100 protein-coding genes and 4 pseudogenes (2 of these 104 only partly in view) are annotated in these 113,083 nt (G+C 63.5%); 64 read left to right on the top strand and 40 right to left on the bottom strand.

The genetic code is table 11. The annotated features are described in order from the left end of the window. The 3 genes from ABOA88_RS02095 to ABOA88_RS02085 form a co-directional block, all read right to left on the bottom strand. Window positions 1–1,408, bottom strand: the 5' portion of a protein-coding gene (locus ABOA88_RS02095; protein WP_367850901.1) for a TonB-dependent siderophore receptor. It extends 719 nt beyond the left edge of the window; 1,408 of the gene's 2,127 nt are visible here — the first part of the coding sequence; it begins with the start codon at window positions 1,406–1,408; its stop codon lies off the left edge, out of view. A gap of 148 nt (window positions 1,409–1,556) precedes the next feature. Further along, on the bottom strand, window positions 1,557–3,557 hold the full coding sequence (locus ABOA88_RS02090) for a peptidase U32 family protein (RefSeq protein WP_196168476.1): 2,001 nt from the start codon (window positions 3,555–3,557) through the stop codon (window positions 1,557–1,559). A 239-nt stretch (window positions 3,558–3,796) separates the two neighbouring features. Further along, on the bottom strand, window positions 3,797–4,177 hold the full coding sequence (locus ABOA88_RS02085; RefSeq protein ID WP_070573807.1) for a RidA family protein: 381 nt from the start codon (window positions 4,175–4,177) through the stop codon (window positions 3,797–3,799). 171 nt (window positions 4,178–4,348) lie between these two features. Between ABOA88_RS02085 and ABOA88_RS02080 the strand changes: the two genes are divergently transcribed. Continuing rightward, window positions 4,349–5,044 (top strand): tRNA (adenine(22)-N(1))-methyltransferase, encoded by a 696-nt coding sequence (locus ABOA88_RS02080; RefSeq protein WP_230387636.1) that lies wholly within the window; start codon window positions 4,349–4,351, stop codon window positions 5,042–5,044. A 6-nt stretch (window positions 5,045–5,050) separates the two neighbouring features. On the opposite strand, the gene ABOA88_RS02075 is transcribed toward ABOA88_RS02080, so the two are convergent. Beyond that, a complete protein-coding gene (locus ABOA88_RS02075; protein ID WP_196168475.1) occupies window positions 5,051–5,320 on the bottom strand; it encodes a DUF2790 domain-containing protein in 270 nt (89 codons plus the stop codon). Window positions 5,321–5,440: 120 nt separating this feature from the next. On the opposite strand from ABOA88_RS02075, the gene ABOA88_RS02070 reads away from it, so the two are divergent. Then, window positions 5,441–6,370, top strand: a complete 930-nt coding sequence (locus ABOA88_RS02070; protein WP_367850900.1) for a LysR family transcriptional regulator — start codon at window positions 5,441–5,443, stop codon at window positions 6,368–6,370. A 132-nt stretch (window positions 6,371–6,502) separates the two neighbouring features. Here ABOA88_RS02070 and ABOA88_RS02065 read toward each other — a convergent pair whose 3' ends face one another. The 3 genes from ABOA88_RS02065 to ABOA88_RS02055 all read right to left on the bottom strand — a co-directional run bounded on the left by ABOA88_RS02065 (window position 6,503) and on the right by ABOA88_RS02055 (window position 8,870). Further along, window positions 6,503–7,045 carry a YbhB/YbcL family Raf kinase inhibitor-like protein gene (locus tag ABOA88_RS02065; RefSeq protein ID WP_367850899.1) on the bottom strand — a complete coding sequence of 181 codons (543 nt, stop codon included), beginning with the start codon at window positions 7,043–7,045 and terminating at the stop codon, window positions 6,503–6,505. Between the two features lie 57 nt (window positions 7,046–7,102). Then, window positions 7,103–7,423, bottom strand: a complete 321-nt coding sequence (locus ABOA88_RS02060) for a hypothetical protein (RefSeq protein ID WP_367850898.1) — start codon at window positions 7,421–7,423, stop codon at window positions 7,103–7,105. A gap of 142 nt (window positions 7,424–7,565) precedes the next feature. After that, on the bottom strand, window positions 7,566–8,870 hold the full coding sequence (locus ABOA88_RS02055; RefSeq protein WP_196168471.1) for an MFS transporter: 1,305 nt from the start codon (window positions 8,868–8,870) through the stop codon (window positions 7,566–7,568). 276 nt (window positions 8,871–9,146) lie between these two features. Here ABOA88_RS02055 and ABOA88_RS02050 point away from each other — a divergent pair, with 276 nt between their 5' ends. From ABOA88_RS02050 to ABOA88_RS02040, 3 genes are all read left to right on the top strand, one after another. Then, window positions 9,147–10,022, top strand: coding sequence for an AEC family transporter (locus ABOA88_RS02050; protein WP_367850897.1), 876 nt, complete (start codon window positions 9,147–9,149; stop codon window positions 10,020–10,022). A 142-nt stretch (window positions 10,023–10,164) separates the two neighbouring features. After that, window positions 10,165–10,983 (top strand): polyphosphate kinase 2, encoded by an 819-nt coding sequence (gene ppk2, locus ABOA88_RS02045; protein WP_070573793.1) that lies wholly within the window; start codon window positions 10,165–10,167, stop codon window positions 10,981–10,983. A gap of 10 nt (window positions 10,984–10,993) precedes the next feature. Then, on the top strand, window positions 10,994–12,748 hold the full coding sequence (locus ABOA88_RS02040; RefSeq protein ID WP_367850896.1) for a SulP family inorganic anion transporter: 1,755 nt from the start codon (window positions 10,994–10,996) through the stop codon (window positions 12,746–12,748). 9 nt (window positions 12,749–12,757) lie between these two features. On the opposite strand, the gene ABOA88_RS02035 is transcribed toward ABOA88_RS02040, so the two are convergent. Both ABOA88_RS02035 and ABOA88_RS02030 read right to left on the bottom strand, forming a co-directional pair. Next, window positions 12,758–13,885: an HlyD family secretion protein gene (locus tag ABOA88_RS02035; protein WP_196168468.1), complete on the bottom strand. Its 1,128-nt coding sequence runs from the start codon at window positions 13,883–13,885 to the stop codon at window positions 12,758–12,760. After that, window positions 13,885–15,531, bottom strand: coding sequence for an MFS transporter (locus ABOA88_RS02030; RefSeq protein ID WP_196168467.1), 1,647 nt, complete (start codon window positions 15,529–15,531; stop codon window positions 13,885–13,887). Before ABOA88_RS02030 ends, ABOA88_RS02035 begins: the two co-directional genes overlap by 1 nt. Window positions 15,532–15,741: 210 nt before the next feature. Between ABOA88_RS02030 and ABOA88_RS02025 the strand changes: the two are divergent. The 3 genes and pseudogenes from ABOA88_RS02025 (at window position 15,742) to ABOA88_RS02015 (ending at window position 19,175) form a co-directional block, all read left to right on the top strand. Next, window positions 15,742–16,845, top strand: a pseudogene (locus ABOA88_RS02025) (polyamine ABC transporter substrate-binding protein). A 36-nt stretch (window positions 16,846–16,881) separates the two neighbouring features. After that, on the top strand, window positions 16,882–18,300 hold the full coding sequence (locus ABOA88_RS02020) for an aminotransferase (RefSeq protein ID WP_196168465.1): 1,419 nt from the start codon (window positions 16,882–16,884) through the stop codon (window positions 18,298–18,300). 53 nt (window positions 18,301–18,353) lie between these two features. Continuing rightward, on the top strand, window positions 18,354–19,175 hold the full coding sequence (locus ABOA88_RS02015) for a helix-turn-helix domain-containing protein (protein WP_196168464.1): 822 nt from the start codon (window positions 18,354–18,356) through the stop codon (window positions 19,173–19,175). On the opposite strand, the gene ABOA88_RS02010 is transcribed toward ABOA88_RS02015, so the two are convergent. Beyond that, window positions 19,150–20,082, bottom strand: coding sequence for an alpha/beta fold hydrolase (locus tag ABOA88_RS02010; protein WP_367850895.1), 933 nt, complete (start codon window positions 20,080–20,082; stop codon window positions 19,150–19,152). The two genes, ABOA88_RS02015 and ABOA88_RS02010, sit on opposite strands and share 26 nt — an antisense overlap. A 194-nt stretch (window positions 20,083–20,276) precedes the next feature. Here ABOA88_RS02010 and ABOA88_RS02005 point away from each other — a divergent pair, with 194 nt between their 5' ends. Continuing rightward, on the top strand, window positions 20,277–21,551 hold the full coding sequence (locus ABOA88_RS02005; protein WP_367850894.1) for a serine hydrolase domain-containing protein: 1,275 nt from the start codon (window positions 20,277–20,279) through the stop codon (window positions 21,549–21,551). Window positions 21,552–21,712: 161 nt separating this feature from the next. Here ABOA88_RS02005 and ABOA88_RS02000 read toward each other — a convergent pair whose 3' ends face one another. Then, window positions 21,713–23,098 carry an aldehyde dehydrogenase family protein gene (locus ABOA88_RS02000; protein WP_367850893.1) on the bottom strand — a complete coding sequence of 462 codons (1,386 nt, stop codon included), beginning with the start codon at window positions 23,096–23,098 and terminating at the stop codon, window positions 21,713–21,715. 106 nt (window positions 23,099–23,204) lie between these two features. Here ABOA88_RS02000 and ptrR point away from each other — a divergent pair, with 106 nt between their 5' ends. From ptrR to ABOA88_RS01980, 4 genes are all read left to right on the top strand, one after another. Next, window positions 23,205–24,071, top strand: a complete 867-nt coding sequence (gene ptrR / locus ABOA88_RS01995) for a putrescine utilization regulator PtrR (protein WP_043210773.1) — start codon at window positions 23,205–23,207, stop codon at window positions 24,069–24,071. A gap of 84 nt (window positions 24,072–24,155) precedes the next feature. Continuing rightward, window positions 24,156–24,599 (top strand): carboxypeptidase regulatory-like domain-containing protein, encoded by a 444-nt coding sequence (locus ABOA88_RS01990; RefSeq protein WP_196168460.1) that lies wholly within the window; start codon window positions 24,156–24,158, stop codon window positions 24,597–24,599. Window positions 24,600–24,763: 164 nt separating this feature from the next. Further along, window positions 24,764–25,507, top strand: a complete 744-nt coding sequence (locus ABOA88_RS01985; RefSeq protein WP_367850892.1) for a phytanoyl-CoA dioxygenase family protein — start codon at window positions 24,764–24,766, stop codon at window positions 25,505–25,507. 329 nt (window positions 25,508–25,836) lie between these two features. Continuing rightward, complete coding sequence (locus tag ABOA88_RS01980; RefSeq protein WP_196168458.1) at window positions 25,837–26,358, top strand: acyloxyacyl hydrolase; 522 nt, start codon at window positions 25,837–25,839, stop codon at window positions 26,356–26,358. A 190-nt stretch (window positions 26,359–26,548) separates the two neighbouring features. Here ABOA88_RS01980 and ABOA88_RS01975 read toward each other — a convergent pair whose 3' ends face one another. After that, window positions 26,549–27,439, bottom strand: a complete 891-nt coding sequence (locus tag ABOA88_RS01975; protein ID WP_196168457.1) for a universal stress protein — start codon at window positions 27,437–27,439, stop codon at window positions 26,549–26,551. Between the two features lie 177 nt (window positions 27,440–27,616). Here ABOA88_RS01975 and hisN point away from each other — a divergent pair, with 177 nt between their 5' ends. The 14 genes from hisN (at window position 27,617) to ABOA88_RS01905 (ending at window position 42,489) form a co-directional block, all read left to right on the top strand. Then, the gene (gene hisN / locus ABOA88_RS01970; RefSeq protein WP_196168456.1) at window positions 27,617–28,408 is read left to right on the top strand and encodes a histidinol-phosphatase; all 792 of its coding nucleotides are present in this window, start codon (window positions 27,617–27,619) and stop codon (window positions 28,406–28,408) included. A gap of 280 nt (window positions 28,409–28,688) precedes the next feature. After that, complete coding sequence (locus ABOA88_RS01965) at window positions 28,689–29,420, top strand: hypothetical protein (RefSeq protein ID WP_196168455.1); 732 nt, start codon at window positions 28,689–28,691, stop codon at window positions 29,418–29,420. Window positions 29,421–29,768: 348 nt separating this feature from the next. Next, window positions 29,769–30,725, top strand: a complete 957-nt coding sequence (locus tag ABOA88_RS01960) for a helix-turn-helix transcriptional regulator (protein WP_196168454.1) — start codon at window positions 29,769–29,771, stop codon at window positions 30,723–30,725. Between the two features lie 159 nt (window positions 30,726–30,884). Next, complete coding sequence (gene benA / locus ABOA88_RS01955) at window positions 30,885–32,243, top strand: benzoate 1,2-dioxygenase large subunit (protein ID WP_043210865.1); 1,359 nt, start codon at window positions 30,885–30,887, stop codon at window positions 32,241–32,243. Beyond that, window positions 32,240–32,725 carry a benzoate 1,2-dioxygenase small subunit gene (gene benB, locus ABOA88_RS01950; RefSeq protein WP_043210788.1) on the top strand — a complete coding sequence of 162 codons (486 nt, stop codon included), beginning with the start codon at window positions 32,240–32,242 and terminating at the stop codon, window positions 32,723–32,725. Before benA ends, benB begins: the two co-directional genes overlap by 4 nt. A 73-nt stretch (window positions 32,726–32,798) precedes the next feature. After that, window positions 32,799–33,812 (top strand): benzoate 1,2-dioxygenase electron transfer component BenC, encoded by a 1,014-nt coding sequence (gene benC, locus ABOA88_RS01945; protein WP_196168452.1) that lies wholly within the window; start codon window positions 32,799–32,801, stop codon window positions 33,810–33,812. Between the two features lie 94 nt (window positions 33,813–33,906). Further along, window positions 33,907–34,668, top strand: a complete 762-nt coding sequence (locus tag ABOA88_RS01940; RefSeq protein WP_070573767.1) for a 1,6-dihydroxycyclohexa-2,4-diene-1-carboxylate dehydrogenase — start codon at window positions 33,907–33,909, stop codon at window positions 34,666–34,668. Window positions 34,669–34,722: 54 nt separating this feature from the next. Then, window positions 34,723–36,051: an MFS transporter gene (locus ABOA88_RS01935; protein ID WP_367850891.1), complete on the top strand. Its 1,329-nt coding sequence runs from the start codon at window positions 34,723–34,725 to the stop codon at window positions 36,049–36,051. Between the two features lie 29 nt (window positions 36,052–36,080). After that, complete coding sequence (locus tag ABOA88_RS01930; protein ID WP_367850890.1) at window positions 36,081–37,202, top strand: muconate cycloisomerase family protein; 1,122 nt, start codon at window positions 36,081–36,083, stop codon at window positions 37,200–37,202. A gap of 128 nt (window positions 37,203–37,330) precedes the next feature. Then, window positions 37,331–37,621, top strand: coding sequence for a muconolactone Delta-isomerase (catC, locus tag ABOA88_RS01925; protein WP_196168449.1), 291 nt, complete (start codon window positions 37,331–37,333; stop codon window positions 37,619–37,621). A gap of 38 nt (window positions 37,622–37,659) precedes the next feature. Then, entirely contained in the window at window positions 37,660–38,586 is a 927-nt protein-coding gene (gene catA, locus ABOA88_RS01920; protein ID WP_367850889.1) for a catechol 1,2-dioxygenase, read from the top strand. A gap of 170 nt (window positions 38,587–38,756) precedes the next feature. Continuing rightward, window positions 38,757–39,956, top strand: coding sequence for a benzoate/H(+) symporter BenE family transporter (locus tag ABOA88_RS01915; protein WP_367850888.1), 1,200 nt, complete (start codon window positions 38,757–38,759; stop codon window positions 39,954–39,956). Between the two features lie 76 nt (window positions 39,957–40,032). Next, window positions 40,033–41,283: an OprD family porin gene (locus ABOA88_RS01910; protein WP_367850887.1), complete on the top strand. Its 1,251-nt coding sequence runs from the start codon at window positions 40,033–40,035 to the stop codon at window positions 41,281–41,283. Window positions 41,284–41,406: 123 nt separating this feature from the next. Beyond that, a complete protein-coding gene (locus ABOA88_RS01905) occupies window positions 41,407–42,489 on the top strand; it encodes a metal-dependent hydrolase (protein ID WP_367850886.1) in 1,083 nt (360 codons plus the stop codon). Window positions 42,490–42,547: 58 nt separating this feature from the next. Here ABOA88_RS01905 and ABOA88_RS01900 read toward each other — a convergent pair whose 3' ends face one another. From ABOA88_RS01900 to ABOA88_RS01890, 3 genes are all read right to left on the bottom strand, one after another. After that, window positions 42,548–43,558, bottom strand: a complete 1,011-nt coding sequence (locus tag ABOA88_RS01900) for an aldo/keto reductase (protein WP_367850885.1) — start codon at window positions 43,556–43,558, stop codon at window positions 42,548–42,550. Window positions 43,559–43,650: 92 nt separating this feature from the next. Then, window positions 43,651–45,183, bottom strand: coding sequence for an FAD-dependent oxidoreductase (locus ABOA88_RS01895; RefSeq protein WP_367850884.1), 1,533 nt, complete (start codon window positions 45,181–45,183; stop codon window positions 43,651–43,653). 101 nt (window positions 45,184–45,284) lie between these two features. Further along, window positions 45,285–46,613 (bottom strand): MFS transporter, encoded by a 1,329-nt coding sequence (locus tag ABOA88_RS01890; protein ID WP_367850883.1) that lies wholly within the window; start codon window positions 46,611–46,613, stop codon window positions 45,285–45,287. A gap of 161 nt (window positions 46,614–46,774) precedes the next feature. On the opposite strand from ABOA88_RS01890, the gene ABOA88_RS01885 reads away from it, so the two are divergent. Both ABOA88_RS01885 and ABOA88_RS01880 read left to right on the top strand, forming a co-directional pair. Next, on the top strand, window positions 46,775–47,872 hold the full coding sequence (locus tag ABOA88_RS01885) for a sugar diacid recognition domain-containing protein (protein WP_196168441.1): 1,098 nt from the start codon (window positions 46,775–46,777) through the stop codon (window positions 47,870–47,872). 118 nt (window positions 47,873–47,990) lie between these two features. After that, complete coding sequence (locus ABOA88_RS01880) at window positions 47,991–49,127, top strand: glycerate kinase (RefSeq protein WP_367850882.1); 1,137 nt, start codon at window positions 47,991–47,993, stop codon at window positions 49,125–49,127. A gap of 43 nt (window positions 49,128–49,170) precedes the next feature. On the opposite strand, the gene ABOA88_RS01875 is transcribed toward ABOA88_RS01880, so the two are convergent. Then, window positions 49,171–51,501, bottom strand: coding sequence for a bifunctional diguanylate cyclase/phosphodiesterase (locus ABOA88_RS01875; RefSeq protein ID WP_367850881.1), 2,331 nt, complete (start codon window positions 51,499–51,501; stop codon window positions 49,171–49,173). Window positions 51,502–51,677: 176 nt separating this feature from the next. Between ABOA88_RS01875 and hchA the strand changes: the two genes are divergently transcribed. Further along, window positions 51,678–52,553 (top strand): glyoxalase III HchA, encoded by an 876-nt coding sequence (gene hchA / locus ABOA88_RS01870; RefSeq protein WP_196168438.1) that lies wholly within the window; start codon window positions 51,678–51,680, stop codon window positions 52,551–52,553. A 12-nt stretch (window positions 52,554–52,565) separates the two neighbouring features. Here the strand turns inward: hchA and ABOA88_RS01865 are convergent, their stop codons facing one another. Beyond that, window positions 52,566–53,552: an NAD(P)H-quinone oxidoreductase gene (locus tag ABOA88_RS01865; RefSeq protein ID WP_437437076.1), complete on the bottom strand. Its 987-nt coding sequence runs from the start codon at window positions 53,550–53,552 to the stop codon at window positions 52,566–52,568. A 152-nt stretch (window positions 53,553–53,704) separates the two neighbouring features. Here ABOA88_RS01865 and ABOA88_RS01860 point away from each other — a divergent pair, with 152 nt between their 5' ends. Next, window positions 53,705–54,571 carry a LysR family transcriptional regulator gene (locus ABOA88_RS01860; RefSeq protein ID WP_367850879.1) on the top strand — a complete coding sequence of 289 codons (867 nt, stop codon included), beginning with the start codon at window positions 53,705–53,707 and terminating at the stop codon, window positions 54,569–54,571. 3 nt (window positions 54,572–54,574) lie between these two features. Here the strand turns inward: ABOA88_RS01860 and ABOA88_RS01855 are convergent, their stop codons facing one another. Continuing rightward, window positions 54,575–55,321 (bottom strand): enoyl-CoA hydratase, encoded by a 747-nt coding sequence (locus ABOA88_RS01855; protein ID WP_367850878.1) that lies wholly within the window; start codon window positions 55,319–55,321, stop codon window positions 54,575–54,577. Window positions 55,322–55,524: 203 nt separating this feature from the next. On the opposite strand from ABOA88_RS01855, the gene ABOA88_RS01850 reads away from it, so the two are divergent. The 12 genes from ABOA88_RS01850 (at window position 55,525) to ABOA88_RS01795 (ending at window position 71,516) form a co-directional block, all read left to right on the top strand. Further along, the gene (locus ABOA88_RS01850) at window positions 55,525–56,169 is read left to right on the top strand and encodes a TetR family transcriptional regulator C-terminal domain-containing protein (protein ID WP_090342747.1); all 645 of its coding nucleotides are present in this window, start codon (window positions 55,525–55,527) and stop codon (window positions 56,167–56,169) included. A 74-nt stretch (window positions 56,170–56,243) separates the two neighbouring features. Beyond that, window positions 56,244–56,960 carry a response regulator gene (locus ABOA88_RS01845; protein WP_367850877.1) on the top strand — a complete coding sequence of 239 codons (717 nt, stop codon included), beginning with the start codon at window positions 56,244–56,246 and terminating at the stop codon, window positions 56,958–56,960. Between the two features lie 5 nt (window positions 56,961–56,965). Then, window positions 56,966–57,739: a substrate-binding periplasmic protein gene (locus tag ABOA88_RS01840; protein WP_196168434.1), complete on the top strand. Its 774-nt coding sequence runs from the start codon at window positions 56,966–56,968 to the stop codon at window positions 57,737–57,739. Further along, the gene (locus tag ABOA88_RS01835; RefSeq protein ID WP_367850876.1) at window positions 57,736–59,991 is read left to right on the top strand and encodes an ATP-binding protein; all 2,256 of its coding nucleotides are present in this window, start codon (window positions 57,736–57,738) and stop codon (window positions 59,989–59,991) included. Before ABOA88_RS01840 ends, ABOA88_RS01835 begins: the two co-directional genes overlap by 4 nt. A gap of 199 nt (window positions 59,992–60,190) precedes the next feature. After that, entirely contained in the window at window positions 60,191–61,603 is a 1,413-nt protein-coding gene (locus ABOA88_RS01830; protein WP_367850875.1) for an amino acid permease, read from the top strand. Window positions 61,604–61,912: 309 nt separating this feature from the next. After that, window positions 61,913–62,704 carry an enoyl-CoA hydratase/isomerase family protein gene (locus ABOA88_RS01825; protein WP_367850874.1) on the top strand — a complete coding sequence of 264 codons (792 nt, stop codon included), beginning with the start codon at window positions 61,913–61,915 and terminating at the stop codon, window positions 62,702–62,704. Between the two features lie 33 nt (window positions 62,705–62,737). Beyond that, complete coding sequence (locus ABOA88_RS01820) at window positions 62,738–63,898, top strand: acyl-CoA dehydrogenase family protein (RefSeq protein ID WP_043210842.1); 1,161 nt, start codon at window positions 62,738–62,740, stop codon at window positions 63,896–63,898. 18 nt (window positions 63,899–63,916) lie between these two features. Then, window positions 63,917–66,034: an acetate--CoA ligase family protein gene (locus ABOA88_RS01815; RefSeq protein ID WP_367850873.1), complete on the top strand. Its 2,118-nt coding sequence runs from the start codon at window positions 63,917–63,919 to the stop codon at window positions 66,032–66,034. After that, the gene (locus tag ABOA88_RS01810; RefSeq protein ID WP_367850872.1) at window positions 66,027–67,634 is read left to right on the top strand and encodes a 5-guanidino-2-oxopentanoate decarboxylase; all 1,608 of its coding nucleotides are present in this window, start codon (window positions 66,027–66,029) and stop codon (window positions 67,632–67,634) included. The genes ABOA88_RS01815 and ABOA88_RS01810 overlap by 8 nt, the downstream gene beginning before the upstream one ends. Window positions 67,635–67,670: 36 nt before the next feature. Then, window positions 67,671–68,897, top strand: coding sequence for an alanine racemase (alr, locus tag ABOA88_RS01805; protein ID WP_367850919.1), 1,227 nt, complete (start codon window positions 67,671–67,673; stop codon window positions 68,895–68,897). 20 nt (window positions 68,898–68,917) lie between these two features. Continuing rightward, the gene (locus tag ABOA88_RS01800; RefSeq protein ID WP_043210850.1) at window positions 68,918–70,108 is read left to right on the top strand and encodes a pyridoxal phosphate-dependent aminotransferase; all 1,191 of its coding nucleotides are present in this window, start codon (window positions 68,918–68,920) and stop codon (window positions 70,106–70,108) included. Next, window positions 70,101–71,516, top strand: a complete 1,416-nt coding sequence (locus ABOA88_RS01795; RefSeq protein ID WP_367850871.1) for an aldehyde dehydrogenase family protein — start codon at window positions 70,101–70,103, stop codon at window positions 71,514–71,516. Before ABOA88_RS01800 ends, ABOA88_RS01795 begins: the two co-directional genes overlap by 8 nt. A 126-nt stretch (window positions 71,517–71,642) precedes the next feature. Here ABOA88_RS01795 and ABOA88_RS01790 read toward each other — a convergent pair whose 3' ends face one another. Then, the gene (locus ABOA88_RS01790; protein ID WP_196168426.1) at window positions 71,643–72,083 is read right to left on the bottom strand and encodes an RrF2 family transcriptional regulator; all 441 of its coding nucleotides are present in this window, start codon (window positions 72,081–72,083) and stop codon (window positions 71,643–71,645) included. 162 nt (window positions 72,084–72,245) lie between these two features. Here ABOA88_RS01790 and ABOA88_RS01785 point away from each other — a divergent pair, with 162 nt between their 5' ends. The 6 genes from ABOA88_RS01785 to hemB all read left to right on the top strand — a co-directional run bounded on the left by ABOA88_RS01785 (window position 72,246) and on the right by hemB (window position 79,148). Beyond that, window positions 72,246–73,847: an ABC transporter substrate-binding protein gene (locus tag ABOA88_RS01785; RefSeq protein ID WP_367850870.1), complete on the top strand. Its 1,602-nt coding sequence runs from the start codon at window positions 72,246–72,248 to the stop codon at window positions 73,845–73,847. 27 nt (window positions 73,848–73,874) lie between these two features. Beyond that, window positions 73,875–74,837 carry an ABC transporter permease gene (locus ABOA88_RS01780; RefSeq protein ID WP_230387634.1) on the top strand — a complete coding sequence of 321 codons (963 nt, stop codon included), beginning with the start codon at window positions 73,875–73,877 and terminating at the stop codon, window positions 74,835–74,837. 3 nt (window positions 74,838–74,840) lie between these two features. Next, complete coding sequence (locus ABOA88_RS01775; protein ID WP_070573701.1) at window positions 74,841–75,668, top strand: ABC transporter permease; 828 nt, start codon at window positions 74,841–74,843, stop codon at window positions 75,666–75,668. Between the two features lie 2 nt (window positions 75,669–75,670). Then, entirely contained in the window at window positions 75,671–77,317 is a 1,647-nt protein-coding gene (locus tag ABOA88_RS01770) for an ABC transporter ATP-binding protein (protein WP_196168424.1), read from the top strand. Next, the gene (locus tag ABOA88_RS01765; protein ID WP_043213957.1) at window positions 77,314–78,018 is read left to right on the top strand and encodes an NAD(P)H-dependent oxidoreductase; all 705 of its coding nucleotides are present in this window, start codon (window positions 77,314–77,316) and stop codon (window positions 78,016–78,018) included. Before ABOA88_RS01770 ends, ABOA88_RS01765 begins: the two co-directional genes overlap by 4 nt. A 158-nt stretch (window positions 78,019–78,176) precedes the next feature. Next, on the top strand, window positions 78,177–79,148 hold the full coding sequence (hemB, locus tag ABOA88_RS01760) for a porphobilinogen synthase (RefSeq protein WP_196168423.1): 972 nt from the start codon (window positions 78,177–78,179) through the stop codon (window positions 79,146–79,148). 84 nt (window positions 79,149–79,232) lie between these two features. Here the strand turns inward: hemB and ABOA88_RS01755 are convergent, their stop codons facing one another. Then, the gene (locus ABOA88_RS01755) at window positions 79,233–80,348 is read right to left on the bottom strand and encodes a polyamine ABC transporter substrate-binding protein (protein ID WP_419183372.1); all 1,116 of its coding nucleotides are present in this window, start codon (window positions 80,346–80,348) and stop codon (window positions 79,233–79,235) included. 235 nt (window positions 80,349–80,583) lie between these two features. Here ABOA88_RS01755 and ABOA88_RS01750 point away from each other — a divergent pair, with 235 nt between their 5' ends. Next, entirely contained in the window at window positions 80,584–81,057 is a 474-nt protein-coding gene (locus tag ABOA88_RS01750) for a nuclear transport factor 2 family protein (protein WP_367850869.1), read from the top strand. A 301-nt stretch (window positions 81,058–81,358) separates the two neighbouring features. Here ABOA88_RS01750 and ABOA88_RS01745 read toward each other — a convergent pair whose 3' ends face one another. Both ABOA88_RS01745 and ABOA88_RS01740 read right to left on the bottom strand, forming a co-directional pair. Beyond that, window positions 81,359–81,994, bottom strand: a complete 636-nt coding sequence (locus ABOA88_RS01745; RefSeq protein ID WP_367850868.1) for a hypothetical protein — start codon at window positions 81,992–81,994, stop codon at window positions 81,359–81,361. Between the two features lie 134 nt (window positions 81,995–82,128). After that, a complete protein-coding gene (locus ABOA88_RS01740; RefSeq protein WP_367850867.1) occupies window positions 82,129–82,620 on the bottom strand; it encodes a DUF1543 domain-containing protein in 492 nt (163 codons plus the stop codon). A gap of 176 nt (window positions 82,621–82,796) precedes the next feature. On the opposite strand from ABOA88_RS01740, the gene ABOA88_RS01735 reads away from it, so the two are divergent. From ABOA88_RS01735 to ABOA88_RS01715, 5 genes are read left to right on the top strand one after another with little or no spacing between them, the layout of a single operon-like run. Then, on the top strand, window positions 82,797–83,336 hold the full coding sequence (locus ABOA88_RS01735) for a chalcone isomerase family protein (RefSeq protein WP_367850866.1): 540 nt from the start codon (window positions 82,797–82,799) through the stop codon (window positions 83,334–83,336). A 2-nt stretch (window positions 83,337–83,338) separates the two neighbouring features. Further along, complete coding sequence (locus ABOA88_RS01730) at window positions 83,339–83,875, top strand: DUF3833 domain-containing protein (protein ID WP_196168418.1); 537 nt, start codon at window positions 83,339–83,341, stop codon at window positions 83,873–83,875. Beyond that, the gene (locus ABOA88_RS01725) at window positions 83,872–84,177 is read left to right on the top strand and encodes a DUF6482 family protein (protein WP_196168417.1); all 306 of its coding nucleotides are present in this window, start codon (window positions 83,872–83,874) and stop codon (window positions 84,175–84,177) included. Before ABOA88_RS01730 ends, ABOA88_RS01725 begins: the two co-directional genes overlap by 4 nt. A gap of 8 nt (window positions 84,178–84,185) precedes the next feature. Next, window positions 84,186–85,712 (top strand): cryptochrome/photolyase family protein, encoded by a 1,527-nt coding sequence (locus ABOA88_RS01720; protein ID WP_367850865.1) that lies wholly within the window; start codon window positions 84,186–84,188, stop codon window positions 85,710–85,712. After that, window positions 85,709–85,864 (top strand): DUF2256 domain-containing protein, encoded by a 156-nt coding sequence (locus tag ABOA88_RS01715; protein WP_196168415.1) that lies wholly within the window; start codon window positions 85,709–85,711, stop codon window positions 85,862–85,864. Before ABOA88_RS01720 ends, ABOA88_RS01715 begins: the two co-directional genes overlap by 4 nt. Here ABOA88_RS01715 and ABOA88_RS01710 read toward each other — a convergent pair. The 7 genes from ABOA88_RS01710 to ABOA88_RS01680 form a co-directional block, all read right to left on the bottom strand. Beyond that, complete coding sequence (locus ABOA88_RS01710; RefSeq protein WP_367850864.1) at window positions 85,829–86,320, bottom strand: DUF2878 domain-containing protein; 492 nt, start codon at window positions 86,318–86,320, stop codon at window positions 85,829–85,831. The two genes, ABOA88_RS01715 and ABOA88_RS01710, sit on opposite strands and share 36 nt — an antisense overlap. Continuing rightward, complete coding sequence (locus tag ABOA88_RS01705; RefSeq protein ID WP_367850863.1) at window positions 86,317–87,579, bottom strand: class I SAM-dependent methyltransferase; 1,263 nt, start codon at window positions 87,577–87,579, stop codon at window positions 86,317–86,319. The genes ABOA88_RS01710 and ABOA88_RS01705 overlap by 4 nt, the downstream gene beginning before the upstream one ends. After that, entirely contained in the window at window positions 87,554–88,363 is an 810-nt protein-coding gene (locus tag ABOA88_RS01700) for a DUF1365 domain-containing protein (protein WP_367850862.1), read from the bottom strand. The genes ABOA88_RS01705 and ABOA88_RS01700 overlap by 26 nt, the downstream gene beginning before the upstream one ends. Beyond that, window positions 88,360–89,607 (bottom strand): NAD(P)/FAD-dependent oxidoreductase, encoded by a 1,248-nt coding sequence (locus tag ABOA88_RS01695; RefSeq protein WP_367850861.1) that lies wholly within the window; start codon window positions 89,605–89,607, stop codon window positions 88,360–88,362. The genes ABOA88_RS01700 and ABOA88_RS01695 overlap by 4 nt, the downstream gene beginning before the upstream one ends. A 6-nt stretch (window positions 89,608–89,613) precedes the next feature. After that, on the bottom strand, window positions 89,614–90,366 hold the full coding sequence (locus tag ABOA88_RS01690; RefSeq protein ID WP_367850860.1) for an SDR family NAD(P)-dependent oxidoreductase: 753 nt from the start codon (window positions 90,364–90,366) through the stop codon (window positions 89,614–89,616). Next, the gene (locus ABOA88_RS01685; RefSeq protein WP_196168409.1) at window positions 90,363–90,785 is read right to left on the bottom strand and encodes a nuclear transport factor 2 family protein; all 423 of its coding nucleotides are present in this window, start codon (window positions 90,783–90,785) and stop codon (window positions 90,363–90,365) included. The genes ABOA88_RS01690 and ABOA88_RS01685 overlap by 4 nt, the downstream gene beginning before the upstream one ends. A gap of 104 nt (window positions 90,786–90,889) precedes the next feature. Continuing rightward, window positions 90,890–91,336, bottom strand: a complete 447-nt coding sequence (locus tag ABOA88_RS01680; protein ID WP_196168408.1) for a PAS domain-containing protein — start codon at window positions 91,334–91,336, stop codon at window positions 90,890–90,892. A gap of 154 nt (window positions 91,337–91,490) precedes the next feature. Between ABOA88_RS01680 and ABOA88_RS01675 the strand changes: the two genes are divergently transcribed. Beyond that, entirely contained in the window at window positions 91,491–92,378 is an 888-nt protein-coding gene (locus tag ABOA88_RS01675) for a MerR family transcriptional regulator (RefSeq protein ID WP_367850859.1), read from the top strand. A gap of 118 nt (window positions 92,379–92,496) precedes the next feature. On the opposite strand, the gene ABOA88_RS01670 is transcribed toward ABOA88_RS01675, so the two are convergent. The 5 genes from ABOA88_RS01670 to ABOA88_RS01650 all read right to left on the bottom strand — a co-directional run bounded on the left by ABOA88_RS01670 (window position 92,497) and on the right by ABOA88_RS01650 (window position 100,248). After that, on the bottom strand, window positions 92,497–92,853 hold the full coding sequence (locus tag ABOA88_RS01670; RefSeq protein WP_367850858.1) for a copper-binding protein: 357 nt from the start codon (window positions 92,851–92,853) through the stop codon (window positions 92,497–92,499). Then, window positions 92,850–96,008, bottom strand: coding sequence for an efflux RND transporter permease subunit (locus ABOA88_RS01665; protein WP_367850857.1), 3,159 nt, complete (start codon window positions 96,006–96,008; stop codon window positions 92,850–92,852). The genes ABOA88_RS01670 and ABOA88_RS01665 overlap by 4 nt, the downstream gene beginning before the upstream one ends. Then, entirely contained in the window at window positions 96,005–97,462 is a 1,458-nt protein-coding gene (locus ABOA88_RS01660; RefSeq protein WP_367850856.1) for an efflux RND transporter periplasmic adaptor subunit, read from the bottom strand. Before ABOA88_RS01660 ends, ABOA88_RS01665 begins: the two co-directional genes overlap by 4 nt. Further along, window positions 97,459–98,712 carry a TolC family protein gene (locus ABOA88_RS01655; RefSeq protein ID WP_367850855.1) on the bottom strand — a complete coding sequence of 418 codons (1,254 nt, stop codon included), beginning with the start codon at window positions 98,710–98,712 and terminating at the stop codon, window positions 97,459–97,461. The genes ABOA88_RS01660 and ABOA88_RS01655 overlap by 4 nt, the downstream gene beginning before the upstream one ends. A gap of 582 nt (window positions 98,713–99,294) precedes the next feature. Next, window positions 99,295–100,248, bottom strand: a complete 954-nt coding sequence (locus tag ABOA88_RS01650) for a GlxA family transcriptional regulator (protein WP_367850854.1) — start codon at window positions 100,246–100,248, stop codon at window positions 99,295–99,297. Between the two features lie 106 nt (window positions 100,249–100,354). Between ABOA88_RS01650 and ABOA88_RS01645 the strand changes: the two genes are divergently transcribed. Together ABOA88_RS01645 and ABOA88_RS01640 are read left to right on the top strand one after the other, a co-directional pair. Then, a complete protein-coding gene (locus ABOA88_RS01645; RefSeq protein WP_367850853.1) occupies window positions 100,355–101,146 on the top strand; it encodes an SDR family NAD(P)-dependent oxidoreductase in 792 nt (263 codons plus the stop codon). A gap of 356 nt (window positions 101,147–101,502) precedes the next feature. Further along, on the top strand, window positions 101,503–101,925 hold the full coding sequence (locus ABOA88_RS01640; protein ID WP_070573650.1) for an organic hydroperoxide resistance protein: 423 nt from the start codon (window positions 101,503–101,505) through the stop codon (window positions 101,923–101,925). A gap of 145 nt (window positions 101,926–102,070) precedes the next feature. On the opposite strand, the pseudogene ABOA88_RS01635 reads toward ABOA88_RS01640, so the two are convergent. The 3 genes and pseudogenes from ABOA88_RS01635 to ABOA88_RS01625 all read right to left on the bottom strand — a co-directional run. Continuing rightward, window positions 102,071–103,633, bottom strand: a pseudogene (locus tag ABOA88_RS01635) (DHA2 family efflux MFS transporter permease subunit); the annotation flags it as partial. After that, the gene (locus ABOA88_RS01630) at window positions 103,630–104,766 is read right to left on the bottom strand and encodes an HlyD family secretion protein (RefSeq protein WP_419183371.1); all 1,137 of its coding nucleotides are present in this window, start codon (window positions 104,764–104,766) and stop codon (window positions 103,630–103,632) included. The gene ABOA88_RS01630 and the pseudogene ABOA88_RS01635, both read right to left, overlap by 4 nt. A 5-nt stretch (window positions 104,767–104,771) precedes the next feature. Beyond that, a complete protein-coding gene (locus ABOA88_RS01625) occupies window positions 104,772–105,311 on the bottom strand; it encodes a winged helix-turn-helix transcriptional regulator (protein WP_196168399.1) in 540 nt (179 codons plus the stop codon). A 244-nt stretch (window positions 105,312–105,555) separates the two neighbouring features. Here ABOA88_RS01625 and ABOA88_RS01620 point away from each other — a divergent pair. Beyond that, window positions 105,556–106,281, top strand: a pseudogene (locus tag ABOA88_RS01620) (PAS domain-containing protein); the annotation flags it as partial. Next, window positions 106,264–106,527: pseudogene (locus ABOA88_RS01615) on the top strand (methyl-accepting chemotaxis protein); the annotation flags it as partial. The pseudogenes ABOA88_RS01620 and ABOA88_RS01615, both read left to right, overlap by 18 nt. A 66-nt stretch (window positions 106,528–106,593) precedes the next feature. Here the strand turns inward: ABOA88_RS01615 and ABOA88_RS01610 are convergent. From ABOA88_RS01610 to ABOA88_RS01600, 3 genes are all read right to left on the bottom strand, one after another. Beyond that, the gene (locus ABOA88_RS01610; RefSeq protein ID WP_196168397.1) at window positions 106,594–107,292 is read right to left on the bottom strand and encodes an amino acid ABC transporter permease; all 699 of its coding nucleotides are present in this window, start codon (window positions 107,290–107,292) and stop codon (window positions 106,594–106,596) included. Between the two features lie 3 nt (window positions 107,293–107,295). Further along, window positions 107,296–108,024, bottom strand: coding sequence for an amino acid ABC transporter permease (locus ABOA88_RS01605; protein ID WP_196168396.1), 729 nt, complete (start codon window positions 108,022–108,024; stop codon window positions 107,296–107,298). A gap of 79 nt (window positions 108,025–108,103) precedes the next feature. Further along, entirely contained in the window at window positions 108,104–108,910 is an 807-nt protein-coding gene (locus tag ABOA88_RS01600; protein WP_196168395.1) for an ABC transporter substrate-binding protein, read from the bottom strand. Window positions 108,911–109,665: 755 nt separating this feature from the next. On the opposite strand from ABOA88_RS01600, the gene ABOA88_RS01595 reads away from it, so the two are divergent. The 4 genes in view from ABOA88_RS01595 to ABOA88_RS01580 are tightly spaced (at most 3 nt apart) and all read left to right on the top strand, a layout consistent with a single transcriptional unit that may run on beyond the window. Next, window positions 109,666–109,953 (top strand): hypothetical protein, encoded by a 288-nt coding sequence (locus tag ABOA88_RS01595; RefSeq protein ID WP_367850850.1) that lies wholly within the window; start codon window positions 109,666–109,668, stop codon window positions 109,951–109,953. Then, window positions 109,940–111,010 carry an ABC-three component system protein gene (locus ABOA88_RS01590; protein ID WP_367850849.1) on the top strand — a complete coding sequence of 357 codons (1,071 nt, stop codon included), beginning with the start codon at window positions 109,940–109,942 and terminating at the stop codon, window positions 111,008–111,010. Before ABOA88_RS01595 ends, ABOA88_RS01590 begins: the two co-directional genes overlap by 14 nt. A 3-nt stretch (window positions 111,011–111,013) precedes the next feature. After that, window positions 111,014–111,445 carry an ABC-three component system middle component 2 gene (locus tag ABOA88_RS01585; protein WP_367850848.1) on the top strand — a complete coding sequence of 144 codons (432 nt, stop codon included), beginning with the start codon at window positions 111,014–111,016 and terminating at the stop codon, window positions 111,443–111,445. After that, window positions 111,445–113,083: the 5' portion of a hypothetical protein gene (locus ABOA88_RS01580; protein ID WP_367850847.1), read on the top strand. It continues 179 nt past the right edge of the window; the window shows 1,639 of its 1,818 coding nt (coding positions 1–1,639); its start codon is at window positions 111,445–111,447; its stop codon lies beyond the right edge, outside the window. Before ABOA88_RS01585 ends, ABOA88_RS01580 begins: the two co-directional genes overlap by 1 nt.

The raw sequence follows: 113,083 nt of genomic DNA, 5'->3' as shown, positions 1-113,083 counted from the left end.
CGTTGTCGGCGGCGGTCCAGTCAGCGGCGCCCGGCAGGTAGTTGTCGTACTGGTGCTCGAATCGCTCGAAACGCAAGCCCGCCAGGGCCTTGAGGCGGTCGGTCAGGGCTACCTGGTCCTGGATGAACGCTGCCCAGGTCTTGAGGTTTTCCTTGTCGTCGGTAGTGGTGCGGGTGAGGGCAGGGCGTGGCTGGCCCAGGACCGGATCGAACAGGTCGATGGGGTAGGCAGTGCTGCCTTTGGCCGAGCGACGGATGATGGACTGGTAGTCGTAGTCTTCGTATTCGATGCCAGTCAGCAAGGTATGGGCGTAACCTGCGGTGTCAAAGTGCCCGGTCAGGTTGAGCTGGTAGTCCCGATCGGTCCATTCCAGTTTCCGATAGCTGAAATTTCGCCCGAGGGTACGGCCATCGGCCTGAAGTTCATTGGCCTCCACGGCATTGCCCTTGAGTGTGCCGTCGAGCCACTGCATGCCACCGCCCAGGGTCCAGTCCTCGTTGAGCTGATGCTCGAAGCGCAGCTGGGCCATGTTGTTGTCGTTGTGCAGCAGGTTGTCGGAGCCTTTTTCCCAGACGTTGGTATCGCGCGAAGCCCGGTCACGCTGATTGGCAAAGCGTGTCAGGCCGCGGTCCAGAGGGTGGTTGTTGCGCATGAAATCGCCTTCGAAGACGATGCGTGTGGTGTCGTTGACCTGCCAGCTGAGCACGGGGGCGACGTCGTAGCGCTCGGTCTGGACGTTGTCGCGGAAGGTTTCGCCGCCTTCGCCGAGTACGTTCAGGCGGTAGGCCAGGCGGCCTTCCTCGTCGAGCGGGCCGGTGGCATCGAGGGTGGCGCGGTGCATCCCTTGGTCATCGAACTGGCTGCCCAAGGTGACTTTGGGGTCGGCCAGCGGCTGCTTGCTGACCACGTTGAACGTGCCGCCGGGATCGCCACGCCCGTACAGGCTGGTCGCCGGGCCGCGCAGGACCTCCAGACGTTCGACGGTGTTGGCATCCGGGGCGTTGGGGTAGCCGCGGTTGATGGGGAAACCATTGCGGTAGAACTCGCCGGTGGTAAAGCCGCGCACCGTGAAGGTGGTCAGGCCTTGGCCGCCGAAGTTGTTGGCTCGCCCCACACCACCGGCATAGTCCAGCCCGTCCTGCAGGCGGGTGGAGGCGGTGTCTTGCAGCACATCGCTGGGTATCACGCTGATCGATTGAGGCGTCTCGTGCAGCGCTGTGTCCGTGCGCGTGGCACTGGCCGAACGCGTTGCCTTGTAGCCGATCACCGGGCCGTCGGCGCGCTCCAGGTCACTGGCAGCGTCAATATTGACTGCTTGCAGCTCAAGAGGGGCTGAGGCTTGCGACTCGGCCAGGGCAACGGGAGAAATAGCGGGAATCAGGCAGAGAGAAACGAACGCACGACGCATCGACAGCACGATCCTAGGGAGGGCGGAAGCTGCGGATCATAACTGATAGGTATTATCATTTACAGTGGTATTTGGTGTACCGCAGTACCAGTTTCGAAGCGTGGTGAGCGGGCACGAAAAAGGGGGCACATGGCCCCCTGTTCCGTCATCAGTGCGGCGCGCGCGGGATGGTCTTGAGCAGGTCTTCCGGGCTGATGTGCCCGACCACCTGGGCCACGGCGCTGCCCGGGCTTGGCAGATCGATGATGTGGTCTTTCATCTTGCCGATCACATGCATTTCGCAGGGCTTGCAGTCGAACTTGAGGGTCAGCACTTCATCGCCATGCACCAGCTGCATCGGCGCGACCTTGGTGCGTACGCCGGTGACGCCCTTGGCCTGCTTGGGGCACAGGTTGAAGGAGAAGCGCAGGCAGTGCTTGGTGATCATCACCGGCACCTCGCCGTGCTCTTCGTGCGCCTCGAAGGCGGCATCGATCAGCTTGACCCCATGGCGATGATAGAAGTCGCGGGCCTTCTGGTTGTAGACGTTGGCCAGGAACGACAGATGCGCCTCCGGATACACCGGCGGCGGTGTGGTCTCGGCCTTGCGCCCGCCACGGGGGTGGGCCTTGACCCGCGCCTCGGTCAGCGCCTCGATGGCTTCGCGGCGCAGGGCCTTGAGCTGCGAGTTGGGGATGAAGTACGCCTGCGGGGCGTCCAGCTCGATGGCATTGGCGTGGTACTGGGTGGTGCCCAGTTGGCCGAGCAGGTCGTGCAGTTGGTCCAGGGCTTGCTGGGGCTTGTTGGCTGCGCCGAACGGGCCGTCCAGGGCGACCTGCACGCTGACGCCTTCCTCGCTGGTGACCGTCAGCGCCAGGCGCTGTTCGCGCAGCACCGCGTGCCATTCGACACCCACACGACGCTCGGCGGAGGTGCGTTGCAGTGCTTGCTGCCAGTTGTGGTCCAGGTTGCGCGAGAGCGGGTGGTTCGGGCGCAGCTTGTGCAGGCCTTCGGGCATCTCGTTGGGCTCGACGCGGTAGCGATAGCGCTTCTGGCCGTCCTCTTCGAATTCACCTTTAGGTTCGGCGATGTTGGCACGGAAGCCCACCACCTCACGCTTGACCAGCACGTTGAGGCCGTCGCCGTTGGTCAGCGGCACCTCGGTGACCACCTGCAGGTCGCGCTTGCCGACTTTTTCCACCACCCCCACCGGCAGGCCGGTGAAGGTGGGAGAGTCGAAGGCGCCGATGTCGATCTTGCGGTCACTGACGAAGTAGTCGGTGCTGCCGCGGTGGAAGGTCTTGTCCGGATCCGGCACGAAGAAATGCTCGGTGCGACCGCTGGAGGCGCGGGCCAGGTCCGGGCGGTCCTCGAGGATGGCGTCGAGTTCCTTGCGGTAGTGGGCGGTGATGTTCTTCACATAGCCCATGTCCTTGTAGCGGCCTTCGATCTTGAACGAACGCACGCCGGCATCGACCAGGTCGCGAAGGTTGGCGGTCTGGTTGTTGTCCTTCATCGACAGCAGGTGCTTCTCGAACGCCACCACGCGGCCCTGGTCATCCTTGAGGGTGTAGGGCAGGCGGCAGGCCTGGGAGCAGTCGCCCCGGTTGGCGCTGCGCCCGGTCTGGGCGTGGGAAATGTTGCACTGGCCGGAGAAGGCCACGCAGAGGGCACCATGGATGAAGAACTCGATGGCCGCGTCGGTTTCGCTGGCGATGGCGCGGATCTGCTGCAGGTTCAGCTCGCGCGCCAGTACCAGTTGGGAGAAGCCGGCCTGGTCGAGGAACTTGGCACGCTCCAGGGTGCGGATGTCGGTCTGGGTGCTGGCGTGCAGCTCGATCGGTGGGATGTCCAGCTCCATCACTCCCAGGTCCTGGACGATCAGCGCATCGACGCCGGCATCGTACAGCTGGTGGATCAGCTGGCGGGCAGGTTCGAGCTCGTTGTCATGCAGGATGGTGTTGATGGTGGTGAAGACACGCGCGTGGTAGCGGTGGGCGAACTCCACCAGCTCGGCGATATCGCTGACTTCGTTGCACGCGTTGTGGCGGGCGCCGAAGCTCGGGCCGCCGATATAGATGGCGTCAGCGCCGTGCAGGATCGCTTCGCGGGCGATGGCCACGTCACGGGCGGGGCTGAGCAGTTCCAGGTGATTCTTTGGGAGGGACATGTCGTTAAGGTCGGGCTGTCACGGTCAAGGCGCGCATTGTACCGGTGAAATGGCCCGGGGGCATCCATCGGCTGTCCGATGGCCGTGCCCCGCGTGGAGGGGCGCTGTGGAGGGGCGGGGCAATCCGCGGGGGCGTCGGTGGTTCCGCGACCGCTTTAGCGGGTAAACCCGCGCCCACAGGGGCCTGGTGCGACCCATGTGGGGGCAGGGTTCAATGACACCCGGCTTTCAGGAACGGCTCAGGCCTTGGCCGCCATCGCCGTGACTTCCACCCGCATCCCCTCGACCGCCAGGGCCGCAACGCCAACCGCCGCGCGCACAGGCCAGGGCTTGGCGAAGAAACGCTGGTACACCTCGTTGAACGCCGGGCGATCGGCCATGTCGGTCAGGTAGATGGTCAGGTGCAGTACGCGGTCCATGGAGCTGCCGGCGCGCTCCAGGGCGTCCTTGAGGGCTTGGAGTGTGCATTCGCTCTGCTCGACGATGCCGCCGAGCTCCAGGCTGCCGTCGGCGCGGGTCGGGATCTGGGTGGTGACCAGCAGGCCGCGAAAATCGGCGACGTCGGAGGAGATGGACTCAGGGTCCGGGTCCGGGATGAAGGTGATGTCTGCGTTTGCCATGAGGGTATTTGCCTTGCAACGGAAGGAAACCTGCAAGCCTACGCGAGCGGCCCGGGCGGGTCGAGCGGTGGCTCTGGTCGGCGGTATTTGAAATGCCGGGCATTGCTCGTCAGAATCGCGCCCCGAACCGGCCACTGGCGCCGGTCGATTGTTGCGAAAAAGGGGCAAGGGTTGAACGAACAGACATTGTCGATGCGCCTGGAGCGTGTGGCCGCCCATGTGCCGGCCGGGGCACGCTTGGCCGATATCGGCTCAGACCACGGCTACCTGCCGGTGGCGCTGATGCTGCGTGGCCGCATCGAAGCCGCCGTGGCCGGCGAGGCGGCGATGACGCCGTTTCGCTCGGCCCAGCGCAAGGTGCGCAAGAACGGCCTGGAGCAGGCAATCACCGTACGCCTGGCCGACGGCCTGGAAGCCATCGAGCCGCAGGATCGCATCGACGCCATCAGCCTGTGCGGCATGGGCGGGGAGAAGATTCGTGAGATCCTCGAGCGGGGCAAGCATCGCCTGAGCGGCAAGGAGCGGTTGATCCTGCAGCCGAACGTGCGTGAAGGCACCCTGCGCGAGTGGTTGATGGAAAACGACTACCGTATCGTTTGCGAGGAGTTGCTTGAGGAAAACGAGTTCACCTACGAGATCATCGTGGCCGAACCCTGCCAGGCGGTGGCCTATTCCCCAGAGGAGTTGTATTTCGGGCCGTTGCTGATGCAGGAGCGCAGCCCGGCGTTTCTGGCCAAGTGGGGTCTGAACCTGCAACGCAAGCAGCGGGTCATGGCCCACTTTGCCCGTGCCCGGCAGGCGGTGCCGGAACAAAAGGCCCAGGAAGTGGCCCTGCAGGTGCGCTGGATCGAGCAGTTGCTGGCGTAATACCCGTTACAGCTGCGAGCAGTTGCCCATTTCCCGATAGTCGACCTTGTGGGTCTGGCCCTGCTGGTCGATGTAGACCATATGGGCGGTGCCCACCGCGCAATCGGCTGCGTTGCTGGCCGGGGTGATGGAGATCACCTTGGCCACATCCAAGGGCATGCCGTATTCATAGGTCTCGCCGGTGGCCGCAACGGGCTGGTTGTCCGCCGAATCGGCGACGGCACCAAATGAAGCCAGAGTGGCGAACAGGGTGAGCAAGGCGATCGAGGGTTTCATGGCGGCGTTCTCTTTTAGCGGTGACTCATGATGTATTTCTTGGGTATCGCCAATAAAGGCTCTTATCCGTGATAGATTCCTGCCTCGAATGCATGAATAGGTCACAGGGAACCACACACCATGGACATGCTGCACGCCATGCGAACCTTCGCCCGGGTAGTGGAATGCGGCAGTTTCGCCGCCGCCGCCAACGCCCTGGACATTTCTGCCGCCCAGGTGTCGAGGATCGTCGCGGAGCTGGAAAACCAGCTGCAGACCCGCCTGCTGCACCGCACCACCCGGCGTCTGCGCATGAGCGAGGCGGGCGAGCGGTTCCTTGAGCGTTCGCGGCAAATCATGCTGCTGACCGAAGAAGCCATGGACGAGGCACGCGGTGCCCACCTCACGCCCCGTGGCCGGTTGCGCCTGCATTGCACCCATGGCCTGGGGCTATTGATGATGCCGCTGGTGGCCCGCTACAACGCCACCTGCCCGGAAGTGGTCATGGAACTCACGTTGTCCCAGCGCAACCCGGACCCGCTGGCGGACGGCCAGGACGTGGTGATCGCCATCGGCCAGGGCCTGCCGGACTCGCAACTGATCGCCATCCCCCTGGGCAGCATCCACAGCATTCTCTGCGCTTCGCCCGATTACCTGGCACGTCATGGCGTGCCCCAGCGCCCGGAAGAGCTGCACCAGCATGTATGCCTGCGCACGGTAGACCCGTTGTTCGAGGAGGACTGGTCGTTCGAAGGGGCGGACCCTTGCGTGATCGTGCCACAGGACACTTTCCTGACCAATGTGGCCGACGCCATGCTCAAGGCGACGGAGCTTGGCATGGGCATTGGCCTGTTGCCGTACTACTCGGCTACCCAGGCCATGGAGCAAGGCCGCCTGTGCCGGTTGCTCGCGCCCCATCGGCTGCGTCAGCGGGAGATCTATGCGATCTACCCGTCGCGGCATTACCTGGACGCCAAGGTCCGCACCTGGCTGGATTTTCTCAAAGAGCAGTTGCCGGTGTTGTTCCAGGCCCATGAAAAGGTGGTGGACGACCCGCGCTACTGGCGATGACCTTTGCGGGCGACCCAGAGGTGTCCTCTTCGCGGGTAAACCCGCTCCCACAGGTACAAACGCTGTTGTCGAGAACACCAAAGAGCCTGTGGGAACGGGTTTACCCGCGAACGGGCCCCACGGGGTTCATCTTCAATGCCCGTATTTGCCGACGATGCTCTGTGCCCCTAGCGCATGCCCTTGCAGGGCCTCCATCAACCCCTGGCGGTCCAGCCCCGGAGGCAGGCCGCCGGGCTCGAGATCGGTGGCGATCAACGTGAGTACATAGTGGTGAGGATTGTCGCCGGCCGGCGGGCAGGGGCCGCGGTAAGTGGGGGTGCCTCGGGCGTTGCGCCCCAGGGTGAAAGTCTGGGTGCTCTGCCCGGCAGCGCCTTCGTCCAGGGCACCGACTGTCGGGTCGAGGTTGTAGACGATCCAGTGCACCACGCCCAGGCCCTTGCCGCCGTCGGGATCGAACATCACCAACGCCAGCGAGCGGGTGGTGTCGGGCAGGTTGTCCCAGCTCACCTGCGGCGAGCGCTGCTCACCGCTGCCACAGGCCGGATCCGGGCCGACCTGGGGCAGGGCGATGGTGCCGCCATCGGTGAACGACGATGAGCTGATCGTCAGGCCGGCGGGCGCTGCCGTCGCGGCGAGCGGCAAGAGGGCCGCGAGCAACCAGGGTGCGCAGTTCATGCCCCGTCCTCCACAGGATTTGGCCCAGAGTCTAGTCCAGGCCAATCCCCAGCGTGCTCAGCGGCTGTCCTGATCCTCGGCGGCACCGCCCGAGGCGCCTGCACCGGTGCCGGTGGCCTCGCCGGTGTTATTGGAGCCCCCGGTAGTGCCGTCAGGCACGTCAGAGCTGGAGTTGGTATCGGTGCTGTCGTTATCGCGGGTGCTATCAGGGTCGTTGACGCTGTTGCCTTGGCTCCTGGTGGTGCCTTGGGAATGCTCACCGGAGGAGTGGTCGGCCTTGGGGTGGGTGTCGGTGCCGTTCATATCGGTGGCGGCCAGGCTGGCAGTGGCGGTCAGGCTCAGGCACAGGGCGAGGAACAGGGGCTGGAAACGAACCATGGCGAATCTCCTGTCGGGATGATTGTCCTGTGTTCGGCCATGGGAGACGGGGCAGGGTGCCTTTCAGGCGACGGATGGTCAGGGGACAAAGAGGTGGGAGCGTCGGTTCGACGCTCCCACGGGGCCTTGCCGGGTCAGCCCATCAGGAGGAGGGTTCTGTGCGCGAGGATGGGGTCTCGCCGCTCGCTGTCTCGCCCATCGGCGGATGCTCTTGGGCCGCATGCATCAGTTCCTCGGTCACCCGCAGTTCGGCGCCGGTCGGCGAAAAGGTCGCCGTCGGTGCGAAGGGCGCTGGGTGTTCCGGGGCCGGGCGCTTGCCGCGGCGCCACAGGAAGAAACCCACCATCGCCAGGTTGATCACGGCAAAAGCCCAGAACAGCCCCGTCTCGCCGTAGACGTTCATCACCGGGGAGATCGCCAGCGGGGCCATCGATGAGCCCAGCGAGTTGATCAGCAGCAGGCCCTGGATCATCGGCACCAGCGCATCGGCCGGGGCACGGTCGGCCGCGCTGCTGACCGCCACCGGGTACAAGGCGAACACGCCGCCGCCGAGCAAGAACAGCATCGCTGGCAGCAACTGCGAGTCAGCCGGCAGCAGCACGATCACGACCGACAGCACGGTGCACATCGCCGCCAGGGCGACCAGCACGCTTTGCCGGTCCTTGCGGTCCGACCAACGCCCTACAGGATATTGAAGCAACATGGCGCCGAGGATCACCCAGGCCATCATGTTGCCGACCTCGCCCACGTCCAGGCCGATGCGTTGCAGGTACAGCGGCAGGAGGGCGTAGATCCCGGCGATGGCCACGCCCGAGCCAAAGCAGCCGACCAGGCCGGTCGGGGCGATGCCCAGGAGCTGACGCGGCTTGAGCGGTTCGACCTGATCGAGCAGCGGCGAGACCCGCGGCAGAATTACGATCGGCAGCACCGACAGGGTGGCGAGCATGCCGGCGACCATGAACGGTGCGGTCTCGCCCCAGCCGGTGACTTCGCCCAGCGTTGCCTGGGCCAGCACCCCGGCGCCGTAGAAGGCAATCATGTACAGCGCCAGCAGACGGCCGCGTATCTTCGGATCGCCGGCCAGCAGCAGCCAGCTCTCGATGACCAGGAACACACCGACCGCGGCCCAGCCGTTGATCAGGCGCAGGGCGAACCACCAGGTGGTGTCGTAGAACAAACCCTGCAGCAGGATGGTCGCGGCGATCAGCGAGGCGAAGCTGGTGTAGGCACGGATATGGCCAATGCGCAGGATCAACCGGTCGTTGAAGATCGCCCCGAGTGTCAGGCCGATGAAGTAGGCCGACGAGACGATGCCGATCATGGTGGCCGATTCGCCGGCCGAGCCCAGGCGCAACGTGGTGAGGGAGGACAGGAAGCCGTTGCCCAGGGCAATGATGAACAGCCCGAGCAGGGGTGCCAGCGCCATGGCCAGCAAACGCGGAGACATAGTTACCTCTAGTTGGAAAACGCCGAAAGTGTGCCTTTTCGGTGGGCGCAAGGGCTGCGCGGGTATGCCTGGCTGTCGGTGCGAGCGAGGTGCGGCTCAACCGTCTGCAATGACGGCATGGCCGGGGGGGCGAAAAGGAGGCGCGATTCTAAGGCCTGGGCGGGGGCCAGGTCCTGCGACCAGAAGCCGCACCGAGTCGAGGCTTGGCCAAAGCGTTTTCACCGTTCTGGAAGGAAAACCGCATAATGGCGCTTCGACTCCTGGGGGATCCGTTTCATGCTGGCTTCGTTGTTCGCCGTCCTGGCGCCTGTCTTCATCGTTGCCGGCATCGGCTATGGCTGGGCCCGCCGTGGTCTGGACTACCCCACCGAATTCATCGCCCGCATCGTCATGACGGTCGGCACCCCATCACTGGTGCTCTCGACCCTCAGCCGCACGCAACTGGACCCCGCAGCCTTCACCAGCATGGCCATCGCGTGCGTGCTGTGCATGCTGGGCATGGCGCTGGCCGGGTTTCTCGTCAGCCGCGCTTCGGGCCAGCATTGGCGCGTACTGATGCCTGCATTCATGTTTCCCAACACCGGCAACATGGGCTTGCCGATCAGCCTGTATGCCTTCGGCGAGCATGGCCTGGCGCTGGCGGTGGCGTTCTTTCTGACCTTGTCGATCTTCCAGTTCACCTTAGGCATCGCCATGTCCGGGGCCAGCGCGTCGTTCAAGGCCCTGCTGCGCAACCCGATCGTGATCAGCCTGGCGGGAGCCCTGCCGATCATCTTCCTGGACCTGGAACTGCCACGCTGGCTGGCCAACACCGCGGACCTGCTCGGCGGCATGACCATCCCCTTGATGTTGCTCACCTTGGGTGTGTCCCTGGCCAGCATCCGCCTTCACCACGTGGGCAGTGGCCTGTTACTGGGTGGTCTGCGCATCGTGCTGGGGGCGGCAGTGGGTTGGGGCGTGGGCACTGCGCTGGGGCTGGAATCGTTGGAGCGTGCGGTGCTGGTGGTGCAGTCTTCCATGCCGGTGGCGGTGTTCAACTACCTGTTGGCGGTGCGGGCAAATCGGTCTCCCGAACAGGTGGCCAATCTGGTGATGTGCTCGACGGTGCTGTCCTTCGCCTGGCTGCCAGCGGTGCTGGCCTGGTGGCTATAGGCCGCGGCTGCGGCATCCTGTCCTGCCCACAGGCAAAGTGCCACGGCTCATCCATACTCCACTGACCTGCCGCACTCAGGGGTCAGGCTCAGGCGTCACCGGCGCTGCCGGGACAACCAACGGTTTGCAAGGGGAGTAGGCGATGGCCAAGGCTGTGAACAAGAAGCACAAGGACGAGCTGCCGGAGAAACTGGGGCGCAAAACCTACGAACAGGAGCTCAAGCGCCTGCACGTGGAGCTGGTCAAGCTCCAGCAGTGGGTGGTGGCCAAAGGGCTCAAGGTGTGCGTTGTCTTCGAGGGGCGCGACGGCGCCGGCAAGGGCGGGACGATCAAGGCCCTCACTGAACGGGTCAGCCCTCGCGTCTTTCGTGTGGTGGCGCTGCCGGCGCCGACCGAGCGCGAGAAAACCCAGATCTACGCCCAGCGCTACCTGACCCATTTGCCGGCGGCCGGCGAGGTGGTGATCTTCGACCGCAGTTGGTACAACCGCGCCGGCGTCGAGCGGGTGATGGGCTTTTGCACCGAAGAGCAGGCGCACAAGTTTCTCGCCGTGGTGCCGCTGTTCGAGCGGATGATGGTCGACTCGGGGATCATCCTGATCAAGTACTGGCTGGAGGTGAGCGCCGAGGAGCAGACCCGCCGCCTGCAAGATCGCATCAACGATGGCCGCAAGCTGTGGAAGCTCTCTCCCATGGACATCAAGTCCTACACCCGCTGGGACGATTACACCCGTGCTCGCGACGACATGTTCGCCGCCTCCGATTCGTCCTGGGCGCCGTGGTTCATGGCGCGCTCCGAAGACAAGCGCAAGGCGCGGCTGAACATCATCAGCCACTTCCTGCAGCAGATCCCTTACCAGGACCTGAGTGCCAAGCAGAAGATCGCCCTGCCCAAGCGCGGCAAGATCGGCAAGTACAAGGCGGTGCCGTACCCGTTCAAGATGGTCTCCGAGCGATACTGAGGCCAAACGCATGGACACCTCGACACCACCGCCAAAGCCCTTGGCCTATGCGGCGCAGCCGGTCGACCGTGGCTGGCAGCGCTGGATACCGGGCTTGCGTGTGGCGCGCCAGTACCCGATGGCGTGGCTGCCCAAGGATTTGGTCGCAGGGCTGGTGCTCACCGCCATGCTGGTGCCGGTCGGTATCGCCTACGCGCAGGCGTCCGGCGTACCGGGCATCCACGGCCTGTACGCGACCATCGTGCCCTTGCTGGCCTACGCACTGTTCGGACCCAGCCGCATCCTGGTGCTGGGCCCGGACTCGGCGCTGGTGCCGATCATCCTGGCCGTGGTGCTGCCCTTGGCGGCGGGCGATCCGGGGCGGGCCGTCACCCTGGCGGCGGCCATGGCGCTGGTCTCGGGGCTGATCTGCATCGGCGCGGGCCTGTTGCGCCTGGGCTTCATCACCGAGTTGCTGTCCAAACCCATCCGTTATGGCTACATGAACGGCATCGCCCTGGCGGTGCTGGTGAGCCAGGCGCCCAAGCTGTTCGGCATCTCCGGGCAGAGCACCGGGCCGCTGCGCGATACCCTGCAGTTGGTCAACGCCCTGCTGGACGGTAAGGCCAACTGGCATGCCTTCGCCCTGGGGGCGGGTACGCTGGTGATCATTCTGTTGCTCAAGCGCTGGGAGCGCTTGCCGGGCATCCTGATCGCCGTGGTGGCCGCGACTGTGGTCTCCGGGCTGATGGGGCTGGAGGCCGCCCACGCGGTGAAGGTGGTGGGGTCGTTGCCCCAGGGCCTGCCAGGGTTCGCGTTGCCATTGATCGGCTTCAATGACCTGGCCACCGTGGTCATCGGTGGCGCGGCGGTGGCGTTGGTGTCGTTCGCCGACACCAGCGTGCTGTCGCGCACCTACGCCGCCAAGACCCGCTCCCAGGTCGACCCGAACCAGGAAATGGTCGGGCTGGGGCTGGCCAATCTGGCGTCGGGGTTCTTCCAGGGCATTCCCATCAGCAGCAGTTCGTCCCGCACGCCGGTGGCCGAGGCGGCGGGGGCGCGCAGCCAGCTGGCCGGTGTGTTCGGCGCCCTGGGCGTGGCGGCGTTGCTGGTGCTTGCGCCTGATCTGTTGCGCCACCTGCCGCAAAGCGCCCTGGCGGCGGTGGTGATCGCCGCGGCTATTGGGCTGTTCGAGTTCAAGGACCTGGCGCGGATCTACCGCATCCAACGCTGGGAGTTCTGGCTGTCCATCACCTGCTTCGTCGGGGTGGCGGTGTTTGGCGCGGTGCCGGGCATCGGCATTGCGGTGGTCATCGCGGTGATCGAGTTTCTCTGGGACGGCTGGCGGCCGCATTACGCGGTGCTGGGCCGGGTCGACGGCATCCGTGGCTACCACGATGTGTCCCGCTATCCCCATGCACGCCGGGTGCCGGGCCTGGTGCTGTTTCGCTGGGATGCGCCGCTGTTCTTCGCCAATGCCGAGCTGTTCCAGCACTGCGTGCTGGAGGCCGTCGCCCGGTCGGACGGCGAGGTGCGGCGGGTGGTGGTCGCGGCGGAACCGGTGACCAGCGTGGACGTTACCTCCGCCGACATGCTCGTGGAACTCGAGCAGACCCTGCGCGAGGCCGGTGTGGAGCTGCATTTTGCCGAGGTCAAGGACCCGGTGAGGGACAAACTGCTGCGCCTTGAAGTGCTGAGCCACATCGGCAGCGACATCTTCCAGCCCACGGTGGGCGCTGCGGTGGACACCTACCTGCAGGACCACGCCGTGGATTGGACCCCCTGAGCGGGCGGATCACTCGCGGGTATCGATGCTCACCACCACCGACATCCCTGGCCGCAGCCGCTTGGCATCCGGCTGGTCGGGATCGACGGTGATGCGCACCGGAATGCGCTGGGCAATCTTCACGAAGTTGCCGGTGGCGTTGTCGGCCTGCAGCAGGGCGAACTCGGAGCCGGTGGCCGGCGAGATCTGCTGCACCTGCCCCCGCAGCTTGAGGTGGTCGAGCGCATCGACGGTGAAGGTGGCCGGTTGGCCGATGCGCACGTGGGCCATCTGGGTTTCCTTCATGTTGGCGATGACCCACAGCGTGTCGGGTACCAGCGCCATCAACTGTGCTCCTGAGTTGACATAGGCGCCCAGGCGCGTGCCGATCTGCCCCAGCTGACCGTCGCGCGGGGCGGTCACACGGGTGTTGTCCAGGTCGATGCGGGCCAGCTCCACCGAGGCCTTGGCGTTTTCCACGGCCGCTTCCAGCGCCGCGCGGTTGACCACTACGGTTTCTTTGTCCTGCCGGGCGATTTCCAGTGCCGCCTTGGCCTGTTCCAGGTTGGCGACTGCGCCAGCGTGGCTGGCACGGCTCAGGTCCAGTTCCCGGCGAGACACCGAGCCATCGCTGACCAGTGCCTGGTTGCGGCGCAGGTCGGCCTGGGCCTTGTCCGCCTGGGCGGTGGCATCGAGGATGGCCGCTTCGCGCTGGGTGATGGCCGCCTCGGCGCTCTTGCGCTGTTGCAGGTTGTTGGCCAGCGCCGCCTGTTGCTGTTGCAATTGGGCGATGGATTGGGCCAGACGCTGGGTGTAGATGCGATCGTCCAGGCGCACCAGCAGATCGCCACGTTTGACGAACTGGAAGTCATGCACCGGCACCTCGACGATATAACCGGGCAGTTGCGGGCCGATGATCGTCACCTGGCCACGGACCAGGGCGTTCTCGGTGCTTTCGATGGCGCTGCTGAACGGTGGCAGGCGCCAGGCATAGAGCACCAGCAGGATGCCGGCCAGCGCAACGCAGGCAAAGCTGAGTGAGGAGAGCAAGCGTACCCGGCGCGTGCGTGTCTGATCGCCCGGCCCGCTGGGTGGGGCGGTGCCTTCCGGGGTTTCGGCGATGGCGGTGGTGGTCGTGGACTGGGTGGGTTGGGTCATCAGGTCGAAGCGCCACTGGAGGTGTCGGGGGAGGCCATCGGCTGCGCCGCGCGGCGCAGCCAGTAGCTGCGAATCAGAATCCAGATCATGGTCGCCACGGCTATGGCGCCGATGAGCATGAATACATCGTTGTAGGCCAGGATGTTGGCCTCGCGGGTCGCCGCACTGGCCAGCAGACGCGTGCCGACCTCGGTGCGCAAGGCGGGGTCGGCGATCAGGCCGGCGTAACCGGCACCGCCGCCCTGGACCCTGGCGTTGACCAGCGGTTCGAGCGTACTCAGGCGCTCGACCAGGTTGCTGGAGTGGAACTTCTCCCGCGCGGTCTGGAAGGTGCCGAGCAACGCTGCACCGATCAGCCCGCCGAGGTTGTTGCAGATCCCGAACATCACCGAGAAGCTCACCAGGTTGCGCGGGTTGGCGCGTACGTGACTGATGCCCAGGGCCATGGATGGGCCGAGGAAGAACGTGCTGCCGAAGGCCAGCAGGAACTGGCTCAGGTACATCTGCTCGGGCCGGGTCAGGTTGCTGGAGCTCGAATCCATGAAGGCCCCGGTGGCCATCGCCGCCAGCGAGATGAACAGCGGTGTGACCAGGTGCGCCGGGTTGATGGTCAGGGCGCTGGTCGCAAGGCCCGTGGCCGCGCCCAGCAGCATGATCCAGTACAGGCTGCGCATCTGTTCGCTGCTCATGTTCAGGGCCTGCAGAAAGCCCACCGCGCCGGTAGATTGCTCGGAGGTGACCATGCGGATCAGCACCACGCACAAGGCCAGCCGCACCACCGCGCCGCTGCCCAGCCAGCGCGTCATCAACAACGGGTTGGTGCGGTTGTGCTCGATGGCTAGGCCCGAGCACACCAGGGCGATGGATGACGCCAGGGCCACGCCGATCCAGGGCGCCTCAAGCCACCAGTCGATGCGCCCGAGCGACAGCACGGCGCAGAGCAGGGCAGTGCCGCTGGCCATCAGCGAGAAGGTCAGAAAATCCAAAGGTTCGAAGGTCTTGAAGCGATCCCCCGGTGGCAATTTGAGCTGCAGCACGCAGCCCAGCGCGGCCAGCGCCAGGCCCAGTTCGAACATGTAGAGGCCACGCCATTCGGCGATTTGCAACAGGTCTTCGGAAAACACCCGGGCCAGGGGCACCGCCAGTTGCGAGGCGCCCAGGCCCAGCACCATGGCCTTGAGCCGCCATTGGGCAGGGAAGGCCTGGATCATGTAGTAAAGGCCCAACGAGCTCAGGGCCGCACCGACCATGCCGTGGGCGGCGCGAACCGCGATGGCTGAGTTCAGGTCGTTGACGAACAAATGGGCGAAGGTGACCAGGGCGTAGAGCACCAGGAAGACTTCGGTGAAGGCGCGCAGGCCGAACTGCTGACGAAACTTCACCAGCAGCAGGTTCATCGAGACGTTGGTCATCACGAACGCGGCGGGCAGCCAGGCCATCTCGGCGCTGGTCGCGCCCAGGGCCCCCTGCAGGAAGGACAGGTTGGCGGTGACCAAGGCATTGCCCAGGCCGCCGGTGATCGCCACCAAAAGGCCCACCGCACCGTAGGCCAGGCGTTTGCCGGGGGCGTGCAGGGGCGTGGAAGGTGAGCCCGGCAGACTGGGCTTTTCGTGGGGGAGCCACTGGCGTGGCGTGTATTTGTCCATGCGTGATCCAGCCCTTGGTCGCGTGGAAAACTCTACGCGACTCGCGGTAGGAATGAAAACACCGGTGCCAAGCCTTTGGGGTACTTGGCACTCCATCGCAGCGGCCCGAGAATCCAGGCGACCCACACATTCGGGGTATGTTCCCCTTCGCCGATTGTCCCGATAGTAGGTCCACCGGCTCATCCCGAGCAGTCACACGATGGAGTTGCTATGGGCAAGGCACAGAAGGTGATTGGCAGTCTGTTGCTGACGTGCGCCACTGCCGTCACGCAGGCGGCGCAAGAGAACACCAGCAATACGCTGCGGTTGTACAACTGGACCGACTATATCGGCGAAACCACCCTGGCCGATTTCGAGAAAGCCACAGGCATCAAGGTGATCTACGACACTTTCGATGGCTATGAGACCGTGCAGACCAAGCTGCTCACCGGCCGCTCTGGCTACGATCTGGTCATGCTCAATGCCTCCCTGGTGCCACCACTGATCCAGGCGGGGGTGTTCCAGCCCCTGGACAAGCGCCAATTGCCCAGTTGGCACAACCTCGACGCCAAGGTGGTCGATGAGCTGCAAGGCTACGACCCAGGTTTGAAGTACTCGGCGCCTTACACCTGGGGCAGTTCCGGGGTGACCTACAACGTCGAGAAGATCAAGGCACGCATGCCCGATGCGCCGATCGGTTCGCTGGCCATGCTGTTCGACCCCAAGATCGTCTCGCGCTTCGCCGATTGCGGCGTCACCTTGATGGACGCGCCCAGCGAAGTCATTCCGCTGGCCCTGCAATACCTGGGCAAGGACCCGCACAGCGCCGCACCCGCCGACCTGAAGGCCGCCGAGAAGCTGCTGATGGGCATACGCCCCTACATCAAGAAGTTCGATTCGGTGAACTACCTTACCAGCCTGCCCAACGGGGATGTCTGCATGGCCCTGACCTGGTCCGGTGACTACGCCACCGCTCAGGCCCGCGCCGAGGAGGCGAAAAAGAACATCACCTTGGACTTCTTCATTCCCTAGGAAGGCTCGCTGATCTGGTTCGACAACCTCTACCTGCCCAAGGACGCGCCCCACGTGGCCAATGCGCACCGTTTCATCGAGTTCCTGCTGCAGCCGCAGACCATGGCCAAGGTGACCAACTACATCCATTACGCCAACAGTAATGGCGCCGCCACGGCCCTGGTGCAGGCGGACATCCGCGACAACCCGGCCATCTACCCCGACGACGCCACCCGTGGCCGTCTGTTCGCCCAGAAGACCCAAGCCCCTCGGGACATGCGTGCCATCACCCGGGTGTGGAGCACGGTCAAGACCGGTTACTGAGTTCTTTTTCTTCGTTTTCTGCCAAGGAGCTGCCCTATGGCCATGCCCAGCAAAGCATTCGCTTCGACACCTGCCCAGGACGCGTTGGTGGAGGCCGACAAGGCTCACTACATGCACGGCTACCACATGTTCGACGAGCACCGTGAGCAAGGCGCGTTGAACATCGTGGCCGGGGAGGGCGCCTATATCCGCGACACCGAGGGCAACCGCTTCCTCGATGCCGTGGGCGGCATGTGGTGTACCAACATCGGCCTGGGCCGTGAGGAAATGGCCCTGGCCATCGCCGACCAGGTGCGCAAGCTGGCTTATTCCAACCCGTTCTCCGACATGGCCAACGACGTGGCCATCGCGTTGTGCCAGAAGCTCGCCCAGCTGGCCCCCGGCGACCTGAACCATGTGTTTCTCACCACCGGCGGCTCGACCGCGGTGGACACCGCCTACCGGCTGATCCAGTACTACCAGAACTGCCGTGGCAAGCCGAACAAGAAGCACATCATCGCACGCTACAACGCCTACCACGGCTCCACCACCCTGACCATGTCGATCGGCAACAAGGCCGCCGACCGGGTACCGGAGTTCGATTACGCACACCCGCTGATTCACCACGTCTCCAACCCCAACCCTTACCGCGCCCCGGATGACATGGACGAGGCCGAGTTTCTCGACTTCCTGGTGGCCGAGTTCGAGGACAAGATCCTCTCGCTGGGCCCGGACAACGTCGCGGCCTTCTTCGCCGAGCCGATCATGGGCTCGGGTGGGGTGATCATTCCGCCCAAGGGCTACTTCCTGCGCATGTGGCAGCTGTGCCAGACCTACGACATCCTGTTCGTCGCCGACGAAGTGGTGACGTCCTTCGGGCGGCTGGGCACCTTCTTCGCCAGTGAGGAGCTGTTCGGGGTGCAACCGGACATCATCACCACCGCCAAGGGCCTGACCTCGGCCTATTTGCCGCTGGGGGCGTGCATTTTCTCCGAGCGGATCTGGCAGGTGATCGCCGAGCCAGGCAAAGGCCGCTGCTTCACCCACGGCTTCACCTACAGCGGTCACCCGGTGTGCTGTACCGCAGCGCTGAAGAACATCGAGATCATCGAGCGCGAGCATCTGCTGGACCACGTCAATGACGTGGGCGCCTACCTGGAGCAGCGCCTGGCGACCCTGCGCGACCTGCCGCTGGTGGGGGATGTGCGCTGCCTGAAACTGATGGCCTGTGTCGAGTTCGTGGCCGACAAAGCCAGTAAGGCGCTGTTCGACGATGCGGTGAACATCGGCGAGCGTATCCACCGCAAAGCCCAGGCCAAGGGGCTGCTGGTGCGGCCGATCATGCACCTGAACGTGATGTCGCCACCGCTGGTGATCACCCATGCCCAGGTCGACGAGATCGTCGAGATCCTCCGTCAGTGCATACTCGACACCGCCCAGGAGCTGCGCAGCGAAGGGCTGTACCACGGCCAATGATCCACCTGAGACAGGCTGTGCGGGAGCATGTCCGGCAGGCTAGACTGCCGGGCATGACCCAGCCTACCCCCGACACCCCCATCACCCTGACCTTCGGCGCCCTGCAGCAGTGGCATGCTGCCTTGCAGCACGCGTTCGCCCACAGCGACACGCCCGATGCCTTGGCCCATCTGGCCGCAGCCATCGGGCAACTGGTTTGCGTGGAGTCGATGATGATCAGCCTGGAGTGCCGGGGGCGCGCGCCGCGGTTGCTGTACCAGCAGGGCATTCCCGAATGCCATCGCGATGCAGTGCTCAATCGCTATTTCGCCGCAGGCTACCTGCTCGACCCGTTCTGCCTGGCGGTGGAGAACGGGCTGGCTGAAGGCTTCTATCACCTGGAAGACATCGCGCCGGACAACTTCTTCGACAGCGACTACTACAAGGCCTATTACCTAGGCACCGGCTGCAGCGAAGACAGTTACTTCATCGCCGATATCGCCGAGGACCGCAAAGTCTCGCTGAGCCTGTTCCAGGGGTGCAGCGGCACACGCCTGAGCGCTGCGCAACTGGACCTGCTGCGGGCGGTGGAGCCGATGGTGCGCGAACTGTTGGGGCGCTATGCACATGCCCACCTGTTGGAAGCCCCGCAGGCCACCGAGCCCGGCGGCCTGCAGGCGGCGTTCGACAGCTTCGGCTGCCAGGTGCTCACCGACCGTGAGCGCGAAGTGGCGCACATGATCCTGCGCGGGCACTCGGTCAAGTCCACGGCCATCGAGCTGGGCATCTCACCGGAAACGGTTCGCATGCACCGCAAGAACCTCTACCTGAAGCTCGAGATCAACTCCCAATCCGAGTTGTTCGCCCGATTCATCGACTGGTTGCGCCAGGGCTGACCCGCGCAGTCTCTTCAGCGGTGCTGGCTAAAAAGGCGTTGATCTGTTCGGCGGCGGCCTGTGGGTGCTCCCAGGCCAGGTTGTGACCGGCATCGGCGAAGGCGTGGAACCTGGCCTGAGGCAGGGCCTGACGTAGCGCGGTTTGGGCATTGGCATCGAACAGCGAATCCTGGCTGCCGTGCAGAATCAACACCGGTGCCTTGAGTTTGGGCAGGTCACGGCCGAATTCGGTGACCTGCAAGGCGTGCAGCACGCCACGCCAGACCTGCAAGGGCACGGCGGCGCTTTCGACCCGCTCCCGGGCGATGAAGTCCGCATCGACCGGCAGCGGGTTGGCGTACCACTCACGCATGAAGGGCGAGTCGGGGTCGATCGGCGCCTTGAGCGCGGCGATCTGGGTGGCCAGCCAACCGCCTTCCTGGCTCATCTCGGTGGTGGAGTCGGTACTCGATACCAGCACCACCTTGTCGACCCGCTCGGGGTATTGCTCGGCCAAGGTCTGGGCGAGGATGCTGCCCAGCGAGTGCCCAACCAGGCTGGCCTTGGCGATGCCCAGGCGGTCGAGCAGCAGACGGATGTCATAGGCCATGTCGTTCAGGGTGTAGCAGCATTCGGGCGCGCTGCTGCGCCCATGGCCGCGCAGGTCGACGGCGATGATCCGGTAACGCGTGTCCAGGTAGGGCAGGGTCAAGCTCCAGGAGCGGGCATTGTCGGTGAACCCATGCAGCAGCACCAATGCCGGGCCTTTCGGATCGCCGGCCTCGTAATAGGCCAGGGTGGTGCCGTTGGGCAGCAAGGTCTGCTGCTTTTGGCTGGCGAAGCGTTGTTGATCGATCGGTTGTGGCTGGGCGTGGCCTTGGGTGGTGAACAAGGTCAGGGCCAGCAGTAGAGCAGGGGGCAGGCGCATCGTGTTGTCTCCAGTCTCTAGGGGCTGGCCAGGACTATTGTTTTTCTTGAAGGGTGGGCCTGTTCCGGTAACGACGACAGCGCTGTCAATGCTCGCCAAACATACCTGTGGGCGACATGTGTCGTTTCTGGAATCGCGTTGTGCCTGCATTCGGGCATTCAATGTGCTGCCGGGCTGTCTGTGTGGGAGCTTCTGTGTCTTCACATCTCTATGACCCTGTTGATCACGACGCGCTACGCGCCGCCTACCTCGAGGTCGCCGCCCCGCCCAGCGGGCCGGACCCTGTGCTCGAGGGCATCATGGAGGGCTTTCCACCGCCTGCGGATAAACGCGTGGGGCGGCACAACTGGCTGACCTATCCCTACAGCACCTGGGCGTTTCGCAATGTCAGCAAGTTGTTTCCCACCGAGGCGATCCGCCGCGAAGGCGCAGCCCCTGCACCTTCGCGCCATACTCCCTGGCCCCTGGAAGACCTGGCCTTCGACAGCGTCTGTGGCCTTAGGGTGACCCTGGACATGCACCTGCGAGCCAGCCAGACCTGTGGCCTGCTGGTGATCCGTAACGGTGCGGTGGTCTTCGAACGCACCTACCACGGCCTGCAGGTGGGCGATCGCCATGCCTGGTTCTCGGTGAGCCAGGTGCTGGTCGGGTTGATCGTCGAGGAGTTGATCTACCGCGGCGCCCTGAGCCATGACACTCAGGTGGCGCAGCTGATTCCCGACCTGGCTGGCACCGCCTACGCCACTGCCAGCGTTGGCCATCTGCTGGACATGACGGTGGGCGTCGACTACCGCGAGGACTACACCGACCCGACCTCGCACGCTTCGCATTACACCTACGCCAGCGGGTTGATCCGCCCAGCTGACGGGCAGGTGTGCGCGCAGTCACTGCACAGCTACCTGCTGTCGCTGCGTCAGAACCGCGCCCACGGTGGATTCTTCCAGTACGTGACGGCCAACAGCGAGGTGCTGGGCTGGGTTGCCGAGGTGGTCACGGGGCTTGCGTTCCCACGGCTGGTGCAGCGGCTGTGGCGCAGCCTGGGGTGCGAGGATGACGGCTTGTACATCACCGATGCCTGGGGGCGAGGCATTACCGGGGCGGGGGTGTGTTCCACCCTGTCGGACTTGGGGCGCGTTGGCTTGCTGCTGGCGAACAAGGGGCGGCTGGACAATCGCCAGGTCCTGCCTGCGAAGCTCTTCGAGCGGATCCTGGGCAGCGCCGAGCCTGCCTACCTGCGGGACAATTGCGACTACAGCCTCTGGCTGCCGGGCGGCGCCTACAAGAGCCAGTTCTACGTGCTGGATAACCGCGCCCTGATGGGCAGCGGCATCCACGGCCAGTACCTGTATGCCGATACCCGCACGCAAACGGTAATCGTGAAGTTCTCCGCGGCCCGGGAGGCGGCGGGGCTTCTGGACATCGACACGGTGAGGCTGCTGCGGCTGATTGCCGACCTGCAGGTCGTATGATGCGCTCGCCGCTTGTGGGCGCGCCTGTCTTTCGTGGCTTGCACTGGCCTGTTCGCGGGTAAACCCGCTCCTACAGGTACCGCGGTGCTGTCGAGAGCACCGATGGGCCAGGTGGGAGCGGGCTTATCCGCGAATGCGCTGGTGGCTTTGGCGCGGAGGGATCAGTTGCGATCCAGCCACACAGTCTGCACGTTGCAGAACTCGCGCACGCCGAAGTGCGACAGCTCACGGCCGAAACCGCTCTTCTTCACACCGCCAAAGGCCACGCGGGGGTCGGAGGCGCAGTAACCGTTGATGAACACGCCGCCGGTATCCAGGGCGGCCGTCATGCGCTCGGCCAGGGCGAGGTCGGCGGTGTAGAGGGTCGAGGCCAGGCCGAACTCGCTGTCGTTGGCCAGTTCTACCGCATGCTCGGCATCCCGGGCGGTGATGATCGCCGCGACTGGGCCGAACAGCTCCTGCTTGAAGGCGGTCATCTCGGGGGTGACGTCGCCAAACACGGTGGGTGCGTAGTAGTTGCCCACGCCTTCGACCTTGTTGCCGCCGAGCAGCAACGTGGCGCCTTCGGCCAGGGTCGCCTGGACTTGGCCGTCGAGTTCGTCGCGCAGGTCGAAGCGGGCCATGGGGCCGATGTAGGTGTCGTCCTCCAGCGGGTTGCCGATCTTCAGCTGGCGGGTAGCCTCGACGAACTTGCGGGTGAACGCCTCGACGATGCTTTGCTCGACGATCATGCGCTTGGCCGCTGCGCAGACCTGGCCGGTGTTCTGGTAACGGCCGATCACGGCAGCTTTGACCGCCGCATCCAGGTCGGCGTCGGCCAGGACGATGAACGGGTCCGATCCGCCCAGTTCCAGCACGCATTTTTTCAGCGCCGCGCCCGCCTGGGCGCCGATGGCCATGCCGGCACGCACGCTGCCGGTGAGGGTGACGGCGGCGATGCGCGGGTCATTGATGGCCCGGGTGACGCCTTCGGGCGTGACGTTGACCACTTCGAACACGCCCTCGGGCAGCCCGGCCTGCTTGAAAGCGTCGAGCAGCAGGTAGGCGTTGCCCATCACGTTCGGTGCGTGCTTGAGGACATAGGTGTTGCCAGCCAGCAACGCAGGCACCGCGCCACGCAGGACCTGCCAGATCGGGAAGTTCCAAGGCATCACCGCCAGGATCGACCCCATCGGACGGTATTCGATGCGGGCTTTCTCGATTTGGGTCGGTTCTGGCGCAAGCATGGCCGGACCGTGCTCGGCGTACCACTGGCACAGGCCGATGCACTTGGTGACTTCGCCGCGGGCTTGGGTGATCGGCTTACCGATCTCGCGGGTGATCATCTGGGCGAAGGCTTCGTGATTGGCTTGCAGGGCATCTGCCAGGGCGAGCAGGTACTCGCTGCGCTGACCCAGCGACACCTGGCGCCACTGGCCAAAGCCTTTCTTGGCGCGTTGCAGCGCCGCTTCCAGTGCGGCGTCGGTGTCGAAGGCGTAATGGCCGATCCGCTCACCGCTGTGCGGGTCGACGGAAATGGCATGGGTCAGGCTGCTGATCTCGCTCATGGCGGGCTCCTCGTTGTTGTATCCGACTGGCGCCCAGACTAGTGGTGTGTGGTTTTAATGAAAACTGAATAATAATGAGCGAAACATTCACGAATGGAGAAAGACCGTGGACCTGGTGCAACTGGAAATCTTCAAGGCCGTGGCCGAGCACGGCAGCATCAGCGCTGCGGCGCAGCAGATCCATCGCGTCCCCTCGAACCTGACCACGCGCATCAAGCAGTTGGAGGAAGACCTGGGCGTGGAGCTGTTCATCCGGGAGAAAAGCCGGCTCCGGCTGTCGCCGGCGGGCTGGAACTTTCTCGAATACACGCGACGCATTCTCGACCTGGTACACGAGGCGCGCCTGACCGTGGCTGGCGAGGACCCTCAGGGCACCTTTGCCCTCGGGTCGCTGGAGAGCACCGCGGCGGTGCGCATTCCAGGGCTGCTGGCGGCCTATAACCAACGCTTTCCCAAGGTTGACCTGGACCTGTCCACCGGCCCGTCGGGCACCATGCTCGAAGGTGTGCTGTCCGGGCGCCTGGTGGCGGCGTTCGTCGATGGCCCGGTGCTGCATCCGACCTTGGAAGGCATGCCGGTGTTCGAGGAGGAAATGGTCATCATCGCGCCGCTCAACCATGCCCCGGTGGGCCGGGCCCGGGATGTGAACGGCGAGAGCATCTATGCCTTCCGGGCCAATTGCTCCTATCGGCATCACTTCGAGAACTGGTTCGTCCAGGACCAGGCGGTGCCAGGCAAGATCCATGAGATGGAGTCCTATCACGGCATGCTGGCCTGCGTAAGCGCCGGCGCCGGCCTAGCCCTGATGCCGCGCAGCATGCTCGACAGCATGCCGGGGTGCAGCACGGTGAGCGTCTGGCCGTTGTCCGAGGACTTTCGCTACCTCAAGACCTGGCTGGTGTGGCGCCGAGGAACGGTCTCGCGCAGCCTGAGCATGTTCGTCAAGCTGCTGGAAGAGCGGCGCGCGGCCTGACCGACGGCCGTCCTTGCCTCGAACACCCCTGGCCAGGTGGCGTCGAACATTGTGTAGACCATCCCTCGAAGGGAGGAATGCACCATGCGCAAACATCATTACGGGCTATGCGCCGCCTTGTTGGTGGCTCTGGCCTTGCCTTGGACCCTTGCGGCCGCTGCCGACCTGAATGCGCCGATCGATCCGCAAGCCGTGCAACTGCAACCGCAAGAGCAGAACGGCGTGCGCTACCTGCAAGGCGGAATCGGTCAGGATGAAGCCAATGCCTTGCGTCGCACCCCCGGCTATGACCTGCATGTCACCTTGTCTGTCGGCCCGGAGGACAAGTTCCAGAGCGGCGCAACGGTGGATATTCAGAACGCCCAAGGCCAGCAGGTCCTGGCGTTGCAGGATGTCGGCCCGCTGTTGTTCGTGCAATTGCCGCCCGGGCAGTACCGGGTCACCGGCAATGCCGACGGCCAGACCGTGCAGCAGCAGGTCACCGTGAGCGGCAAATCCGCCGCCAATGTGAGTTTGCATTGGCGGTAAAGCATCCCTGAATACCCTGGAGTACATTTGTACTCCTGTCGGATTCAGACCACAGGCCTGATCGTGGCTTCCTGCAGGAGGTACCGATCGGGCCTATATTTTTTGAACGATCCTGATTCCGCGTCCTTCTGATATTTCAGCAGAGCGCCTGCCGGAGCATGGCCATGAACCTGGAAACTCAGTTGAAATCGCTGGATGAATACGGCTACGTGCTGATCCCGGGCGTCCTGGAGCCATTGCGCATTGCGTTGCTGCGCTGCGCCATCGATGACTTGCAGCCGCTTCATTGGGACTACCAAGGCCTGTTGGAACACTACAAATGTGTGTTCAACCGCAATCCGCTGTGGTTGTCGTTTCTGGATCTTCCGCCCTTGATCGATTTGGCCGAGGCCGTCCTGGGGCAGGATTGCCATGTGATCGGCCAGACCGCTTGGCGCAGTCATCCCGGCTACCCCGGCATGGGGCTGCACCTGGACTACCTGCCCATGGAGTTGCCGGACTGGATCCGCGCCCGGGAGGATTACTGCCAGCCCGTCCAGATCCTCACCGCCCAGTTGTACCTGTGCGATATCGACGAGTCCGTTGGTCCGACCCGGATCGTGCCGGGCAGCCATTTCGCCGGCCGCCCGCCCCAGGAGGGCGAGGACAGCTGGCAGGGGCAGGGGGCCAGGGCAGTGCTGTGTCACGCCGGTGACGCGCTGGTGTTTCGCAGTGACCTGTGGCACGGCGGCGGTGCCAACCACAGCGCCGCAAAGCGCGACATGCTGCAAGTGCACTACGGCCGGCGCATGGTTGCGCAGAAGTTCTCACCTTACCTGGCCTGGCACTTCAACCCTGAAGTGCTGGAAGAGGCGACGCCCAGGCAGCGGCGCTTGTTGGGTGAGCACGAGGAGTCGGTGTATGACTGAGCGCGGCTGCAGGCGGCATCTGCAAGAGGGCAGTTAGTCAGCATGTTTAAGGTATTACTTAACGACCGTTTGGTGCTGTGATATTGGAGCCCGTGCGGCATGGTCAATTGTTTACAAATATGCAACAGAGTGTTTTATCAACAAGCGGCAAATAGCCTTTCAACTTTTTGTTTGGTTGGCCGATAATCGAAAAAGTATTACGTCTTGTAACTTGGTTGGATGCACCTGGTTCAGGACACTAAGAAGGAGGGGCATAAGCCCCCCAATCTGGAATCAAGCCGGCAGGCATTGCGCCGGCTTGTCCGTGAAGACCATCAGGAGATTCATAGATGACAACCCGTCTCGCCGCTTCGCTGGCTGCCGCCGTCCTGGCTTTGGCCGGCGCCAACATGGCCCAGGCCGCACAAGTGTCCGGCGCCGTTGGTGCTACCGGCCAAGGCGACATGACCTACCGTATTGGCCTTTCCTTCGAATGGGACAAGAAGTGGTTCGAAAGTAATACCGGCCACCTGACCGGTTACTGGGATGCTGCCTACACCTATTGGGAAGGCGGCGAGGCCAGCGGCGCACATTCGCTGTCGTTCAGCCCGGTGTTCGTCTATGAGTTCAGCGGCTTTACCTACACCCCCTTCATCGAAGCCGGTATTGGCCTTGCGGCATTCTCCAAGACCGATGTGGGCGATCAGCGCCTGGGCTCTTCGGTCAACTTCGAAGACCGCATCGGCTTTGGCCTGAAGTTGCCGGCCGAACAGAAGATCGGTGTGCGTGCAATGCACTATTCCAACGCCGGTCTGAAGCAGCCGAACGACGGCATCGAGTCCTACTCGCTGTACTACAGCAAGGGCTTCTGATACCCATTGAGGGGTAGCGCGGCTGTAGGAGCGCTACGCGTTGTCTGGAACCGGCTGCGCCGGTATTCGCGGGTAAACCGGCGCCTACAGGGGATCATCGCCAATCCTGTGGGAGCGGGTTTACCCGCGAATAGGGCAGCACAGGCAACGCAAGACAACGGCTTTTGCACGCCTGTAACGTCTCTGCATGTCAGCGCACCGCCTTGATCGCCAGCACATTGCACAACGGATGCTCCACCACATGGGCGGTGGTGCCGCCGAGGAAGGTCTGCATCGCATCGTGACGATGGCTGCCCATGACGATCACGTCGATTCGGCTATGGCTGACGAACTGGGCAATCGCGCGCGTGGCCGGCCCCTCCAGAAAGTGCCGACGCTCAAGATCGATCTGATGGTGATCGCCCAGACGGTTGAAAGCGGCGCGCTGAGCCGTGCGCACGCTGCCGTCAAAGCCTGGCATGGTCACGGTGCCGGCGCCGAAGTCGGCGATGTGGGTCTTGGCCGCGTCGCACACATGCAACAGGTGCAGTTCGGCGTTGCACTGCAGGGCGAGGGCATGGGCGCAGCGGATGACCTGTTCATCCAGATGTTCGCCTGCGCCATGGCAGTTCAGATCTACCGCGGCGGCGATCTGCCGGGGCAGGGGCAGGCGGATGTCGCTGACCAGGTGCACGGCAACAGGGCTGTCCTTGAGCAACTGCCAGTCCAGCGGCGTCACCAGCAGGCGCTTGAGCACCGGTTCGTGCTGCACGTCCTTGATCAATAGATCGCATCCCAGGCGCTCCACTTGTTCCAGCACACTGCCCAGCGGGTCGCGGGTCAGCAGCAGCTCGGTGGACACATCCAGTCCGGCGTTGCGCAGTTGTTCGACTTCGTCGGCCAGCCACTGGCGGTTGTGCTCGAGCAGTCGCTCACGCTCGCGGCTGTCGCTCATCAAGCCAAAGGTGTCGACATCGTCAACGAACACGTTGATATCCAGCAGGGCGCCGCTGGATTCAGCCAGCGCCGCGGCCCTTTGCAGGGCAGGTGTATGGCGCATCTGCGGGCCGAGCATCACGAACAATCGCTTGAACTGGCTCATCTCATACCTCCACGTGTGACGGCCCCCAAACCGCCCGTGCCGGTTTACGCGCCAAGCGGCGCCCAAGTTCCTCTCTCAGTCTAGACCCTGGTGGCTGGTAGGCCCTGTGTCGATGCCTCCAGTGCCCGGCGACTGGGGTATGATGCGAGCCTTTTCTCCTACATCGAGGCCTGATCCATGTCCCTGAGCGTTGAACAGATTGGCGAATTCCGCGCCTTCGCCGAGCAGTTGGCCGATGCCGCCGCTGAGGCGATCAAGCCGTATTTCCGTGCAAGCCTGGACGTCGAGGACAAGGGCGGGCGACTGTACGACCCGGTGACCGTAGCCGACAAGGCTGCCGAAGAGGCCATGCGTGAGCTGATCCAGGCGCGTTATCCGGCCCATGGCATCCTCGGTGAAGAGCAAGGCGTGGCCAAGGGCAGCAGCCCACTGACCTGGGTGCTGGACCCGATCGACGGCACCCGCGCGTTCATCACCGGCCTGCCGCTGTGGGGCACGCTGATCGCCCTGAACGACGGCGAGCGTCCGGTAGTGGGTGTGATGAACCAGCCGTTTACCGGCGAGCGCTTCGTCGGCACGCCCGAGGGCGCCTGGCGCAGCGGCACGCCGCTCAAGACCCGCGCCTGCGTCGACCTGGCATCGGCGACCTTGATGTGCACCACCCCGGACATGTTCGACACGCCCGCGCGCAAGGCGGCCTTCGAGGCGGTTGCCGCAAAGGCGCGGCTGATGCGTTATGGCGGTGACTGCTACGCCTACTGCATGCTGGCGTCGGGCTTTGTCGATGTCATCGTCGAAGCCAGCCTGCAGCCGTATGACGTGCAGGCGCTGATGCCGATCATCGAAGGCGCAGGCGGTGTGATCACTGCCTGGGACGGCAGCTCGGCGCAGAACGGCGGCTGCGTGGTGGCTTGTGGCGATCCTGCGCTGCATGCCCAGGTCATCGAGATGCTGCGTCACGCCATGTGATCGCTTCGTGGGTAAACCCACCACGGGGTTCTGCGGTGCTTTCAACGACACCGTTGTCCCTGTGGGAGCGGGTTTGCCCGCGAATAGGCCATTGCAAGTAACACAAGACAGTTGCTGCCACAGTACAGCGCTGTGCTTGAGTCGGGTGTTTGGCCTGTGAAGCGTCCCTGCACCACAAGCGTTTCGCTTACCCACCGCACTTTTCTCCATTTGCACGCTCTATCGATGGCTAGGCTGAGCCGATGCCCGACCCAGCCGTTGATCCCAGACCCCGGTGCCGATGGTTGTTTCACTGCCCAAACCCTTCTCTCACCTGCTTCTGGCAGGTGCCTTGACCGCTCTGTGCGCCTGCACCCAGGAGCAGGGGCGCGATGTCCTGACCCAGCTCGGTGACGGCAAGCCCAGCGAGCTGTTCCAGACCAGCGTCGACCGCATGGCGACGATCGCCATGCGCGACAATCTGCAGAGCCTGTACCTGCTGATGAACAAGCTCTACCAGCGCAATCCCAACCAGTGGAAGCAGTCAGGCTACCTCGACGCCGCCACCGCCGAGCGCCAGATCCGCCTGGCGATCGAGCAGCGCCAACCCCTGGCGCAGCTTGGCAATCGGCGCGACCTGGCGGCCTTGAGTTATGCCTTGAGCCCGGAATTTCGCGGCGACCGGGTCGGTGCCTTCATCTATGCCATCGGCAGCATGCTGATCACCGCTCACGGCGGGCGCACCGAGTTCTACATGACCGACACCATCGACCCGCTGTTCATCAACAACGCTGCCCGCAACATCGAGAAGGCCACCTGGATGCTGAGCCAGCGCCAGGACGCCAATGGCGTGTTGCTGCTGTTTTCCAACGAAATCTCCGAAGAGGGCACCAACCTGAGCTTCGCCGTGGAGTTCGGCAAGATCGTCGCGCGGTTGGACCTGTTGGCCCAGATGCTCGACGAACGCTACCGGCGGATCGGTCTGAACTATGCGCAAAGCCTGCTGTTGCTGAATTTCCTGCCGGTGCAATAGCCGGCGTCATGAAGTCGACAAGGGCTCGGCAACCCTGCCGGAGCAACTGCCTTGAGGTGTTAGCACCAGCCTATTGGTGGGTTGACCTGCAAATAGGGGGGGCGTGTTGTCCGATCACCGAACACGTCTCGCTTGTGGGGCGTTCGTTATCCGCACGTCGTTTGCTTAAGTCGCATTGCCCAGGGTCCGGCTTTTTGCTTAGTGTGTGGCGAGCACCACGCCGGTGGTCGCCTGCCCACATGTTCCCTCCACCGGCTCGATAGACTGACCGTGAATGACCGCAACCACTGGCCCCAGTGCCCGTAGGAGGCGGCGAACAGAACAATAACGAAGCCGAGTGCCTTGCCTATGGAAAGCCGCCTGTTGAGCGAGCGCAGCAGCGTATTTCATCGCGCCGACCCCTATGTCGTGTCCGACTACGTCAACCGGCACGTGGGCCAGCATTGCATCGGCCTGTCCCGTACCACCCATCCCCAATCCAGCCTCAGCCACCGCAAGATGGCGGAACTCGACCTGTGCCGCATCAGCTACGGCGGCAGCGTGAGGGTCACATCGCCGGCGCTGGAGACCATCTATCACCTGCAGATCCTGCTCAACGGCAATTGTCTGTGGCGTGGGCACCAGCGTGAGCATTACCTGGTGCCGGGCGAACTGCTGCTGATCAACCCGGACGAGCCGGTGGACCTGACCTACTCGGAGGACTGCGAGAAGTTCATCCTCAAGGTGCCCACCCATCTGCTCGACTCGATCTGCGACGAGCAACGCTGGCAGCGGCCCAGCGGCGGAGTGCGATTCTTGCGCAACCACTACCGGCTGGAAGAGCTCGATGGTTTCGTCAACCTGCTGTCTATGGTGTGCCATGAAGCCGAGGTGAGCGATTCGCTGCCCAGGGTACAGGGCCATTACAGCCAGATCGTCGCCAGCAAGCTGCTGACGCTGATGAGCACCAATGTCCAGCGCGAACCCTTGGGCGCGGCGGGTGCGAGCCTGGAGCGCATCCTTGAGCACATCGACCGCAACCTCAAGCTTGAGCTCACCGCCGAAGGGCTGGCCGAGCAGGCCTGCATGAGCCTGCGCTCGTTGTATGCGTTGTTCGACCGCCACCTGGGCACCACGCCCAAGCAGTACATCCGCCAGCGCAAGCTCGAGCAGGTGCATGCCTGCCTGCGCGACGCCAGCTGTTCGGTCCGCAATGTCACCGAACTGGCGATGGACTATGGCTTCCTGCACCTCGGTCGGTTCTCCGAGCACTATCGCCAGCGCTTTGGCGAGCTGCCATCGGAGACCCTCAAGCGCCGCAATTGACCTGTGCTCGCGGGCTTGCCCGCGATTGCGCAAGCCCCGCACACACCACGCCGATCTGCCTGCACAAACTGGATAGCACTCTGCACGAACCGGATATTGCCCCCGCCGCCCAATCCCTAACCTGACCTGGCCTGAACAATAACAATGGAGACCCTGGCCATGTCCCTGGGATTCGACTACGTCAATGCCATGCTCGAGGACGATCGGGAAAAAGGTGTCTACCGCTGCAAGCGGGAGATGTTCACCGACCCGCGCCTGTTCGACCTGGAGATGAAACACATCTTCGAGGGCAACTGGATCTACCTGGCTCACGAAAGCCAGATTCCCGAGAAGAACGACTTCCTCACCCTGACCATGGGGCGCCAGCCGATCTTCATCGCGCGCAACAAGGACGGTGAGCTCAATGCCTTCCTCAATGCCTGCAGCCACCGCGGCGCCATGCTCTGCCGCCACAAGCGCGGCAACCGCTCAAGCTACACCTGTCCGTTCCACGGTTGGACCTTCAACAACAGCGGCAAGCTGCTCAAGGTCAAAGACCCGGCCAACGCCGGCTACCCCGACAGTTTCAACTGCGACGGCTCCCACGACCTGACCAAGGTCGCCCGCTTCGAGTCCTACCGAGGCTTTCTGTTCGGCAGCCTCAACGCGGATGTCAAACCGTTGAGCGAGCACCTGGGTGAGTCGGCCAAGATCATCGACATGATCGTCGACCAGTCCCCCGAAGGCCTGGAAGTGCTGCGCGGCTCAAGCTCCTACATCTATGAAGGTAACTGGAAGCTCACCGCCGAGAACGGTGCCGACGGCTACCACGTCAGCTCCGTGCACTGGAACTACGCCGCCACCCAGAACCAGCGCAAGCAGCGCGAGGCCGGGGAAGAGATCAAGACCATGAGCGCCGGCGCCTGGGCCAAGCAGGGTGGGGGCTTCTATTCCTTCGACCATGGCCACCTGTTGCTGTGGACCCGCTGGGCCAACCCTGAAGACCGTCCGGCCTACGAGCGCCGCGAGCAGCTGGCCGCCGATTTCGGCCAGGCCCGCGCCGACTGGATGATCGAGAACTCGCGCAACCTGTGCCTGTACCCCAACGTTTACCTGATGGATCAGTTCAGCTCGCAGATTCGCGTCGCCCGGCCGATTTCGGTGAACAAGACCGAGATCACGATCTACTGCATCGCGCCCAAGGGCGAAAGCGCCGAGGCGCGGGCCAAGCGCATTCGCCAGTACGAGGACTTCTTCAACGTCAGTGGCATGGCCACCCCGGACGACCTGGAAGAGTTCCGCTCCTGTCAGACCGGCTACGGCGCCGGCACCGGCTGGAACGACATGTCCCGGGGCGCGACCCATTGGGTGGAAGGCGCCGACGAGGCGGCCAAGGAGATCGAACTCAAGCCGCTGCTCTCGGGCGTGCGCACCGAGGATGAAGGCCTGTTCGTGCTGCAGCACAAGTATTGGCAGGACACCATGCTCAAGGCATTGGAGCAGGAACAGCGACTGATCCCCGTGGAGGCCGTGCAATGAGCATTTACGAGACCGTGCGCGATTTCCTCTACCGCGAGGCGCGCTACCTGGACGATGCCCAGTGGGACCAATGGCTGGAGCTGTACGCCGCCGATGCGACCTTCTGGATGCCGTCCTGGGACGATGACGACACGCTCACCGAAGACCCGCAGAGTGAAATCTCGCTGATCTGGTACGGCAACCGTGGCGGTCTGGAGGACCGGGTGTTCCGGATCAAGACCGAGCGCTCCAGCGCGACGGTGCCCGACACTCGCACCTCGCACAACATCAGCAACATCGAGATCGTCGAGCAGGGCGATGGCCAATGCCAGGTGCGCTTCAACTGGCACACCTTGAGCTTTCGCTACAAGACCACCGACAGCTACTTCGGCACCAGCTTCTACACCCTCGATCTGCGCGGCGAGCAACCGCTGATCCTGGCCAAGAAGGTGGTCCTGAAGAACGACTACGTCCGTCAGGTCATCGACATCTACCACATCTGATCCCAGGTCACGGCGAGGGCCGTTCGGGGTGCCGCAAGGCGCGCCGCGGCCAGGCTCGCCCCGGAGGTACGCCATGAGCTTCCAGATCGCACTGAATTTCGAAGACGGGGTCACCCGTTTCATCCAGGCCGACGGCCACGAGACCGTCGCCGATGCCGCCTACCGCCAAGGCATCAACATCCCGCTGGACTGCCGCGACGGTGCCTGTGGCACCTGCAAGTGCCAGGCCGAGGCCGGGCGCTATGACTTGGGCGACAATTTCATCGAAGACGCCCTGAACGAGGACGAGATAGCCCAAGGTTACGTCCTGACCTGCCAGATGCGTGCGTTGAGCGAATGCGTGATCCGCGTTCCGGCGTCCTCGCAGTTGTGCAAGACCGAGCAGGCCAGCTTCGAGGCCACCATCAGCGATGTGCGGCAGTTGTCCGAAAGCACCATTGCCTTGTCGATCAAGGGCGAGGCGTTGAACCGTCTGGCGTTCCTGCCGGGGCAGTACGTCAACCTCAAGGTGCCGGGCAGCGAACAGACCCGCGCCTACTCGTTCAGTTCGCTGCAAAAGGACGGCGAGGTCAGCTTCCTGATCCGCAATGTGCCGGGTGGCCTGATGAGCAGTTTCCTGACCAGCCTGGCCAAGGCGGGCGACCAGATGACCCTGGCCGGCCCTCTGGGCAGCTTTTACCTGCGCCCGATCCAGCGGCCCCTGTTGTTGCTGGCCGGTGGCACCGGCCTGGCACCGTTCACGGCGATGCTGGAGAAGATCGCCGAGCAGGGCAGCGAGTACCCGCTGCACCTGATCTACGGGGTCACCAACGACTTTGACCTGGTCGAGCTGGACCGCCTGCAGGCCCTGGCCGCGCGGATTCCCAACTTCACCTTCAGCGCCTGTGTGGCCAACCCCGACAGTCAGTACCCGCAAAAGGGTTACGTGACCCAGCACATCGAGCCACGCCACCTCAATGACGGCGACGTGGACGTGTACCTGTGCGGGCCGCCACCGATGGTCGAGGCGGTCAGCCACTACATCCGCGAGCAAGGCATCACGCCGGCGAACTTCTACTACGAGAAGTTTGCTGCGGCGGCGGCCTGAGGTTTCACGGGGCTGCCCGCATCGTGCGGGTGAGGGCGGCCCCTTTTTATTTCGCCCGCGAACGCTCTGGCAGCGGCGCATCGGAGAAATGCAGATGAACAACAGATTCCAAGGCAAGGTCGCGCTGGTCACAGGCGCCGCCCAAGGCATCGGCCGCGGCGTGTGCTGGCGGCTCAAGGCCGAGGGCGCCCAGGTGGTTGCGGTGGACCGCTCCGAGCTGGTCCACGAGCTGGCCGGGGAGGGCGTGCTGACCCTCATCGCCGACCTGGAGCAGCACGCCGACTGTGCCCAGGTGATGGCCCAGGCCGTGGCGACCTTCGGCCGTCTCGACATCCTGATCAACAACGTCGGCGGGACCATCTGGGCCAAGCCGTTCGAGCACTACGCGGTCGAGCAGATCGAGGCCGAAGTGCGTCGCTCGCTGTTCCCGACCCTGTGGTGCTGCCATGCGGCGCTGCCATACATGCTCGAGCGCGGCAGCGGCGCCATCGTCAACGTCTCTTCCATCGCTACCCGTGGCGTCAACCGCGTGCCCTATGGCGCGGCCAAAGGCGGCGTCAATGCGCTGACCGCCTGCCTGGCTTTCGAAACCGCTGGCCGTGGAGTACGCGTCAATGCCACCGCACCGGGCGGCACCGAGGCGCCACCGCGGCGCATCCCGCGCAACAGCACTGAGCAGAGTGAGCAGGAAAAGGCCTGGTACCAGCAGATCGTCGACCAGACCGTCGCCAGCAGCCTGATGAAGCGCTACGGAACCATCGACGAGCAGGTCGGCGCGATCCTGTTCCTGGCCTCCGACGAGGCCTCCTACATCACCGGCGTCACGTTGCCGGTCGGTGGTGGCGATCTCGGCTGAGATCGGCTGCGGCAAGGTTTTCTTCACACAACAAAAACAACAGAGATAGATGCCATGCGAACCCTCGACGTCCAAGCGATCATCGACAACGCACGCTTCACGCCCTTTCACTGGATGGTCATGGCCTGGTGCGGCCTGCTGCTGATCTTCGACGGCTATGACCTGTTCATCTACGGTGTGGTCCTGCCAGTCATCATGAAAGAGTGGGGCCTGACCCCGTTGCAGGCCGGTGCCCTGGGCAGCTATGCGCTGTTCGGCATGATGTTCGGCGCCCTGGCGTTCGGCAGCCTGGCCGACCGCATCGGCCGCAAGAAGGGCATTGCCCTGTGCTTTGCGCTGTTTTCCGGGGCGACCATCCTCAATGGCTTTGCCAGCAGCCCTGGCGAATTCGGTATTTACCGCTTTATCGCTGGGCTCGGTTGCGGCGGGCTGATGCCCAACGCCGTGGCGCTGATGAACGAATACGCGCCCAAGCGCCTGCGCAGCACCCTGGTGGCGATCATGTTCAGCGGGTACTCCCTGGGCGGCATGCTCTCGGCAGGCGTCGGCATCTACTTGCTGCCGCGCTTTGGCTGGGAGTCGATGTTCTTTGCCGCGGCGCTGCCGCTGCTGCTGTTGCCGGTGATCCTCTACTACCTGCCGGAGTCCATCGGCTTTCTGGTACGCCAGGGCCGCGTGAAGGACGCACGTGCGCTGCTCAAGCGTCTGGATCCTGACTGCGACGTGCAGGCGGACGACGTGCTGCAGGTCGTGGAGCGCAAGGCCAAGGGCGCTTCGGTGGCGGCGTTGTTCCGCGAGGGCCTGGCGGTGCGCACCCTGGCGCTGTGGCTGGCGTTCTTTTGCTGTCTGCTGATGGTGTATGCGCTGAGCTCCTGGCTGCCGAAGCTGATGGCCAATGCCGGCTACAGCCTGGGCTCGAGCCTGTCGTTCCTGCTGGCGCTGAACTTTGGTGGCATGGCCGGGGCGATCTTCGGTGGTTGGCTGGGGGACCGTTACAACCTGGTCAAGGTGAAGGTGGCGTTCTTCCTGGCTGCGGCCTTGTCCATCAGCCTGCTGGGCGTGAACAGCCCGATGCCGGTGCTCTACGGGCTGATCTTCATCGCCGGTGCCACCACCATCGGCACGCAGATCCTGCTGTATGCCGGCGCCGCCCAGTTGTATGGCCTGTCGGTGCGCTCCACGGGGCTGGGCTGGGCGTCGGGCATCGGCCGTAACGGCGCCATTGTCGGCCCGCTGCTGGGCGGTGCGCTGATGGGCATCAACCTGCCGCTGCAATTGAACTTCATCGCTTTTGCCATCCCTGGTGCCATTGCCGCGCTGGCCATGGCCGTGCACCTGGCCAGCAGCCGGCGCCACGGCCTGGCCGCGCCTGCCCAGGCCTGACCGTTCACTGACGCAACTGGAGGCCTTGCATGACAAGCCCGACTATCGACCGGCTGGAGGCGATCATCGTCGACCTGCCGACCATCCGCCCGCACAAGCTGGCGATGCACACGATGCAGCAGCAGACCCTGGTGATCCTGCGCCTGCGCTGCAGCGACGGCGTGGAGGGCATCGGCGAGGCCACCACCATCGGCGGGCTGGCCTACGGCTACGAAAGCCCCGAAGGCATCAAGGCCAACATCGACGCGCACCTGGCACCGGCGTTGATCGGCCTGCCGGCAGACAACATCAACGCCGCCATGCTCAAGCTCGACAAGCTCGCCAAGGGCAACACCTTTGCCAAATCCGGTATCGAGAGCGCGCTGCTCGACGCCCAGGGAAAACGCCTGGGGCTGCCGGTCAGCGAATTGCTCGGCGGGCGGGTGCGCGACAGCCTGGAAGTGGCCTGGACCCTGGCCAGCGGCGACACCGCACGCGACATCGCCGAGGCCGAGCACATGCTCGAGGTGCGTCGCCACCGGGTGTTCAAGCTCAAGATCGGCGCCAACCCGGTGGAGCAGGACCTCAAGCACGTGGTGGCGATCAAGCGTGCGCTGGGCGAGCGGGCCAGCGTGCGGGTCGACGTCAACCAGTACTGGGACGAGTCCCAGGCCATCCGCGCCTGCCAGGTGCTGGGCGACAACGGCATCGATCTGATCGAGCAGCCGATCTCGCGCATCAACCGCGCCGGCCAGGTCCGCCTGAACCAGCGCAGCCCGGCGCCGATCATGGCCGATGAATCGATCGAGAGCGTCGAGGATGCGTTCAGCCTGGCCGCCGACGGGGCCGCCAGCATTTTCGCCCTGAAGATCGCCAAGAACGGTGGCCCACGTGCCGTGCTGCGTACCGCGCAGATCGCCGAAGCCGCCGGCATCGCCCTGTACGGCGGAACCATGCTCGAAGGCTCGATCGGCACCCTGGCCTCGGCCCACGCGTTCCTCACTCTGCGCCAGATCACCTGGGGCACCGAGCTGTTCGGGCCGTTGCTGCTGACCGAGGAGATCGTCACCCAGGCGCCGGAGTACCGCGACTTCCAGTTGCACGTGCCGCGCACTCCGGGCCTGGGCCTGACCCTGGACGAAGCCCGTCTGGCGCGCTTCGCCCGCCGCTGAAGGAACACACAACCTGTGGGAGCGGCTTCAGCCGCGTAGCAGACAACGCGGTGGATGGCACCGGCTGTGCCGGTGTTCGCGGCTAAAGCCGCGCCCACAACGACTTAACCAGACTCAAGGAGAATCCCATGCTGTTCCACGTGAAGATGACCGTGAAGCTGCCGGTCGACATGGACCCGGCCAAGGCCGCGCAACTCAAGGCCGATGAACGGGAACTGGCCCAGCGCCTGCAGCGCGAAGGCACCTGGCGCCACCTGTGGCGTATCGCCGGCCACTACGCCAACTACAGCGTGTTCGACGTGCCCAGCGTCGAGGCCCTGCACGACACCCTGATGCAACTGCCGCTGTTCCCCTACATGGAGATCGAGGTCGACGGCTTGTGCCGCCACCCCTCGTCGATCCACAGCGACGACCGCTGATTCGAACCCTTGCACAAGAACAAGATGAGGTACGCACCATGACCGTGAAGATTTCCCACACTGCCGATATCCAGAAGTTCTTCGAAGAGGCGGCCGGCTTCGGTAACGACGACGGCAGCCCGCGCATCAAGCGCATCATCCAGCGCGTGCTGCAGGATACCGCCCGCCTGATCGAGGACCTGGAGATCACCGAGGACGAGTTCTGGCTCGCCGTCGACTACCTCAACCGCCTGGGCGGGCGAGGCGAGGCCGGGCTGCTGGTGGCAGGCCTGGGTCTTGAGCATTTCCTCGACCTGCTGCAGGACGCCAAGGACGCCCAGGTCGGATTGACCGGTGGCACCCCACGCACCATCGAAGGCCCGCTGTATGTCGCCGGTGCGCCTATTGCTGAAGGCGAAGTGCGCATGGACGACGGTAGCGAGGAGGGCGTGGCCACGGTGATGTTCCTCGAAGGCCAGGTGCTCGACCCGAACGGCCAGCCGGTGGCCGGCGCCACAGTCGATCTGTGGCATGCCAACACCCGCGGTACCTACTCGTTCTTCGACCAGAGCCAGTCGCAGTACAACCTGCGCCGACGCATCGTCACCGACGCCCAGGGCCGCTACCGCGCACGCAGCATCGTGCCTTCGGGCTACGGCTGCGACCCGCAGGGGCCGACCCAGGAATGCCTGGACTTGCTCGGCCGCCACGGCCAGCGCCCGGCGCACATCCACTTCTTCATTTCTGCGCCGGGTCATCGCCACCTGACCACCCAGATCAACCTGGCCGGCGACCAGTACCTGTGGGACGACTTCGCCTACGCCACCCGTGATGGGCTGGTTGGCGAGATCAAGTTCCGCGAGGACGGCGCACGGGGTGTGGAGGGGCGGTATGCCGAGCTCACGTTCGACTTCCAACTGCAGAAGGCCGTGGACAGCGAGGCCGAGCAGCGCAGCGGACGGCCGCGGGCGTTGCAGCAGGGCTGATACACCGAGGTGTCCTCTTCGCGGGTAAACCCGCTCCCACAGGCACGGTGTTGCGGTGGGAGCGGGTTTAGCCACGAAGAAAGCACCGCGGAGCCAGCGCCAGCCTGCGATGAAGGCAACACAAAACAAGTGCCAGCCACCAAGGCCGGCCAGTGCTTGCGAGAGGTCCCATGAAAGACCTGTTCAAAGATTGCTCCGTGTCGGCCATCGTCGCCGGCATGATCGCGACGATGATTTCCTATGCCGGGCCACTGGTGATCATCTTTCATGCCGCCGAGGCAGCCGGCTTGCCCCACGCTGTGCTGTCCTCGTGGGTCTGGGCGGTGTCCATGGGCAGCGCGGTGCTGGGGGCGTTGCTGAGCCTGCGCTATCGGGTGCCGGTGGTGATCGCCTGGTCGATCCCGGGCTCGGCGCTGCTGGTCACCGCCTTGCCGCAGCTGGGTCTGGAGCAGGCCATTGGCGCCTATCTGGTGGCGAACCTGGTGTTGCTGGTGATCGGCATCAGCGGCGCCTTCGACCGCATCATCGCTCGCCTGCCGGGCTCCATTGCCGCTGGCATGCAGGCCGGGATTCTGTTCAGTTTCGGTGCCGAGGTGTTCCGCGCGTTGCCGGTACAGCCAACGTTGGTGCTGGCGATGTTCGCCACCTACGTGCTGATGCGCGCGCGCCAGCCGCGCTATGCGGTGGCGATGGTGCTGCTGGTCGGCGCGCTTGTCACGCTGCTCAGCGGGCAGTTTCGCAGTGATGCGTTGGTGCTGGAGCTGGCCTCGCCACGCTTGATCGCACCGCAGTTCAGTGTTGCAGCCCTGTTCAGCCTGGCGCTGCCCATGGTGCTGGTGGCCCTGAGCGGGCAGTTCATGCCGGGCATGGCGGTGCTGCGCAATGCCGGTTACAGCGTGCCGGCCAGCCCCCTGATCAGCGCCAGCGCCGTAGGGGGGGCGTTGCTCGCGCCTTTTGGCTGCCATGGACTGAACCTTGCGGCGGTCACCGCGAGCCTGTGCACCGGGCGCGAAGCCCATGAGGACCCACGCAGGCGCTATGTGGCGGCAGTATCCGGCAGCGTGCTGTACCTACTGCTGGGTATCGCCGGCGCTACCTTGATGTCGCTGTTCGCGGCGTTTCCCGCCGCGCTCATTGCCGCGCTGGCAGGCCTGGCCCTGTACGGCGCGATCAGTGAGGCCCTGGCCAGGAGCCTGTCCGAACCGGCCGAACGCGACGCGGGGTTGTTCACCTTCCTGGTGACCGCCTCCGGTGTGTCCTTCCTCGGGTTGTCGGCGCCGTTCTGGGGCCTGTTGTTCGGTCTTGCCGCCCACGCCTTGCCACGCCTGCGTCGCCCCCGTGTTCAAGCGGCCTTGCGCCGCGCCCGCTGAAGAGGAGAGGTATCACTCAAGACCCACGCGTTCCCAGCGCTTTACCCATAAAAACAAGATCAAAGAGAGCTTCGGAATGAACCACACCCCTTGTGTCGCCCTGGGCATCACCTTGCTCAGCCAACCCCTGCTGGCCGCGGAAAACGGCTTTTTCGAGGATGCCAAGGCCAGCCTGAGCGCCCGCAACTATTACTTCAGCCGCGACTATTCGGATATCGTCGGGGCCAATCAGCAATCGAAGGCCCAGGAGTGGGCCCAGGGTTTCATCCTCGACTTCAAGTCGGGCTACACCCCCGGCACGGTGGGGTTCGGCCTGGACGCCCTGGGCTTGTTGGGCATCAAGCTCGACAGCAGCCCTGACCGGGTCAATACCGGGTTGTTGCCGGTTCACAGCGATGGCCGCGCCGCGGACGAATACAGCCGCCTGGCGCCGACCTTCAAGGCGCGTCTGTCCAAGACCGAACTGAGGTTCGGCGAACTTCAGCCCAACCTGCCAGTGCTGACGTTCAGCGACATTCGCCTACTGCCGCCGACCTACCAAGGTGTGAGCCTCAGTTCCGGCGAACTGGCCGGCCTGACCCTGCAGGCCGGGCACCTCACCTCCAGCCACCTGCGCAACGAGGCCGGTGACGACAAGATGACCGCCATGCTCGGGCATGTGCCCATGCGCCAGGCACAAAGCGACGCCTTCAACTATGTCGGTGGCGACTATGCCTTCAACGACAACCAAAGCAGCGCCAGCCTCTGGTACGGCCAACTGCAGGACATCTACGAACAGGGCTTCATCGGCCTCAAGCACAGCAAGCCGCTCGGCGACTGGGTGCTCAGCGCCAACCTGGGCTACTTCACCGCCCGCGAGGACGGTGATGCGCTGCTGGGCAACATCGACAACCAGGCGTTCTTTTCGTTGTTCACCGCCCGGCAGGGTGGGCACAGCTTCCATGTCGGCTATCAGGGGATCTATGGCGACAGCCCGTTCCCTCGGGTATTCGCCAACATCTCGCCGCTGGGCAATGAAGTGCCGACATACGAGTTCGCCTACACCGACGAGCGTTCCTACCAGGTGCGTTACGACTACAACTTCGCTGCGATGGGCGTCCCTGGGCTGACGGCCACGGTGCGCTACATCACCGGCAATAATGTGGACACCGGCCAAGGCTTCGAGGGCAAGGACCGCGAGCGCGACCTCGATCTGGGTTATGCGGTGCAGGGCGGGCTGTTCAAAGGGTTGGGGATTCGCGTGCGCAATGCCATGGCACGCTCCAACTACCGTAGTGACATCGATGAGAACCGCTTGATTCTGGTGTACACCTGGCAACTGCTGTAAGCCTGTTTAAGCCTGTACGAAGCACGCCCCAGGCGGCGCCTGAGATAGGCTGTGCAGCCGCCCCTTGGCGAGCCCGGTGAATGAGGGTAGGTTCCTGAAAAACACCGATCAGGGACTTTCACCTTGGACTCACTGACCCAAGCTGTCCTCGGCGCCGCCCTCCAAGGCGCGGTGCTGGGGCGTATCCAGGGGCGTCGTTCGCTGTTGTACGGCGCGGCCCTGGGCACCTTGCCGGACCTCGACGTGCTGATCCGCTATGCCGACCCGGTGTCGCAGATGACCTACCATCGGGGTTTCTCTCACTCCCTCTTCGTCCTCACCGCCCTGGCGGCGGTACTGGCCTGGCTGGTCAGCGCGGTCGCCCGAAGGCGCTGGCCCGACAAAGGCTACCGCCTAACGCGCCTGTTCCTGGCGTTCTGGCTGGTGTTGGTGACCCACCCGATACTCGATGCCTTCACGGTTTACGGCACCCAGCTGTTCTGGCCCCTGAGCCTGACTCCGAAGAGTTGGGCGGCGGTGTTCATCATCGACCCGGTGTACACCTTGCCCTTGCTAGGCGCTGTGCTGTACGCGGCGTTCAAAGGCATGACTGGCAAGGCCGTCACCGTGCTGGGCGTGGCCTTGGCGTTCAGCACCGCTTACCTGGGCTATGGGCTGGCCGGGCGCATGGCGGCCGAACAGCGTTTTGCGCTCGCCCTCGATCAGCAGGGCATTGCCGTGACCCACGTGCGCGCCGTGCCCATCGCCTTCAACAGCCTGGTCTGGCGGGTATTGGCCAAAACCCCGGATGGCCAGTACTACGAAGGCATCAGCAGCGCCTTTGACAAGGAACCGCCGGAAATGCAGCGCCAGTCGCTGAACCTGGAGGCCGCCCAGGTGCTGCGTGGCATGCCGCTGCACGAGCGCCTGCGTTGGTTCACCGATGATTGGCTGCGCTACGACAGGGTGGGCAATGCCTTGGTGGTGACCGACCTGCGCATGGGCATCCCAGGCAACTACACCTTCCGCTTCCAGATGGCCAGCCGGGATGGCGCCGGACGCTGGAATGCGGTGACGCCGACCCTGTGGTTGGGCGATGGCGTGGGCTCGATGCTCAACGGCGCGGACTTGGCGCTGATCTGGCGGCGTATCGTCCAGCAGCAGCCTCCGCTGCCGCTGGCGGCCTGGACCGAGAAGTACCTGGGCCAAAGCGAGGCAGGGCGTTGAGTTTGCAATCGCCCGAGGCTGAGTGATTGCAATCGGGGTGCCGCGAGCCTCCCAAGGTTCATGGGCGAGCCAGGCGCCCGGTGACGAAATGCGCCACATCGTTGAACCCGGGCGTCGAGGCATGGCCCGGGGTGACCAGCGAATCGATGAAAGCTTCGTCCTCGGCGGTGATCTTCACCTCCAGCGCACCGGCATAGGTGTCCCACTGCGCCTCGGTGCGCGGCCCGACGATCGCCGAACTGACCAACTGGTTGTTCAGCACCCAGGCGATGGCGAACTCGACGATGCCCACCCCTTTGGCCTGGGCGTAGGCGTGGATTCTCTGAGCGATGGCCAGCGATTCCTGGCGCCATTCTACTTCCATGATGCGTTTGTCCTGGCGCGCGGCGCGGCTGCCGGCCGCAGGCTCGGCCCCCGGCGCGTATTTGCCGCTGAGCACGCCTCGGGCCAGCGGGCTGAACGGCACCACGCCCAGGCCATGGTAGGCGGCGGCGGTCAGTTGCTCGGGCTCGGCCTGGCGATTGACGATGTTGTACAAAGGCTGGCTCACCACCGGCTTGGCCACACCCAGGCGTTCGGCCAGGTTGCACAGCTCGGCGATGCGCCAGCCACGGAAGTTGGACACGCCCCAATAGCGGATCTTGCCTTGTTGCAGCAGGTCGCCCATGGCCCGCACGGTCTCATCCAGCGGCACCTTGTGGTCTTCGCGGTGCAGGTAGTAGATGTCCAGGTAGTCCAGGTCCATGCGCGTGAGCGAGGCCTCGATGGCATTGAACAGGTGCTTGCGCGACAGCCCGCTGCGGTTGGGCAAGCCTTCTGCCGGGCCGAAACCGGCCTTGGAGGCGACGATCCAGTCCTGGCGATGGCGGGCCACGGCCTCGCCGACGATTTCTTCGGAGCGCCCGGCGTTGTAGACGTCAGCGGTATCGATGAAGTTGACGCCCTGGTCCCACGCCTTGTCGATGATGCGCAGCGAGTCCTCGGTGCTGGTCTGTTCGCCGAACATCATGCTGCCGAGGGTGAGGGCGGAAACCTGAAGGCCACTGTGGCCGAGGGGGCGGTAGATCATGCGCGGCGCCTTGTGTCGAGGAGTGTAGGGCTGTTTTACACACATCCACCTGCCATTGAAAGGATCCGGCTGGCCAGGGGGCACGCGCAGGCTCAGCCCGGCCAGGCATCGATCAGTTCCCGCGCCTCGCGGCTGGTCAAGGGGCGTTTCATCCGTTGCGACAGAACCGCCATGGCGCGGGCGTAGCCTTTGGCGATGACGGCCTCGACCTGGTCGTCGATGCACTGCAGGGCAATGAAGTCGCCTTTCTCCGGTTCGCCCACATACTTGATGCGGTTCCAGTGCTGTCCATGACCGAGCACTTCATAGGTGCGCCCGTGCTGGTAGGTCCAGAAGAACGGCACGTCGTCGTAACGGCGCTGCTCGCCGAGCATGTTGGCCGCGGCGATCACGCCGTGCTGTTCGGCCAGGCGCCAGTGCTCGATGCGCACGGGGCGGCCGGCCAAGGGGAAGGTGACGATGTCGCCGGCGGCCCAGAGCCCTTCGGCGGCGTGCAGCTCGGCGTCCACCGGCAAGGACTGGTCGTCTGCCAGCTCCAGACCCTGCACGAAACCGGTGGCTGGTCTGACGCCCACGCCCAGCAGCACTAGCACGGTGTCCAGGCGCTCGCCATTGGCCAGCACCACGGTCTGGACGTGGTCGGTGCCTTCGAAGCGTTCGACCTCCGTCGGCCCATGGAACACCACGCCCTTGCGCTCGTGCAGCTCGCGCAGGGTGCGGCCGATACGTTCGCCGAGCTGCCTGGCCAGGGGGATTTCATGGCGGCTGACCACATGCACCTGCGCGCCGTACTTGCGCAGGGCCGAAGCCGCCTCCAGGCCGATAAAGCCGTCGCCGACGATGACCACCGGCTGGCCCGGTTCGGCGGCATCGAGCAGGCGTGCGGCGTCGTCCCGGGAGCGCAACAAGCAGATGCCAGGCAACTGGACGCCGGGAAGGTCCGGGCGTTTGGGTTTGCCCCCGGTGGCCACCAGGGCCGCGTCGTAATCCAGGCGCTTGCCGTCGGCCAGCAGGATCTGGCGCTTGGCGACATCCAGCGCCCGCACCTTGGCGTGCCAGCGCTCCAGATAGCCCTGGCGCAGGGCGTCAGGCTCGAGCAGGGCGGGGACTTCGTCGGGGGCCATCTGCCCGGCGATGACGAATTTGCTCAAGGACGTGCGGTCGTAGGCGGGGTGCTGTTCCTGGTCGATCCACACCAGACGGCCGCCGAAACCATGGCTGAGCAGGGTTGCCACCGCCGCGCTGCCGGCCGCACCCGCGCCGATCACCGCAAAGCAGCGGGCGTCGCTGTGCCGGGGAGGGTTGGCCCTGGGCAGCGGCTGGTCGTCGACCAGGACCTCGCCGTTTTTCACCTGCACGGGATAACGCCGCAGGTCGGCCAGGGCCGGCGGCTCGCAGACCGCGCCTTCGTCCACGGCGAACGCCGCCTTGTGCCAAGGGCACACCAGCAACCCACCACACAGGGCACCTTCGTCCAGCGGCGCGCCTTCATGGGGACAATGGGCCTGGTAGGCATGCACCAAGTCGCGCTGACGGATCAGGATCACTTCCTCGCTGCCAGCCTGGACGCGCAAAGGCGTGTGGTCGTCGAGCTGTTCGAGGCGGGCCACGCTGTGCTGGGTCATGGGGCGTCTCCGTAGAACCGTTCAGGTTCATTTGACGCCTTCGCCGAGCGGGGGATGCAACAGACCGACGATCGGGGGCGCTGAAGCGCCCCCGAACAGCTTCAGTTGGCGCGGGCAGCGCTCAGCACGCCGGCTCGGGTCGCACGCAGGGCCACGAGGCTGCCGAACACGATCAGCGCGGCCAGCGAATAGAGCGCAGCGTCGGTGGAGCCTGTCTGGTCCTTGATGAAGCCGACCAGGTAGGGGCTCAGGAAACCGGCCATCTGGCCCACCGAGTTGATGATCGCAAGGCCCGCTACTGCAGCGCTGGCACTGAGCAGGGCGGTCGGCATCGGCCAGAACATCGGCAGCCCGGTCAGCGCACCCATGGTGGCAATCGACAGGCCTAGGATGGCGATGGTGGGGTTCTGGGCGAAGTTCACCGCGATCAGCAGGCCGAGCGCACCCATCAGCATCGGCACCACAAGGTGCCAGCGCCGCTCGTTGCGCAGGTCCGCCGAGCGGCCGACGACAATCATGAACACACCGGCCAGCAGGTAGGGGATGGCGCTCAGCCAGCCGATCAGCAGCGGGTTGTCGAAGCCCAGGTTCTTGATGATCGAGGGCAGCCAGAAGTTGATGGCGTACACGCCGCTCTGGATGCAGAAGTAGACAAAGCCGAAGGTCCAGATCAGCGGATTGGTCAGCACGGCCAGCACACCGTCACCCTGGGTGGTGGGCTTGCCAGCGGCATCGGCCTTGAGGTCGGCCTCGATCACCTGGCGCTCGACCGGGCTCATCCAGGCGGCTTTCTGGTAACCGTCGCTGAGCAGCAGCACGGCGAGGATGCCCAGCACCACGGTAGGCACGCCCTGGATCAGGAACATCCACTGCCAGCCGGCCAGGCCGTGCTGGCCTGCGGCGAAGTGATCGAGGATCCAGCCGGAGAACGGCCCGCCCAGCAGCCCCGAGACCGGGATCGCCGACATGAACAGCGCCATGATTCGGCCGCGGCGGTCCGCCGGGAACCAGCGCGAAAGGTACAGCACCACGCCGGGGAAGAAGCCGGCCTCAGCGGCGCCGGTAAGCAGGCGCAGGGCGTAGAACTCCGTGGGCGTGGTGACGAACAGCAGGCAGGTCGAGAGCGTGCCCCAGGCGATCATCATCAGCGCAATCCAGCGCCGCGGCCCGAAGCGGTTGAGCGCCAGGTTGCTGGGCAGGCCGCACAGCACGTAGCCGATGAAGAAGATCCCAGCACCCAGGCCGTAGACGGTCTCGCTGAACTTCAGGGCGTCGAGCATCTGCAGCTTGGCGAAGCCGACGTTGACGCGGTCCAGGTAGTTGAACAGGTAGCAGATGAAAATGAAGGGAATCAGCCGCACGGTGATACGCCGGTACAGCGCATCGCGGGTGATGTCTTTGCCTTGGTCAGGGGCGGGGCTGTGTGCCATGATCGGGTTCTCTTTTTTATGGTTGTCGCGGCGTCGCCGGTTTCGACGCTCGCCACGACGAGTCTCGGTGAGCGCGGCGCGGCTGTCTTTGTGCTTTTGCACAGCCGCTGGCACGGCCTGCTGTGCCGGCGACCAAAGCCTACCACCGCAAGGACCCTTGAATGTTCGAACTGGACCACGACCTGGCGCAGGACATCGTCGACCGGGCGATGGCTATCCTGCCGTGCAACGTCAACGTCATGGACAGCCAGGGTTTGATCCTGGGCAGTGGCGAACCGGAGCGCATCAACACCCGTCATGAAGGCGCGCAACTGGTTCTGGCCAACGGGCGGATCGTCGAGCTGGATGGCGAGGCCGCCAAGTGCCTCAAGGGCGTGCAGCCCGGGGTGAACCTGCCGCTGATGCTCGATGACCGCCTGATCGGGGTGCTGGGGCTGACGGGCGATCCGCAACAGCTGCGTACCTATGGCGAGTTGGTGCGCATGACCGCCGAGATGCTCCTGGCCCAGCGTCATCTGCAGGTGGAGCAACAGTGGCGGCGTCAGCGCTGCGACGACCTGCTGGCCTTGTTGCTCGGTGGCAGCAGTGACTCCCCACGCCTGCTCGATGAAGCCCAGCAGTTGGGCCTCAAGCCTCAGTTGCCTCGGGTGCCGTGCCTGTTCGAACTCGAACCTGGCCCGAGCGCGGAGACGTTGTCCGGCTGGTTGATGAGTCGCTTTCCCGACAGTTGGTGCGTCAGCCCGGCCCGGCATTCGTTGTTGTGGTGCCGGCCTGCAGGCGTCGCGCTGGATGAACAGCGCCTGGTCGAACGACTTCATCGCCATGGCTGGCAGGTCCAGCGCCTGGCCATGGGCAATGCGGCGCAGAGCCTGGAGCAACTGCGCCGTGGTTATCGGCGGGTGCGCGACCTGCTCGCCTACGGGCGCGAGGTCCTGCCTCAGGAGCGGCTGCTGAGTCTATCGCGCTACCGCTTGCCTGCCTTGCTCTGGCGCCATCGCAACGATGACGCGCTGGACGAACTGCTCGAGCCCTTGCAGCGCATCCGCGCCAAGGACGCCAGCGGGCAATTGCTTGCGACCTTGCGCGCCTGGTGTGCCCACGACGGCCAGAGCCAGGCCTGCGCCGATGCCCTGGGGATCCATCGCAACAGCCTGAGGTATCGCCTGGAGCGGATCGCCGAGGTGAGCGAGGTCGATCCGTTGCGCCTTGACGGGATGCTCAGTCTGTACCTGGGTTTGCAACTGCTGCCAGCGCAGTGACCGCCTCGCGGAAAAAAGGCATTCGCCCAAACAACACCTCAGTGCTTTTGTGCATTCGACAGAGGCCCCGCTGCGCCACAACTGGCAGCATGCGGGGTATCTGGACAGGAGAATCCCCATGAAAGTCGTCATCGCCCCCGATTCGTTCAAGGACAGCCTCGACGCTGCCGGTGTGGCCCGTGCCATCGGTGCGGGCCTGGCCGAAGTGTGGCCGGACGCCGAACGGGTCGAATGCCCCATGGCCGATGGGGGCGAGGGGACCATGGACGCGATCCTGGCCGCCAGCCATGGCGAGTTGCGTCGCCAAGTGGTACGTGGGCCGCTCGGCCAGAGCGTCGAGGCCGGCTGGGGCTGGCTGGCCGAGAGCCGCACGGCGATCATCGAGATGGCCCAGGCCAGTGGCTTACAACAGGTGCCGACCGACCAGCGTGATGCGTGCCGCAGCAGCACCTGGGGCACCGGTGAGCTGATCGCCGCCGCGTTGGCCGCCGGTGCTACGCGCATCGTCCTGGCCATTGGCGGCAGCGCCACCAACGATGGCGGCAGCGGCATGCTGCGAGCCCTGGGCCTGCGTCTGCTGGATGCCGACGGCCAGGCATTGGAGGAGGGTGGGCTGGCCTTGGGCCGATTGGCCCATATCGATGCCAGCGATCTGGCCCCCCGCCTGGCGGAGGTTCAGGTGGAAGTGGCGGCCGATGTCGACAACCCCCTGTGCGGCCCCAATGGCGCCTCGGCGATCTTTGGCCCGCAGAAGGGCGCAAGCCCCGAGCAGGTGCAGGCACTGGACCAGGCCCTGGGGCATTTTGCCGACCTGTGTGCGCAATTGCTGGGTGACGATGTGCGTGAGTTTCCCGGGTGTGGCGCGGCAGGCGGCATGGGCTTTGCGGCCAAGGCCTTCATGGGCGCGCAGTTCCGCCCAGGGGTTGAAGTGGTGGCAGAACTGGCAGGGCTCGATGCATTGGTACAGGGGGCGGATCTGGTGATCACCGGGGAAGGGCGCTTCGATGCCCAGACCTTGCGCGGCAAGACGCCGATGGGTGTTGCCCGGGTGGCCAAGCGTCATGGTGTGCCGGTGGTGGTGCTGGCCGGGACTTTGGGCGAGGGCTACCAGCAGTTGTATGCCCATGGCATCGATGCGGCCTTCGCCTTGGCCAGCGGGCCGATGAGCCTGGAACAGGCGTGCGCCCAGGCAGCGCAGTTGTTGCAAGCGCGGGCCACCGACGTCGCCCGGTTGTGGCAGGTGGCGCGGGGCTGAGCGCGATTCGCGGCGATGGGTTGCCTGGACGCAGGTGCCGCCGTCAGAGACTGCAACAGGCGCTCTCCCGGGCGCCGTTGAAGGGCGGGTATTCCAGCAGTTGCGCCGGTGAAAGAGGCCGGCTGAAGTGGTAGCCCTGGGCGCTGTCGCATCCGGCGAGTTTCAGGCACACCACCTGTTCGCGCGTCTCCACGCCTTCGGCGATCACCTCCAGGCCCAGGCGTTTGGCCAGGATGATGGTAGAGGAGACGATCGGGCTGTCGTCATGGCTATTGCACAACGGCGCGATCAAGGCGCGGTCGATCTTGAGCTTGGTCAGTGGCAGCGCATGCAGGTGGGCAAAGCCGGCATAGCCCCGACCAAAGTCATCCAGGCTGACGCCCAGGCCTGCCTGGCGCAGGCGGTGCAGGTGTTCCAGCGCGGTGCCTTCGGGGTCGAGCACGGTGGTTTCGGTAATTTCCAGCTCCAGCCGGTGTGCGTCGATGGCATGCTCGCGCAGCGCAGCCAGCAAGCGCTCGCTGAAGTCCATCTGGCGCAGTTGCAGGGCCGAGACATTGACCGCCAGGCGCACATCACGCCCTTGGGCTTGCCAGCGGGCGAGTGCTTCGCAGGCAAGGCGCAGCACCTCCCAGCCCAGCTCTACGATGAAACCACTGCGCTCGGCCATGGCGATGAAGCGATCAGGGTAAAGCAAGCCGAACTCAGGGTGGTTCCAGCGCACCAGCGCTTCGTAGCCCTGCACCTTCAGGGTATCGAGACGAATCTGGGGTTGGTAATGGAGCAGGAACTGGCGTTCGGCCAGAGCGATGCCGAAGGCCTGCTCGAGGGTGAAGGCCTGGATGTCGGAGAGGTTCAAGGACGGGTCGAAGAAGCGGTACTGGGCACGCCCGGCCTGCTTGGCCGAGTACATCGCAGCGTCGGCGCAGCGGATCAGCGTGTCGATGTCCTGACCATCGCGCGGGCAGATGCTCACCCCGATACTGGGGCTGGTGTTGACCTCCTGGCCGTCCAGGGCATAGGTGGCCGAGAGCTTCGCGACCAGCTCGCGCACCCAGGTGTCGATCTGCTCCTCGTCGCGCTCGCCGGTCAGCAGCACCACGAACTCGTCCCCACCAAAGCGCGAGGCCTCGTCGCCCGGTTCGAGCAGGCGCTGGATGCGCCCGGCCACGGCTTGTAGCAACAGGTCGCCGATCTTGTGGCCGAGGGAGTCGTTGATCGATTTGAAGCGGTCCATGTCGATGAACAGGATCGCCATCAGCCGGCGCTTGCCCCGCTGTCGGGCCAGGGCCTGGGTCGCCACTTCGACGAGCTGGCGGCGATTGTGCAAACCGCTCAGGTGGTCGGTAGCCGCCGCGTGGCTGCTGCGCCGATGCTCATCTTCCAGGCGGCCGATCAGTTGCTGGTTGACCTGTTGGGCGTGCTCCAGGGCGCTGAAGGCCTCCTGGCGCTTGCCCAGCAGGCGCAGGCTCCAGGCGAGGCTGGCGAGAATCATCAGGGTCATGCTCAGGTTCAGCCAGAACTGGCGGGCGTAGGTCAGTGCCGAAGGGGCAAGGATCTCATCGTGCTGCTGGCTCACCACCACGCTGAACCCCCGGTTGGCCACGCGCCGGTACAGGCTCTGGTAGGCGCCCTCGACGCTGTACTGCGTGAGCAGGCCGGCCTCGTCACCCGTTTCGGGCAGATTCGGCATCAATCGGTCGCCGGTGATCACCACGCCGCTGGAGTCGATGCGCAGGCGCTCCTGGCCATCGTCCTGGAGCAGACGCATCAGCCCGGTGCGGCCCAGGTCGATGTGCTGGAGCAGGACAGCGAGATAGCCGACATCCAGTTGCACCACCAGGAGGCTGTCGATCTCCCGTCCGCGTACATCGGTCAGCGGCAGAATGAACGGCAGTTGCCAGGTGAGCCCGGACGTTGGGGTGTCGGCAGGGGCGAGGTGGGGCATGAAGGGTTTGAAGCCGTCGTGGGAAACTCGCACCTTGAGCTGGTCAAGCCAATCCTGGGGCAGTGCCTGGGGTTCGTCGGCGTGGCTGGAGGCGAGCAGCCGGCCCTGGCGGTCATACAGGCTCATGCGCTTGAACGCCGGGTCTTCGGCCAGGATCCGCGCCAGGCTCAGATTGCCCTGGCGCAGGGTCTTCATGTCGTTCTGGGTCACCCGGCCCACCGCTTGGGCGCGGTCCACCAATTGGCGCAGGTTCTGCGTGACGATACTGGCCAGGTTCATGTGCTCGGCGGCCTTGGCCGACAGCGCATCCTGGCGCGAGGTGGCCTTCTGGGTAATGTGCAGCCCCCACAGGAAGGCGAGGGTGATGGCGCAGAGCGTCAATATCAGCAGGGGGAGCAACCCTGCGGACGATAAAAAACGGCGAATCACTGCTGATGGTCCCGACCCTGGGTAGTGCCCGGAAAATACGACAGAAAGATGACAACTGGATGACTGGTGGCACATAGCCTTTACTGACCGGCGCACCGCAAGTCGCGTCCTGTGATGGCCTTTACTTGCCTGGACTAGACTGCCCGATTGACCCCACAAGCCTGTTGGAGGACGCCATGACAGCACCGAACGATGACAAACGCCCCACACCTGACCCGGCCGAGGACAATGCGTTTTTCCCCTCGCCCTATTCGCTGAGTCAGTTCACTTCGCCCAAATCCGACCTCAGTGGCGCCGACTACCCCAGGCCTTACAAGGGAGGCCGCTGGAAAGTGCTGATGATCGGCGCCGACGAGCGCTACTTGCTCACCGACAACGGCACGATGTTCTCCACCGGCAACCACCCGGTAGAAACCCTGCTGCCCATGTACCACCTGGACAAAGCCGGGTTTGCCTTCGATGTGGCGACGCTGTCTGGCAACCCGGTGAAGTTCGAGTTCTGGGCGATGCCTTCGGAGGATGCCGAGGTCAAGGGCCTGTACGCCCGCTACCGCGATGCCTTCAAGCAACCGCTCAAGCTCGCGGATGTCATCGAGCGTGCGTTGGGCCCTGACTCGGACTACATCGGTGTGTTCATCCCCGGTGGTCATGGCGCGCTGATTGGCCTGCCCGAAAGCAAAGAGGTGAAACAGCTGCTTCTCTGGGCGGCCAAGCACGACAAGTTCGTCATCTCCCTGTGCCATGGCCCGGCGGCGCTGCTCGCCGCAGGTCTCGGCGAGACACGCGATAGCTGCATCTACAACGGCTATCGCATCTGCGCCTTCCCGGACGATCTGGATGCCAAGACCCCGGACATCGGCTACATGCCCGGGCACCTGACCTGGAAGTTCGGCGAGCAGCTCAAGGCCCTGGGCGTGGACATCATCAACCAGGACATTTCCGGCGCCACCTTGCAGGACCGCAAGCTGCTCACCGGCGACAGCCCGTTGGCCGGCAACGCACTGGGCAAGCTGGCGGCCGCCGCGCTGCTCAAGGAAGTCGGTGCCGGGTGAGTCCCTGTGGTGTCAGGCGTCGACGGTCAGCACCACCTTGCCCATGTGCTGGCCGCTTTCCATCAAGGCGTGGGCCTGGGCCGCATCGCCCAGGGCGAAGGTGCGGAAGATCAATGGCTTGACCGCGCCACTGCGCACATGGGGCCAGACGTGTCGTTGCAGGTCGGTGATGATCTGCGCCTTGTCGTCGGCGCTTCGTGAACGCAAGGTGGAGCCTGTGTGGGGCAGGCGCTTGACCAGCATCGCGAATAGGTCAACCTGCGGTGCCGGGCCCTTGATGACGCCGATCTGCACGATCCGCCCGTTCATGGCCGCGGCCTGGAAGTTACGCGCTACGTACTCGCCGGCAATAATGTCGACGATCACGTCCACGCCCTGGCCATCGGTATGGCGCAGGACTTGCTCGACGAAGTCCTGGCGGTTGTAGTCGATCGCAACATCGGCGCCCAGGGCCTGGCTGGCCGCTTGCTGTTCGGGATTAGCGACGGTGGTGAAGATACGCGAGGCGCCGAGGGCCTTGGCCAGCATCGTCGCGGTGGTGCCGATGCCGGATACGCCCCCGTGGATCAGCAACGACTCGCCGGCCTTGAACCCGCCACGCTGGAACAGGTTGACCCAGACGGTCATGAACGTCTCGGGCAGGGCCGCGGCTTCGACCATCGTCAGGCCCTCGGGCAGGTGCAGGGTGGTACGCTCGTCGGCCACGGCGTATTCGGCGTAGCCGCCACCGGTCACCAGGGCGATCACCGGATCACCGACGGCGAAGCCTCGGACCTCGCTGCCGAGGGCGACCACTTCGCCCGCGATCTCCAAGCCTGGGATGTCCGAAGCACCGGCGGGAGGGTCGTACAGGCCCTTGCGCTGGAGCAAGTCCGGGCCATTGACGCCTGCGGCGCGGACCTTGATCAGGACCTCGCGTGCAGCAGGCTCGGGAATCGCCCTGTGAGTGAGTTGGAGGACATCGGGGCCACCTGGCTGGGTGATCTCGATGGCGGTCATGCTGGAAACGTTGTTCATGGGTACTGTGCCCTTGTGAGGTGAAGGTTGGCCGCGTTGGCGACTTGCACCCAAGGGTACGGAACTCGCGGGCCCCGGGCGCGCGGCGATTTCGCGGCGCCCTGTTGCACAAGTGCTGTGAGGAAAGACCATCGATGAATTGGGATGACGCAAGGATCCTGCTGGCCCTGGGCCGCGAACAGACATTGCGCCGCGCCGCGCGCGTGCTGCGGGTCGACCAGGCGACTGTAGGGCGACGCATCGCCGCGTTGGAGGCCGACCTGGGGTCGACCCTGTTCCTGCGAACGCCCGCGGGTTATCAACTGACCGCCATTGGCGAGGAGGCGTTTGCGCTCGCACAGAAAGTGGAAAGCGCGGCGCTTGAGCTCACCCGGCGCATACGCGGCGTGGACAATGAAGGCGCCGGGGAGGTGCGGATCGCCACCACCGATTCCCTGGCCTGCGATTTCGTGATGCCAGCCCTGCGCCAGTTGCACCTGGCCCATCCTGAGATCCGTGTGGTGCTGCATGGCTCCTCGGACTTGGTCAACCTGTCGCAACGCGAGACCGATATCGCCATCCGCAACCAGCGTCCGGACAACCCGGACCTGATCCTGCGCAAGCTGGCGAGCTGGCCGATGGGCCTGTACGCCAGCACCGATTACTTGGCCCGCCAAGGCGAACCGGTGCCGGGCAGTGGTTTCGAAGGGCACGACTTGGTGATGTATGAGCCGTACTGGCGTGATCGGACGGTGCCGACGCTGGTCGATGAGGTGATCGACCAGGGGCGGGTGGTGGCGGCGGTGAACTCCAACATGATGGTGCGCCGCGCCATCGCCGAAGGCTTAGGAATCGGCGAGATTCCCATCGCCTTGGGCGAGCGTGACGGCCTGGCGCGTGTTTGGCCGTCACGCGAGCGCAGCGCGCCTTACGAGGTGTGGATGGTCACCCACAAGGACTTGCGCCACACGGCCCGGGTTCGCCTGGTCATCGACCAGTTGGTCCGGGCCTTCGAGGGCTGAGTGTCAGTCCTTGAGCAGGGCGCGCAAGGCGGCCTTGGCTTCGGGGGTTTGCAGGCGTTCGACGAACAGCTGGCTTTCACGCTCGACTGTCGCCTCAAGTTCGGCGCGATGGGCCTCTTTGATCAGGCGCTTGCTGATGAGCAAGGACTCGCGAGGCATCGCTTGCAGGCGCCGGGCAAGCTTCTGCGCCGCCGCCAGGCATTGCTCGCCGTCTTCGTGCAGTTCGTTGGCCAAGCCCCAGTCCACGGCCTGCTCGCCGGTCAGCAGTTCGTTGGCCAGCAGCAGGCGAGCGGCGCGGGCATGGCCGAGCAGGCGAGGCAACAGCAGGCTGGAGCCGAATTCCGGGCACACGCCCAGCGGCGCGAAAGGCATGCGCAGCTTGGCCGAGCGGCTGACCAGCACTTGGTCGCAGTGCAGCAGCAGGGTGCTGCCGATGCCGATGGCCGTGCCGTTGACGGCGGCGATCAGCGGTTTTTTCACAGCCATGACCACGCGCATCAAGTGAAACACCGGGCTGTCCCGGTCACGTGGCGGGTTATCGAGAAAGTCGCGCAGGTCGTTACCGGCGCTGAAGCATTGCGGGCCGCCGGTGAGCAGGATGACGTCCACCTGCGGGTCTTCGTCAGCCGCCAGCAGCCGCTCGGCGAGCTGCTCGTACATGGCGATGTTCAGGGCGTTGAGCTTGTCCAGGCGGTTGAAGGTCAGGGTCAACAGGCCGTGGTCCAGCTCGCGTGTGATCAGGTCGTTCATGGCAGCCGCTTTTGTTGTTGGAATCGGGTCTTGGCGCGAGGGCGCTGTGAGGGTTTATCACGGTGCTTGGCTTGTTGTACAGTCGTTCAGCCAGACTAGTCCCGTTGTGGGAGCCCCAGTCGCCCTGGCGCACAGAGAATAAAAGTCGCCGCTGCCAAAGGCGCGTGCCAACTCGATAACGCTGTTTTTCTCCAGGAGCACCGATGAGTCAGGAAGCCCGCTACAACCGCATGCTGCCGGAACTGCGCAAGGCCAATCTGGTGGAGGCGACCTTGGTGTGCCTGAAACGGCATGGCTTCCAGGGCGCGTCGATCCGCAAGATCTCGGCCGAGGCAGGGGTGTCGGTGGGGCTGATCAGCCACCACTACTCGGGCAAGGACGAACTGGTGGCCGATGCCTACATGGCGGTCACCGGGCGGGTCATGGGCCTGTTGCGCGAGGCCATGGCCAAGGCCGCGCCCAATGCCCGTGAGCGGCTGTCGGCGTTCTTTCGCGCATCGTTCGGGTCGGACGTACTGGACCCCAAGCTGCTCGACGCGTGGCTTGCATTCTGGGGGGCGGTGAAGACCGCCGAGGCGATCAACCAGGTGCACGACCATTCCTACGGTGAATACCGCAACGAACTGAGCAAGCTGCTGGCGTCACTGGCCACGGAGGAGGGCTGGGAAGGCTTCGATGCGGACCTTGCGGCCATCAGCCTCAGTGCACTGCTCGACGGGCTGTGGCTGGAATCCGGGCTCAACCCGGGGACGTTCTCGCCGGAACAGGGGGTGTTGATCTGCGAGGCCTGGGTCGATGGTCTCCAGGCGGGTGGTCGACGTCGCTTCAGTGTCAGTGGGGGCTGTTGATCGGCTGTTCAGTAACGAGTACGCTGCGGGCGCGGGTTCGATGAACAACACCTATAAAAAAGAGACAACACGCAATGACGCCTCGGGTACTGATCGTCGATGACGATCCGATTATTCGCGACTTGCTGCACGCCTACCTGTCCCAGGAAGGCTACGACGTCCACTGTGCCGACACCGCCGAACAGGCCGATGCCTTCCTCGCCAGCCAGGATGTCGATCTGGTGCTGCTCGACATTCGCCTGCCGGGCAAGGACGGTCTGACGCTCACCCGCGAACTGCGGGTGCGCTCGGAGGTCGGCATCATCCTGATCACCGGTCGCAACGACGACATCGACCGTATCGTCGGCCTGGAATGCGGCGCCGACGACTATGTGATCAAACCCCTCAACCCACGCGAGCTGGTCTCGCGCGCCAAGAACCTCATCCGCCGCGTGCGCCACGCCCGTGTCGCCAAGCCTGCGCCGGCCTGCGTGCAGTCGCTCAAGCAGTTTGCCGATTGGGCGCTCGATACCGATCGTCGCCGCCTGATCGACCCGTGCGGCGCCGAAACCCTGCTCACGCACGGCGAGTTCCAGCTGCTCAGTGTGTTCCTGCGCAACAGCGGCCACACCCTGACCCGCGACCAATTGATGGACCAGATCCGCAATCGCGAGTGGGTGCCCAACGACCGCTCCATCGACGTGCTTGTCGGGCGTCTGCGGCGCAAGTTGCATGACGATCCGGCCGAGCCGCAACTGATCATCACCATTCACGGCACCGGCTACCTGTTCACCGCCAGCGTGGCGGCCTGACGCCCATGGGCCGCCTGTGCGCGCTGGCCCTGATGCTGGTGAGCCTGCACAGCGTGGCGGGTGAGCGCATCCGCTACTGCGACTACCCGGTGTACCCGCCGATTTCCTGGAGCGATGGCCGCCAGGTCCGAGGCCTGGCACCCACCGTGGTGCGCGAGTTGCTCGGGCGCTTGGGCTACGAGGTCGAGATCGTTGTGCTGGGTAATTGGAAGCGCTGCCTGATGGACGCCGCCGCAGGGCGGGTCGATGTGGTGCTGGCCTACAACAGCGACCAGCGTGACCTGGGCATGCGCTTTTCCACGGTGCCGGTGCTACGCGAGGAGGTGGCGGTGTTCGTCAATCAGCACCGGCCGGTGCGCTTCGAGCACCTGGAGGACCTGGCCGGCTATCGGGGCGGGTTGCTCTATGGCGAAAGCTATGGTCCTGAGTTCGACCGTTTCGTGGCACGGCACCAGAACATCGAATGGGTGTCCTCCAGCCAGCAGAACTTCGGCAAGCTGATCCGTGGTCGCATCGATTTCGTGATCCAGGAGCGGCGTACCGGCGAGCTGTTCGTCGAGCACCTGCCAGGTGCCAAGGACATCCAGGCCTTGCCCACGGCGCTGAGCGTGGACTATCTGCGCGTCGCGGTGTCGCGACATTCCCCTTTGAGCCGACGCATGGACGCCATCGATCAGCAGTTGCGCAAGATGACCGAGGCTGGCGAGATCCAGCGCTGGCTGGAGCAGAGCGAAGTGACCTACCGCGACATGATCAACCTGCCGGTGGACGCGCGATGATCCGCCTGCATACCGACGGCCTGCTGCGTCGCCTGCTGCTGTTCATTTTCCTGTTCAGCCTGTGCTTCACCGTACTGGCAAGCTCCGTCCAGCTGTACTTCGAGTACCGCCGGGAAATGCGCGACATCGAGGCGCGCATGGCGTTGATCCGCGCCGGCTACCTGGCGAGCCTGGAGCGTAGCCTGTGGGATCTGGACGAGGCACAACTGGACGTGCAACTGCGTGGTTTGGTGGACTTTTCCGACGTAGCGCGGGTGCGGCTGATCAGCGAAGACTTCAGGCTGCTGCGCGGCGAGGCCACGCCCAAGGGGCCGCTGCGCATCGAACGTTTCGCCCTGGATTACCAACCGCCGTCCGGGCCTGCGCGGCACCTGGGCGAGCTGGAGGTCAGTATCGACCTGGGCGCTGTGCATCGGCGATTGTTTGCCACGGGGCTGACCAGCCTGTTGTGGATGGGCGTGTTTCTCTGCGGCCTTGCGGTGGCGCTGTCCGGGCTGTTCTACCGCCTGGTGACGCGCCACCTGCAAGTGATGGCCGAATTCGCCCGGCGTATCGGTGCGGGGCAGTGGCAGGAACCGCTGCGCCTGGCCCGGCGCCGCTCGGCCCGCCCGGACGAGATCGACACCGTGGCCCATGCCCTGGATGACATGCGCCGGGCCATCCTGCGTGACATCGAGCGCCGTGAATTGGATCGCTTGGCCTTGCAGGACAAGCGCGACGAGCTGCAGGCGATGGTCGAGCGGCGCACCGCAAGCCTGGCCAGGGCCAAGGACGAGGCAGAAGCGGCCAACCTCGCCAAGTCCAGGTTCCTGGCGACCATGAGCCATGAACTGCGCACGCCGCTCAATGGCATCCTGGGCATGGCCGAGCTGCTGCGCGGCGGCAGCCTGGCGCTGCGCGACCGCGAGCGCCTGGAGGCGTTGTACAAGGCCGGCGAGGGATTGCTGGCGATTCTCAACGAAGTGCTCTATTTCGCTCGCCTGGAAGAAGGCGAGAGCCGTCCGGAAATGGTCGACTTCTCCCTGCGCCAGTTGTGCCAGGAGGTCATGACCCTGCTCGAGCCCAGGGCCGTCGACAACGGCAACCGCCTGCACTGCCACATCGACGAACAGCTGGCCGAGTTCCAGCACGGCGCCGAACAGTACTTGCGCCAGGTACTGAGCAACCTGTTGGCCAACGCGATCAAGTTCACCGAACACGGGCAGGTCTCGCTGGACGTGCAGATGCTGGAGCCGCGGACGGACCTGCAACGGGTGCGGGTCACCGTGAGTGACGATGGCATCGGCATCGCCCCGGCCATGCAGGCGAAGATCTTCGATCGTTTCACCCAGGCCAGCGAAGCCGTGGCCAGGCGCTACGGCGGTACCGGCCTGGGCCTGGCGATCTGCAAACACCTGGTGGAGAAACTCGGCGGGCGCATCGGGCTGGACAGTGTCGAGGGGCAGGGCAGCTGCTTCTGGTTTGAGCTGGACCTGGCCTGCGGCCGGCAGCCTAAGACCCAGGCGCCGGTACGCCAGGCCCTGTCACCACTGAAAATTCTGGTGGTCGAGGACGTGGCCCTGAACCGTGAAGTCGCCGGCGGGCTGCTCACCCGAGATGGCCACCAGGTCAGTTTTGCCGAGCATGCCCAGCAAGCCCTTCAAGCCTGCGCCGAGTGCCGGTTCGACCTGATCCTGCTGGACGTGCACCTGCCCGGAATGAGTGGGGTTGAACTGTGCCGCCTCATCCGCGCCACGCCAGGGCTCAACCGTGAGACGCGCATCCTGGCCTTGACCGCGGGTGTGCAACCGGCCCAGGTGCCCGGTTACCTGGAGGCCGGGATGCAGGGTGTGCTGGCCAAGCCCTTGAAGCTGGACAGCCTGCGCGAGGCCCTGGTTGACCTGACGCCGGTGGTGGACGCACAGGCGTCCGAGGCGTCGATGGACTGGGCCTTGCTGCAGACCCACCGCGCGTTGCTGGGCGAGCAGAAACTGCAAGGACTGCTGGTGGTTCTGCACCAAGCCATCGATCAACACGAGGCGGCGCTGGGGGAGGCGCTGAAGGCAGGTGACTGCACAGAGGTGGTCCACTTGGCCCATCGTCTGGCGGGCAGCTGCGATTCTTTGGGCTTTGCGGGCCTGGCGACGGCGTTGCGACATCTGGAGGACGTCGGGTTGAAGGGAGATGCTGGGCCATTCGAAGTCTTGAACGAACCGCTGGCCGAGCAGATTCGCCTGGCCCGCGCCACCTTGGAACAGCTGATCCAGGGCTGACGTACAAAAAAGTTACGACTTTTTACATCTTCGATCCGTCCGTACAACGGCACCTTACATCCGTTTCCAATAATCGATGGCAACCGTGCTCCACACGGTCCATGAGGCTTATTGGAGATAAGAATAATGAAATGCCGTAAAGCTCAAGACCTCCTGAATTCTCTACCCGCCCAACGCGCCTGCCAGGTCGAGGTGCGCCATGTCTGAATCCACTGACCGCAAAGGCATCCAACTGACCCGTGCGCTCAAGAGCCGGCACATCTTCATGCTGTCGCTGGGCGGGGTGATTGGCACCGGCCTGTTCATGGGCTCGGGGGTCACCATCAACCAGGGCGGCCCGATGGGGGCGATCCTGGCTTACTTGGTCGCGGGCCTTCTGATGTATCTGGTCATGGTCTGCTTGGGTGAGCTGTCGGTGCAGATGCCCGTGTCCGGCTCGTTCCAGGCCCATGCCACCAAGTTCATCGGCCCGGCCACGGGCTTCATGATCGGCTGGGTGTACTGGATGAGCTGGGCCACCACGGTGGGCCTTGAGTTCACCGCCGCCGGCATGCTGATGACCCGTTGGTTCCCCGAAGTGCCGATCTGGTACTGGTCGGCGCTGTTCGTCGCCGTGCTGTTCGGTCTCAATGCCCTGGCCACCCGCGCCTTCGGTGAGGCCGAGTACTGGTTCTCGGGCATCAAGGTCGCAACCATCCTGGGCTTTATCGTCATCGGCCTGTTGGTGATCTTCGGCGGTATCCCGCTGAACAATGGGGCGCCGGCCCCGATGCTCGACAACCTCATTGGCGATTCGCTGTTCCCCCATGGGCTGTCGGCGGTGTTCGCGGTAATGATGACCGTGGTGTACGCCTTCCAGGGTTGCGAGATCATGGGCGTGGCCGCGGGCGAGACCGAGCATCCGGAAAAGAGCATCCCTCGCGCTGTGCGCAACGTGGTGTTCCGCGTCCTGATCTTCTATGTGCTGGCCATCGCCGTGCTGTCGGCCATCGTGCCGTACGAGCAGGCCGGCCTGATGGAAAGCCCGTTCGTGCAGGTGTTCGACATGGTCGGCATCCCTTACGCGGCGGACCTGATGAACTTTGTGATCCTCACCGCGATCCTGTCGGTGGGCAACTCGGGCCTGTATGCCTCCACGCGTATCCTCTGGGCCATGTCCAAGACCGGCATGGCGCCCAAGAGCCTGTCGCCGCTGAGCAAGCGCGGCGTGCCGCTGCGGGCGCTGAGCATCACCCTGTGCTTCGCCTTGATCTCGCTGATGACCAGCTTCGTCGCCGCTGACACCCTGTTCATGGTGTTGATGGCGGTGAGCGGAATGTCCGGCACCGTGACCTGGATCGTCATTGCCCTGGCTCAGTACCGCTTCCGCAAGGCCTTCCTGCGTGATGGCGGCAAGCTTGAGGACCTCAAGTACCGCGCGCCGCTGTATCCACTGGTGCCGCTGCTGTGCATCACCTTGTGCAGTTCGCTGTTCGTGTTCCTGGCCTTGGACGAGACCCAGCGTCCGTCGCTGTACTGGGGCTTTGGCTTCATTGCCGTGTGCTATGCGGCGTACTTCCTGATCAACCGTCGTCGGCAGGGGGCCTTCGAGCCGAGCGCGCCTGGCGTATGAGGTGACAGTTGTGGTGCCTATTCGCGGGTAAACCCGCTCCTGCAGGGTGTTGCACAAGCCCTGTGGGAGCGGGTTTACCCGCGAATGCTTTGGCGCGGTCAGTGCAAAACCTCAGTTGTGCGAAGTTGTAACAGCGGACGCTTCAAATCATGTTCTTGCGTGTAAATAATCTTTAAAAACAAACAGTTATGGCGATTTATTGAATTGTTACATCAACTCAGGCCCCGATTGCCGTCTTGTTGAACACTTGTTTAGTATCTCGTTCAAGTCGTCCCCTCATAGCCACCAACAACAATATCGAGGCCTCCCATGACTAGCCCGTCCTCACTGCTGAGCAAAGTCGAAGCCGGCGTTGCCTGGATCACCCTCAACCGCCCCGAGCAACGCAACGCGCTGGACATTCCCAGCCTCAAGCAACTGCACGCACTGCTGGAAACCTTCAACACCGACCCGGCCGTGCGGGTGGTGGTGCTGACCGGCACCGGGCGCAGCTTCTGCGCAGGCGCGGACCTGGCCGAATGGGCCGAGGCCGAAGCCCGCGGTGCCCTGGAAAGCTACGGCTGGACCGAGACCGCCCACGCCCTGATGCAGCGTCTGCACAGCCTGGACAAACCCACCATCGCCGCCATCAACGGCACCGCCGTCGGCGCCGGGATGGACCTGAGCCTGTGCTGCGACCTGCGCATCGCGGCCGCCTCGGCGCGCTTCAAGGCCGGTTACACCAGCATGGCCTACAGCCCGGACGCCGGCGCCAGTTGGCACTTGCCGCGACTGATCGGCACCGAGCAAGCCAAGCGTTTGTTGTTCCTGGACGAGCTGTGGGGCGCCGAGCGCGCCCTGGCTGCCGGACTGGTGAGCGAGGTGTGCGCCGATGACCAGTTGCCGACCGTCACCGCCGAGCTGGCTGCTCGCCTGGCCAAGGGCCCGACTTTCGCCTACGCCCAGACCAAGCGCCTGATCCGCGACGGAGCCCAGCGCACTTTGAGCGAGCAGCTGGAAGCCGAGCTTGCCGCAGGCCTGCTGTGCGGGCGCAGCCAGGACGGCGCCGAGGCGCTACGGGCTTCGGTCGAACGACGCGCGCCAGAATTCGTTGGTAAATAACCCCTTACACGACCTTCTTCAGGACGATTCCAGATGAATTTCCAACTGACCCAAGAACAAGAAATGTTGGTGGAAGCGGTACGCAGCTTCGTGACCAAGGAGCTGCTGCCCTATGAGGAAGAGGTGGACCGCGCTGATGCGGTGTCGCCGGAGCTGGCGGCGCAGATCCGCGGCAAGGCGATTGCGGCTGGCTTCTATGCCTTCAACATGCCCGAGGAAGTCGGTGGCGGTGGCCTGGACTACCTGTCCCAGGCGCTGATCGAGCGCGAGCTGTCCAAGGTTTCCTGGGCCTTGCACGTGTTCGTGGCGCGTCCCTCGAAGATCCTCATGGCCTGCAAGGACGAGCAGATCAACGACTACCTGCTGCCCTGTGTGCAAGGCGAGAAGATCGACTGCTTCGCCCTGACCGAGCCGGGCGCCGGTTCCGACGCCAATGCCATCAAGACCCGCGCCGTACGCGACGGTGACGACTTCGTCATCAATGGCAGCAAACACTTCATCAGTCACGCCGGCCACGCTGACTTCGCCATCGTCTTCGCGGTCACCGACACCTACGAACACAACGGCCGCAAGCGCAATGCCGTGACTGCCTTCTTGGTCGACCGTGGTACGCCAGGCATGACCATCCGTCGTGGCCCCAAGTGCGTGAGCAACCGTGGCTACCACACCTATGAGCTGTTCTTCGATGACTGCCGCGTACCGGCCAGCAAGGTGCTGGGCGAGGTGGACAAAGGTTGGGAAGTGGCCAACGCCTGGCTCACTGCGGGTCGGGTGATGGTGGCCGCCAACTGTGTGGGCCAGGCCCAGCGCGCCCTTGACCTGTCCCTGCAGTGGTCCGCCGACCGCAAGCAGTTCGGCCAGGCCATCGGCAGCTACCAAGGCGTGTCGTTCAAGCTCGCCGACATGGCCACCCAGATCCGCGCCGCGGAACTGCTGACCCTGCACACCGCCTGGAAGATGGACCAAGGCAGCATGACCGACGGCGAGGCCGGCATGGCCAAGCTGTTCGCCAGTGAAGTGCTGGGCAAGGTGGCTGACGAGGCGGTGCAGATCTTCGGTGGCATGGGCCTGATGGACGAGGGACCGGTCGAGCGCATCTGGCGTAACGCACGGATCGAGCGGATCTGGGAGGGCACATCCGAAATCCAGCGACACATTATTTCCCGCGAACTGCTGCGTCCGCTGCTGCGCTGATCGGTCTGGAGATTGCCCATGTCGCACTCGATTCGTGACAACCTCAAGCGCCTGCTGGCGCCCCGGCACCTGGCCTTCGTCGGCGGGCGCAGCATGGCGCGGGCGCTCAAGCGCTGCGCCGAAGGCGGCTTCGCCGGCCAGATGTGGCTGGTGAACCCACAGCATGAAAGCCTCGATGGTGTACCGTGCGTGCCCAGTGTGGCCGAGTTGCCTTGTGCGCCGGACGCCGTGTTCATCGCCACCAACCGTGACCTGACCTTGCAATGCGTCAAGGACCTGGCCGCGATTGGCGCCGGTGGCGCCATTTGCTACGCCTCAGGCTTTGCCGAGAGCGGCGAGCAAGGGCGCGTGCTGCAACAGCGCCTGCTCGAGGCGGCCGGCTCCATGGCCTTGCTCGGCCCCAATTGCTATGGCCTGCTCGATTACCTGCATGGCGCAGCCCTGTGGCCGGTTGCCCATGGCGGCAAACAGGTGGAGAAGGGCGTGGCGATCCTCACCCAGAGCGGCAACTTCGCCTACAACCTGTCCATGAGCGACCGCTCGCTGCCGGTGGCCTACATGGCCTCGGTGGGCAACCAGGCGCAGTTGGGCGTGGCCGAGCTGATGGACGTGCTGCTCGATGACCCTCGCGTCACCGCCATTGGCCTGCACCTGGAAGGCCTGAAGAACGTGCCGGGCTTTGCCCGTGCCGCACACAAGGCGTTGGAGCGGGGCATCCCGATCATTGCCTTGAAGACCGGCGTGTCGCAGATCGGCGCCGAGCTTGCGCTGAGCCACACCAGCTCGCTGTCGGGCTCCGATGCCCTGTACGACAGCCTTTTCCAGCGCCTGGGCGTGATCCGCGTGAGCGGCCCGGTCAGTTTTGCCGAAACCCTCAAGGCGGCCGCCTGCGGCCACCTGCCCAAGGACGGTCGATTGATCGCTCTGGCGTGCTCCGGAGGCGATGCGGGCCTGATCGCTGACTACGCCGAGCGCAACCACCTGGCCTTGCCCAAGCTGGAGCAAGGCCAGGTCGATGAGCTGGCCCAGGTGCTGCCGGCCTACGCCAATCTGGTCAACCCGCTGGACTTCACCACGGCGATTTGGGGTGATGGCGCGGCGCTTGAGCGCATGCTCGACAGCGCCCTGCAAACCGATGCCGACGCCGCCATGCTGGTGCTGGACTACCCGGCGGAGTTCACCGGCGAGCGCAAGGAGTGCGACCTGCTGCTGGGGCTGTACTGCGATGCCTTGCAGCGCCACGGCAAGATCGGCTTCGTCACCTCGGCCTTCCCTGAGCTGCTGCCGGCCAGCGCCCGCGAACGCTTGCATGAGCGTGGTATCGCCGCACTGCAAGGGGTAGAGGACGGCCTGGCGGCCTGGGGGCGAATCGTTGCCTACCAGCGCAACCGCCAGCGCTTGCTGGAGCTGGGCGAGTCGGCCCTGGTGCCACTGTGCCCGCAGCCCCTGGGTGGCCAGGCGCAACTGCTCGATGAATGGCAATCCAAGCAAGCGCTGCTTGCCTTTGGCCTACCGGTACCTGGCGGTGTGCTGAGCACGCCCGAGCAGGCGCTCAAGGACGCCGCCCGCGTCGGCTACCCGCTGGTGCTCAAGGCGGTTAGCGCGCAATTGCCGCACAAGACCGAAGCCGGCGCGGTGGCCCTCAACCTGCGCGATGCCGACACCCTGCAAGCGGCGCTCGAGCAGATGCGCGGGCGCATCGCGGCCTACGCCCCAGGTGTGCCGTTCGACCAGGTACTGCTAGAGCCCATGGCCCAGGCGCCTCTGGCCGAGCTGATCGTCGGCATCAAGCGGGAGAATGACTTTGCCCTGGCCCTGGTGATCGGTGCCGGTGGGGTGCTGGTGGAGTTGCTCAAGGACAGCGTCAACCTGCTGCTGCCCACCACCGACGGCGCTATCCGCAACGCCGTGCTGGGCCTGCGCAGCGCCGGCCTGCTGCAAGGTTTCCGTGGCCGCCCGGCCGCCGACCTCGACGCCTTGGTGGCGGCGATCCGCGCGGTGGCCGACTACGCCTGCGAAAACGCCGGCCAGTTGCTGGAACTCGACGTAAACCCATTGATGGTCGGTGCTCAAGGCACCACCGCGGTCGACGCGCTGATCCGCCTCGGCCAGGCGCAAGGAGAACAACATGCATGAACGTCCTTTGACCGGCGGCCAAGCCCTGGTACGCCTGTTGGGCAACTACGGGGTCGATACGGTGTTCGGCATCCCCGGGGTACACACCCTGGAGCTGTACCGGGGCCTGCCGGGCAGCGGCATCCGCCATGTGCTGACTCGGCATGAACAAGGCGCGGGCTTCATGGCCGACGGCTATGCGCGGGTCAGTGGCAAGCCGGGTGTGTGCTTCGTCATCACTGGCCCTGGTGTGACCAACGCCGCCACCGCCATCGGCCAGGCCTACGCTGATTCCATCCCGATGTTGGTGATTTCCAGCATCAACCACACCGCAAGCCTGGGCAAAGGGTGGGGCTGCCTGCACGAGACCCAGGACCAGCGCGCCATGACCGCGCCGATCACCGCATTCTCCGCCGTGGCGCTGAGCGCCGAGGATTTGCCGGAGCTGATCGCCCGTGCCTGGGCGGTGTTCGACAGCGAACGCCCGCGTCCGGTGCACATCTCGGTGCCGCTGGATGTGCTGGCCGCGCCGGTCGCCCGCGACTGGAGCAATGACGTGGTGCGCCGCCCAGGGCGCGGCCTGCCGGATCGCGACAGTCTGGAGCAGGCTGCCGTCAAGCTGGCCAACGCCAAGCGGCCGATGATCATCGCGGGCGGCGGCGCTTTGCACGCGGCGGCCGAGCTCGTGCAACTGAGCACGCGCCTGGCCGCGCCGGTGTTCACCAGCGTCGCCGGCAAGGGCCTGCTGGCCCCGCAGGCGCCGCTCAATGCCGGTGCCAGCCTTTGCGTCGACCCGGGCTGGCAAATGATCAGCGAGGCCGATGTGGTGCTGGCGGTAGGCACCGAGATGGCCGATACCGATTTCTGGCGTGAGCGTCTGCCGCTGACCGGCGAACTGCTGCGGGTGGACATCGACCCACGCAAGTTCAACGACTTCTACCCCTGCGCGATTGCCCTGCACGGCGATGCCCGGCAGACCCTGGCCAGCCTGCTGGAGCATCTGCCGCAGGCCACCCGCGATGCCGGTGCCGCCATCGAGGCCGTCAGTAGCCTGCGCCAGGCGATCCGGGCAGGGCATGCGCCGCTGCAGGCGATTCACCAGGCGATCCTCGACCGCATCGCCGCCGTACTACCGGAAAACGCCTTCATCAGCACCGACATGACCCAACTCGCCTACACCGGCAACTACGCCTTCACCAGCCGGGCACCGCGCAGCTGGCTGCACCCGACCGGCTACGGCACCCTGGGCTACGGCCTGCCGGCCGGCATCGGCGGTATGTTCGCCACCGAAGACCGCCCCGGCCTGGTGCTGGTGGGCGACGGCGGCTTCCTCTATACCGCCCAGGAACTGGCCACCGCCGTCGAAGAGATCGACCGTCCGCTGGTAGTGCTGCTGTGGAACAACGACGCCTTGGGGCAGATTCGTGACGACATGCTTGGCCTGGACATCGAACCGATTGGCGTGTTGCCACGCAACCCGGACTTCATCGGCCTGGCCCGCGCCTTTGGTTGCGCCGTGCGCCAGCCGCGCAGTCTGGACGAGCTGCAATCGGATCTGGTCAACGGATTTGCCACGCCAGGCGTGACTTTCATCGAACTCAAGCACGCCTGTGCCCGTTGATCGCACCTTCAGGACAACAAATAGAGAACAAGCATGATGCCATTCCGTCGTACCCTTCTTGCCGCCTCCCTGGCCCTGCTGGCCGCCCAGGCCCCGCTGTATGCCGCACCGCCGTTGTCGATGGACAACGGCATCAACGTCCTGACCATCCAGAACAGTAACGCCTGGGTCGAAATCAGCAAGAGCGCCATCGAGCACAACATCCGGACCCTGCAGGCAGAACTGAACGGTAAATCCAAGCTGTGCGCGGTGCTCAAGGCTGACGCCTATGGCCATGGCATCGGCCTGGTAATGCCCTCGATCATCGCCCTGGATGTGCCGTGCGTGGCGGTGGCGAGCAACGAGGAAGCTCGTGTGGTCCGTGCCAGCGGCTTCAAGGGGCAACTGGTGCGGGTGCGCCTGGCCAGCGTGAGCGAGGTGGAAGACGCCTTGCAGTACAACATGGACGAGTTGGTCGGCAGCGCCGAGTTCGCCCGCCAGGTGGCGGCGATCGCCCAGCGCCACGGCAAGACCCTGCGCATCCACCTGGCCCTGAACTCCAGCGGCATGAGCCGCAACGGCGTGGAAATGGCCAGTTGGTCGGGCCGTGGCGAAGCACTGGAAATCGCCGAGCAGCCGAACCTGGAGCTGGTCGCGCTGATGACCCACTTCGCCGTCGAAGACAAGGACGACGTGCGCAAGGGCCTGGCCGCCTTCAAGGAGCAGAGCGACTGGCTGATCAAGCATGCCAAGCTCGACCGCCGCAAGCTGACCCTGCACGCGGCCAACTCCTTCGCCACCCTGGAGGTACCCGAGGCCCGCCTGGACATGGTACGTACCGGCGGCGCGCTGTTCGGCGACACCGTACCGAGCCGCACCGAGTACCGCCGGGCCATGCAGTTCAAATCCCGCGTTGCGGCCGTGCACAGCTACCCGGCCGGCAATACCGTCGGCTACGACCGCACCTTCACCCTGAGCCGTGACTCGCGGCTGGCCAACATCACCGTCGGCTACTCCGATGGCTATCGCCGGGTGTTCACCAATAAAGGCCATGTGCTGATCAACGGTCACCGCGTGCCGGTGGTGGGCAAGGTGTCGATGAACACCCTGATGGTGGATGTCACCGACTTCCCTGACGTGAAGAACGGCAACGAGGTGGTGCTGTTCGGCAAGCAGGCTGGCGGTGAAATCACCCAGAGCGAAATGGAAGAAATCAACGACGCGCTACTGGCCGACCTCTACACGGTCTGGGGCAGCGCCAACCCGAAGATCCTCGTCGACTGACGCCCTCATAGGAGACGCTCATGCGCTTTGCCAAGCTGACCCAACGCATCGCCGGCGACGGCGCTGCTGCCTGGGACATCCACTACCGCGCCCTGGCGATGCAGGCCGAGGGCAAGGACGTCCTGCTGCTGTCGGTGGGAGATCCGGATTTCGACACCCCGGCGCCCATCGTCGAGGCGGCCATCGACAGCCTGCGCGATGGCCACACTCATTATTCGGATGTACGCGGCAAGCTGGCCCTGCGCCAAGCCATTGCCCGCCGCCACCAGCAACGCAGCGGCCAGGCGGTGAGCGCCGACCAGGTCACGGTGCTGGCCGGTGCGCAGTGCGCGTTGTTCTGCGTGGCCCAGTGCGTGCTCGATCCAGGCGACGAGGTAATCGTCGCCGAACCCATGTACGTGACCTACGAGGCCGTGTTCGGTGCCTGTGGCGCGACCGTGGTACCGGTGCCGGTCAAGCCTGAGAACGGGTTCCGCGTGTGCCCCGAGGATGTGGCGGCACGCATCACTCCGCGTACCCGCGCCTTGGCGCTGAACAGCCCGCACAACCCTTCGGGCGCGAGCCTGCCGCGCGCCACCTGGGAGGCGCTGGCGGAGCTGTGCATCGCCCATGACCTGTGGCTGATCTCCGATGAGGTGTACAGCGAGCTTTTGTATGACGGCGAGCATGTCAGCCCCGGCAGCCTGCCGGGCATGGCCGAACGCACGGCGACCCTCAACAGCCTGTCCAAGTCCCATGCGATGACCGGTTGGCGGGTGGGCTGGGTGGTGGGTTCGACCGCGCTGGCGGGCCATCTGGAAAATCTTGCCCTGTGCATGCTCTACGGCTCGCCCGACTTCATCCAGGACGCTGCGGTGGCGGCACTGGAGCAACAGCTGCCGGAGCTCGAGGCGATGCGCCTGGCGTACCGCCAGCGCCGTGACCTGGTCTGCGAGCGCCTGGCTGGCTGCCCGGGCATCAAGGCGCTCAAGCCCGATGGCGGCATGTTCGTGATGGTCGATATCCGTGAAACCGGCCTCAGTGCCCAGGCCTTCGCCGACCGCCTGCTGGACAGCCAGGGCGTATCGGTACTGGCGGGCGAGGCCTTCGGCCCGAGCGCTGCCGGGCATATCCGCCTTGGCCTGGTGGTCGGTGCACAGGCGCTGGAAGAAGCGTGCCGACGCATTGCCCGGTGCGCCGCCGAACTGATGAAGGAGCAGACCCATGCGTGAGTACGCGCGGCTGTACATCGACGGCGCCTGGCAGGTGCCGAGCGGGCAGGGCATGGCCGAGGTCATCGACCCGGCCAGCGAAATTGCCATCGGCCGCGTGCCGCTGGGCGACGAGCAGGATGTGGAGCGGGCGGTGAGTGCGGCGCGAAGGGCGTTCGCTGACTGGTCGCGCACACCATCGAGTCGGCGCGCTGGCTATATCCGTGCCTTGGCCGAGCAATTGCGTGCGCGGGCCGGAGAAATGGCCGATGTGATCACCAGCGAACTGGGCATGCCGGTGCAGTGGTGCCAGATGGTGCAGGTCGACGGGCCTATCGAAGGGCTGGAGCAGTATGTCGAACTGGCTGGCTTGATGGATGAGGTGCGTGAAGTCGGCAACTCGCTGGTGTACCGCGAGGCGGTGGGCGTGTGTGCCTTCATCAACCCGTGGAACTACCCGCTGCACCAGATGATCGGCAAGCTGGCACCGGCCTTGGCTGCCGGGTGCACGGTGGTGGTCAAGCCGAGCCAGGAGACGCCGCTGCACGCCTTCTTGCTGGCTGAGATGATCGACGCCATCGGCTTGCCTGCCGGGGTGTTCAACCTGGTCAGCGGGCCGGGGTCGAAGGTGGGCGAAGCGCTGGCGCGGCATCCGCAGGTGGACATGGTGTCGTTCACCGGCTCTACCGGCGCTGGGGTGCGGGTGTCCCAGGCGGCGGCGCCGACGGTCAAACGGGTGTGCCTCGAACTGGGCGGTAAGTCACCACTGCTGATCACCGCCGATGCCGACCTGGAAACGGCGGTGCGCCATGGCGTGCAGGACGTGATGATCAACTCCGGGCAGACCTGCACCGCACTGACCCGCATGTTGCTGCCGGCCGAGCGCTACGCTGAGGCCCTGGAGATCGCCGTGGCCGAGACGCGTGCGCTGGTCATGGGCGATCCGCGTGATCCGCAGAGTTTTCTGGGGCCGATGTGTTCGGCGGGGCAGCGGCGCACGGTGCTCGACTACATCCGCCTAGGGCAGGAGGAGGGCGCGCGATTGCTGTGCGGTGGTGATTCGGCGCCTGGGTTCGAGCGCGGATTCTACGTTGCGCCGACGCTGTTCGCCGATGTCGACAACCGCATGCGCATTGCCCAGGAGGAGATCTTCGGGCCGGTACTGTGCCTGATCCCGTATGCCGGTGAGCAGCAGGCCATTTCGATGGCCAACGACTCGCCGTTTGGCTTGTCCAGCGCAGTGTGGGCAGGCAATCGCGAGCGTGGGCTGGCCTTGGCCCGACAGATGCGTGCCGGGCAGTGCTTCGTCAACGGTGGCGGGTTCAACTACCGGGCACCGTTTGGCGGCTACAAACAGTCCGGGAACGGGCGCGAGTGGGGCGAGGAGGGGTTGGCTGAGTTCGTCGAGATGAAGGCGGTTCAGCTCTGAGACCGGAGGGCTGCTGTGCAGCCCATTCGCGGGTAAACCCGCTCCCACAGCAACCTCGCTGCTTTAGGGCAATGGTGAACTGTGGGAGCGGGTTCACCCGCGAAGAGGACGGCGCGAAGGGAAGGGTCACTGCGCCGCCACATCCTCCACCGGCCTGTCGAACGCCACGAACAACTGATCGGCCGTGATCGCTCCTAGGTCCAGGCGCATGTTCGCCTCGAGCATGGCGAACAGACGGGTGAACACCTCGTACACCTTGCAGTGATCCTCCATCCCGGAAAACGGGTTGTCGATCTTCTCGGCGATCAATGAGCTTTCCTGCACCGCGTCGTACACCTCGCGCAGGGTGATTTCGCTGGCCGGACGGGCCAGGGTCAGGCCGCCATGAGCGCCACGCCAGGACTTGAGAATGTCAGCCTTGACCAGTTGCGAGGCCAGGCTGCGCACGCGTGCCGGATGGACCTTGACCCACTTGGCGATGGTCTCCGTACGCAGTTTCTGCGGTGCGTTGGCGGCCACGAACGAGAGGATGTACGAGGCGGTGATCAGGCGAGTCGACTGGCTCATCGGCAAAGGTCCCTGGATAAAAAACCGAAGTCTACACCCCTGTGAAAATCTCACTTGGCAGGGCGTGGCATTGAGTCTAATGTATTTGTCACGATGACAATTACAAATATTTGGTCGTCGGGCGAACAAGACCTTTCCTGGCGGTTCAACAGAGGCGATGCCATGAGCGATAACAAGAACAAGATCACTCAAGCGATGCCCGACAGCGGTCTGCCGCGTCGGGATTTCCTCAAGTACAGCGCGGCGGCGGCTACCTTCGCCGGCGCCTTCTCGCTGGGCCTGCCGATGTCGGGCTGGGCCGAGGAGGGCACCCCCAAGGCGGGTGGCGTCCTGCGCATGGGCCTGGCGGGCGGCAGCACCACTGACTCCGGAGACCCGGGTTCGTGGAGCGACACGTTCACGTTTGTCGGCTTCTCGGCCGTATACAACACCCTGAGCGAAATCAGTGTCGACGGCACGGCGATTCCAGAGTTGGCCGAGCGCTGGGATTCCAGCCCCGACGCCAAGGTCTGGACCTTCACCCTGCGCCAGGGCGTCACCTTCCACGATGGCAAGACCCTGGACGCCAACGACGTGGTCGCCTCGATCCAGCACCACCTGGGCGAGAAATCCACCTCGGCGGCCAAGACCGTGCTCGGCGATGTCGCCCAGGTCCGCGCCCAGGGCAACGACACCGTGGTGTTCGAGCTGCATTCGGGCAATGCCGATTTCGCCTATGTGGTCGCCGATTACCATCTGGTGATCATGCCGGCCAAGGACGGTGTGGCCGACTGGCGCTCTGGCAACGGCACCGGCGGCTACCGTCTCAAGCGCTTCGAGCCGGGCGTGCGCATGGACTTGGAGCGCAACCCGAACTACTGGAAGCCCGGCCGTGCGCATTTTGCCAGCGCCGAACTGCTGGCCATCGCCGATGGCGCCGCGCGGGTCAACGCCCTGGTCACCGGCCAGGTGGATGTAATCAACAAGGTCGATCTCAAGACCGTGGCGCTGCTCAAGCGCAACCCACAGTTGGTGATCGAAGAGACCAAAGGCGCCCAGCACTACACCTTCCCCATGCTCTGCGACAGTACGCAGTTCCAGAACAACGACGTGCGCCTGGCGCTCAAGTACGCCATCGACCGCCAGGCCTTGCTGACCTCGGTGCTGCATGGCTACGGCCAGATCGGCAACGACCATCCGATCCAGCCGGGCAGCCGCTTCATCAACCCGGCGCTCGAGCAACGCGCCTACGACCCGGACAAAGCCCGCTTCCATCTGCGCCAGGCTGGGCTGGACGCGCTCAAGGTGCGTTTGCAGGCTTCGGACGCCGCCTATACCGGCGCGGTGGACGCTTCGGTGCTGTTCAAGGAGCAGGCGCGCAAGGCGGGTATCGACATCGATGTGGTGCGCGAACCGGCCGACGGTTTCTTCACCAACGTATGGATGAAGCAGCCGTTCACCACTTCGTTCTGGTACAGCAGCCTGACCGCCGACCGCATGTTCAGCATCGGCTATGCCAAGGGCGCAGCCTGGAACGAGACGCACTGGGACAACGCCCGCTTCAACCAGCTGCTCAATGCCGCCCGTGGCGAGATGAACGCGCCGCTGCGTCAGGAGATGTACAACGAAATGCAGGCCCTGTGCCGTGACGACGGCGGCGCCATCGTGCCGCTGTTCGCAAGCTCGGTGGCGGCACGGTCGCGTCGGGTCACCCACGGCGGGGTCACCGCGCCCTATGGCGAACTCGATGGCCTGCGGCTGATCGAGCGCTGGTGGCAGGCCTGATCCCTTTCGTCACTGCACGAGGAGCCCATGGTGAATAGTCTTGGTTCATTACTTGCGCGACGCCTGGCCCTGGGCCTGCTGTCGCTGCTGGCCGTCTCGGTGATCATCTTCCTGGCCGTGGGCATGCTGCCTGGCGATGTCGCCCAAGCCATGCTCGGCCAGTCGGCCACCCCAGAAACCGTCGCCGCGCTGCGGGCGCAACTGGGGCTGGACATGCCAGCCTGGAGCCGCTTCGGTCACTGGGCCTGGCAACTGCTGCATGGCGATCTGGGTGTGTCGCTGGCCAACCAGCGGCCGATCGCCGAGCTGATCGGCGCGCGACTGGGCAACACCTTCAGCCTGGCGCTGCTGGCGGCGCTGGTCTCGGTGCCGCTGGCCTTGCTGCTGGGCATGCTGGCGGCGCTGTACCGCAACAGCTGGTTCGACCGGCTGCTCAACACCAGTGCGTTGACGGCGGTGTCGTTTCCGGAGTTCTTCGTCGCCTACATCCTGATCTTGGTGTTCGCGGTGAAGCTGGCCTGGCTGCCGAGCATCTCCAACCTGTCGCCTGATGCCTCCTTGGGCGAAGTGCTGGAGCGCTCTTTGCTGCCGGTGCTGACCCTGGCCCTGGTGGTGGTCGCGCAGATGATGCGCATGACCCGCGCGTCGCTGATCAACCTGCTGGCCAGCCCCTACATCGAGATGGCGCGGCTCAAGGGCATCTCGCCAGCGCGGATCATCTTCCGCCATGCCTTGCCCAACGCCTTGGCGCCAATCATCAACGTGGTGGCGTTGAACCTGGCGTATCTGGTGGTAGGGGTGGTGGTGGTCGAGGTGGTGTTCGTCTACCCAGGCCTGGGCCAACTGCTGGTGGATTCTGTCGCCAAGCGCGACATCCCGGTGGTGCAGGCCTGCAGCCTGATCTTCGCCGCCACCTACATTCTGCTCAACACCAGTGCCGATGTGCTGTCGATCGCCAGCAATCCGCGCCTGATGCATCCGAAGGGGTAGCCGATGAGCCTGTTCAAGCAATTGCAGCGTGCGCCGCTGAGCGCCAAGTTCGGTTTGCTGGTGATCGTCCTGTATGTGCTGGTGGCGCTGTTTGCACCGGTACTGGCGCCATTCGGCGAGACCGAGGTGGTGGGCGAGGGCTTCGCGCCCTGGGGCGGGCAGTTCCTGCTGGGCACCGACAACCTGGGTCGCGACATGTTCAGCCGTCTGGTCTACGGCGCCCGCAATACCTTGGGGATCGCTTTTCTGACCACCGCCCTGGCCTTTGCCGTGGGCGGCTTCTGCGGCCTGGTGGCGGCGATCAAGGGCGGCTGGATCGACCAGGGGCTGTCGCGCCTGGTGGATATCCTGATGGCCATCCCGCAGCTGATCTTCGCCTTGCTGATCCTGAGCGTGGTCGGCACCACGGCCACCTCGTTGGTGCTGGTGATCGCACTGCTCGATGCCACCCGGGTGTTCCGCCTGGCACGGGCGGTGGCGATGACGGTGGTGGTACAGGACTTCGTCGAGGCCGCGCGTCTGCGCGGGGAGGGGTTGTGGTGGCTGGTCAGCCGCGAGGTGCTGCCCAATGCCGCAGCGCCGTTGATCGCCGAGTTCGGCCTGCGCTTCTGTTTTGTCTTTCTGTTCATCAGTGCTTTGTCGTTCCTGGGCCTGGGTATCCAGCCGCCGACCGCCGACTGGGGCAGCATGGTGCGTGACAACGCCGTGCTGATCACCTTCGGTGACGTCAGCCCGCTGTTGCCGGCGCTGGCCGTGGCGCTGATCACCGTCAGCGTGAACTTCGTCGTGGACTGGGTGCTGCACACGGCCAGTGGCCTCAAGGAGTGCTGAACATGAGCCAACCATTGCTGGAAATTCGTAATCTGCGCATCGACGGCCACCACGACGATGCCTGGCACCCGCTGATCAAGGGCATCGACCTGACCCTGGCGCGAGGCGAGGTGCTGGGGCTGATCGGTGAGTCGGGGGCGGGCAAGTCGACCCTGGGCCTGGCGGCCATGGGCTATGTGCGCGACGGCTGTCGCATCAGCGGCGGCTCGGTGCGTTTCGATGGCCAGGAACTGGTGGGCGCCGCGCCCGAGACCCTGCGTCGTCTGCGCGGCTTGCGCATCGCCTATGTGGCGCAGAGCGCAGCGGCATCGTTCAACCCGGCCCATCGTTTGATCGACCAGCACATCGAGACGGCGGTGAAGAACGGCGGAATCGACCGGGCCAAAGCCGAGGCCGAAGCGGTGGAGCTTTACCGGGTGCTGCGCCTGCCGGACCCTGAGCGCATCGGTCAACGCTACCCGCACCAGGTCTCCGGTGGTCAACTGCAGCGGGTGATGACCGCCATGGCCATGGCCTGTCATCCGGACCTGATCGTGTTCGACGAGCCCACCACGGCCCTGGACGTCACCACCCAGATCGAAGTGCTGACGGCCATTCGCGATGCCGTGCGCACCTATGGCAGCGCCGCGCTGTACATCAGTCATGATCTGGCGCTGGTGGCTCAGATCGCCGATCGCATCATGGTGTTGCGTCACGGCAGCCTGGTGGAAGAGGCCCAGACCCGCACCATGCTGCAAACCCCCACCCAGGACTACACCCGCTCGCTGTGGGCGGTGCGCAGTTTCCACACCCAGCCCAAAGCGCGTCCGCCCCAGGCCCAGCCCTTGCTGGAGGTGCGCAAGGCCAACGCCAGCTACGGCGCCCAGCCGGTGCTGCATGAGGTGTCGCTCACGCTGCATCGGGGCCAGACCCTGGCGGTGATCGGCGAGTCTGGCAGTGGCAAGAGCACCACCGCACGGCTGATCACCGGCCTGTTGCCAGCCAGCAGCGGGCAAGTGCTGTACGACGGCAAGGCGTTGCCAGCGGACTATCGCCAGCGCAGCAAGGAGCAGTTGCGGCGGATCCAGATGATCTACCAGATCCCCGATACCGCCTTGAATCCCCGCCAGCGCATCGTCGACATCATCGGCCGTCCGCTGACCTTTTACCTAGGCCTCAAGGGCAAGGCCTTGCGCCAGCGCGTGGCCGAACTGCTGGAGATGATCGAGCTGGACCCGGCCAAGTACATGGACCGCCAGCCCCGCGAGCTATCCGGCGGACAGAAGCAGCGCATCTGCATCGCCCGGGCCCTGGCGGCCGAGCCTGAGCTGATCATCTGCGACGAAGTTACCTCGGCCCTCGATCAACTGGTGGCCGAGGGCGTGCTCAAGCTGCTTGATCGCATCCAGCGGCAACTGGGCGTTTCCTACTTGTTCATCACCCACGACGTGGCCACGGTACGCGCCATTGCCGACGAAGTGATGGTGATGCAGCGTGGCCGGGTGGTCGATCACGGCAGTCGCGAGGCCATCTTCTCGCCGCCGTACCGCGACTACACCGGGCTGCTGTTCTCCTCCGAACCGGAAATGGACCCTGACTGGCTCGACCGTCTGTTGGCCCGCCGCGCCGGACACTCCAACCTGCAATCTGTGCAAGGACAACCTTCATGAATGTACTGATCGTCCACGCTCATCCCGAGCCGCAATCCTTCACCGCCGCCCTGCGTGACCAGGCGGTGGAAACCTTCAAGGCCCAGGGGCATCAGGTGCAGGTCAGCGACCTGTACGCGATGGGCTGGAACCCGGTGGCCAGCGCCGAGGACTTCGGCAAGCGCGAAAACCCCGACTACCTGGTCTATGCCTTGGAGCAGCGTCTGGGCGTCAAGAGTGGCTCCATCGCCCCGGATATCCAGGCCGAGCTGGACAAACTGCTGTGGGCAGACCTGCTGGTGCTCAACTTCCCGATCTTCTGGTTCTCGGCGCCGGCCATGCTCAAGGGCTGGATCGACCGGGTGCTGGTGTCCGGCGTGTGCTACGGCGGCAAGCGCTTCTATGACCAGGGCGGGCTGGTGGGCAAGAAGGCCCTGGTCACCGTGACCCTCGGCGGGCGCGAGCACATGTTCGGCGAAGGGGCGATCCACGGGCCGCTGGAGGACATGCTGCGGCCGATCCTGCGCGGCACTCTGGCGTACGTGGGGCTGGAGGTGCTGCCGCCGTTCGTGGCCTGGCACGTGCCTTATATCAGCGATGAGGCACGCAAGGGCTTTTTGCGCGACTACCAGCAGCGCCTGGAGCACCTGTCGGACGACCTGCCGCTTGAGTTCCCCAAGCTTTCGCAATTCGACGAGGCGCTGTACCCGCTGGCCAAATGATTGCGACCGATTGTCGCTGAGCGGATGCCGGGGAGGGCGGCGCAGGCCGTCTGCCCCGGTTTGTTGCCCGGCGCGCAACAGATATTCTTTGCGTCAAGACTTTTCAGTGGCGGCCCTACGACTTAAGGTGGCAGCAAGCAAAACTGTCTGGAGCTCCAATGTCGAACTTCCCCACTGTCCGCCCTCGTCGCCTGCGGCAGAACGAATCCCTGCGTACGCTGTTCCAGGAGACCGAATTTCGCCTTGACGATTTGATCCTGCCGATCTTCGTCGAGGAGGGTATCGATGATTTCGTCCCGATCACCAGCATGCCGGGCGTCAACCGCATCCCTGAGAAGATGCTCGCCCGTGAAATCGAGCGTTATGCCCGTGCCGGTATCAAGTCGGTGATGACCTTCGGCGTTTCGCATCACCTGGATGCCACGGGCAGCGACACCTGGAACGAGAACGGCCTGGTGGCGCGCATGGCGCGCATCTGCAAGGACACCGTGCCGGAAATGGTGGTGATGTCCGACACCTGCTTCTGCGAATACACCAGCCACGGCCATTGCGGCGTGCTGCACGATCACGGCGTGGACAACGATGCCACCCTGGCCAACCTGGGCAAGCAGGCGGTGGTGGCCGCGGCGGCCGGTGCCGACTTCATCGCCCCGTCGGCGGCGATGGACGGCCAGGTCCAGGCGATCCGCAGCGCCCTGGACGGCGCAGGCTTCCATGACACCGCGATCATGGCTTACTCGACCAAGTTCGCTTCCTCGCTCTACGGCCCGTTCCGCGAGGCCGGCGGCACCGCGCTCAAGGGTGACCGCAAGAGCTACCAGATGAACCCGATGAACCGCCGCGAGGCCGTACGCGAGTCGCTGCTCGACGAGCAGGAAGGAGCGGATGTGCTGATGGTCAAGCCGGCCGGTGCCTACCTGGATGTGATCGCCGACATCCGCGCTGCCTCGCGCCTGCCGTTGGCGGCGTATCAGGTCAGCGGCGAGTACGCGATGATCAAGTTCGGTGGCCTGGCCGGTGCCATCGACGAAGCCCGTGTGGTGCGTGAGAGCATCGGCTCGATCAAGCGTGCCGGTGCGGACTTGATCCTGACCTACTTCGCGATGGACCTGGCGCGCGACGGTATCTGAGCCCTCGGGGCCGCGCTGCGGCCCTTTCACCGGGGCGCGGCTCAAGCCGCTCTTACAGGGACGGCGTTGCCCTGCGGATTCGCATCAGGTCCCGTTCTTGATCTTGCTCCAGGTCCGTGTACGCATCCGTTCATATTTGAGCGGCAACGTCTCCAGGGTGAACAACGTGCCCATCACCTCGGTCGGTGGATAGACCGCCGGGTCTTTCAACAGCCTTGGTTCGACCAGGGGCAATGCGTCCTTGTTGCCGTTGGGGTAGCCCACGTAGTCGGATGACTTGGCCACTACCTCCGGGCGCATCATGTAGTTGATGAAGGCATGCCCCTGTTCGGGGTGCGGGGCGTCCTTGAGCACCACCATGTTGTTGATCCACATGGGCGCGCCTTCGCGGGGGATGCTGTAGGTCACCTGCACGCCATTGTTGGCCCGCTCGGCCGCCTGCTTGGCGCTGTACACCGAACCGCCCCAGCCCACCACCACGCAAATGTCGCCATTGGCCAGGTCCGTGGTGAATTTCGACGAATCGAAATAGCGCACATACGGGCGGATGCCCTGCAGCAGTTCCTCGGCCTTGCGGTAGTCGTCCGGGTTACGGCTGTTGGCGGGCAAGCCCAGGTAGTGCAGGGCGATCGGCAGGATCTCCACCGGCGCATCGAGCATGGCCACGCCACAGGCGCTGAGCTTTTCGATGTTCTCCTTGCGCAGCACCAGGTCCCAAGAGTCCACCGGCGCGTCCTTGCCCAGCAGCTTGGTCACCTTGGCCTTGTCATAGCCGATGCCAGTGGTGCCCCACATGTAGGGCACGGCATAGCGGTTGCCCGGGTCGTTGACGGCGAGCTTGCGCAGCACCTGCTCGTCCAGGTGCGAGCGGTTGCCCAACTGGGCTAGGTCCAGCGGCGCGAGCACGCCGGCCTTGATGAAGTTGGGCAGCAGGTCATCGGGCACCATCACCACGTCATACCCGCTGTGACCGGCCATCAGCTTGCTTTCCATGACTTCGGCGTTGTCGAAGGCATCCTGCACCAAGGTCGTGCCGGTGGCCTGCTCGAAGGCCTTGGGCGTTTCCGGTGCCAGGAAGTCGGACCAGTTGTAGAAATGCACGGTGGGTGCACCGGCGGCGACGGCGTCGAGGCTGAGAAGCCCGGCCAGGCCAAGCATGGCCAGGCGACGGCCGACAGTGGGAAAACGTTCGAGCTGCATTTGTAATCCTTGTTATCGCGCTGCAAAGGGGTAGGGCGAATGTAGGCGCGTGCTGAATGCTTTCCTATCCCGTCGAAGGGTTAACCCCTGGGGTAGGTGCGAGCCGTTGTGTCGCAGGGTAGGCTGACGATTCGCTGAGGCGACCAACTACGCGAGGGCACGCACGACGCGGCCTCCACGCGTCGCCCATTTGAGCTATAGCTTAAGGCCTCTGAACGCCTCTGGAGGTCATCAAATGAGCGAGTCATCACGCCCACCCTTGCCGCCTTTCACTCTGGAAACCGCCATCGAGAAAGTCCGACGCGCCGAGGACGGTTGGAATACGCGCGACCCTGCGAAAGTGGTGCTGGCCTATACCGAGGACACCTACTGGCGCAACCGCAGCGAGTTCATCGAAGGGCGCGACCAGGCTCAGGCGTTTCTCGAGCGCAAATGGCGCAGGGAGTTGGATTACCGCCTGATCAAGGAACTCTGGACATTCGCCGATAACCGGATCGCCGTGCGTTTTGCCTATGAATGGCACGATGATTCAGGCAATTGGTTCCGCTCCTATGGCAATGAAAACTGGGAGTTCGGCCCGAACGGCCTAATGCAGCGGCGCTTTGCCAGTATCAATGACCTGCCGATCACCGAGCAGGAGCGCAAATACCGTTGGCCTCTGGGGCGACGTCCGGACGACCATCCAGGCTTGAGTGAACTGGGCTTGTAGCGCTTGGCTGTTACTGGCGGGGCAGCCCGATAAAGCGACTGTCCCGCCTGGGCATCAAGGGATGGATTCGGTAACGGGATTGCCTTTGGCCTGCCAATACAGCTTGCCCAGCGCCGTGGAGACGAATCGGTGATGTGCCCGTCGAGAGGCTTTTGAGCAGGGCGGCCTTCCTGCGCTCGCGCAACAGGCTGGGAGCGTTGGTCATCGATCGACAACACCATGGCGCTGCTGGCGCCGTGGGTTTCCCAGGTCAGGCCGATGCTTCATGCCAGCGCAGATGACCTGGGCTTGGCTGACGCGATCAGGCCCTGACCTCGGTGCGCGCACTGCGACGCAGACGCGCGGCCAGTTTGGCCGTGAGCTTGAAGACGATGGCGCTGAAAATCAGCGCGAATGCCAACGGATACCAGGACCCCATGGGAATGCGTTTGTAGAACGACAGGACGAAAATTCCCGCGATCACCCATGTGCCGGTGCTGTGCAGCGTCTTCCAGGTGCGCGCGCCGAGCAACCGGACGGCTGCGGGAAACGAGGTGAGGGTCAGCAGGACGATGAAGAAGTAGCCGACCGAGCCGGGGATATTGGCCACGGCAGAGCGACCCTGCCAGAAGGTGTCGGGGAACAACTTGGCGTACGCGATGATCAGCACCGCATGCACCGCGTGGGAAAAGGCAAAAGCCAATCCGAGAAACCGTCGCTCGCGCAGTAGCCCGCGAGTGAAGGCGCTGGGCACCAGGGCCGCCAGCGAGGAGGCCAGGAAGGTCGCCAGAAACAGCATAAACGACGTGCGCGCCGTCACCCGGATCGCACTGCGTAAGGCCTCTAGCAAGTGCGATTGGGCCATCAGCGCCAACGCTGTGATGATCAGAACTGAAACAGACAGCACACAGAACAGTCGCCAGCCATGCAGGCCGGCAGGTTGAGCATGAAGGTGCATGGCAAACTCCGTCGTGGGGGCGGCGTGCAGGGTGCCACCGCAGTCCGGAGCCAGGATGTCCGAAGTGTTTATCTCAGATGTGTCTGGGATCGGTCTTTATGTATCGCTTTGTAGACGCAGGCAGGTAGACGGCTTCAGAGCAGTACATAGTCGCTGTGTTGACCGATCCCGCGGTGCGCGCCTTCGACCAGGTGCACGTAACGGCCATTCACACAGTCGATCGGCAGGCAATCATCCACTTCGAGTACCGCGTCGGTGTGGGGCTTGAGCCAGTCGGCCCGCAGGCGCTGCTTGCCCAGTTGCCGCGCCTGTTGCTTGTTCCGAGCGACCACCAGAAGGTAGCGGTGCGCTTCACCGAAGACCGCTGGCTCGTAACCGCCGAGGTTGATGAAAAACAGCCTTGGGTCGTCTGGCCCAGGCGCCATGTGGCTGAACTCGACGCGGTAGGCATCGATGCCATCGACTTCCAGCCAGCCGTCGATATGCAGCCCCGCGCGGCTGCCGAACCAGCCCTGACGCAATTGCGGGTAGGTCTGCTCCAGGGTCTGTGCCTGGGCAAACACCACATCGTGCACCTCGATGCTGGCGCGTGGGTGGCGACCTCCGAGCATGACTACGTACAACATCAAAGTTTCCTTCTCGGTGAGCTGAGGGCCGCATTCTCAAGGTCACGGCCGCTTGTTGCCAAGGGGTAGGGCGGTCATGCGGGCCTTTCATCTGATCCGAAATATCTGTACATCGGTTGAATTAAATTGTACATAAAACTAATCTTTGTATAGATATTTGGCACCACAGGTTCGTCATGGCTTACCTGGTTCGGATGGTCTGTCTCTGTTTGCTGCTAGGCACGATGCCGTCGGTCTCTGCGGACTGGCGAACGGCGCTGCCGGGTGCGCAGCGGCTTGGCGAGGGGGATTTCACCTGGTTCGGTCTGCGCCTGTACAGCGCTCGGCTCTGGGCCGTCGGACCGGTGCAGAACTGGAGCCAGCCCTTCGCCCTGGAGTTGACCTACCACCGCTCTCTATCTCGGGACACGCTGGTGCAGGCGAGCCTTCAGGAAATGCGTCGCCTGGGAGGCGGCAGTGTGACGGCCCGGCAGATCACCGCCTGGTCCGAAACCATGGCGGCGGCCTTCGTGGATGTGCGCCCGGGCATGCGCATCACGGGGGTGTACTTGCCGCGGGAGGGCTGCCGCTTCTACGTCGACGGGCGGCTCAGTCGTGAGGTTGCCGATCCGACGTTCGCCCGGGCGTTCTTCGCTATCTGGCTGGATCCGCGAGCCCGGGACCCTCAATTGCGTCAGCGCCTGCTCGGCCTGGCCGGTGACGACCGAGGAAACTGAACATGTACAGAGTGCTATTGCTGAGCACCTGCCTACTGCTGGGCAGTTGTGGCAACGTCGGAGTCGAGCGGTATGCCGCCGAACAACCTCACCTTGACCTGGCGGCCTTCTTCTCGCGGCCGGTACAGGCTTGGGGGATGTTCCAGAAGCGTTCGGGAGAAGTGGTCAAGCGCTTCAAGGTGCGTATCGATAGCCGTCGCGACGGCGAGCGACTGATTCTGGACGAACATTTTCTCTATAGCGACGGCACGCGTCAGCAACGTACCTGGACGTTGGTGCCGGACGGCCCTGGCCGCTGGCGCGGAACAGCCGGGGATGTGGTCGGGCAAGCCCACGGCGAAGTGGCGGGCAATGCCCTGAGATGGCGTTACCAGCTCGATCTGCCCGTCGATGGAAAGCACTGGCAGGTTGACCTGGACGACTGGATGTACCTGATAGATGACGACACCCTCATCAACCGCTCGAGCATGAGCAAACTGGGCGTGGAGATCGGCCAGATCACGCTGTTCTTCCGCCGTCTGCCGGAGGGCACACCATGAACCTGAATACACTCACCCAACGGGTCTCGGCCGGCGAGGTCGAGTCACTTGAACTGCTGTCGCTCGAAGGCGGGTTCTATGTCCTGCGCGCGATGACCGGCTCCAGCCCGGTCACCCTGAGCGATGCGGGCGGGCAGGCCATTCGATTGCGTTCGACCACTGAGTTGCGCGAGCTTCTGGCCAACCTGCCGCCGGTGCCGTGCATGCTGGTGCAGCAGGTGGTGCATGATGAAATGTGCGGTCAAAGGGACGGCCCCGTCGCGCCGTTGCGGATGCCGCTGACCTTGGCCAGCCAGTGGTAGCCCGGACGATGCGCCTGGGGCTGGTACTGGGTGATCAGCTGTCATTCGACCTGGCCAGCCTCGCCGCGCTGGATCCTGCCCAGGATGCGATCCTGATGGCGGAAGTAGCGCAGGAGGCACGCTACGTGCCGCATCACCCCCAAAAGATCGTGTTCATTTTCAGTGCCATGCGCCATTTTGCGCTCGCTTTGCGAGCGCGTGGCTGGCAAGTGCATTACGTGGCGTTCGATGCGGCTGACAACAGCGGGACCATCGTCGGTGAACTGCACCGTTGGCGACAATCGTTGCGCGCGACGCAAATACACGTGACCGAGTGTGGCGAGTGGCGCCTGGAACAGGCGCTACGGGATGCCGGACTTCCGCTGGTGTGGCACCGCGACACCCGCTTTCTGTGCTCACGCGAAGCGTTCGCGCGGTGGGCCCAAGGACGCTCTGGATTGCGCATGGAGCATTTCTACCGGGGCATGCGCAAACGCTGCGGCCTGCTCTTGGAGCCAGACGGCAGCCCCGCTGGAGGCGCTTGGAATTTCGATGGTCACAATCGCAAGCCATTGCCACGGGGATTGCGCGGGCCGTTTCCGGCCCACTTCGAGCAGGACGCCATCACTTCGGCGGTCGTGGCCTTGGTTCGCCAACACTTCAGCGACCATTACGGCGCCGTGGACGGCTTCGACTACCCCGTGACCCATGACCAGGCGCAACAGCTGTGGCGCCATTTTCTGGACTACGGCCTGGCGGCCTTTGGGGACTATCAGGATGCCATGGCAGAGGGCGAACCCTACCTGTTCCATGCCCGCATCAGCGCAGCCCTCAATATCGGGTTGCTGGATGTGCGTCGTCTATGCGAAGACGTGAACACCGCGTGGCGGGAGGGGCGCGTGCCGTTGAACGCCGCCGAAGGCTTCATAAGGCAGTTGATCGGCTGGCGAGAATATGTGCGAGGCATCTATTGGTTACGCATGCCGGCGTACGCTGAACTCAACCATTTGGACAACACCCGGCCGTTGCCGGACTTCTACTGGACCGGACGCACCCGCATGCGGTGCATGGCGCAGGTCATCGAGCAGACCCTGAAATTGGGCTATGCCCACCACATCCAGCGCCTGATGGTGACCGGCAACTTCGCCCTGCTCGCAGGCATCGCGCCGGCAGCCATCTGCCAGTGGTACCTGGCGGTGTACCTGGACGCGTTCGACTGGGTCGAGCTGCCCAACACCCTGGGCATGGTGATGCACGCCGATGGTGGCTACCTGGGATCCAAGCCTTACTGTGCCAGTGGTCGTTACATCCAGCGGATGTCCGATCATTGCAAGGTCTGCAGCTACAAGGTCGAACAGGCGACAGAAGCTGATGCCTGCCCGTTCAATGCGTTGTACTGGCACTTTCTCATCCGTCATCGCGCTCAACTCGCGCGTAACCCACGCTTGGCGCTGGTCTACCGCAACCTCGATGGCATGGCGCCGGCGCGGCGCGAGGCTGTGTGGCGTCGTGGTCAGGCGTTACTGGCGCGTCTCGATGCAGGGGAAAGCCTGTGAACAAGCGCTTGTTGCCGAGCAAGGTGTGCGTGGTCTGTGGCCGGCCGTTCAACTGGCGCAAGCGCTGGTCCCGGTGCTGGGAGCAGGTGCGATACTGCTCCCAGCGATGCCGTCGATCAGCGCCACGCCGCCATGCGTACCAGCAGCGGTAGGGCCAGCGCCCAGACCGGAGCCAGCAGAAGGCCTGTTGCCAGAGGGCCCAGCGGCAAGCTGACCTCGGCCAGACGGGCTCCGCCCAGATAGGCCAAAGGACCTCCCAATGCACCGGCCAGCGCACCGCGCCAGAATGGCCAGCCCGCCCACGCCAGGCTGTGTCGCAAGCCACTGGCCAGCACCAGCCACAGCAACACCAGCCACAAGGGTAGCGGCCATGCGTCGAACCTGAACACTTCCATTGCGCCCAGTACGCTATCGAGCACACAGCCTGCCAGCGCTGTGCGTGCTACGGCTCTGACCTCTGCGCTGAGGTCCGGACACAGGTACAGGTGAATGGCCAGCCCGATGGGCACCATCAGCAACCACCCGGGGGCCTTGGCGCCCAGCACGCAAACCCACCAGCCGGCCTGCAACCATAGGGCATTGGCGACCATCCCGTAGCGCTTGATCATCGAAGTGCGGGCAAGGGCGCACGTCGGGCCTGAGGCGCCGCCCACAACAACTGCGCTACGCCGATGGCTCGTTCCTCGAAGCCGCCCTGGCAATAACACAGATAGAACTCCCACAGGCGCTGGAACGTATCGTCATAGCCCTGCGTGGCCAGCAGCGTACGGCTTTTGCGCAGGTTGTCGTGCCAATGCTCCAGGGTTCGGGCGTAGTCCAGGCCAAAGTCTTCCAGATGCACGAGGTTGAGCGCAGTCTGGCGGCTGGCGGTGTCCAGCAGCACGCTCAGCGAGGGAAGGGCGCCGCCGGGAAAGATGTAACGCTGGATGAAGTCCACCGAGCGCCGAGCCTGGGCGTAGCGCTGGTCACGGATGGTGATCGCCTGCAACAGCATCAGCCCTTCGGGCTTGAGCAATGCGGCACACTGGCGGAAATAAACCGGCAGGTAGCGGTGGCCGACCGCTTCGATCATTTCGATGGACACCAGCTTGTCGAAGGTACCTTTGAGGTCGCGATAGTCATCGCACAGGACCGTGATCTGTTGTTCCAGTCCGAGGGCCTGCACGCGCGCTTGCGTATAGGCATACTGCGCTTGCGACAAGGTTGTGGTGGTCACACGGCAGCCGAAATGAGTGGCGGCATGGATGGCCAGGCTGCCCCAGCCACTGCCGATCTCCAGCAGGTGATCCTGCGCACGCAGTTCCAGCTTCCGGCAGATGCGATCGAGCTTGTGCAACTGGGCCTGCTCCAGGGATTGCTCGGGGTATTCGAACTGAGCGGCCGAATACATCATGGTCGGGTCCAGTAATTGTTCGAACAGGGCGTTGCCCAGGTCGTAGTGGGCGAGGATGTTGCGTCGGGCTCCGCGTCTGCTGTTTCGGTTCAAACGGTGCAGCAGCCGCAGGGCCGGTCGCCCTAACCGCGCAAGGCCCCCTTCGAGGGCGTCCAGCACGTCCAGGTTGGCCACGAACAGGCGGGTCACCCGCGCAAGGTCCGGGCTGCGCCAGTAACCATGGATATAGGCTTCGCCCGCGCCGATCGAGCCGTTACCGGCGATCAGGCTCCAGGTTGCGTCATCGAGTACTTCCACTTCGGCCTGCAAGGGGCTGGAGGCCTCTCCGAAGCTCCATTGCCGTCCATGGCTAAGCAGCCGGAGATGGCCGTGACGGAGCTTGCCCAGTTGTGCGAGCACCACCGTTCTGGCCAACGCGCCGAGCAAGGGGGCCAGGACCGTGGTCTTGCTAACGCTCAGGGTGGGATTCGACATGATCAGGGTCCTCGCAAGGTTGGCCGAGCGCCAGGTCGCCCCGGCTGGCGGTGTGGTCATGAATAGGAGTGCGCTTCAACAACAGGCGCAGGGCTTGCCAATAGATCGCCGAGACAGTGCGCAGGCTCATCCAGGGAAAACCCAGCAGGTATCGATGCAACGCTTTGCGATCCAGGGGTTCGCGCTGCAAGGCCAAATCGGCTTCGAATACCTTTTGGCTGCCTTGCCAGTTCTCCATGTGGATGCGCACCGACTTGAGGTTCAGGGACAACTTCAGTCGGTAGTCCATGTCCAGGGGCATGAACGGCGATACATGGAAGGCCTTGGCCATGGCAAAGGGCCTGTCCAGGCAACCTTGCACCGGCAGCACATAGTGAAACCGCTCATGCCATGGGGTGTTGCGCACCTCCAACAGGATCGCCGCCAGGCGCCCGTGGTGGTCGTGGCAGAAATAGAAACTCACCGGATTGAAAGACAGCCCCCAGCAGCGCAATTGGGTCAGCAGGTGGACCGGCCCTTCGGGCCTGTGGCCCGTTGCCTGTTCAACCAGATAGCGCGCAGCCTCGACCAGCGGCTCCCCCTGACGGGTCAGCGCGGGCAAGTAGTCGGTCTGGCGCCAGTTCAGCGGCGACAGGCGCCTGCTTCCCAGCCAGCGAGAGAGGCTCATCAGCCAGGCTTGTTCGTCCAGGTCCAGATAGAACATGCCGATGCGGTACCGGAACGTGTGGTACCGCGGGGACAGCCGGCGATGACTGATCCAACCCAGGCAAAGACCACTGCTCACAGCGTTTCTCCAAAGTGACGGGCCACCTGCAGCGCGCTGACCACACCGTCTTCGTGAAAGCCGTTGCCCCAGTAGGCGCCGCAGAAATAGCTGTGCCGGTAGCCCTGAAGTCGTGCTTGGCGCGTCTGGGCTTCGGACGCTGCGAGGCTGTATTGCGGATGGGCGTAGCAGAAGCGGGCGATGATCTGTGCAGGGTCGATGAGCGCGGTCTGGTTGAGGCTCACGCAGAACGTCACCGGTGCCCGGAGACCTTGCAGGATGTTCATGTTGTAGGTCACCGCAGCTGGAGCGTGCGCGGGGCCGCCCAGTCGATAGTTCCAGCTGGCCCAGGCCTTCTTTCGCTGTGGCAGCAGGCGCTGATCGGTGTGCAGTACCACGTCGTTCTGCGCATAGCCGATGGCGCCCAGCACGGCGCGCTCTTCAACGCTGGGAGCCTCCAGCAGCGTCAGTGCCTGATCGCTGTGGCAGGCGAAGACGACACAGTCGAAGCGTTCGGTGCCGGCGGCGCTGAGCAGGGTGACGCCTCCCTCGTCGCGTCCGACCCGATGTACCTTGCAGTTCAGGCGAATACGTTCGGCGAACGGTCGGCAAAGAGGGGCGATGTAACTTCTCGAGCCACCCTGGACGACCCGCCACTGCGGACGTCGATTGACCGAGAGCAAGCCGTGGTTGCGACAGAAGCGCACGAAGAACTGCAGGGGGAAACCCAGCATCTGCGTCCGGGACATCGACCAGATCGCCGACCCCATGGGCACGATGTAGTGCTCGATGAAGCGCTGGCCATAGCCCTGTGCCTGGAGGTAGGCGCCCAGGGTGGTGGAGGTATCGATCCGCCGTGCGTCCAGATCGGCCAGTGCCTGTCGGTTGAAGCGCAGGATATCGCGCAGCATCGCCCAGAACGGTGGGCTGACCAGATTACGGCGTTGAGCGAACAACGTGTTGAAGTTGTGACCGTTGTATTCCAGCCCGGTGAGCGGATCATGGACAGAAAAGCTCATCTCGGTTGGCTGTGAAGCCACCTGGAGCTGATCGAGCAAGCGAATGAAGTTCGGGTAGGTCCAGTCGTTGAAGACGATGAACCCGGTGTCTATCGCATGGCGTTCGCCGCACCAGTCCACATCGACGGTATGGGTGTGGCCGCCGATCCAGTCGCTGGCCTCGAACACCGTGATTTCGTGCCTGCGAGACAGTAGATGGGCACAGGTCAGGCCCGCGATACCGGTGCCAATGATCGCTATATGCATGGCGTCTCATTCCTGTTCATGACGTGCCAGACGCCGACCCAGCGCCAGACGGGCGCGTGGCGGGAGGCGACCGAGCACACGCAACACCCAGGTGAAAAGACCTGGGAAATTGATCTCCAGCGGACGTCGATGCAGATGCCTGACGATGTGCCGGGCGGCGCGCTCGGCTGGCCACAGCTGTGGCATGGGGAAGTCGTTGCGACGGGTAAGGGGCGTGTCGATGAAGCCTGGGCTGACCAACGTGACATCGATGCCTTCGTGGGCCAGGTCGATGCGTTGGGACTCCACCAGATAACGCACGGCGGCCTTTGAGGCGCCATAAGCGCCTGCACGGGGCAAGGCCAGCCAGGTCACCGAGCTGCCCACCACAACCACATGAGGATGTTTGCCGACGCGAAGCAAGGGCAGGGCGGCGGCCAGGCACTGGCTGACGCCCAAAAAGTTGGTGCGCATCACACGCTCGACCATGGCTGGGTCGAAATGGCCAGGCTCCAGGTACTCGCACGTGCCCGCATTGAGGATCACCAAGTCCAGCGCTCCCCAGGCCGCCTTGATCTGGGCTGCGATCCGGACGATCTGGGTAGGGTCATCGAGGTCGCCGATGGCCAGCAGGGCCTGGCCGGGAAATCGCTCCACCAAAGGGGAAAGGCGTTGCTCGTGCCGACCGCCCAAGGCCACGTGGTGACCCTGTTCCAACAGGCATTGCGCAAGCGCGGCGCCCAGACCGCTGCTTGCTCCGGTCAGCCAGCAGCGGCTCATGCCAATCTGCCTTTGAGCCAGCGGATCGCGCTGCCCATGACCGGAAGATGCTCGTACAGCAGTGCACCTGCATCGAAGTAGTCCTGATGAAAATGGACACGTTCACGCCATCGCAAATAGCTGCATCCTTGCAAGCTGACCGGCCGGTTGCGGGCCAGTCGGGGGTGGCGAAACTGCAGGGTCCAGCGCAGGTAGCCTTCGCCGGGCAAGACTTCATGGGCACCGCAGAAGGCATAGCGAATGTCGTGGGTGTTCGCATACAGCTGGGCGAAGTAGGCCCTCAGGGCCTCAAGCCCTTGAATCTCATGCAAGGGATCACGAAAGGTGATGTCGTCGGTGTACAGTTTTTCCAGCCCATGGAGACGACTGCCATCGAGGTGGGTGAAGCGCTCGGCGAATTGTTGCAGGTAGGCTGACATGCTTGGCTCCAGAAAAACCTGTACAACCGTGAGTTGTTGTACAGGTATAGCTGAAGCCTACGATAAAATCTATACACTTGGTGACTGTTGTACAGGTTTTTCGATCAGGACTTGGTCTCGCTCAGTTGCCGGCGCAGTTCGGCGACTTCCGCTTCCAGCTCGCGGACCCGTTCCTCGGCGAAGACCTGGGCCGAGACGTCACGCTGGATGCCGATGTAATAGGTCAGCTGGTCCGCTTCGTTGCGCACAGGCGTGATGGACAGTTCGTTCCAGAACAGGCTGCCGTCCTTGCGATAGTTGCGAAGGACCTGGCGGCAAGGCTGGCCTGCACGGATCGCCTCGCGGATCGAGGCGACGCCTGCCTGGTCATGGTCCTGGCCCTGAAGGAATCGGCAGTCCTGATAAAGAATGTCGTCGGCACGATAGCCTGTCAGGCGCTCGAAAGCGGGGTTGGTATAGATGAGGATGCTGTCGTTGCCCTCCTGCTCGGCGACGACGATGCCATCGTTGGAGTTTTCGACCATCAATTGCAGCAGTTTTGCGTTGATCATTAGCCAGCCCACCCGAATCTTCATGTGCGGTAAGCGCAGCGTAGCTTCCGAGCGTAGGGCTACGGCGCGGTTCGCTGCATGATGACCTAAGGTTGCACGGCGCAGAAGGTCTGTATAGGTTTAGAGTAATCCACCGTTCAGATTACTGCTCGCAATGACTGAGTCCGTTCCCACCGATCTACTGCCCATGCGCGATGTGGTCAGCCTGACTGGCATCAACCCGGTGACCTTGCGTGCCTGGGAACGTCGCCATGGATTGATCCGCCCGCAACGTACCGAGGGCGGCCATCGCCTGTACACGGCCAAGGACGTTCAACGAATTCGCGACATCCAGCGCTGGACATCCAATGGGCTGCCGATCAGCAAAGTGGGCGAAAGGCTCAGCGGTGACGATCAGCCAGTCCCGGAGCAGAACAGCGTCTTCCAGCAGTGGCGCGACGCCGTGGCGCGGGCTGCGCGGGCGTTCGATGGGCGGGCGCTGGAAGCCGTGCACGGTCAGTTGTGGACTGTTCTGCCCAAGTTGACTGTCTTGCGCGAGGTGCTGTTGCCGGTCTGGCATGATCTGGCTTCAGGTGGCGGCTTCGGCGAACGCAGCCAATGGCTGTATCTGGATAGTTTCCTGCGCGCCCGCTTGTTGATGCGCCTTCAAATGAACCAGCCCGATGTGCCACCCGTATTACTGGCAGGTCTGCAGGAACAAGCCGAGTTTGAGCTACTGTGCGCCGGCCGGTTGTTGAGTAGCGAGCAACAGCGCATCGAGGTGCTCGGCTGCGGCCAACCGTTTGAAGAGCTGCCTTTGTTGTGCGCAACGCTGCAGCCGGCTGCCTTGGTGGTTGTGGTGCAGGGAGTGATAAGCCCACAGCAGGCCAAGCGACTGCGTTGGTTGCATATGGAGATTGCCTGTCCACTGGCGCTGATGGGAGAGGAACTGGACGCTTCCAAAGCGCGTCTGGAGGGCATTCCGGTGGGCTTGCTGAATGAGCAACGACCCGATGTTGCCCAGACGCTCGGGGCCTTGATCAGAGGTGAGTTGGATCTGTAATCCGGTTTTCTACAACACAGCTTTACAAGTGCGATGCAGAGGCCCCTAGGCAGCTCACGAGCTTGGATCGGGAGCTGCCTTGTCCTGCGGGTCACTTCCCACTGGGAACGTGAGCGATTTACTGCTTGCGGATTTCAACAATCGTCGCCGCGTTGTTCTCCATGCGGAAATCGAACGCTACCTTGTCCCCTACCTTCAGTCCTTCAAGCTGCTGCGCAGTGGCTTTGAACCCCATGGTCATCGCTGGCCATTTCAAGACAGCCACCGGCCCGTGTGCCAGGGTGACTCTGCCTTGTTCGGTATTGATGGCCTTGATCGTACCCTCGGCATGGGCGGCCGGTGCCGCTTGCTCGGTCTTCATGTCCATTCCTTCCATCGGCATGTTCTTCATGTCCATGCCTTTCATACTGTCCTGGGCCTGCGCGCCAGTTGCGAAAGCCAACATCAGTACAGCGCTGAGGTAGAGGTTTTTCATCGGGTATCTCCTGGGTTGGAATCATGGGTTACTGCGAGATTACGGCGCCGGACTAACCAGTACGCCGCAGGAACAACGAACAGAGAGAGCAAGGGGGCGGTCAGCATGCCCCCCACCATGGGCACGGCAATACGACTCATCACTTCGCTGCCGGTACCATCGCTCCAGAGAATTGGCAGCAGGCCTGCGACGATCACCGCCACCGTCATCGCCTTGGGCCGGATGCGTTGCACCGCACCCTCACGGATTGCCTCCAGTAGCGCAAGTTGCGTGCGCCCGTCATAGGCTTGGCGTTCGGCCCACGCATTGTTCAGGTAGATCAGCATGATCACCCCAAACTCCGCCGCGACCCCGGCCAGGGCGATAAAGCCCACGCCGGTGGCCACCGACATGTTGAAACCCATCAGGTACAGCAGCCATACCCCGCCGGTGAGGGCAAAAGGCAGGGTGCCCATGATCAGCAGCGCCTCGTTGAGGCGGCCGAACGTCAGGTAGAGCAGCACGAAGATGATCGCCAGCGTCGCCGGTACCACCCAGGCCAAACGTGCGTTGGCACGCTCCAAGTACTCGAACTGGCCCGAATAGCTCAAGCTCATGCCAGGGTCGAGCTTCACCTCGCGGTCCACCGCCTGGCGCAGGTCGGCAACCACGGATGACAGGTCACGACCGCGCGCGTCGATGTATACCCAACCGGAGGGGCGGGCATTTTCGCTTTTGAGCATCGGCGGACCTTCGGTGATGCGCACATGAGCCACGGTGCCGAGGGTGATCTGGCCACCTTGTGCGGTATAGATCGGCAGCTGGCGCAAGGCGTCGACTGAGTCGCGCCACTCGCGGGGGTAGCGCACGCTGATCGGGTAGCGTGCCAGGCCCTCGACCGTCTCACTGATGGTTTCGCCACCAATGGCACCGGCGACGATGGCCTGTACATCGGCAATGTTCAGGCCGTAACGCGCTGCAGTCTGACGGTCGATGTCGAGATCGATGTAACGGCCTCCGGTCAAACGTTCGGCCAGTGCCGAAGTGACACCGGGCACGGTTTTGGCGGCTCGCTCGATGGCCAGGGTCGCGCGGTCGATCTGCGCCAAGTCGCTGCCCGTCACTTTCACTCCAATCGGACTCTTGATGCCGGTGGCCAGCATGTCGATACGATTACGGATCGGCGGAATCCAGATGTTGGTCAGGCCCGGTACCCGCACCGTTCGGTCGAGCGCGTCGATCAGCTTGTCGGTAGTCATGCCCGGACGCCACTGATCTTTCGGCTTGAGCCGCACGATGGTCTCGAACATTTCCAACGGTGCCGGGTCGGTCGCTGACTCGGCGCGACCGGCCTTGCCGAACACACTGGCGACCTCGGGCACGGTGCGGATGAGACGGTCGGTGCGTTGCAGCAGCTCCGAGGCCTTTTGCGCCGACAGGCCTGGCAGGGCCGAGGGCATGTACAGCAGGTCACCTTCGTCCAGGGGCGGGAGGAACTCCCCACCCAACTGGCTCAACGGCCACAGGTTGCTGAACAAGATCGCCAGCGCGCCAATCAGTATCATCCAGGGCCGGCGCAGCACCACTTCCAACGCAGGGCGATACAGACGGATCAGCCCACGGTTGAGCGGGTTACGTTCCTCTGCTGGCAGAGGGCCGCGAATCCAGTAGCCCATCAGCACCGGCACCAAGGTCACTGCCAACCCTGCGGCGGCTGCCATGGCATAGGTCTTGGTGAACGCCAGGGGGGCGAACAGTCGTCCCTCCTGAGCCTGCAAGGTGAACACCGGTATGAACGACAAGGTGATGATCATCAGGCTGAAGAACAGCGCCGGCCCCACCTCGACCGCCGCCTCGGTCATCACGTTCCAGTGCTGCTCGCCGCGCAGCGACATCCCTGGGTTGCGTGCATGCCAGGCTTCGACTCGCTTGTGCGCGTTCTCAATCATCACCACGGCAGCATCGACCATCGCACCGATGGCGATGGCGATACCGCCAAGCGACATGATGTTGGCGTTGATGCCTTGATGGCGCATGACAATCATAGCGATCAGTACCCCTACCGGTAGCGAGACGATTGCCACCAGCGACGAGCGCAGGTGCCAGAGAAACGCCCCACATACCAGCGCAACCACGATGAATTCCTCGATCAGCTTGTGGCTGAGGTTGTCCACTGCGCGGTCAATCAGCTGGCTGCGATCATAGGTCGTGACAATCTCCACGCCCTTGGGCAGGCTCTTTTTCAGCGTTTCAAGCTTGTCCTTGACGTGGGCGATGGCCTCCCTGGCGTTTTTGCCACTGCGCAAAATCACCACCCCGCCAACGGCCTCGCCCTGGCCATCCAGCTCACCGATACCCCGACGCGCCTCTGGGCCAAGTTGCACCGTGGCGACATCGCCGAGTGTCACCGGCGCACCGTTGGTAGCCAGTCGCAGGGGAATGGCGCGCAAGTCGTTCAACGTCTTCAGGTACCCCGACGCCCGCACCATGAACTCGGCTTCGCCGTGTTCGAGCACGCCGCCACCGGTTTCCTGGTTGGCCTTGCCGATAGCGTCCGACACCTCGCCCTGAGTGATGCCCAGGCTGGCCATGCGCAGCGGATCAAGTACCACTTGGTACTGCTTGACCATTCCGCCGATGCTCGCCACTTCGGCAACATCAGGCAGGGTCTTGAGTTCGAAGCGCAGAAACCAGTCTTGCAGGCTGCGCAATTGCGCCAAGTCATGCCCGCCACTTCGGTCGACCAACGCGTATTGATAGATCCAACCCACGCCGGTGGCGTCCGGTCCAAGCACCGGCTGCGCCGACGCCGGCAAGCGCGACTGCACCTGGCTCAGGTACTCCAGTACCCGCGAGCGTGCCCAGTACAGGTCGGTGCCATCCTCGAACAGCACGTAGACAAAGCTGTCACCGAAGGCCGAGAAGCCGCGCACGGTCTTGGCTCCCGGCACCGAGAGCATGGTGGTGGTCAACGGATAGGTAACCTGGTTTTCAACGATCTGTGGTGCTTGCCCTGGATAGGACGTGCGAATGATCACCTGAACATCCGAGAGGTCTGGCAAAGCGTCGATCGGCAGGCTGCGTAACGAGAATACACCCCAGGCCACCAGAAACAGTGTGGCAAGCAGCACCAACACGCGATTGCCCACCGACCAGCGAATCAGTTTCGCGATCATGGTTGACTCTCCTGCGCAGTAATCTGCTCGATGACCATGCCCACATCCCGCTCGCGGACTCCGAATCGAATACGTTGTCCCACCTTCAGCCCGGTAAACAGCGCTGGATCAGACACGGGGAAGGTCATGGTCATCCCCGGCATGCCCAAGGTGAGGAAAGGACCGTGGGCGATCGTCAGCTGATTGCCCTCTATCTGCACGATGCGTCCGTCTGCCTCATGCAGTGCCGGCTGTGCTGGTTGGGATTCCTGCGTGGTCATGGCCTGAATGCCCTTGAGGCTGGCTTCGGAGTCGATGAGGAACTGACCTGATGCCACCACCCGTTGGCCCGCCTGCAGACCTTGCAGCACGGCAACCTGGGCGCCGCTCTCCTGACCTAACACGACTTCCACTGGGCGGAATCGGCCCTGGTCTTCGGCCAGCATCACCAGATCGCGTTTGCCGGTGCGGATCACTGCTTCGACGGGCACTACGAGATGGGTATCTGGTTGCCCAGCTGGATGCAGGGTGACCTGGGCGGACATCCCCGGTCGCAGCCGACCGTCGCTATTGGGTAGCTCGATACGCACGCGCAACGTACGGCTTTGCGGGTTGGCGTCTGCAAGCAAAGCGGTTAGCTTGCCCGGCACGGCTTCACCTGGATAGGCAGGTAAATGCGCCTGCACTGCCTGCCCCTCGCGCAGGCCCTGAGCCTGGGCCTCCGGCACTGCCGCTTCGAGCCAGACGTTGGCAACACCATTGATCCGCGCCAGGGTCGCCCCAGGCGCTACGCTCATGCCCGGACGCAGATCCAGGGCTTGGATCACTCCGGCGCTGGGTGCTACCAGCGTGACCAGGCTCTGCACCTTGCCGATGCGTGCGACTCGCTCGATCAGCTCGGCAGGCATCCCGGCCAGCAACAGACGTTGGCGAGCTGCGGCCCGTAGCTCACCATCGCCCAAGCGCCGCAGTGCCAGATATTCCTCCTGCAATCCTGCCCATTCAGGGGTCAAGACATCGGCCAGTGGTGCGCCCTTGGCCACCACATCGCCGGTGGCCCGGCCATAGGTGCGTTCCACGAATCCTGCGGTTCGTGCTTGCAGCACACTGAAATCTCGCTCGTCGAAGGCCAGAGCACCACTGACCTGCAGCGTGCGTTCGAGGCGCCCCTGAGCCACTGTCGCCAGCCGCACCCCAAGGTTCTGCTGTATACCCGGGGCGATCTTCACTGCAGGCTCTGCTTCATCCTCGGGCCCACCGGGATATTTGGCCACCAAAGGCATATCCATGAAGGGTGACTTACCAGGCTCAGAGAAGTGTTGTTGAGGGTACATCGGGTCATACCAGTACAACGCTTTGCGTTCTTCTGGAGCCGGCGCTGGTTTACTTTGGGCCTGCTTAGCCAGCCAATAGCCCGCACCACCGCCTATGGCCAGTGCGAGCGCTGCGATCAATCCTGTCGACATAGGTCTCATGCCCGAACCTCTCCATAGGCGAAGTGCAAGCGCGCCGCTGTCGCGGCCAACTGCCCTTGCAGGTCGATATCCTGTAGCCGGGCCTCGACCCGTTGGCGTCGTGCCGCGAGCACCTCACTTAACATCGTCTTTCCCGCCCGATAATCCGCCAGTGCCAAGCGAACCCGCTCCTCGGCGAGGGGCAAGAGGGTCTCGCGACTGCGGGTCACTGCCCGTTGCAGGCGCCGGTATTGCGCCAGATCTGTTTCCAACTGCGCGGTATGTTCACGCAGCGCCGCTTCCTGCTCGTCTTCAAGCTGTCGTACCTCGGCTTGCCGCGCAGCGATCATTGGGTCCTGGCGAGAGCCGGTGAACAGCGGCAACTGGAAGCTGACTTGCACGCTGACCATGTTGCTGAAGTCCGGGCCTCGACGTTGGTAATCCAACTGCCAGCCCCAATCCGACTTTTTCTCGGCGACGGCCTGATGCACCTGTGCTTCGGCTTCCCGTGCCTTGGCCCCGTAGGCCGCCAGTTCGGGGTGTGCATGCAGTGTGTGCAGGTATGCCGGTGCACTCACTGGCCACTGTGGAAACGCCGGTGCTTGTGCCTCCACGTCCTGCCCGACCCAGCGTTTGAGTGCCGCTCGCGCCTGGATCGCCTGGCTCAATAGCAGGTCCTTTTGTTCATCCAACTGTGCGACTTCCTGGGTCGGTGCAAGCGCATCGGCTGACGAACCACCCCCGACGGCCAGACGAGCCCGTACGGCGGAAGCCAGCAGGCGGTTTTCCGTGTAGAAGTCATCGAACTGTTGCAGCTTGCGTTGCACCGTGTAGGCGGCTACCCAAGCCTGTGCTGTCGCCGCACGCACCTTCAGACGCTCGAAGACCGCTTCGGCATCGGCCCGATCAACCGTGGCCCGTGCTGTCTCAACCCGTGCTTTGCGCTTGTCACGGTTGGGCACCTCCTGCGAAAGCCCGACCACCTGCATGGTCATGAAATCTCGGTTGCTGCTCCAACGATCGCGGCCTTCGACCGGTAGATTCTGTACACCGAGATTAAGCCGCGGATCGGGTAGTTCACCCGCTGGTACGACTGAATGGCGCGCCGCTGAGATCTGCTCTTGGCGCGCCTGAAGCGAAGGCGTATTGCGCTCGGCCAGTTGCAGCGCATCATCGAGAGAAATCGAAGCCGCCTGCGCCGACAGCATCGGTAGCAGGATTACCAGGGCAGCCGGAAGTGTCCGTCCTGGAGAGAAACGTAGGGGAGTCATGAACATGATTCCTCGAAAAACCAGCGCACAGGCGCATGCCATCGTTCGGCCGCCAAGGCAGAACAACGAATGTGAGATTTACGAAGGAGTCAGACGCGGGGAGGGCGCCAGTGATCTGGCGGCGCGCGGGTTACCAGGCTTACGGCGTAAGTATCCGCAGGGCGCGGGGTAGAGAAGGTCAGCGCAGGTTCGAGCAGGCTGACTTCAAGCGTGCTCGCGGTTCTACATTCCTGGCCGACTTTGCAGGCTTTTGAGGTGTGCTCGGAGGACTGCCCTTGGTCCTGGTCCTGGCAACAGTCATGTTCCATGCCTGCCACCCTATCCATACCCATGGCCTGCATTGGGCAGGGCTCGACGGATGAGTCGACTCCCGCCATCCCGTTGAGGGGAAGCGAGAGAACAAGCATCAACACGGTGAGCAAACGCAGGAGGCGGATCATGTGGGCGAGTGTAGGTGAAATCGGTTAGCGCAGCATTAATAACTGGCAAATGACATCGCGCTGGCAGCGATCCTGGCGTTCATCTCCCTGACCCAGTCGGTGTTCTGGGACACGCTGGCCTACACCTTCGATAGTCGGGACCTCAGGAGGGCATCGGGCGACGTGCATCCCGTCGTATCGCTTGCGGCGGTATGCCGAAGCCCCGCAGGAACACCTCGCGCATATGACGACGGTCGCGAAAGCCGGTTTCCTGGGCGACCACGTCCAGGGAATGCCGGCTTTGCTCGATCATCAGGCGTGCCGCCTCCAGCCTTAGTCCCTCGATCGCCTTGGCTGGGGAGTGCCCGGTTTCGGCGCTGAAGACCCTAGAGAACTGACGTGGGCTCAGGTTCACCACCTCTGCCAGCTCCTCGACGCCCAGTGGGCGGTTCAGATGCTGGCGCGCATAGTCCAGCGCACGCTGGATACGGTCGGACTTGGGGGCAAGGTGCAGCAGCTCGGAGTGTTGGGACTGCCCGCCGGAGCGATACTGCTGCATCACCAGCTTGCGTGCCACCGACCGCGCGATGTCCGCGCCGAGGTCCTTTTCCACCAGTCCGAGCGCCAGGTCGAGCCCTGCGGTCATGCCCGCCGACGTCCAGAGGGTACCGTCGGCAATATAGATGCGGTCTTCCTCGACGCTGATATCCGGATAGCGCCGTTGCATCTCGCGGGCGAATGCCCAGTGCGTCGTGGCTCTACGCCCTGACAGCAGCCCCGCCTCGGCCAGGATGAAAGCGCCAGTGCACAGGCCCACGGTGCGCCTGGCATGGGTGCTCGCCTGGCGAAGGAACTCCAGGGTTGCCGCCGAGGCGGGCACCTCCAAGGGGGTGGTGACTCCGACGATGATCCAGGTGTCGGTCAGGCGGGGCGTTTCGAGTGGCTGGGTATCGAGGGCCAAGCCCAGGGACGAACGCACCTTGCCGCCTTCGAGCGAGAAGTTCTCGACGGTGTAGAAGGTGTCTTGCGCGGCGATATTGGCCAGTTCGAACGCGGCCTGGGTGGCCAGCGAAAGCACTTGGAACCCGTCTGCCAGCAAATAGCTGATGCGATGCATTGCCTTCCCCCTTCATGTCCTGAAAGACTACCTTATACGTCATTTGAGATACCGTCATCCCGCTGCATCCTGTTCTCCAGACCCACCCCAACCCTGGAGATCCATCATGACTAAGTCCAATCCTGGTAGCGCGCTCATCACCGGCGCCTCATCCGGTATCGGCGCCCTCTACGCCGAGCGTTTGGCCCGTCGTGGCTATGACCTGATCCTGGTCGCGCGAAACCGCGAACGCCTGAATGCCTTGGCCAGGCGCCTGACTGACGAGACCGGCCGTTCCGTGGAAGTGGTGGCAGCCGACCTTGGCAACCCAGATGACCTGCGCCGAGTGGAACTGCTGCTGCGCACTGACGCCAGCATTACCTTGCTGGTGAACAATGCCGGAGTGGGGGCCACGCAGCCCCTTCTGGAGTCGGACGTCGACAAAATGCAAGACATGATCACGCTCAACGTGAATGTGCTTACGCGTTTGACCTATGCCGCGGTTCCAGGCTTGGTCGCGCGCCAGGGCACGCTCATCAATATCGCCTCCGTCGTGGCCCTTGCGCCTGAACGGCTCAACGGCGTGTATGGCGGCACCAAGGCGTTCGTGCTGGCATTCAGCCAATCCCTGCGCCACGAGCTTGCGGACAAGCACGTTAGGGTTCAGGTAGTACTGCCTGGTGCGACGGCGACCGACTTTTGGGCGGCAGCAGGCACACCACTGGAATATCTGCCGGGCGAGATCGTCATGAAGGCTGATGACATGGTGGACGCGGCGCTTGCCGGGCTGGACCAAGGAGAGTTCATCACGATCCCGTCCTTGCCCGACCTGGGTGATCTGGAGCGTTACGAGGCGGCGCGGCAAGCGTTGATGCCGAATCTTTCGTTGAGGGCTCCCGCGAAACGCTACCGCAGCTGACGTTCGTCACGCCGCACAAGATGAGGCAGCCTTTGAGAGGGCTGCCTCGTTCTCGGAAACGTCCAGTCACGGATCCGTATCACAGTGTGTACAGCGCCGATGTCCGGCGCTCTGGCATACAAATGCCGCCACCCTGGGATACATCGGTGATACAGGCGGGACGTGAAATGGCTCCACCTGAGCGAGGCCTGCTCATTGGATGCAGGCCAGTTCCGCAAGCCTCCCATTCGCTGACAACGACAACCCATTTTCCGCACACCTGTGCAGCAAACTGAGCCAGGCCAAGCACTGATCGCAGCCAACGCCCTCCCTGTGTGCCTGGTCGGGGAGGGCAGCATGCCCTTTGGAGAACTACCATGCCCAATACCCTGACAACGATCCTCTACACCGCCCATACCCATACGACCGGTGGCCGCGATGGGCGCGGCCGATCTGTCGATGGCGAGCTCGACCTGCCGCTGAGCCCGCCAGGCTCCGGTCGCCCGGGCACCAACCCCGAGCAGTTGTTCGCCATCGGGTGGTCTGCTTGCTTCATTGGTGCTCTGCGTCGCGCCGGGCAGAAGTACAACATTCGCCTGCCTGACGATGTAGCAGTGGATGCCGATGTTTCCCTAGGCAACACCGCAGACGGAGGTTTCGCGCTGGCTGCCCAGCTGACGGTGCGCTTGCCTGGTTTGGCCGCCGAGGAAAAGGAGAAGCTGGTAGCCGAGGCGCATCAGATATGCCCGTACTCGAAAGCGACCCGCGGCAATATCGAAGTGGGTTTCGTGATGCTGTGATGGTGTCGAGATACACCCGAGCCCGCGTATCTGAATAGGTACGCGGGCTTCTTGTTATATGGACTGCACTGCTGCGCATGGAGCAAAGAAAGAGTGAAAGCCTACTTCCTAAAAAAGTCGGAAGAGGGCGCTTCTTGAGGGGGCAATGGGCGTCAGCCGACGGTTGTGTTGGGGGTTGTACTTTACGCATCAACGGCACCAGCAGCGTGGCAAGCGCGAAGCACACCATGATCACCAGGAAGGCGTCGGCATAGGTCAACGTTTGCGCTTCGCGCCACGTCAATGCCCAGAGCTGACGCAGTGCGGTGTGGCTGGCATCCAGGCTGTCCTGGCCGAGGGCCTGGGCGTTGCTGCTCCATTGCCCGAGCCAGGTATTCATTGTCTCGTTTTGAACGTTAAGGTGCTCGGCAAGGCGCAGGAAATGCAGGTTGGTGCGGTCGTTGAGCACGGTGGCACAGGCGGCGATACCGAGCGCGCCGCCCAGGTTGCGCATCAGGTTGAACAAGCCCGAGGCGAGCTTGAGGCGTGCGGGCGAAAGGGCGCCTAAGGTCAGGGTCACGGTGGGTGGCACGGCCATCTGTTGGGCAAACCCGCGAATGGCCTGGGGCAGCAGCAGCTCCTTGGCGCCCCAATCATGGGTGATCGACGAGAAATCCCACATCGAAATGCCAAACAGGGCCAACCCCAGCATCAGGATCCAGCGCAGGTCCACACGGTTGGCGAGAAAGGCATACACCGGTATAGCAAGCAGTTGAAACACTCCGGTGGAGAACACCGCCAGGCCGATATCCAACGCGCCATAGCCACGCACATGGCCGAGAAACAGCGGGGTAAGGTAGATCGTGGCGAAAATACCGATGCCGGTAATGAAGGAAAACAGGCAGCCCAGGGCGAAGTTGCGATCACGCAGGGCACGCAAGTCAACGATGGGGTCTTCGATCTTCAGGCTGCGCCAGACGAACAATACGCCGCTGATGCCTGCCACCCAAGCAGTGGCCGAGATCGTTGCATCGCTGAACCAGTTCCAGCGCGGGCCTTCCTCCAGGGTGTATTCCAGGCAACCGAGAAACACCGCCATCAAGCCGATGCCCAGGTAGTCGGCGCCCTTGAGCAAGCGCAGGTTGGGGTGGTCGACCTTGACCAGCAGCGGTACAGCAATGGTGACGAACAGACCAGGAACCAGGTTGACATAGAAGAGCCAATGCCAGGACGACACATCGGTGATCCAGCCCCCGACCGCAGGGCCCAAGGTGGGGGCGAGCGATGCGATGGCGCCGATGACCGAAGCGGCGATCACCCGCTGCTTGCCGGTGAAATAGATGAACGCGGTGGTGAACACCAGCGGGATCATCGACCCGCCAAGAAAACCCTGCAGGGCACGAAATGCAATCATGCTCTGGATGTTCCAGGCCATTGCACACAGCAGGCTGGTGAGGGTGAAGCCGGCCGCCGAAGCGGCGAAAAGCCATCGGGTACTCATCACCCGCGACAGCCACCCCGACAGAGGAATGACGATGATCTCCGCAATCAGGTAGGCCGTTTGCACCCAGGCAATGTCGTCTGCACCGGCGGAAAGCCCACCGCCGATGTCCTTGAGCGATGCCGAGACGATCTGGATATCGATCAGGGCGATGAACATCCCCACGCACATGGTGGCGAAAGCCGTGATCTTCTGTGCGGGAGTGAGGACGGGCAGGGCGCCGTTCATGGCTGGACTGCCGATACCAGTTTCGCTTGCGCCAGCGCTTGGGGCCGGGTGTCGACTTCGGCAACCACCGAAAGACCAGGGCGCAGGGCACCAAAGTCGGCGTCGCTGCCCTCCAGGCGAACCCGTACCGGTACGCGCTGCACGATCTTGGTGAAGTTGCCCGTGGCGTTCTCAGGGGGAAGCACGCTGAACTGCGCACCGGTGGCTGGCGCGATGCTCTCGATGCGGCCATGGAAGGTTCGGCCCGGCAGGATATCGGCGGTCACGCTGACCGTCTGGCCGACTTGCATATGTGCGAGCTGGTCTTCCTTGAAGTTGGCGTCCACCCAAAGCCCATGGGCGGGCACCACAGAAATCAGCTGGCTGCCCGACGCGGCGAAGGCGCCGACCTTGGCTCGACGGTTGCCGACGTAGCCGTCCACCGGGGCGCGCAGTTCGGTGTAAAGGATGTTGAGCCGCGCCTGTTCCCGGTCTGCCTCGGCCTGGGCCAACGCTGCCCGTGTCTGTTGGCGTTGCGTGTCGATTACCGCCAGTTGCTGACGGGCCGCCAACAAACCTGCCTCGGCATGGGCACGGTCTGCTTGCGCGGTTTTCCAAGTGGCCTCGACGCGTTGGGCGCTTTGCACCGAAACAGCTTGGCTGTTGACCAGCGTCTGGTAGCGGACTCTGTCGTTCAACGCACGTTGTGCTTCGGCGCTGCGTGCCTCGATCTGTGCCTTTGCCTGGCTGATGATTGCCTGTTGAAGCAGTTCGACGGCATCGAGGTTGGCAAGACGCGCACGTTGCGCCGCGACTGCACCGTCCGCCTTGGCCAGTGCAGCGTCGTAGTCACGCGCATCGATTCGGGCCAACACATCGCCGGCTTTGACGAACTGGTTGTCCACCACCGCGACCTCGGCGATATAGCCTGGAACCTTGGCGCTGATCACGGTGACGTCCGCGCCGACATAGGCATCGTCGGTGTCTTCGAAGAAGCGGCCATTGTTCCACCAGTGGTGGGTGTAGCCCGCACCGCCCATGATCGCGAGCGCCAGAACCGTAATCCGAAGGAGGGTTTTTCTAACCTTGGGTTTGCTTGTAACGGCTTCGGTGTCATCCACTGGGCCGGGAGCCATGCCAACGTGAGCGTTCATGACGGTCAATCCTCGGAGGAGGCCTGGGTGGGGAAGGGGCTTACCAAGGTGTTGCCCTGGCGATAGGCCTGACCGGTTTCGGCGCGCCAGTGGGTCAGCGGGTCGGCGTCAGGCGAGATGCGCAGACGGTGTTCATCCACGGAGATGCGTTTTCCGGTGTTAGCGTCCACCAACGCCAACTCGACGGGCTCGCCGGTGAGTTCGTCGGCGAGGTAGACCTTCTTCGAGCCCTCGGCGTGCTTTGCGCCCCAGGCCATCAGCGTCAGGATCACAGGCCGCAAGTCACGCCCGGCCTCGGTGAGCAGGTATTCGAAGCGTGGCGGGTTGCTCTGGTAGGGCCGGCGCTCGAGCAAGCCGGCGGTGACCAGGTCGGTCAGCCGACGAGTGAGCGTGTTGGTGGCGATGCCCAGGCTGCGCTGGAACTCATCGAACCGACGCAAGCCATAGAACGCATCGCGCAGAACCAACAGGCTCCAGCCATCACCGATGTGCTCCAGCGCACGGGCTACAGGGCAGGGCATGGGTTGAAAGCTGGCTTTTTTCATGGCGTTGACCTTGGGCTTCATTTTCGGATGAGCCTACTATCCGCCAGTAACTTTCATTATGCAAGTGACTATGACCGTGTTTTTAACGCCCGCTTGTCGCCCAGGTGGAAGTACTTTGGCAGCCCCATGTATCGGCCAGATGGCATGGCAGTGAGAATCAATGAACCCGGCAGTCCAAGGCAAGACGCGTTTTCGCAACTGGCGTCAACTCACTGGCTGGAAATGAAGTGCAGGCGGTGGGAGCATGTTGTTCAAAAAAGATCATTGGGCCCATGAAGTGGTCCGCGTGCTAGAACTGGCACTAGCCAATCAATTGTCTCAGTCGCTCGAGCTTCCTGTCGTCGAGCGCTACCCTCGGCTCAAGCGTGCCTTGAGTGAATGGCTCTCAAGCCAACACCGTGACGCGCACGAATTGCAGCGGGTGCAAGAGCGATTGGCGGCTCGGGAAATAGAGTTGCAAGCAGCTCAGATGAGTTTGGCAAAAATGGAGGCGCGCGAGGCACAACTTGTCGAGCAGAACCGGGAGTCAGATTCTCGCCTGCTCACCCTGAAACAACAGGCGGAGTCCCTATCGAGCCAACATAAAGTCTGGGCGCTCTTGCAGACCACCCTGACGGAAGGGACGTGGGACATTGAGGTTGTCCAGGGGGATATCCGTCATCGGGAGAGCCTTCTGCGGTTTTCCGATCAATTCAGGGCATTGATGGGCTATAGCGCCCAGGAATTGCCTGACGGCTGGCAATCCCAGGTGGACATCACGCATCCAGACGACCTGCCTGGCATCATGGCGGCTTTCGACTCAGAGATTCTGGCACCTGCCGGTCGAGGCGAGTACGTGTTTGAGTATCGAATGCGTCATAAGGTTCGCGGCTACATCTGGTGTCGTGAGCGGGGACGGGCGGTGCGTAATGGACGAGGGGAATTGATTCGGGTGCTCGGTGCGGTCCGTGACATCAGCGATGAACGTAACGTCCAGGAAAATCACGAACAGATGCAACAGCAGAACCAGGCGACCTACAACCAGATTGCCCAGATGGTGAGCGTGATCCGTTCGATCGCCGAACAGACTAATTTGCTGGCATTGAACGCGGCCATAGAAGCCGCCAGAGCCGGCGAGGTGGGAAGAGGGTTCTCTGTCGTTGCTGACGAGGTAAAGAAACTTGCACAGAGCACGCGACAAGCAACACAGCAGATTCAATCAATGCTGGACGGACTGGCGTAAAGACTACCGCAGCGTACGAACGACGAATGGCGCCCTGATGCCGGGAATGGGAACCGCCCACTAACGGCCGTCCGCCATCGACTCTATGCGATGACGCCGGGCCAACAGGCCAGCGAGCAAGTCTAGGGGAAAGCAGATCAGGAAGTAGAGCAGGGCGACAAACAGGAAGATTTCCGTCGGGTGAACCATCACCCGGTTGCTGACTTGGGTGGCCATGAGAGACAGCTCGCCGACACCGATCACATAAGCCAACGAGGTGTCCTTGATCAGCGAGATCCACTGGTTGACGAAGGATGGCAGCATGATCGGCAGTGCCTGTGGCAGTATCACTAGCCGCAACACTTGCCAGGGGCGCAAGCCCAACGCCCGCGCCGCCGCCCACTGCCCGGCGGGCAGGCTGTGGATGCCCGCGTACACCGAGTGCGCCAGGTAAGCGCCGCCGATCAACGACAGTGCGCACACCACTGTAGCCAGCGCCGGTATGTCCACATGAAAGATGATCGGCAGAAGGAAGTAACTCCAGAAAATCAGCATCAGTACGGGAATAGCGCGGAAAAATCCCAGTACCGTCACCAGCGCCAAACGCGACCAGCCGCGCAGCACCGCCAGTGCGATGCCCAGGCCCAGGCCAAGTACAGCTGATACCAGTCCTGAGAGCAGCGCGAGCAGGACGGTCAATGCTGCACCACCCAGCGGGCCATCGGGGTAGGCCCCCAGCAGCAGGTACTCCAGGTTGTCGAGGATCACAGAGGCATCCATGGCTCAAGCGCCTCCCTGGCGATAGCGACGGCTGTGCTGCATGAGTTGGCCAAAGACCTCGATGAGCGCGATAGCCCCGATGTAGAGCACGGTGGCGACGCCGAAGGCCTGGAAGGTCTTGAAAGTCTCGGTCTCCACCTGGCGCGAGGCATATGACAGCTCCGCCAGGCCGATCGCCATGGTCAACGAGGAGTTCTTCAGCGCATTCATGTATTGCCCCAGCAGCGGTGGTAGTGCGGTGCGTAGTGCCTGAGGCAATACCACCATTCGCCATACCTGAGCCGGTCGTAGCCCCAACGCCAAACCTGCAGCGCGCTGTTGCGGGCGCACTGCTGCGATGCCGGCGCGCAACTCCTCGGCAACGAACGCCGAGGTGTAGAGCGTCAGGCCCCAGACCCCGGAAAGGAACTCGAATGACGGCCAGGCCACGGCGAAACCTGCCAATACACCTTCATGAGGCGTGTTGAGCCATGTCACCAACTCATCCGGCAACAAAGCAGGTACACCGAAGTACCAGAAAAACAGTTGCACCAGCAGCGGCGTGTTGCGAAACAGCGCCAGGTAAGCTTTCGCTGGCCACGCGTACCAACGGCTGAGCGCGAGGCGTGCGATTGTCAGGAGTGCGCCGATCAAGGTGGCGAGCACGCAACTGAGCAGCGCAAGGCTCAGGCTCATCAAGAAACCATCGAGCAGCAAGCTCAGGTAATGGGGGGCGAGGGGGGCACCGAACATCAGGGGATTCCAGCCATCGAAACGAAACACGCGCCTATGGACGCTAGGCGCGCGGGTCTTGCGGGTAGCCTTCGATCAATCAGCTCTTGTCGCCGATCTTGTACAGGCGTGCGAGCGGAGTCTTGGTGTTCGGGCCGAACCAAGTGTCGTAGATTTTCTGTGCCTGACCATCGGCTTCGAGGTCACGCAGGCTCTGGTTGACGAAGTCGGCAAGGGCCGTCTCGCCTTTGGGGATGCCGACGCCGATCAGGTCGTTGGAGATGGTGAAAGGCGGTACTTCGTACTTGTCCTTGTCTGGCACGTTGGCCAACAACCCGATCAGTTTCGGACCGTCCTGGGTGATGGCTTGTACCTGGCCGTTGCGTAGGGCTGTGAAGGCGAAAGGCGTGTCATCGTAGGCGATGACCTTGGCGCCCGGGAACTTCTCGCGCAGCACGCCTTCGTTGACTGTGCCTTTGTCGACGCCAACGCGCCATTTGTTCAGATCGTCTTGGCTTTTCAGGCTGCCTTTCTTGACGATGAACTGCTGCCCCGAAGAGAAGTAAGGAATGCTGAAATCCACTTGCTGGGCGCGTTCTGGCGTGATGGTGAAGTTGGCCAGCACCAGGTCGACTTTGTTTGCCGTCAACAGCGGAACCCGGTTGGCCGGATTGGTCGGCAACACTTGCAGTTTCACCCCGAGTTTGTCGGCGAGGGCTTTGGCGTAGTCGACATCGAGGCCTTCGATTCGCTTGCTCTTGGCGTCGACGAAACCGAAAGGCGGGTTGCTGTCGAAGGCCGCGACACGCAGGACGCCGGCTTGCTTGATGTCCGCCAGGCGGTCGGCATGAGCCGCGCTAGAGAGGACGGCGAGGGTGAGCGCGGTGATGGCAGAAAGTTTCTTCATGAATATCCAGCTCCTGGGTGGGCCGCGCCTGTATAGCGGGCTCCTGATGGGGAAGGACAGGTATTCGGGTATGAAAGGCCCGTCGCGAGCCGCGGAGGTAGACCGCTGGCGAGATGGATTCTGGCAGGGAGCTGGGGTGGGAAGAAAAGAATGATTTGATCGAAGCTTATAATCTGAATGAATTTAATTTAAGAGTTACTGTTGCCTTAAGGAATATGCGGCGGTGAGAAGCCTTGCGCGACTGATCACGCACTAGGCCGCAGTCGCGGTGATCGGACGCATTTTTTCAACGGTCCAAGATCTGGCAGACGTCGTCAAAGGCCGCGGCAGTGAAGTGCAAGAAAACTCAACCATCCAAGTGAGTTAATCCCCACGCAGCCGACACCCAAAGCACGTAGCAGTGCTGATGATAAAAACAAAAAGGGGATTGATGTGAGAAGGTTTCGTAATGGCTCCTTGATCGCGACCACGCTGGGCGCAAAATCCACAGCCAGCAGAGGCCCTGCTGCGACGCCAAGAAATCTAGGTTCCCCAAACCAGGCCAGGGCGATACTATTGAGCCATCACTCAAGGACGCGACGATGGCTCTCCATGGAGAGCAGTGCAAGGTTTGAGCCTCAGCATGGATCAACTGAATCACAAGCAACTGACAAAGCTAACTAATGAATCCATTCCGGGATATGTGTTCGGGATGGCGTTGTTGCGCCTGAGATTTGATGAATACAATTTCCCGATAGCCCCTTAGGAACACCTGCATGAGTGAGCGTCAACAGGAATACGCCTTTCATCCCGCTGATTTAGTCGAGTACGCGATAGACAAGCCCATAGGCGCTGCGCGCGCAGTCTTGACGATGGCGCTAGAGGGGTCAGATGTGCACCCTGACGTAGTCATTTGTGAGCTATCGACAAATATGGAGCTGAACGAGCGTTTCCTGAAGCAGCTTTCAAGTGCCATGCGGATGAACCCCAAAAAGATTATCGGCGCCATGCCGAGTCGTATGCAGGCGATCCAAGCGGAGCGTGACCTAGATGTCTATCGGTGAAAACGCCATAGCGCTCCCGCCGGCCCCAGATTTCACGCTTACTGCTCTGGATGCCCAAAAAGGAGCGCCAATCCACCCTCTTGACCGCCTACAGATCATGTCGGCTGCTGATTGGGAAGTGTTTACCCTTGAGCTTGTATTTCACCTACGTAGTGATTACGAGGTGGTAACACGTTGTGCTGGCGCGGGAGACAAGGGGCGAGACGTTATCGGTCGATCTTCATCAGGCTGGGATAATTATCAGTGCAAGCACTATGGTGACAAACTAAGCGTTGCAGATGCCGTGGCCGAATTAGGCAAGCTGGTCTATTACACATGGCGGGGCGACTATACCCTCCCTCGTGAATATCGGTTCGTGACACCGAAGGGTTGTAGCTCAGACTGCATTGACATGCTGGCGAACAAGGAGCGCATCAAGACAGAAATTATTAGCCGATGGGATAAAGCTTGTCGGGACAAGATCACAAAAACACAGTCCATCCCTTTGGAAGGTGCACTGCTCGTCCATCTGAATTCTATCGACTTTTCATTTGTCGACGAGATGTCCTCTCTTGACTTGGTTGAAAAACACTCTAAGACCCCGTACCACCTGACGCGATTTGGCAACTATCATTTAAAGCGTCCGCTGGTTAAAAAAAACGCGCCTGAAGCTGTCGGCGACAACGAAAAGGTCTACATTGATGCGCTCTTGCACGCGTTTTCCGACGCGGATGGCATCGAATACTCGCTCGAAAATGTGAAAGCTAGTGAGTACGAAGAGGATCTTGATCGCGCACGGATTAATTTTTTCAGCGCTGAGTCTCTCGAAACGTTCTCGCGCGACGCATTTCCAAGTGGTTGTTATGATGACCTCAAAGATGAGTGCTACGAGGGAGTGCACAGTGTCGTTCGCCAAAAACACGACAATGGCTATGACAGGTTTCTCGCAGTGAGCACACAGTCAGCGAGCCTTCCATATAGCTCTCATCCGCTTTTCCATTACATTCAGACTTCCGACCGAAAAGGCCTCTGTCATCAGTTGGTGAATGACCAGAGACTAAAATGGATTAAGAGATAGGTCATGAATTCAAAGGATTTGTTCAATAGCCCTGTGGAAAATGGGGCGAGGATCGTTCTGCTGCTTGCCGGACTTGGTCGTGAGCTTGATTTGGATGAGCTTATATTCCTGGATTACGCCGCTATCTACAGCGATGACTTCCAAGGAGGCCCAAGCCTGCACCCCATGCTAATGAATCGTGTTGCCGAACTTGTACGCAGGCGCGAGGTTTTCCCTGGTGCCATAAAGCTTTTCACCTCCAGAGGCCTGATTACTTCAGAGGTGAACGAACAGGGCGTTCGATATCGTATCACCCAAGCCGGTAGTGAGTTCGCCAGCAAGCTATCCACTGAGTACCACGCGGACTTCCGGCGGCGTACTTCATGGGTGAGCAAAAACACAGACTATCTCTCCGCTCAGCGCCGCATCATCTACAAAGTTGACAGGGCAATCTAATGTTTATTGAAAGTGTTATTGTTAGCGGCCCTGATCTCCCGGATGCTGCAGTGTATTTCACCAAAGGCGCCAACGTCGTACAGGGCGGGTCTGACACCGGAAAATCTTACATCGTTCAGTGCATAAAATTCGCCCTGGGATCGTCGAAACCCCCGAAGCCGATAGAAGTGGCAAAGGGGTACACCACCGTCAAAGTCAAATTCGTTAACAATGACGGAAGCTCTTTCACGATCGAAAGGACGCTTGCCGAAAATTCAAAAGCGACACTGATTGACGAAAAGGGCAGGGTGTCCGTGCTGGGCACAAAGCACAGTGCCAGCAACTCATCCACCCTCTCTAGCCAGTTCTTGGGCAAGCTGGGACTGGACGGCAAGCTTTTGCTTTTGGGGGCTGAGTCCCTGAGAAGCGGCTCATTCTCCCTTCGTGACCTTGAAAAGATTTTCCTGATCGATGAGTCAAGGATCGTTGCCGAGTACTCTCCATTAGGGACTGGTCAAGTCATGGAGAAGACCAAAGAAAATTCGATGTTGAAGCTATTGCTCACTGGAAAGGATGACGCTGCGGTCAAGTCAGCTAAAAAAGACCTAGAGTCAAAAGGAGCACTGAAACATAAGGTCACGGCTGTCGAAGACATCATCAGCAAATTTTATCCAGCCGAAGACGCGGCCCAGCTTTATCAGCTCCAAAAACTGAATGCGTTCAATCATGAAGTGTCTGGTCGACTGGAACAGGCAGAAGCAGAGCTGAAAATCGCGTTTCAGTCTAGTGAGGGATTGTTCCAACAGAAGGCCCTCCATACCTCAGAGCTGGAGGTCGTCAACGGAAAGATCGCGGAAGACAAAGCCCTCCATGGTCGCTTCGACATGCTGGGGAAAAAGTACGAATCAGACCGCCAGCGCCTTCTTGGGATTGAGCAAGCTGCAGTCCTCTTGGATGCGTCGGACTCGATGCCTTGCCCAACCTGTGGCAATCACTTTGACTCGGAATCCTGCACGGCCAATGTCGATGACATCAAGAAGGGTGTCACCTTCGAGTTGAATCGCATTGCCAAGAACATTCAGGAACTCGCGGAAGCCCAGGGTTCCCTTTCGGCTGCAATCGAGAAAAACACTTTCAGGGCGCTGACAATCACTGCAGCCATTACAGCGCTTGAGAAGCAGATCTCAGCAGAGCTTGAGGAATCGGTACGATCAGTTAGTGACCTGAAGGAGCTCTCATCGAGCATCAAGTACGACCTGTCCTCTTTGGATCAACGAGTTGCGGACAAGGCGAAGCTCAGCGACGAGTTGAAGAGGCTTGGAGCCCTGCTACTTGAAGAGCAAGCTGGCTACACCGCCGAAAGTTTTGAAGACGCAGTGAAACCGTTGGTGACAGAAATCCAGTCTATCTTGGCGCGCTGGGGCTTCCCTGGCTACCTGCCAGTCGACTTCGATTTCAGGGCAAGGGATATCACCATTGGTGGTAGCGCCCGCGGTAATTTCGGCAAGGGCTATCGTGCCGTCGCGTTTTCCGCCTTCGTACTGGGGCTGATGAACCTGCTAAAGCTCTCTGGGCGCCATCCCGGGTTCGTAGTTTTGGACTCACCCCTGACAACCTACAAGGAAGGAGATGACCTACCTGAGGAGGAGGGCGATGCGA

It is taken from the genome of Pseudomonas sp. PKS, from assembly GCF_051913525.1.
Lineage (GTDB): Bacteria > Pseudomonadota > Gammaproteobacteria > Pseudomonadales > Pseudomonadaceae > Aquipseudomonas > Aquipseudomonas guariconensis_D.
The sequence above is the reverse complement of the archived record's forward strand: the minus strand, read 5'-3'. Positions and strand labels throughout refer to the sequence as shown.

Bases quoted from the DNA above. Each gene is read 5' to 3' on its own strand.
- ABOA88_RS02090 (WP_196168476.1), bottom strand. From the start codon at position 3,557: ATGTCCCTCCCAAAGAATCACCTGGAACTGCTCAGCCCCGCCCGTGAC.
- ABOA88_RS02085 (WP_070573807.1), bottom strand. From the start codon at position 4,177: ATGGCAAACGCAGACATCACCTTCATCCCGGACCCGGACCCTGAGTCC.
- ABOA88_RS02075 (WP_196168475.1), bottom strand. From the start codon at position 5,320: ATGAAACCCTCGATCGCCTTGCTCACCCTGTTCGCCACTCTGGCTTCA.
- ABOA88_RS02070 (WP_367850900.1), top strand. From the start codon at position 5,441: ATGGACATGCTGCACGCCATGCGAACCTTCGCCCGGGTAGTGGAATGC.
- ABOA88_RS02065 (WP_367850899.1), bottom strand. From the start codon at position 7,045: ATGAACTGCGCACCCTGGTTGCTCGCGGCCCTCTTGCCGCTCGCCGCG.
- ABOA88_RS02060 (WP_367850898.1), bottom strand. From the start codon at position 7,423: ATGGTTCGTTTCCAGCCCCTGTTCCTCGCCCTGTGCCTGAGCCTGACC.
- ABOA88_RS02055 (WP_196168471.1), bottom strand. From the start codon at position 8,870: ATGTCTCCGCGTTTGCTGGCCATGGCGCTGGCACCCCTGCTCGGGCTG.
- ABOA88_RS02050 (WP_367850897.1), top strand. From the start codon at position 9,147: ATGCTGGCTTCGTTGTTCGCCGTCCTGGCGCCTGTCTTCATCGTTGCC.
- ppk2 (WP_070573793.1), top strand. From the start codon at position 10,165: ATGGCCAAGGCTGTGAACAAGAAGCACAAGGACGAGCTGCCGGAGAAA.
- ABOA88_RS02040 (WP_367850896.1), top strand. From the start codon at position 10,994: ATGGACACCTCGACACCACCGCCAAAGCCCTTGGCCTATGCGGCGCAG.
- ABOA88_RS02035 (WP_196168468.1), bottom strand. From the start codon at position 13,885: ATGACCCAACCCACCCAGTCCACGACCACCACCGCCATCGCCGAAACC.
- ABOA88_RS02030 (WP_196168467.1), bottom strand. From the start codon at position 15,531: ATGGACAAATACACGCCACGCCAGTGGCTCCCCCACGAAAAGCCCAGT.
- ABOA88_RS02020 (WP_196168465.1), top strand. From the start codon at position 16,882: ATGGCCATGCCCAGCAAAGCATTCGCTTCGACACCTGCCCAGGACGCG.
- ABOA88_RS02015 (WP_196168464.1), top strand. From the start codon at position 18,354: ATGACCCAGCCTACCCCCGACACCCCCATCACCCTGACCTTCGGCGCC.
- ABOA88_RS02010 (WP_367850895.1), bottom strand. From the start codon at position 20,082: ATGCGCCTGCCCCCTGCTCTACTGCTGGCCCTGACCTTGTTCACCACC.
- ABOA88_RS02000 (WP_367850893.1), bottom strand. From the start codon at position 23,098: ATGAGCGAGATCAGCAGCCTGACCCATGCCATTTCCGTCGACCCGCAC.
- ABOA88_RS01990 (WP_196168460.1), top strand. From the start codon at position 24,156: ATGCGCAAACATCATTACGGGCTATGCGCCGCCTTGTTGGTGGCTCTG.
- ABOA88_RS01985 (WP_367850892.1), top strand. From the start codon at position 24,764: ATGAACCTGGAAACTCAGTTGAAATCGCTGGATGAATACGGCTACGTG.
- ABOA88_RS01980 (WP_196168458.1), top strand. From the start codon at position 25,837: ATGACAACCCGTCTCGCCGCTTCGCTGGCTGCCGCCGTCCTGGCTTTG.
- ABOA88_RS01975 (WP_196168457.1), bottom strand. From the start codon at position 27,439: ATGAGCCAGTTCAAGCGATTGTTCGTGATGCTCGGCCCGCAGATGCGC.
- hisN (WP_196168456.1), top strand. From the start codon at position 27,617: ATGTCCCTGAGCGTTGAACAGATTGGCGAATTCCGCGCCTTCGCCGAG.
- ABOA88_RS01965 (WP_196168455.1), top strand. From the start codon at position 28,689: ATGGTTGTTTCACTGCCCAAACCCTTCTCTCACCTGCTTCTGGCAGGT.
- ABOA88_RS01960 (WP_196168454.1), top strand. From the start codon at position 29,769: ATGGAAAGCCGCCTGTTGAGCGAGCGCAGCAGCGTATTTCATCGCGCC.
- benA (WP_043210865.1), top strand. From the start codon at position 30,885: ATGTCCCTGGGATTCGACTACGTCAATGCCATGCTCGAGGACGATCGG.
- benB (WP_043210788.1), top strand. From the start codon at position 32,240: ATGAGCATTTACGAGACCGTGCGCGATTTCCTCTACCGCGAGGCGCGC.
- benC (WP_196168452.1), top strand. From the start codon at position 32,799: ATGAGCTTCCAGATCGCACTGAATTTCGAAGACGGGGTCACCCGTTTC.
- ABOA88_RS01940 (WP_070573767.1), top strand. From the start codon at position 33,907: ATGAACAACAGATTCCAAGGCAAGGTCGCGCTGGTCACAGGCGCCGCC.
- ABOA88_RS01935 (WP_367850891.1), top strand. From the start codon at position 34,723: ATGCGAACCCTCGACGTCCAAGCGATCATCGACAACGCACGCTTCACG.
- ABOA88_RS01930 (WP_367850890.1), top strand. From the start codon at position 36,081: ATGACAAGCCCGACTATCGACCGGCTGGAGGCGATCATCGTCGACCTG.
- catC (WP_196168449.1), top strand. From the start codon at position 37,331: ATGCTGTTCCACGTGAAGATGACCGTGAAGCTGCCGGTCGACATGGAC.
- catA (WP_367850889.1), top strand. From the start codon at position 37,660: ATGACCGTGAAGATTTCCCACACTGCCGATATCCAGAAGTTCTTCGAA.
- ABOA88_RS01915 (WP_367850888.1), top strand. From the start codon at position 38,757: ATGAAAGACCTGTTCAAAGATTGCTCCGTGTCGGCCATCGTCGCCGGC.
- ABOA88_RS01910 (WP_367850887.1), top strand. From the start codon at position 40,033: ATGAACCACACCCCTTGTGTCGCCCTGGGCATCACCTTGCTCAGCCAA.
- ABOA88_RS01900 (WP_367850885.1), bottom strand. From the start codon at position 43,558: ATGATCTACCGCCCCCTCGGCCACAGTGGCCTTCAGGTTTCCGCCCTC.
- ABOA88_RS01895 (WP_367850884.1), bottom strand. From the start codon at position 45,183: ATGACCCAGCACAGCGTGGCCCGCCTCGAACAGCTCGACGACCACACG.
- ABOA88_RS01890 (WP_367850883.1), bottom strand. From the start codon at position 46,613: ATGGCACACAGCCCCGCCCCTGACCAAGGCAAAGACATCACCCGCGAT.
- ABOA88_RS01885 (WP_196168441.1), top strand. From the start codon at position 46,775: ATGTTCGAACTGGACCACGACCTGGCGCAGGACATCGTCGACCGGGCG.
- ABOA88_RS01880 (WP_367850882.1), top strand. From the start codon at position 47,991: ATGAAAGTCGTCATCGCCCCCGATTCGTTCAAGGACAGCCTCGACGCT.
- hchA (WP_196168438.1), top strand. From the start codon at position 51,678: ATGACAGCACCGAACGATGACAAACGCCCCACACCTGACCCGGCCGAG.
- ABOA88_RS01865 (WP_437437076.1), bottom strand. From the start codon at position 53,552: ATGACCGCCATCGAGATCACCCAGCCAGGTGGCCCCGATGTCCTCCAA.
- ABOA88_RS01860 (WP_367850879.1), top strand. From the start codon at position 53,705: ATGAATTGGGATGACGCAAGGATCCTGCTGGCCCTGGGCCGCGAACAG.
- ABOA88_RS01855 (WP_367850878.1), bottom strand. From the start codon at position 55,321: ATGAACGACCTGATCACACGCGAGCTGGACCACGGCCTGTTGACCCTG.
- ABOA88_RS01850 (WP_090342747.1), top strand. From the start codon at position 55,525: ATGAGTCAGGAAGCCCGCTACAACCGCATGCTGCCGGAACTGCGCAAG.
- ABOA88_RS01845 (WP_367850877.1), top strand. From the start codon at position 56,244: ATGACGCCTCGGGTACTGATCGTCGATGACGATCCGATTATTCGCGAC.
- ABOA88_RS01840 (WP_196168434.1), top strand. From the start codon at position 56,966: ATGGGCCGCCTGTGCGCGCTGGCCCTGATGCTGGTGAGCCTGCACAGC.
- ABOA88_RS01835 (WP_367850876.1), top strand. From the start codon at position 57,736: ATGATCCGCCTGCATACCGACGGCCTGCTGCGTCGCCTGCTGCTGTTC.
- ABOA88_RS01830 (WP_367850875.1), top strand. From the start codon at position 60,191: ATGTCTGAATCCACTGACCGCAAAGGCATCCAACTGACCCGTGCGCTC.
- ABOA88_RS01825 (WP_367850874.1), top strand. From the start codon at position 61,913: ATGACTAGCCCGTCCTCACTGCTGAGCAAAGTCGAAGCCGGCGTTGCC.
- ABOA88_RS01820 (WP_043210842.1), top strand. From the start codon at position 62,738: ATGAATTTCCAACTGACCCAAGAACAAGAAATGTTGGTGGAAGCGGTA.
- ABOA88_RS01815 (WP_367850873.1), top strand. From the start codon at position 63,917: ATGTCGCACTCGATTCGTGACAACCTCAAGCGCCTGCTGGCGCCCCGG.
- ABOA88_RS01810 (WP_367850872.1), top strand. From the start codon at position 66,027: ATGCATGAACGTCCTTTGACCGGCGGCCAAGCCCTGGTACGCCTGTTG.
- alr (WP_367850919.1), top strand. From the start codon at position 67,671: ATGCCATTCCGTCGTACCCTTCTTGCCGCCTCCCTGGCCCTGCTGGCC.
- ABOA88_RS01800 (WP_043210850.1), top strand. From the start codon at position 68,918: ATGCGCTTTGCCAAGCTGACCCAACGCATCGCCGGCGACGGCGCTGCT.
- ABOA88_RS01795 (WP_367850871.1), top strand. From the start codon at position 70,101: ATGCGTGAGTACGCGCGGCTGTACATCGACGGCGCCTGGCAGGTGCCG.
- ABOA88_RS01790 (WP_196168426.1), bottom strand. From the start codon at position 72,083: ATGAGCCAGTCGACTCGCCTGATCACCGCCTCGTACATCCTCTCGTTC.
- ABOA88_RS01785 (WP_367850870.1), top strand. From the start codon at position 72,246: ATGAGCGATAACAAGAACAAGATCACTCAAGCGATGCCCGACAGCGGT.
- ABOA88_RS01780 (WP_230387634.1), top strand. From the start codon at position 73,875: ATGGTGAATAGTCTTGGTTCATTACTTGCGCGACGCCTGGCCCTGGGC.
- ABOA88_RS01775 (WP_070573701.1), top strand. From the start codon at position 74,841: ATGAGCCTGTTCAAGCAATTGCAGCGTGCGCCGCTGAGCGCCAAGTTC.
- ABOA88_RS01770 (WP_196168424.1), top strand. From the start codon at position 75,671: ATGAGCCAACCATTGCTGGAAATTCGTAATCTGCGCATCGACGGCCAC.
- ABOA88_RS01765 (WP_043213957.1), top strand. From the start codon at position 77,314: ATGAATGTACTGATCGTCCACGCTCATCCCGAGCCGCAATCCTTCACC.
- hemB (WP_196168423.1), top strand. From the start codon at position 78,177: ATGTCGAACTTCCCCACTGTCCGCCCTCGTCGCCTGCGGCAGAACGAA.
- ABOA88_RS01755 (WP_419183372.1), bottom strand. From the start codon at position 80,348: ATGCAGCTCGAACGTTTTCCCACTGTCGGCCGTCGCCTGGCCATGCTT.
- ABOA88_RS01750 (WP_367850869.1), top strand. From the start codon at position 80,584: ATGAGCGAGTCATCACGCCCACCCTTGCCGCCTTTCACTCTGGAAACC.
- ABOA88_RS01745 (WP_367850868.1), bottom strand. From the start codon at position 81,994: ATGCACCTTCATGCTCAACCTGCCGGCCTGCATGGCTGGCGACTGTTC.
- ABOA88_RS01740 (WP_367850867.1), bottom strand. From the start codon at position 82,620: ATGTTGTACGTAGTCATGCTCGGAGGTCGCCACCCACGCGCCAGCATC.
- ABOA88_RS01735 (WP_367850866.1), top strand. From the start codon at position 82,797: ATGGCTTACCTGGTTCGGATGGTCTGTCTCTGTTTGCTGCTAGGCACG.
- ABOA88_RS01730 (WP_196168418.1), top strand. From the start codon at position 83,339: ATGTACAGAGTGCTATTGCTGAGCACCTGCCTACTGCTGGGCAGTTGT.
- ABOA88_RS01725 (WP_196168417.1), top strand. From the start codon at position 83,872: ATGAACCTGAATACACTCACCCAACGGGTCTCGGCCGGCGAGGTCGAG.
- ABOA88_RS01720 (WP_367850865.1), top strand. From the start codon at position 84,186: ATGCGCCTGGGGCTGGTACTGGGTGATCAGCTGTCATTCGACCTGGCC.
- ABOA88_RS01710 (WP_367850864.1), bottom strand. From the start codon at position 86,320: ATGATCAAGCGCTACGGGATGGTCGCCAATGCCCTATGGTTGCAGGCC.
- ABOA88_RS01705 (WP_367850863.1), bottom strand. From the start codon at position 87,579: ATGTCGAATCCCACCCTGAGCGTTAGCAAGACCACGGTCCTGGCCCCC.
- ABOA88_RS01695 (WP_367850861.1), bottom strand. From the start codon at position 89,607: ATGCATATAGCGATCATTGGCACCGGTATCGCGGGCCTGACCTGTGCC.
- ABOA88_RS01690 (WP_367850860.1), bottom strand. From the start codon at position 90,366: ATGAGCCGCTGCTGGCTGACCGGAGCAAGCAGCGGTCTGGGCGCCGCG.
- ABOA88_RS01685 (WP_196168409.1), bottom strand. From the start codon at position 90,785: ATGTCAGCCTACCTGCAACAATTCGCCGAGCGCTTCACCCACCTCGAT.
- ABOA88_RS01680 (WP_196168408.1), bottom strand. From the start codon at position 91,336: ATGATCAACGCAAAACTGCTGCAATTGATGGTCGAAAACTCCAACGAT.
- ABOA88_RS01675 (WP_367850859.1), top strand. From the start codon at position 91,491: ATGACTGAGTCCGTTCCCACCGATCTACTGCCCATGCGCGATGTGGTC.
- ABOA88_RS01670 (WP_367850858.1), bottom strand. From the start codon at position 92,853: ATGAAAAACCTCTACCTCAGCGCTGTACTGATGTTGGCTTTCGCAACT.
- ABOA88_RS01665 (WP_367850857.1), bottom strand. From the start codon at position 96,008: ATGATCGCGAAACTGATTCGCTGGTCGGTGGGCAATCGCGTGTTGGTG.
- ABOA88_RS01660 (WP_367850856.1), bottom strand. From the start codon at position 97,462: ATGAGACCTATGTCGACAGGATTGATCGCAGCGCTCGCACTGGCCATA.
- ABOA88_RS01655 (WP_367850855.1), bottom strand. From the start codon at position 98,712: ATGACTCCCCTACGTTTCTCTCCAGGACGGACACTTCCGGCTGCCCTG.
- ABOA88_RS01650 (WP_367850854.1), bottom strand. From the start codon at position 100,248: ATGCATCGCATCAGCTATTTGCTGGCAGACGGGTTCCAAGTGCTTTCG.
- ABOA88_RS01645 (WP_367850853.1), top strand. From the start codon at position 100,355: ATGACTAAGTCCAATCCTGGTAGCGCGCTCATCACCGGCGCCTCATCC.
- ABOA88_RS01640 (WP_070573650.1), top strand. From the start codon at position 101,503: ATGCCCAATACCCTGACAACGATCCTCTACACCGCCCATACCCATACG.
- ABOA88_RS01630 (WP_419183371.1), bottom strand. From the start codon at position 104,766: ATGAACGCTCACGTTGGCATGGCTCCCGGCCCAGTGGATGACACCGAA.
- ABOA88_RS01625 (WP_196168399.1), bottom strand. From the start codon at position 105,311: ATGAAAAAAGCCAGCTTTCAACCCATGCCCTGCCCTGTAGCCCGTGCG.
- ABOA88_RS01610 (WP_196168397.1), bottom strand. From the start codon at position 107,292: ATGGATGCCTCTGTGATCCTCGACAACCTGGAGTACCTGCTGCTGGGG.
- ABOA88_RS01605 (WP_196168396.1), bottom strand. From the start codon at position 108,024: ATGTTCGGTGCCCCCCTCGCCCCCCATTACCTGAGCTTGCTGCTCGAT.
- ABOA88_RS01600 (WP_196168395.1), bottom strand. From the start codon at position 108,910: ATGAAGAAACTTTCTGCCATCACCGCGCTCACCCTCGCCGTCCTCTCT.
- ABOA88_RS01595 (WP_367850850.1), top strand. From the start codon at position 109,666: ATGAGTGAGCGTCAACAGGAATACGCCTTTCATCCCGCTGATTTAGTC.
- ABOA88_RS01590 (WP_367850849.1), top strand. From the start codon at position 109,940: ATGTCTATCGGTGAAAACGCCATAGCGCTCCCGCCGGCCCCAGATTTC.
- ABOA88_RS01585 (WP_367850848.1), top strand. From the start codon at position 111,014: ATGAATTCAAAGGATTTGTTCAATAGCCCTGTGGAAAATGGGGCGAGG.